Annotated in this window: 91 protein-coding genes, 1 tRNA gene, 6 pseudogenes and 1 riboswitch (2 of these 99 running past the window's edge); of the genes and pseudogenes, 59 read left to right on the top strand and 39 right to left on the bottom strand. The window is 68.8% G+C overall.

From position 1 onward, the window contains the following. On the top strand, positions 1 to 1,627 hold the 3' portion of the coding sequence (locus tag ACGFML_RS07275; protein ID WP_393540961.1) for a flavin monoamine oxidase family protein. It extends 74 nt beyond the left edge of the window; 1,627 of the gene's 1,701 nt are visible here — the last part of the coding sequence; its start codon lies beyond the left edge, outside the window; it ends in the stop codon at positions 1,625 to 1,627. 17 nt (positions 1,628 to 1,644) lie between these two features. Here the strand turns inward: ACGFML_RS07275 and ACGFML_RS07270 are convergent, their stop codons facing one another. Continuing rightward, complete coding sequence (locus ACGFML_RS07270) at positions 1,645 to 2,577, bottom strand: TIGR03619 family F420-dependent LLM class oxidoreductase (protein WP_393540959.1); 933 nt, start codon at positions 2,575 to 2,577, stop codon at positions 1,645 to 1,647. Positions 2,578 to 2,728: 151 nt separating this feature from the next. Here ACGFML_RS07270 and ACGFML_RS07265 point away from each other — a divergent pair, with 151 nt between their 5' ends. Beyond that, positions 2,729 to 3,754 carry an alcohol dehydrogenase gene (locus tag ACGFML_RS07265; RefSeq protein ID WP_393540957.1) on the top strand — a complete coding sequence of 342 codons (1,026 nt, stop codon included), beginning with the start codon at positions 2,729 to 2,731 and terminating at the stop codon, positions 3,752 to 3,754. 80 nt (positions 3,755 to 3,834) lie between these two features. Here the strand turns inward: ACGFML_RS07265 and ACGFML_RS07260 are convergent, their stop codons facing one another. Both ACGFML_RS07260 and ACGFML_RS07255 read right to left on the bottom strand, forming a co-directional pair. After that, positions 3,835 to 4,542 carry a DUF5995 family protein gene (locus ACGFML_RS07260; RefSeq protein ID WP_393540955.1) on the bottom strand — a complete coding sequence of 236 codons (708 nt, stop codon included), beginning with the start codon at positions 4,540 to 4,542 and terminating at the stop codon, positions 3,835 to 3,837. Between the two features lie 247 nt (positions 4,543 to 4,789). After that, entirely contained in the window at positions 4,790 to 6,259 is a 1,470-nt protein-coding gene (locus tag ACGFML_RS07255) for a uracil-xanthine permease family protein (protein WP_393540953.1), read from the bottom strand. 148 nt (positions 6,260 to 6,407) lie between these two features. Here ACGFML_RS07255 and ACGFML_RS07250 point away from each other — a divergent pair, with 148 nt between their 5' ends. Continuing rightward, on the top strand, positions 6,408 to 6,884 hold the full coding sequence (locus ACGFML_RS07250; RefSeq protein ID WP_393540951.1) for an acyl-CoA thioesterase: 477 nt from the start codon (positions 6,408 to 6,410) through the stop codon (positions 6,882 to 6,884). 52 nt (positions 6,885 to 6,936) lie between these two features. Here the strand turns inward: ACGFML_RS07250 and ACGFML_RS07245 are convergent, their stop codons facing one another. Then, positions 6,937 to 8,166: an MFS transporter gene (locus ACGFML_RS07245; protein WP_393540949.1), complete on the bottom strand. Its 1,230-nt coding sequence runs from the start codon at positions 8,164 to 8,166 to the stop codon at positions 6,937 to 6,939. Positions 8,167 to 8,237: 71 nt separating this feature from the next. Between ACGFML_RS07245 and ACGFML_RS07240 the strand changes: the two genes are divergently transcribed. Further along, positions 8,238 to 9,452, top strand: a complete 1,215-nt coding sequence (locus tag ACGFML_RS07240; protein ID WP_393540947.1) for an ROK family transcriptional regulator — start codon at positions 8,238 to 8,240, stop codon at positions 9,450 to 9,452. 44 nt (positions 9,453 to 9,496) lie between these two features. Here the strand turns inward: ACGFML_RS07240 and ACGFML_RS07235 are convergent, their stop codons facing one another. After that, complete coding sequence (locus tag ACGFML_RS07235; RefSeq protein WP_393540945.1) at positions 9,497 to 10,288, bottom strand: SDR family oxidoreductase; 792 nt, start codon at positions 10,286 to 10,288, stop codon at positions 9,497 to 9,499. A 206-nt stretch (positions 10,289 to 10,494) separates the two neighbouring features. Next, a riboswitch (FMN riboswitch) is annotated at positions 10,495 to 10,625 on the top strand. Between the two features lie 152 nt (positions 10,626 to 10,777). On the opposite strand from ACGFML_RS07235, the gene ribD reads away from it, so the two are divergent. The 10 genes from ribD to ACGFML_RS07185 all read left to right on the top strand — a co-directional run bounded on the left by ribD (position 10,778) and on the right by ACGFML_RS07185 (position 19,438). Further along, positions 10,778 to 11,905 (top strand): bifunctional diaminohydroxyphosphoribosylaminopyrimidine deaminase/5-amino-6-(5-phosphoribosylamino)uracil reductase RibD, encoded by a 1,128-nt coding sequence (ribD, locus tag ACGFML_RS07230; RefSeq protein ID WP_393540943.1) that lies wholly within the window; start codon positions 10,778 to 10,780, stop codon positions 11,903 to 11,905. A gap of 1 nt (position 11,906) precedes the next feature. Then, entirely contained in the window at positions 11,907 to 12,551 is a 645-nt protein-coding gene (locus tag ACGFML_RS07225; protein ID WP_393540942.1) for a riboflavin synthase, read from the top strand. Continuing rightward, entirely contained in the window at positions 12,548 to 13,201 is a 654-nt protein-coding gene (locus ACGFML_RS07220; RefSeq protein ID WP_393540940.1) for a nicotinamide riboside transporter PnuC, read from the top strand. Before ACGFML_RS07225 ends, ACGFML_RS07220 begins: the two co-directional genes overlap by 4 nt. Beyond that, positions 13,198 to 14,484, top strand: coding sequence for a bifunctional 3,4-dihydroxy-2-butanone-4-phosphate synthase/GTP cyclohydrolase II (locus ACGFML_RS07215; RefSeq protein ID WP_393540938.1), 1,287 nt, complete (start codon positions 13,198 to 13,200; stop codon positions 14,482 to 14,484). The genes ACGFML_RS07220 and ACGFML_RS07215 overlap by 4 nt, the downstream gene beginning before the upstream one ends. 45 nt (positions 14,485 to 14,529) lie before the next feature. After that, positions 14,530 to 15,015, top strand: a complete 486-nt coding sequence (gene ribH / locus ACGFML_RS07210; protein WP_393540936.1) for a 6,7-dimethyl-8-ribityllumazine synthase — start codon at positions 14,530 to 14,532, stop codon at positions 15,013 to 15,015. An 85-nt stretch (positions 15,016 to 15,100) separates the two neighbouring features. After that, entirely contained in the window at positions 15,101 to 15,373 is a 273-nt protein-coding gene (locus ACGFML_RS07205; protein ID WP_393540934.1) for a phosphoribosyl-ATP diphosphatase, read from the top strand. A 54-nt stretch (positions 15,374 to 15,427) separates the two neighbouring features. Beyond that, complete coding sequence (gene hisG / locus ACGFML_RS07200) at positions 15,428 to 16,276, top strand: ATP phosphoribosyltransferase (RefSeq protein WP_393540932.1); 849 nt, start codon at positions 15,428 to 15,430, stop codon at positions 16,274 to 16,276. A 97-nt stretch (positions 16,277 to 16,373) separates the two neighbouring features. Beyond that, complete coding sequence (locus ACGFML_RS07195; protein ID WP_393540930.1) at positions 16,374 to 16,814, top strand: PH domain-containing protein; 441 nt, start codon at positions 16,374 to 16,376, stop codon at positions 16,812 to 16,814. A gap of 174 nt (positions 16,815 to 16,988) precedes the next feature. Next, positions 16,989 to 18,338, top strand: coding sequence for a hemolysin family protein (locus ACGFML_RS07190; protein ID WP_393540928.1), 1,350 nt, complete (start codon positions 16,989 to 16,991; stop codon positions 18,336 to 18,338). Beyond that, positions 18,335 to 19,438 carry a hemolysin family protein gene (locus tag ACGFML_RS07185; protein WP_393540926.1) on the top strand — a complete coding sequence of 368 codons (1,104 nt, stop codon included), beginning with the start codon at positions 18,335 to 18,337 and terminating at the stop codon, positions 19,436 to 19,438. The genes ACGFML_RS07190 and ACGFML_RS07185 overlap by 4 nt, the downstream gene beginning before the upstream one ends. 94 nt (positions 19,439 to 19,532) lie before the next feature. Here the strand turns inward: ACGFML_RS07185 and ACGFML_RS07180 are convergent. Next, positions 19,533 to 19,845, bottom strand: a pseudogene (locus tag ACGFML_RS07180) (transposase); the annotation flags it as partial. Between the two features lie 399 nt (positions 19,846 to 20,244). Between ACGFML_RS07180 and ACGFML_RS07175 the strand changes: the two are divergent. Then, complete coding sequence (locus tag ACGFML_RS07175) at positions 20,245 to 20,751, top strand: hypothetical protein (RefSeq protein ID WP_393540924.1); 507 nt, start codon at positions 20,245 to 20,247, stop codon at positions 20,749 to 20,751. Positions 20,752 to 21,080: 329 nt separating this feature from the next. Here ACGFML_RS07175 and ACGFML_RS07170 read toward each other — a convergent pair whose 3' ends face one another. Further along, on the bottom strand, positions 21,081 to 22,994 hold the full coding sequence (locus ACGFML_RS07170) for an AAA family ATPase (protein ID WP_393540922.1): 1,914 nt from the start codon (positions 22,992 to 22,994) through the stop codon (positions 21,081 to 21,083). A 481-nt stretch (positions 22,995 to 23,475) separates the two neighbouring features. Next, a complete protein-coding gene (locus tag ACGFML_RS07165) occupies positions 23,476 to 24,060 on the bottom strand; it encodes a uridine kinase (RefSeq protein ID WP_393540920.1) in 585 nt (194 codons plus the stop codon). A gap of 179 nt (positions 24,061 to 24,239) precedes the next feature. Here ACGFML_RS07165 and ACGFML_RS07160 point away from each other — a divergent pair, with 179 nt between their 5' ends. Continuing rightward, positions 24,240 to 25,637 (top strand): peptidase C39 family protein, encoded by a 1,398-nt coding sequence (locus tag ACGFML_RS07160; RefSeq protein ID WP_393540919.1) that lies wholly within the window; start codon positions 24,240 to 24,242, stop codon positions 25,635 to 25,637. Here ACGFML_RS07160 and ACGFML_RS07155 read toward each other — a convergent pair. Both ACGFML_RS07155 and ACGFML_RS07150 read right to left on the bottom strand, forming a co-directional pair. Further along, the gene (locus ACGFML_RS07155; RefSeq protein WP_393540917.1) at positions 25,585 to 25,893 is read right to left on the bottom strand and encodes a tyrosine-type recombinase/integrase; all 309 of its coding nucleotides are present in this window, start codon (positions 25,891 to 25,893) and stop codon (positions 25,585 to 25,587) included. The genes ACGFML_RS07160 and ACGFML_RS07155 overlap by 53 nt on opposite strands. A 67-nt stretch (positions 25,894 to 25,960) precedes the next feature. Then, a complete protein-coding gene (locus ACGFML_RS07150; protein WP_393540915.1) occupies positions 25,961 to 26,689 on the bottom strand; it encodes a site-specific integrase in 729 nt (242 codons plus the stop codon). Positions 26,690 to 27,328: 639 nt separating this feature from the next. Here ACGFML_RS07150 and ACGFML_RS07145 point away from each other — a divergent pair. After that, positions 27,329 to 27,628, top strand: coding sequence for a trypco2 family protein (locus ACGFML_RS07145; RefSeq protein ID WP_393540913.1), 300 nt, complete (start codon positions 27,329 to 27,331; stop codon positions 27,626 to 27,628). A 40-nt stretch (positions 27,629 to 27,668) separates the two neighbouring features. Continuing rightward, positions 27,669 to 30,326, top strand: a complete 2,658-nt coding sequence (locus tag ACGFML_RS07140) for a trypsin-like peptidase domain-containing protein (protein WP_393540911.1) — start codon at positions 27,669 to 27,671, stop codon at positions 30,324 to 30,326. A gap of 609 nt (positions 30,327 to 30,935) precedes the next feature. Here the strand turns inward: ACGFML_RS07140 and ACGFML_RS07135 are convergent. Beyond that, positions 30,936 to 31,744 (bottom strand): annotated as a pseudogene (locus ACGFML_RS07135) (IS5 family transposase). A gap of 387 nt (positions 31,745 to 32,131) precedes the next feature. Continuing rightward, positions 32,132 to 32,725, bottom strand: coding sequence for a helix-turn-helix domain-containing protein (locus ACGFML_RS07130; protein WP_393540909.1), 594 nt, complete (start codon positions 32,723 to 32,725; stop codon positions 32,132 to 32,134). A 1,167-nt stretch (positions 32,726 to 33,892) separates the two neighbouring features. Here ACGFML_RS07130 and ACGFML_RS07125 point away from each other — a divergent pair. From ACGFML_RS07125 to ACGFML_RS07090, 8 genes are all read left to right on the top strand, one after another. Then, positions 33,893 to 35,023, top strand: a complete 1,131-nt coding sequence (locus tag ACGFML_RS07125; protein WP_393540907.1) for an HAD family hydrolase — start codon at positions 33,893 to 33,895, stop codon at positions 35,021 to 35,023. A gap of 409 nt (positions 35,024 to 35,432) precedes the next feature. Then, positions 35,433 to 36,590, top strand: coding sequence for a hypothetical protein (locus ACGFML_RS07120; RefSeq protein WP_393540905.1), 1,158 nt, complete (start codon positions 35,433 to 35,435; stop codon positions 36,588 to 36,590). After that, positions 36,587 to 39,931: a hypothetical protein gene (locus tag ACGFML_RS07115; protein WP_393540904.1), complete on the top strand. Its 3,345-nt coding sequence runs from the start codon at positions 36,587 to 36,589 to the stop codon at positions 39,929 to 39,931. The genes ACGFML_RS07120 and ACGFML_RS07115 overlap by 4 nt, the downstream gene beginning before the upstream one ends. Beyond that, positions 39,925 to 42,609 (top strand): RNaseH domain-containing protein, encoded by a 2,685-nt coding sequence (locus ACGFML_RS07110; RefSeq protein ID WP_393540902.1) that lies wholly within the window; start codon positions 39,925 to 39,927, stop codon positions 42,607 to 42,609. Before ACGFML_RS07115 ends, ACGFML_RS07110 begins: the two co-directional genes overlap by 7 nt. A gap of 287 nt (positions 42,610 to 42,896) precedes the next feature. Next, positions 42,897 to 43,352, top strand: coding sequence for a hypothetical protein (locus tag ACGFML_RS07105; RefSeq protein ID WP_393540901.1), 456 nt, complete (start codon positions 42,897 to 42,899; stop codon positions 43,350 to 43,352). Between the two features lie 2 nt (positions 43,353 to 43,354). Then, positions 43,355 to 45,550, top strand: coding sequence for a hypothetical protein (locus ACGFML_RS07100; protein ID WP_393540899.1), 2,196 nt, complete (start codon positions 43,355 to 43,357; stop codon positions 45,548 to 45,550). 2 nt (positions 45,551 to 45,552) lie between these two features. Then, the gene (locus ACGFML_RS07095) at positions 45,553 to 46,665 is read left to right on the top strand and encodes a hypothetical protein (protein WP_393540897.1); all 1,113 of its coding nucleotides are present in this window, start codon (positions 45,553 to 45,555) and stop codon (positions 46,663 to 46,665) included. 293 nt (positions 46,666 to 46,958) lie between these two features. Continuing rightward, on the top strand, positions 46,959 to 47,267 hold the full coding sequence (locus tag ACGFML_RS07090) for a hypothetical protein (RefSeq protein WP_393540895.1): 309 nt from the start codon (positions 46,959 to 46,961) through the stop codon (positions 47,265 to 47,267). A gap of 85 nt (positions 47,268 to 47,352) precedes the next feature. Here ACGFML_RS07090 and ACGFML_RS07085 read toward each other — a convergent pair whose 3' ends face one another. Then, a complete protein-coding gene (locus ACGFML_RS07085; protein WP_393540893.1) occupies positions 47,353 to 47,559 on the bottom strand; it encodes a hypothetical protein in 207 nt (68 codons plus the stop codon). Between the two features lie 1,394 nt (positions 47,560 to 48,953). On the opposite strand from ACGFML_RS07085, the gene mycP reads away from it, so the two are divergent. The 13 genes and pseudogenes from mycP to ACGFML_RS07020 all read left to right on the top strand — a co-directional run bounded on the left by mycP (position 48,954) and on the right by ACGFML_RS07020 (position 69,165). Next, positions 48,954 to 50,198, top strand: coding sequence for a type VII secretion-associated serine protease mycosin (mycP, locus tag ACGFML_RS07080; RefSeq protein WP_393540892.1), 1,245 nt, complete (start codon positions 48,954 to 48,956; stop codon positions 50,196 to 50,198). 11 nt (positions 50,199 to 50,209) lie between these two features. Continuing rightward, positions 50,210 to 54,196 carry a type VII secretion protein EccCa gene (gene eccCa / locus ACGFML_RS07075; RefSeq protein WP_393540890.1) on the top strand — a complete coding sequence of 1,329 codons (3,987 nt, stop codon included), beginning with the start codon at positions 50,210 to 50,212 and terminating at the stop codon, positions 54,194 to 54,196. A 278-nt stretch (positions 54,197 to 54,474) separates the two neighbouring features. Next, positions 54,475 to 54,894 (top strand): hypothetical protein, encoded by a 420-nt coding sequence (locus tag ACGFML_RS07070; RefSeq protein WP_393540888.1) that lies wholly within the window; start codon positions 54,475 to 54,477, stop codon positions 54,892 to 54,894. A 206-nt stretch (positions 54,895 to 55,100) separates the two neighbouring features. Next, the gene (locus tag ACGFML_RS07065; RefSeq protein WP_393540886.1) at positions 55,101 to 55,487 is read left to right on the top strand and encodes a DUF6193 family natural product biosynthesis protein; all 387 of its coding nucleotides are present in this window, start codon (positions 55,101 to 55,103) and stop codon (positions 55,485 to 55,487) included. A gap of 131 nt (positions 55,488 to 55,618) precedes the next feature. Continuing rightward, positions 55,619 to 56,126, top strand: a pseudogene (locus ACGFML_RS07060) (IS5 family transposase); the annotation flags it as partial. Between the two features lie 202 nt (positions 56,127 to 56,328). Continuing rightward, on the top strand, positions 56,329 to 59,610 hold the full coding sequence (locus ACGFML_RS07055) for an ATP-binding protein (RefSeq protein ID WP_393540884.1): 3,282 nt from the start codon (positions 56,329 to 56,331) through the stop codon (positions 59,608 to 59,610). A 77-nt stretch (positions 59,611 to 59,687) separates the two neighbouring features. Continuing rightward, the gene (locus ACGFML_RS07050) at positions 59,688 to 60,086 is read left to right on the top strand and encodes a hypothetical protein (protein WP_393540882.1); all 399 of its coding nucleotides are present in this window, start codon (positions 59,688 to 59,690) and stop codon (positions 60,084 to 60,086) included. Positions 60,087 to 60,098: 12 nt separating this feature from the next. Next, positions 60,099 to 62,993 carry a DUF1156 domain-containing protein gene (locus ACGFML_RS07045; RefSeq protein ID WP_393540880.1) on the top strand — a complete coding sequence of 965 codons (2,895 nt, stop codon included), beginning with the start codon at positions 60,099 to 60,101 and terminating at the stop codon, positions 62,991 to 62,993. Between the two features lie 11 nt (positions 62,994 to 63,004). Further along, complete coding sequence (locus ACGFML_RS07040; RefSeq protein ID WP_393540878.1) at positions 63,005 to 66,310, top strand: DEAD/DEAH box helicase; 3,306 nt, start codon at positions 63,005 to 63,007, stop codon at positions 66,308 to 66,310. A 1,233-nt stretch (positions 66,311 to 67,543) separates the two neighbouring features. Then, positions 67,544 to 67,690: pseudogene (locus ACGFML_RS07035) on the top strand (peptidase C39 family protein); the annotation flags it as partial. Positions 67,691 to 67,979: 289 nt separating this feature from the next. Continuing rightward, on the top strand, positions 67,980 to 68,177 hold the full coding sequence (locus tag ACGFML_RS07030; protein WP_393540876.1) for a hypothetical protein: 198 nt from the start codon (positions 67,980 to 67,982) through the stop codon (positions 68,175 to 68,177). A gap of 362 nt (positions 68,178 to 68,539) precedes the next feature. Continuing rightward, on the top strand, positions 68,540 to 68,779 hold the full coding sequence (locus tag ACGFML_RS07025; protein ID WP_393540874.1) for a hypothetical protein: 240 nt from the start codon (positions 68,540 to 68,542) through the stop codon (positions 68,777 to 68,779). Then, positions 68,776 to 69,165, top strand: coding sequence for a hypothetical protein (locus ACGFML_RS07020; RefSeq protein WP_393540873.1), 390 nt, complete (start codon positions 68,776 to 68,778; stop codon positions 69,163 to 69,165). Before ACGFML_RS07025 ends, ACGFML_RS07020 begins: the two co-directional genes overlap by 4 nt. Before the next feature lie 589 nt (positions 69,166 to 69,754). On the opposite strand, the gene ACGFML_RS07015 is transcribed toward ACGFML_RS07020, so the two are convergent. From ACGFML_RS07015 to ACGFML_RS07005, 3 genes are all read right to left on the bottom strand, one after another. Continuing rightward, on the bottom strand, positions 69,755 to 70,828 hold the full coding sequence (locus ACGFML_RS07015; RefSeq protein ID WP_393540871.1) for a hypothetical protein: 1,074 nt from the start codon (positions 70,826 to 70,828) through the stop codon (positions 69,755 to 69,757). Beyond that, positions 70,822 to 71,322 (bottom strand): hypothetical protein, encoded by a 501-nt coding sequence (locus ACGFML_RS07010; RefSeq protein WP_393540869.1) that lies wholly within the window; start codon positions 71,320 to 71,322, stop codon positions 70,822 to 70,824. The genes ACGFML_RS07015 and ACGFML_RS07010 overlap by 7 nt, the downstream gene beginning before the upstream one ends. 890 nt (positions 71,323 to 72,212) lie before the next feature. Further along, a complete protein-coding gene (locus tag ACGFML_RS07005) occupies positions 72,213 to 72,524 on the bottom strand; it encodes a hypothetical protein (protein WP_393540867.1) in 312 nt (103 codons plus the stop codon). A 1,164-nt stretch (positions 72,525 to 73,688) separates the two neighbouring features. Between ACGFML_RS07005 and ACGFML_RS07000 the strand changes: the two genes are divergently transcribed. Beyond that, complete coding sequence (locus tag ACGFML_RS07000) at positions 73,689 to 73,892, top strand: hypothetical protein (RefSeq protein ID WP_393540865.1); 204 nt, start codon at positions 73,689 to 73,691, stop codon at positions 73,890 to 73,892. A 361-nt stretch (positions 73,893 to 74,253) separates the two neighbouring features. Next, entirely contained in the window at positions 74,254 to 74,631 is a 378-nt protein-coding gene (locus ACGFML_RS06995; protein WP_393540863.1) for a DUF6193 family natural product biosynthesis protein, read from the top strand. 238 nt (positions 74,632 to 74,869) lie between these two features. On the opposite strand, the gene ACGFML_RS06990 is transcribed toward ACGFML_RS06995, so the two are convergent. Then, positions 74,870 to 77,179 carry a hypothetical protein gene (locus ACGFML_RS06990; RefSeq protein ID WP_393540861.1) on the bottom strand — a complete coding sequence of 770 codons (2,310 nt, stop codon included), beginning with the start codon at positions 77,177 to 77,179 and terminating at the stop codon, positions 74,870 to 74,872. A gap of 2 nt (positions 77,180 to 77,181) precedes the next feature. Further along, a tRNA-Ser gene (locus ACGFML_RS06985) sits at positions 77,182 to 77,253 on the bottom strand. A 335-nt stretch (positions 77,254 to 77,588) separates the two neighbouring features. On the opposite strand from ACGFML_RS06985, the gene ACGFML_RS06980 reads away from it, so the two are divergent. From ACGFML_RS06980 to ACGFML_RS06965, 4 genes and pseudogenes are all read left to right on the top strand, one after another. After that, on the top strand, positions 77,589 to 78,809 hold the full coding sequence (locus tag ACGFML_RS06980; protein ID WP_393540860.1) for a serpin family protein: 1,221 nt from the start codon (positions 77,589 to 77,591) through the stop codon (positions 78,807 to 78,809). A 69-nt stretch (positions 78,810 to 78,878) separates the two neighbouring features. Then, positions 78,879 to 79,163 (top strand): annotated as a pseudogene (locus ACGFML_RS06975) (MFS transporter); the annotation flags it as partial. A gap of 297 nt (positions 79,164 to 79,460) precedes the next feature. Then, positions 79,461 to 80,009 (top strand): MarR family winged helix-turn-helix transcriptional regulator, encoded by a 549-nt coding sequence (locus ACGFML_RS06970; RefSeq protein ID WP_393540858.1) that lies wholly within the window; start codon positions 79,461 to 79,463, stop codon positions 80,007 to 80,009. Then, the gene (locus tag ACGFML_RS06965; RefSeq protein WP_393540856.1) at positions 80,006 to 82,579 is read left to right on the top strand and encodes an MFS transporter; all 2,574 of its coding nucleotides are present in this window, start codon (positions 80,006 to 80,008) and stop codon (positions 82,577 to 82,579) included. Before ACGFML_RS06970 ends, ACGFML_RS06965 begins: the two co-directional genes overlap by 4 nt. 97 nt (positions 82,580 to 82,676) lie before the next feature. Here the strand turns inward: ACGFML_RS06965 and ACGFML_RS06960 are convergent, their stop codons facing one another. Then, complete coding sequence (locus ACGFML_RS06960) at positions 82,677 to 84,056, bottom strand: MFS transporter (RefSeq protein WP_393540854.1); 1,380 nt, start codon at positions 84,054 to 84,056, stop codon at positions 82,677 to 82,679. A gap of 169 nt (positions 84,057 to 84,225) precedes the next feature. Here ACGFML_RS06960 and ACGFML_RS06955 point away from each other — a divergent pair, with 169 nt between their 5' ends. Beyond that, complete coding sequence (locus ACGFML_RS06955; RefSeq protein WP_393540852.1) at positions 84,226 to 84,984, top strand: FadR/GntR family transcriptional regulator; 759 nt, start codon at positions 84,226 to 84,228, stop codon at positions 84,982 to 84,984. A gap of 129 nt (positions 84,985 to 85,113) precedes the next feature. Beyond that, positions 85,114 to 86,523 (top strand): pyridoxal phosphate-dependent decarboxylase family protein, encoded by a 1,410-nt coding sequence (locus tag ACGFML_RS06950; RefSeq protein ID WP_393540850.1) that lies wholly within the window; start codon positions 85,114 to 85,116, stop codon positions 86,521 to 86,523. Between the two features lie 32 nt (positions 86,524 to 86,555). Here ACGFML_RS06950 and ACGFML_RS06945 read toward each other — a convergent pair whose 3' ends face one another. Beyond that, the gene (locus ACGFML_RS06945; RefSeq protein ID WP_393540849.1) at positions 86,556 to 87,176 is read right to left on the bottom strand and encodes a TetR/AcrR family transcriptional regulator; all 621 of its coding nucleotides are present in this window, start codon (positions 87,174 to 87,176) and stop codon (positions 86,556 to 86,558) included. A gap of 172 nt (positions 87,177 to 87,348) precedes the next feature. On the opposite strand from ACGFML_RS06945, the gene ACGFML_RS06940 reads away from it, so the two are divergent. Beyond that, a complete protein-coding gene (locus ACGFML_RS06940) occupies positions 87,349 to 87,687 on the top strand; it encodes an amino acid permease (RefSeq protein ID WP_393540847.1) in 339 nt (112 codons plus the stop codon). A gap of 95 nt (positions 87,688 to 87,782) precedes the next feature. On the opposite strand, the pseudogene ACGFML_RS06935 reads toward ACGFML_RS06940, so the two are convergent. Beyond that, a pseudogene (locus tag ACGFML_RS06935) lies at positions 87,783 to 88,056 on the bottom strand (transposase). A gap of 22 nt (positions 88,057 to 88,078) precedes the next feature. On the opposite strand from ACGFML_RS06935, the gene ACGFML_RS06930 reads away from it, so the two are divergent. Then, positions 88,079 to 89,359 carry an RNA-guided endonuclease InsQ/TnpB family protein gene (locus ACGFML_RS06930; protein WP_393540846.1) on the top strand — a complete coding sequence of 427 codons (1,281 nt, stop codon included), beginning with the start codon at positions 88,079 to 88,081 and terminating at the stop codon, positions 89,357 to 89,359. Continuing rightward, positions 89,242 to 90,651 (top strand): APC family permease, encoded by a 1,410-nt coding sequence (locus tag ACGFML_RS06925; RefSeq protein ID WP_393541667.1) that lies wholly within the window; start codon positions 89,242 to 89,244, stop codon positions 90,649 to 90,651. The genes ACGFML_RS06930 and ACGFML_RS06925 overlap by 118 nt, the downstream gene beginning before the upstream one ends. On the opposite strand, the gene ACGFML_RS06920 is transcribed toward ACGFML_RS06925, so the two are convergent. From ACGFML_RS06920 to ACGFML_RS06865, 12 genes are all read right to left on the bottom strand, one after another. Continuing rightward, positions 90,597 to 91,997 (bottom strand): DUF2252 domain-containing protein, encoded by a 1,401-nt coding sequence (locus tag ACGFML_RS06920; RefSeq protein ID WP_393540844.1) that lies wholly within the window; start codon positions 91,995 to 91,997, stop codon positions 90,597 to 90,599. The two genes, ACGFML_RS06925 and ACGFML_RS06920, sit on opposite strands and share 55 nt — an antisense overlap. A 26-nt stretch (positions 91,998 to 92,023) precedes the next feature. After that, positions 92,024 to 92,410 carry a hypothetical protein gene (locus ACGFML_RS06915; RefSeq protein ID WP_393540842.1) on the bottom strand — a complete coding sequence of 129 codons (387 nt, stop codon included), beginning with the start codon at positions 92,408 to 92,410 and terminating at the stop codon, positions 92,024 to 92,026. 136 nt (positions 92,411 to 92,546) lie between these two features. Further along, complete coding sequence (locus ACGFML_RS06910; RefSeq protein WP_393540840.1) at positions 92,547 to 93,401, bottom strand: hypothetical protein; 855 nt, start codon at positions 93,399 to 93,401, stop codon at positions 92,547 to 92,549. Between the two features lie 81 nt (positions 93,402 to 93,482). Next, positions 93,483 to 94,670, bottom strand: coding sequence for a Glu/Leu/Phe/Val dehydrogenase dimerization domain-containing protein (locus tag ACGFML_RS06905; RefSeq protein ID WP_393540838.1), 1,188 nt, complete (start codon positions 94,668 to 94,670; stop codon positions 93,483 to 93,485). Next, on the bottom strand, positions 94,667 to 96,343 hold the full coding sequence (locus tag ACGFML_RS06900) for a 5-guanidino-2-oxopentanoate decarboxylase (RefSeq protein ID WP_393540836.1): 1,677 nt from the start codon (positions 96,341 to 96,343) through the stop codon (positions 94,667 to 94,669). The genes ACGFML_RS06905 and ACGFML_RS06900 overlap by 4 nt, the downstream gene beginning before the upstream one ends. Next, entirely contained in the window at positions 96,343 to 97,500 is a 1,158-nt protein-coding gene (locus tag ACGFML_RS06895; protein ID WP_393540834.1) for an acyl-CoA dehydrogenase family protein, read from the bottom strand. Before ACGFML_RS06895 ends, ACGFML_RS06900 begins: the two co-directional genes overlap by 1 nt. Before the next feature lie 107 nt (positions 97,501 to 97,607). Further along, on the bottom strand, positions 97,608 to 98,381 hold the full coding sequence (locus tag ACGFML_RS06890) for an SDR family NAD(P)-dependent oxidoreductase (protein WP_393540833.1): 774 nt from the start codon (positions 98,379 to 98,381) through the stop codon (positions 97,608 to 97,610). Between the two features lie 192 nt (positions 98,382 to 98,573). Then, a complete protein-coding gene (locus ACGFML_RS06885; RefSeq protein ID WP_393540832.1) occupies positions 98,574 to 99,308 on the bottom strand; it encodes an HAD family hydrolase in 735 nt (244 codons plus the stop codon). A 4-nt stretch (positions 99,309 to 99,312) separates the two neighbouring features. Continuing rightward, a complete protein-coding gene (locus ACGFML_RS06880; protein ID WP_393540830.1) occupies positions 99,313 to 100,005 on the bottom strand; it encodes a phosphatase PAP2 family protein in 693 nt (230 codons plus the stop codon). A 306-nt stretch (positions 100,006 to 100,311) separates the two neighbouring features. Beyond that, positions 100,312 to 101,247 carry a M56 family metallopeptidase gene (locus ACGFML_RS06875; protein WP_393540828.1) on the bottom strand — a complete coding sequence of 312 codons (936 nt, stop codon included), beginning with the start codon at positions 101,245 to 101,247 and terminating at the stop codon, positions 100,312 to 100,314. Between the two features lie 126 nt (positions 101,248 to 101,373). After that, a complete protein-coding gene (locus tag ACGFML_RS06870) occupies positions 101,374 to 101,967 on the bottom strand; it encodes a DUF5134 domain-containing protein (protein ID WP_393540826.1) in 594 nt (197 codons plus the stop codon). A gap of 232 nt (positions 101,968 to 102,199) precedes the next feature. Next, on the bottom strand, positions 102,200 to 102,586 hold the full coding sequence (locus tag ACGFML_RS06865; protein WP_393540825.1) for a VOC family protein: 387 nt from the start codon (positions 102,584 to 102,586) through the stop codon (positions 102,200 to 102,202). Between the two features lie 171 nt (positions 102,587 to 102,757). Here ACGFML_RS06865 and ACGFML_RS06860 point away from each other — a divergent pair, with 171 nt between their 5' ends. Beyond that, positions 102,758 to 103,294 carry a GNAT family N-acetyltransferase gene (locus tag ACGFML_RS06860; protein ID WP_393540823.1) on the top strand — a complete coding sequence of 179 codons (537 nt, stop codon included), beginning with the start codon at positions 102,758 to 102,760 and terminating at the stop codon, positions 103,292 to 103,294. A gap of 53 nt (positions 103,295 to 103,347) precedes the next feature. Here ACGFML_RS06860 and ACGFML_RS06855 read toward each other — a convergent pair whose 3' ends face one another. The 4 genes from ACGFML_RS06855 to ACGFML_RS06840 all read right to left on the bottom strand — a co-directional run bounded on the left by ACGFML_RS06855 (position 103,348) and on the right by ACGFML_RS06840 (position 106,760). Further along, on the bottom strand, positions 103,348 to 104,178 hold the full coding sequence (locus ACGFML_RS06855) for an amino acid ABC transporter ATP-binding protein (protein ID WP_393540821.1): 831 nt from the start codon (positions 104,176 to 104,178) through the stop codon (positions 103,348 to 103,350). Then, positions 104,175 to 105,068, bottom strand: coding sequence for an amino acid ABC transporter permease (locus ACGFML_RS06850; protein ID WP_393540819.1), 894 nt, complete (start codon positions 105,066 to 105,068; stop codon positions 104,175 to 104,177). Before ACGFML_RS06850 ends, ACGFML_RS06855 begins: the two co-directional genes overlap by 4 nt. Beyond that, complete coding sequence (locus ACGFML_RS06845) at positions 105,065 to 105,946, bottom strand: ABC transporter substrate-binding protein (RefSeq protein WP_393540818.1); 882 nt, start codon at positions 105,944 to 105,946, stop codon at positions 105,065 to 105,067. The genes ACGFML_RS06850 and ACGFML_RS06845 overlap by 4 nt, the downstream gene beginning before the upstream one ends. Before the next feature lie 130 nt (positions 105,947 to 106,076). After that, the gene (locus ACGFML_RS06840) at positions 106,077 to 106,760 is read right to left on the bottom strand and encodes a glycerophosphodiester phosphodiesterase (protein ID WP_393540816.1); all 684 of its coding nucleotides are present in this window, start codon (positions 106,758 to 106,760) and stop codon (positions 106,077 to 106,079) included. 554 nt (positions 106,761 to 107,314) lie between these two features. Here ACGFML_RS06840 and ACGFML_RS06835 point away from each other — a divergent pair. From ACGFML_RS06835 to ACGFML_RS06810, 6 genes are all read left to right on the top strand, one after another. Further along, complete coding sequence (locus ACGFML_RS06835; RefSeq protein ID WP_393540814.1) at positions 107,315 to 108,451, top strand: LLM class flavin-dependent oxidoreductase; 1,137 nt, start codon at positions 107,315 to 107,317, stop codon at positions 108,449 to 108,451. Positions 108,452 to 108,725: 274 nt separating this feature from the next. Beyond that, entirely contained in the window at positions 108,726 to 110,123 is a 1,398-nt protein-coding gene (locus tag ACGFML_RS06830) for a DUF6421 family protein (protein ID WP_393540812.1), read from the top strand. Between the two features lie 62 nt (positions 110,124 to 110,185). Continuing rightward, entirely contained in the window at positions 110,186 to 110,947 is a 762-nt protein-coding gene (locus tag ACGFML_RS06825) for an SDR family NAD(P)-dependent oxidoreductase (RefSeq protein ID WP_393540811.1), read from the top strand. Next, positions 110,926 to 112,014 carry a threonine aldolase family protein gene (locus ACGFML_RS06820; RefSeq protein ID WP_393540810.1) on the top strand — a complete coding sequence of 363 codons (1,089 nt, stop codon included), beginning with the start codon at positions 110,926 to 110,928 and terminating at the stop codon, positions 112,012 to 112,014. Before ACGFML_RS06825 ends, ACGFML_RS06820 begins: the two co-directional genes overlap by 22 nt. 81 nt (positions 112,015 to 112,095) lie before the next feature. Continuing rightward, complete coding sequence (locus ACGFML_RS06815) at positions 112,096 to 112,692, top strand: transglutaminase family protein (RefSeq protein ID WP_393540809.1); 597 nt, start codon at positions 112,096 to 112,098, stop codon at positions 112,690 to 112,692. A 12-nt stretch (positions 112,693 to 112,704) separates the two neighbouring features. Then, positions 112,705 to 113,403: a B3/4 domain-containing protein gene (locus ACGFML_RS06810; RefSeq protein WP_393540808.1), complete on the top strand. Its 699-nt coding sequence runs from the start codon at positions 112,705 to 112,707 to the stop codon at positions 113,401 to 113,403. Between the two features lie 93 nt (positions 113,404 to 113,496). Here the strand turns inward: ACGFML_RS06810 and ACGFML_RS06805 are convergent, their stop codons facing one another. Beyond that, entirely contained in the window at positions 113,497 to 114,207 is a 711-nt protein-coding gene (locus ACGFML_RS06805) for a lysophospholipid acyltransferase family protein (protein ID WP_393540806.1), read from the bottom strand. Positions 114,208 to 114,379: 172 nt separating this feature from the next. Beyond that, positions 114,380 to 114,796, bottom strand: coding sequence for a DUF4395 domain-containing protein (locus ACGFML_RS06800; RefSeq protein ID WP_393540804.1), 417 nt, complete (start codon positions 114,794 to 114,796; stop codon positions 114,380 to 114,382). Between the two features lie 75 nt (positions 114,797 to 114,871). On the opposite strand from ACGFML_RS06800, the gene ACGFML_RS06795 reads away from it, so the two are divergent. Together ACGFML_RS06795 and ACGFML_RS06790 are read left to right on the top strand one after the other, a co-directional pair. Continuing rightward, positions 114,872 to 115,291, top strand: coding sequence for a TlpA family protein disulfide reductase (locus tag ACGFML_RS06795; protein ID WP_393540802.1), 420 nt, complete (start codon positions 114,872 to 114,874; stop codon positions 115,289 to 115,291). Beyond that, positions 115,254 to 115,343 carry the 5' portion of a putative leader peptide gene (locus tag ACGFML_RS06790; protein ID WP_393540801.1) on the top strand. It continues 87 nt past the right edge of the window, so 90 of the gene's 177 nt are visible here — the first part of the coding sequence; it begins with the start codon at positions 115,254 to 115,256; the stop codon falls past the right edge of the window. The genes ACGFML_RS06795 and ACGFML_RS06790 overlap by 38 nt, the downstream gene beginning before the upstream one ends.

Genomic DNA, 115,343 nt, shown 5'->3' with positions numbered 1-115,343 from the left:
CCCGTACGCCTACGACGACTTCCTCGCGCACCCGGCGGGTCTGGGCCAGGTCCCCGCCACCGAGCACGGCAAGGAGGTCGCGGTCATCGGCGGCGGCCTCTCCGGCATCATCACCGCGTACGAGCTGATGAAGATGGGCCTCAAGCCCGTCGTCTACGAGGCGGACCGGATAGGTGGCCGGCTGCGGACCGTCGGCTTCGAGGGGACCGGGTCCGAGGCGGCGGGCCTGACGGCCGAGATGGGTGCGATGCGCTTCCCGCCGTCGTCCACCGCCCTTCAGCACTACATCGACCTGGTGGGCCTGCACACCAAGCCGTTCCCCAACCCGCTGGCGCCGGAGACCCCGTCCACGGTCGTCGACCTCAAGGGCGAGTCCCACTACGCCACCTCCGTCGACGACCTGCCGCAGGTCTACCGCGACGTGATGCATGCCTGGAACGCCTGCCTGGAGGAGGGCGCGGACTTCTCCGACATGAACCAGGCGCTGCGCGAGCGCGACGTGCCGCGGATCCGGGAGATCTGGTCCCGGCTCGTCGAGAAGCTCGACAACCAGACCTTCTACGGCTTCCTCTGCGATTCGACCGCCTTCAAGTCCTTCCGCCACCGCGAGATCTTCGGCCAGGTCGGCTTCGGCACCGGCGGTTGGGACACCGACTTCCCCAACTCCATCCTGGAGATCCTGCGGGTCGTCTACACCGAGGCCGACGACCACCACCAGGGGATCGTCGGCGGCAGCCAGCAGCTGCCGCTGCGCCTGTGGGAGCGCGAGCCGGCCAAGATCGTGCACTGGGCGCCGGGCACCTCGCTCGCGACGCTGCACGACGGCGACCCGCGCCCGGCCGTCACCCGCCTCCACCGCACCGCGGGCAACCGCGTCACGGTGACCGACGCGGCCGGCGACATCCGTACCTACGAGGCCGCCGTCTTCACCGCGCAGTCCTGGATGCTGCTGAGCAAGATCGCCTGTGACGATGCGCTGTTCCCCATCGACCACTGGACGGCGATGGAGCGCACCCACTACATGGAGTCGTCCAAGCTCTTCGTCCCCGTCGACCGGCCGTTCTGGCTGGACAAGGACGAGGAGACCGGCCGGGACGTGATGAGCATGACGCTCACCGACCGGATGACCCGCGGCACCTATCTCCTCGACAACGGCCCGGACGAGCCCGCCGTCATCTGCCTCTCGTACACCTGGTGCGACGACAGCCTCAAGTGGCTGCCGCTGGAGGCCAACGAGCGGATGGAGGTCATGCTGAAGTCGCTGTCGGAGATCTATCCGAAGGTCGACATCCGCAAGCACATCATCGGCAACCCCGTCACCGTCTCCTGGGAGAACGAGCCCTACTTCATGGGCGCGTTCAAGGCCAACCTGCCCGGCCACTACCGCTACCAGCGCCGGCTGTTCACCCACTTCATGCAGGACCGGCTGCCCGAGGACAAGCGGGGCCTCTTCCTGGCGGGCGACGACATCTCCTGGACCGCGGGCTGGGCCGAGGGCGCCGTGCAGACCGCGCTGAACGCGGTGTGGGGCGTGATGCACCACTTCGGTGGTGCCACCGACGCCACCAACCCGGGCCCCGGGGACGTCTACGACGAGATCGCGCCGGTCGAGCTGCCCGAGGACTGAAGTCCCGGACGCACCGGTCACAGGCCGGCCGCGCGGATCCGGGCGTGCAGCTCGGCGGCGCGGTCGGCCAGCTCCTTGCCGTCCCGGCAGAACACCTGGAAGTCCAGCAGCACCTCGCGGGCACCCGCCTCGGCCGCCGCGGCCAGATCCTCGACGACCTGGTCGTGGCTGCCCGTGTACGGGCGGCGGTCCGCTTCCGGGAGCGGCGCCCCGGTCAGCTCGACGCCCACCCGCATCGAGACGTCGATGTCCGCTGCGGTACGCCCGTGCCGCTCCGCCGCCTCGGCCAACGTCCCAAGGAGCGGAGCGAGTTGGGATCCGGTCAGGTGGGTGGGCAGCCAGCCGTCGGCGCGCCGCGCCACCCGCTCCAGCGCCCGGCCGCCGGTCGCGGCCAGATAGACCGGGATCGGTCGCGCGGGCTTGGGCCCGATCGAGGCCGGGGCGATCTCGGTGTACGTCCCCTGATGGGCGACCGGGTCCGGGCCCCAGACCGCGGCGCAGACATCCAGCAGTTCGTCCAGCTGGGCGCCGCGGTCGGCGAAGTCGGTGACCCCGGCCGCGCGGTACTCGTCCCGGGACCAGCCGGTGCCGAGCCCCGCCAGCACCCGGCCTCCGGACGCCGCGTCCAGCGTCGCCAGCGTCCGTGCGAGGGGGAAGGGGGCGTGCAGCCCCGAGACGAGCACGCTGCTGCCCAGCCGTACCCGGTCGGTGACGGCGGCGGCCAGCGTCAGCGTCACCAGCGGGTCGGCGCACCTGCGGTAGTGGTCGGGCCAGGGGAGCCCCGGCACCTGGTAGAGGCCGTCCAGCGGCTCCCGGGGGAACACCGTCCGCTCGAAGACCCACACGCTGTCGTAACCGGTCTGCTCCGCCGAGCGGGCCACTTCCCGGACATCGCGCCCCAGGGCGTACTGCGTCATCTGCGGTAGCCCGAGTCCCAGCCGTAGCGTCATGGGCGGCACCATACGGCGCCGGGCGCCGAACCGGCACGAGGCGTGGTCCGGCGACGGCCAGCCCGCCGCCCACTCCTTCGGCGCGCGGGATCGGGCCGGAGCTGGTGTGCTGGTGGGGAGGCCGATGTTCCCGCGTTCCGGAGAGATCCAGATGAGTGCCTATCGAGTCGCGCAGGTGGCCGCCGCCGGCGGGCCGTTCGAGATCGTCGAGCGGGAGGCGCCGCGGCCGGGCCCCCGTCATGTGCGGATCGCCGTGGAGGCCTGCGGGCTCTGCCACAGCGACGCCTTCTTCGTGACCGCCGGGGTGCCGGGCGTCCGGTTTCCGCTGGTCCCCGGCCACGAGATCGCCGGGCGCATCGACGAACTCGGCGAGGGGGCGCAGGACTACGGCTGGCAGGTGGGGGACCGGGTGGCGGTGGGCTGGTTCGGGGGCAGCTGCGGCCACTGCACGCCCTGCCGACAAGGCGACTTCATCGTGTGCGAGAACCTGAAGGTCCCCGGATGGGCGTACGACGGGGGCTACGCCGAGGCGATGATCGCGCCCGTCGACGCCTTGGCGCGGATCCCCGACGCGCTGGCGGCGGTCGACGCGGGGCCCATGGCCTGCGCGGGAGTGACGACCTACGACGGGCTGCGACGCAGCTCGGCACGGCCTGGAGATCTGGTTGCCGTCCTGGGCATCGGCGGTCTCGGCCACCTGGCGGTGCAGTACGCGGTGGCGATGGGCTTCGAGACCGTGGCCATCGCCCGGGGAGCCGACAAGGCCGACCGCGCCCGGCAGTTCGGCGCCCACCACTACATCGACAGCACGGCGGACACCACCGTCGCGGACGCACTGCAGGCCCTCGGCGGCGCCAAGGTCGTCCTGGCCACCGCAGCCCACTCCGGCGCCATCACGGCGACCGTGGACGGGCTCACGCACCGCGGCGAACTGGTGGTCATCGGGGTGGATCCCGCCCCGCTGGGTGTCACCCCGACCCAGCTGATCATGAGCGGCAGGGTCGTCCGCGGCCACCCTTCCGGCACCGCGCAGGACGTCCGGGACACCATGGCGTTCAGCGTCCTGCACGGAATCCGCCCGATGGTCGAGACCGTGCCGCTGGACCGGACCGGCGAGGCGTACCAGAAGATGCTCTCCGGGACCGCCCGCTTCCGGATGGTGGTGACCACCGGCTGACGTCCGCGCGCAGGCTGACGTCCGCGCGCCGGCCGGCGGCCGGACGGGCCGGCGGGGGAGACACCCGAGGGGAGCGGGTCCTACGACAGCGGTGTCAGCAGACACCGACCCACCAGCCCGACGCTCGCGTCCAGCCGCTCGGCGAACTCCTCGGCCAGCTCGGGCAGCCGGCGCGCGCCCCACATCATCCGGGCCGCGGCCCAGGCGGCGTCCCGCGCCCTCTCCATGCTCCAGGAACCGGCGAGATGGGTGAGCGGATCGGCGATGTCCAGGAGGTCGGGCCCGGGCATCAGGCCCTCCCGGATGCCCTCCTCCAGACCGGTCAGGACGGTACCGACACGGTCGAAGTCCCCTTCCAGGACGGACGGTTCGCAGTCCAGCACCCGGCAGGTGTCGAGCACCGCCAGCGCGAGGTCGTGCCCGATGTGCGCGTTGATCCCGGCCAGCGCGAACTGCAGCGGACGGACCCCGGGGTGGCGGCGGAGTTGGAAGAGCGGGCGCCAGCAGGCGGGCGGGCGCAGGCCCGCGCCGGCGGCGTCCACCGCGGCGAAGTAGCGCCGTGCGAAGCGGATGTCGAGCTCACCGGCGGCCACCGGGTCCGCGAACGCACCGTCGTCGATGCGCCGCGCCACCGCCTCGGTGACGGTCAGATAGACCCGGTTGAAGACGGCCACTCCGTCCTCGGCGGGCAGCGCCGCGTCCAGCGCCCGCATCCGCGCCAGCACCTCGCCCACCCCTGCCGCCGTCGCGGATCCCGGTGCACGGCCGCGCTGCTGAGTTGTCGTCATCCGTTCAGCGTGCCAGCAGGCCCCGGAAATGCGGCCTTTGCCGTGTGCCGATGACCTGATCGGGGTAACAACTCACGCATCTTCCTGTGCTTTTCAGCTGAGCCTCAAAGAGCGTCGACGGTCTTTGACATCCGCATGTCCCGGCGCTTCCCCGAGGCCGTGAAGAAACTCGGCTGACCGTGCCGGGATGGGCCGTGCCGGGATGGGGCGCGCCGGGTCGGTGCGTGCCGGGCCGGGGCGCGGGTGCTCAGCGCGACCCCGGCCCGTTCTCCCCCTTCTCCCTCTTCTCCCTCTTCTCCCCGTCCTCCCCGGTCGGCCCCTCGCCGTGCGCCGCGTCGCCGTCCGCCCCCTGGTCGTACGACGAGGTGCCCTCGTCCAGCAGCGGCGGCTGCACCTTGAGATGGGCCGGAGCCAGCGCGCGCAGACCGTGGTAGCCGGCGAGCACCACGATCGTGCCCAGCGCGATGCCGCTCAGCTCGAAGTTGTCGCTGATCTTGAGGCTGACGCCGCCGACGCCGATGATGATGCCCGCAGCGGTCGGGACGAGATTGAGCGGATTGCGCAGGTCCACCTTGTTGTGCACCCAGATCTGGGCACCGAGCAGGCCGATCATGCCGTAGAGGATGACGGTGATGCCGCCCAGCACCCCGCCCGGGATGGCGGCCACCACCGCGCCGAACTTCGGGCACAGGCCGAAGAGCAGGGCGAAACCGGCCGCCGCCCAGTAGGCCGCGGTGGAGTAGACCCGGGTCGCGGCCATCACGCCGATGTTCTCGGAGTAGGTGGTGTTGGGCGGGCCGCCGAGCGCGGTGGAGAGTACCGAGGCCACGCCGTCCGCGGAGATCGCGGTGCCCAACTCGTCGTCCAGCGGGTCGCCGGTCATCTCGCCGACCGCCTTGACGTGCCCGGCGTTCTCGGCGACCAGTGCGATCACCACGGGCAGAGCCACCAGGATCGCCGACCACTGGAACGCCGGTCCGTGGAAGGACGGCAGGCCGACCCAGTCGGCCGGGCCGACTGCCGAGAAGTCCAGGCGCCAGTGGTCGACGACCTTGCCCGCGCCGTTGACCGAGTGGATCTGCCCGAAGACCCGGTCCAGGACGAAGGAGAGGGCGTACCCGAAGACCAGCCCGAGGAAGATCGCGATCCGCGACCAGAAGCCGCGCAGACACACCACGGCGAGCGCGGTGACCAGCATGGTGAGCAGCGCCGCCCACTGGTCCTGCGGCCAGTACGTGCTCGCCGTCACCGGCGCCAGGTTGAAACCGATCAGCATCACCACCGCACCGGTGACCACCGGCGGCATCACCGCGTGGATGATCCGCGCCCCGAACCGCTGGACCGCCAGGCCCACCAGGAAGAGCGCGACGCCGACGACGAGGACCGCCCCGGTGACGGTCGCGCTGGTGCCGCCCTGGGCGCGGATGACCGCGGCGACCCCGACGAACGACAGCGAACAGCCCAGGTAGGAGGGGACCCGGCCGCGGGTGGCGAGCAGGAAGATGACCGTCGCGACACCGGACATCATGATCGCGAGGTTCGGGTCGAGGCCCATCAGTACGGGCGCCACGAAACTCGCACCGAACATCGCCACGACATGCTGCGCACCCAGGCCCGCGGTCCGCGGCCACGACAGCCGCTCATCCGGCCTGACCACGGCTCCCGGGGCCGGATTGCGCCCGTCGCCGTGCACGGTCCAGCGCACCCCGAGGCCCATGACTGCTCCACTTCTCCGAATGGTGATGACAGAGCAGTTTCCCATCCCGGCGGGAAAAGCGTGCTAAGCGGCCGCTTACTATGGGGCGAAAGGCGTACCCCGAGAAACCCCAGCAAGAACCCCAGCAAGAACCCCAGGAGCACTACCCGTGAGCGTCGAATCCCTGCAGGCCGCCGACCCCGTCGCGTACGGGCGACTGGTCCCCGTCACCGTCCACTTCGACGACCTCGACGCACTCGGCATGCTCCACAACTCCCGCTACCCGCTGCTGGTCGAGCGCGCCTGGGGCGAGTACTGGCACGCCCACGGCTTCGGCTTCGACGGCGACTGGGCTGCCGCGGGTGACATGTGCAACGTCATCAAGGAGATGCGCCTGTCCTACGAGCGCCCGGTCACCCGCGCCGGCCGCTACGCCGCGCACCTGTGGGTCGAGCGCCTTGGCCGCACCGGCCTCACCTACGGCTTCCGGATCTGCTCGGCGGACGGTACCGAGACCTACGCCCGGGGCCACCGGGTGCTCGTCCGGGTGGACTTCGCGACGATGCGGCCCACGCCGTGGTCGGACCGGGCGCGGGCCGTCGCGGACGAGCTGCGACGACCGGAGGCGGCCGCGGAGGCGGCCTGAGCCACCGCGGCGGCGCCGGGCTCGTCCGTGGCCTTCCCGCCGTCCCGTCCGGTCACGAACGTTCCAGATCGGTCGCGGGCGCGGCCGCCGTCGGGTGGGTCTCACGCCCCGGCACCCGCAGCACCCGCGCCCCCGCAGCAAGCCCCAGTGTCAATGCCGTCACCAGCGCGAACGACACCGTCAGCGAGGTGGCCTGGGCGATGCCGCCGATGGTGGAGGGAGCGATGAGGCCGGAGGTGTAGGTGATCGTGGCGACGCCCGCGATGGCCTGGCTGGGGGCGGGGCCGCTGCGGCCGGCCGCAGCGAAGGCGAGCGGCACCACGACCGCGATGCCCAGGCCCATCAGGGCGAACCCGGCCATCGCCGGCGCCGGATGCCGGGCCGTCATGATGAGCAGGCCGCCCGCCGTCGCCAGGACGCCCCCGCCGCGGACCGTGCGCACCGCCCCGAAGCGGGCCACGACCTTGTCGCCCACCAGCCGGGCGACAGCCATGGTGCAGGCGAACGCGGTGGTCGACGCGGCCGCCAGGCCCGCATCGGTGCCCAGCACGTCCCGCAGATAGACCGCCGACCAGTCCAGGCTGGCGCCCTCCGCGAACACCGCGCAAAAGCCTATGGCCCCGATGACCAGCGCCGACTTCGGCGGCAGCGCGAAGCGCGGCGGCGGACCGTCCTCCGGGTCGCTGCGCAGATCCAGAACGCCCTGACAGGCCACGGTGCCCAGGAGGGTCAACAGCAGTGCGGCGACGCCGAGATGGATCCGGGCGTCCGTGCCGGCGTGCGCGGCGACGGTGCCGGCCGCCGACCCCACCAGCGCGCCGGCGCTCCACATGCCGTGCAGCCCCGACATGATCGGTTTGCCGAGCCGGTTCTCGGTCTCCACGCCCAGCGCGTTCATGGCGACGTCCGACATGCCCGCGGCCCCGCCGTAGAGCAGCAGCGCAGGGCACAGCACATAACCGGACGGCGAGAGAGCGGGCAGGGCCAGCGCCAGCGTCCAGAGGGCGAGCAGCACCCGCAGGGCGGCGCGGGCGCCGAGGTGGTGGCTGACCCGGCCGGCCAGCGGCATGGCCAGGGAGGCGCCGATCGCGGGGAAGGCGAGGGCCAGGCCGAGCTGGCCCGGGGTGATGCCGGTGTGGTCCTGGATCCAGGGGATGCGGGTGGCGAAGTTCCCGGTGACCGTGCCGTGGACGAGGAAGACCAGGGCGATCGCCCAGCGTGCGCGGCGCAGCCCGTCGACGGGGGGTGGGGTGGAGGCGTCCGTGACGCCGGTGCCTGCCATGGCCGGTAAAATATCAGGAAGCCTGCCTGATAATAAGAGGAGACGCCGCCGGGGGGTGAAAGGATCCGGCCATGCATGCATCGCGCGCGGCGGCGGCCGGCCGCACCGCCTCCCCGGCCACCGCACGGCGGATCAACGACCGACTCGCCCTCCAACTCCTGCAGTCCGAAGGGCCGCTGACGGCAGGTCAGCTCAAGTCACTGACCGGCCTGTCCCGGCCGACGGTGTCGGACCTGGTCGAACGCCTGCAGACGGACGGGCTGATCGCCGTGGTCGGCGAGAGCGGCGCGCAGCGGCGCGGACCCAACGCCCGGCTCTACGGGATCGTCGCCGACCGGGCCCATCTCGTCGGCCTCGATCTGCGCACCCGCAGTGCCACCGTCGCGGTCGCCGACCTCCTGGGGCGGGTGCGCGCCGAACGCGCCGTCCCCCTCGGCCCGGACGGCCCGCCAGGCAACCCCGTGGCGGCCGTCCTCGCCGCCCTCGACGAGGCCCTCGACGCGGCCGGCGCCGGCCGTCCGCACACCGTCGCGATCGGCGCCCCCGGCCTGATCGACCCGGCCACCGGCCGCACCGGCGGCGACTGGAACCCGCCGTGGCACGCCGCGCTGGTCGGCGAACTCCACGACCGGACGCCCGGATCGGTCCTGCTGGAGAACGAGGTCAACCTCGCCGCCGTCGCCGAACAGCGCGCCGGCGCGGCCCACGACCGGGACACCTTCGTGCTCCTCTGGCTCGGCCACGGCACCGGCGCCGCGGTCGTCCTGGACGGCGCGCTCCGCCGCGGTGCCTCCGGCGGCACCGGCGAGATCGGCTTCCTCCCCGTTCCCGGCACCGCCGGGCTGCCCTCCGCGCGTGGCTGCGACGGCGGCTTCCACTCGCTGGCCGGCTCCGCCGCGATCTGCGCGCTGGCGGCCGACCACGGGCTGACGGCGCGGGAGCCGGCCGAGGCGTCCGACGGCGACGCCCCGCCGGCCGAGGCCCTCGTGCGGGATGCGGTGGCCACCGGTGCGACGCCGTTCCTCGACGCGCTCGCCGCGCGGATCGCCCTCGGGGTGGCGGCGGTCTGCGCCGTGCTCGACCCCGGGTGCGTCGTCCTCGGCGGTGAGATCGGCCGGGCCGGCGGCGACGCGCTCGCCGAACGGGTCGCCGGCCACCTCGCCCGGCTGTCCCCGCTGCGCACCGAGGTGCGCGCGGGGACGGTCGGCGGGCGGGCGGTGCTGCGCGGTGCGGTGCTCGCGGCGCGCGACGCCGCACAGAACGACCTGTTCTCCCCCGGGAGCTGAGCGCGCGACCCGGTGTCGGGCGCCGCTTCACCCCGGGCGCCGCCTCAGCGCGCGTTCCCCGCCACGTTCCCCGCCGCGGCCCGCTCCGCCAGGAACTCCGCGTACGTTTGCCGCCCGTCCGCGTGCTCCGGCGTGAGGTTCCCGCCCCGCCGCAGCGCCCCGAACGTCCGGCCCGGCAGCCACAGCGGTGCCAGCAGCCGGCGCCGCCCGCCCGCCTCCAGAGTGGCCCGGACGAGATCCCCGGCCGCGAGCACCTCGGGGCCGCCGAGATCGGTGACCCGCCCGGCCGGTGCGCCGGCCGCCAGCCCGGCCAGCCGGGCGGCCACCTCCGTCACCGCCACCGGCTGTACCCGCACCCCCACCGGCACCGGCAGCACCGGTGACCGCGCGCCGCCCTTGACCAGTGCCAGCACCAGATCGTGGAACTGCGTGGTGCGCAGCACGCTCCAGCCCAGACCGGAGTCCTCGATCAGCTGCTCCACGGCACGCTTGCTCCGGTAGTAGCGCAGCGGGACCCGGTCCACGCCGACGATGGAGATGTAGACCATATGGGGGACCGCCGCCGCCCTCGCCGCGTCGATCAGCCGGCCTGCCGCCTCCGTGTCGCCGCCGGAGGGCGCCGAGGCGCAGTGCACGATCGCGTCCGCACCCGCCACCGCCTCCGCCAGCCCGGTGCCGTCGCGCAGATCGACCGCGTGCACCCGCAGCCCGGGCCGCTCCCGGCCGGTGTGCGGCCGCCGGCTCAGCGAGCGGACCTCATGGCCGTCCTCGAGCAGCCGGTCGACCAGGGACCGTCCGAGTGTGCCCGTGCCGCCGGTCACCAGAATTGTCGCCATCGGAGATCAGTCCTTGGGGGTGGGAGGGGTGGGTGGCCTCGTGGGCACGTACCGTCGCGGGCGCGTGTCCCTCCACTGTGACGACACCCCCGTGCGGCCTGTGACACCCGACGCGCACCGTCGCCTGTGAGCCACCCCACAGGCCCTCGCCCGCATGGGCGACGATCAGCCGTGGCAGACTGAAGCTGTACTGACATAAGAGCAAGCAGCGCACTCCGGGGTCGGTGTAATTCCGAACCGGCGGTAATAGTCCGCGACCCGTCCGCAGCCAGCGGCCGGTTGAGCAGGTGAAATTCCTGCACCGACGGTGAAAGTCCGGATGGGAGGCAGTGCGCGGCGGGCGAGCTTCGGTACACCGCCGTCGGCGGCGCGTCCGGTCGTATCTCCGGACGGGCCTTCTGTTCCGGCCCCGGTGTCCCGGTGGCCTCGTTTCCGTTTTCTGTCGTTCGACAGCCCCGGAGTCCGTGCCCGAAGAGGCAGGAGGACCCGGTGGCCACCGCAGCCCCCGATGAGACCGCGGCGATGCGCCGTGCCATTGAGCTCGCCGCGCGCGGTCTCGGGCACACCAGCCCCAACCCGGTGGTCGGCTGTGTCGTCCTGGACTCCGACGGCCGCATCGCGGGCGAGGGCTGGCACCAGCGGGCCGGCGGTCCGCACGCCGAGATCCACGCACTGCGCGCGGCCGGCGAACGCGCCCGCGGCGGCACCGCGCTGGTCACCCTCGAACCCTGCAACCACACCGGCCGCACCGGCCCCTGCGCCCGGGCACTCGCCGACGCCGGGATCGCCCGCGTCGTCTACGCAGTCCCCGACCCCAACCCGACCGCCACCGACGGCGCCGTCACCCTGGCCGAGGCAGGAATCGACGTCGAGGGCGGACTGCTGGCCGACGAGGCGGCGGCGGGCAACGAGGCATGGCTGACCTCGGTCCTGCGCCGTCGGCCCTTCGTGCTGTGGAAGTACGCGGCCACCCTCGACGGCCGGATCGCCGCCGCCGACGGCACCAGCCGCTGGATCTCCTCGCCCGAATCGCGCGCCGATGTGCACCGCCTCCGGGCCGCCGCGGACGCCGTGGTCGTCGGCTCCGGCACCGCCCGCGCCGACGACCCGCAGCTCGGCGTCCGGATCAGCGGCCTCCCGGACCCCGAGGTCAGCCAGCCGCTGCGGGTCGTCGTCGACTCCGACGCCACCGCCGTCAAGGCAGGCGCCCGCGTCCTGGACGGCACCGCCCCGACCCTCGTCGCCGTCGCCGAGGACGCCGACGCCGCCCACCTCGACGGCCTCGCCCCCCTCCTCCGGCTGCCACGCGCCACCCAGGGCCGCGGCCTGCACATCCCCGCACTCCTGACGGCCCTGTACGAGCGCGATGTGCGCTCCGTACTCCTCGAAGGCGGGCCCACGCTCGCCGGGGCCTTCCTCGCCGCCCGGACCGTCGACAAGGTTGTCGGCTATCTCGCGCCGGCCCTGCTCGGCGCCGGACCGGCCGCGGTCGGCGACGCCGGAATCACCACGATCGGCCAGGCGTTGCGGCTCGATGTGACCGACACCGAACGGCTCGGCCCCGATCTGCGCATCACCGCCACCCCCATCCGCCACGCCCTCCACGAGGAGAACTGAAGTGTTCACCGGAATCGTCGAAGAACTGGGTGAGGTCGTCGCCATCGAGGACCTCGGTGACGCCTCCCGGTTCCGACTGCGCGGCCCCGTCGTCACCGAGGACGCCAAGCACGGCGACTCGATCGCCGTCAACGGTGTCTGTCTGACCGTCGTGGACACCGCCGAGGGCGAATTCACCGCCGATGTGATGGCCGAGACGCTCAACCGCTCCAGCCTCGGCGCGCTGGCCACCGGCTCACGGGTCAATCTGGAGCGCCCGATGGCGCTCGGCGGACGGCTCGGCGGGCACCTCGTCCAGGGCCATGTCGACGGCACCGGCACCATCGTCGAGCGCACCCCCGCCGAGCACTGGGAGATCGTCAAGATCGCGCTGCCGGCCGGGCTGGCCCGCTATGTCGTGGAGAAGGGCTCCGTCACCGTCGACGGCGTCAGCCTCACCGTCGTCGACGCCGCCGCCGACCACTTCACCATCAGCCTCATCCCCACCACCCTCGCCCTGACCACCCTGGGCATCAAGAAGGTCGGCGACCCCGTCAACCTCGAGGTCGACATCCTCGCCAAGTACGTCGAGCGGCTGCTCGGCGGGGGCGACGCCGCCGGCACGGACCTCAGGGACCTCGACAACCTCAAGGAGATGGACCGTTGAGCGCCCTCGGCTGGCTGAACGGCGAAGCCTTCACGGCCTTCGGACAGCACGTCATCTGGTCGGACATGGTCGGCAACACCATCGGCCTGCTGGCCCTCGCCCTCGGCTGGCGGCGGTCCATATGGACCTGGCCGGCCCAGTTCCTCTCCGGCGTCATCCTCGTCGCCGCCTACGCCTCCGCCCACCTCAGCGGCGGCGTCGGCAAGCAGCTGCTGGTCATCGGCGTGGCGCTCTGGGGCTGGCGGCAGTGGCAGCGCGGCCGGCAGCAGGCGCAGGACGGCTCCATCGCCGTACGCTTCGCCGGCCGGCGCGAGCGCGCCGTGCTGATCGGCGGTACGGCCCTGGGCACCGCGGCCGTCGGCGCACTGTTCACCCTGCTCCCGCAGCTGTCCTGGAACCCCTGGCCGGACGCCTACATCTTCGTCGGCACGCTCGCCGCGATGGTCGCCCAGGCGCGCGGCCTGGTCGAGTTCTGGTTCGCCTGGCTGCTGGTCGATGTGGTCGGCGTCCCGCTCGCCTTCAGCAGCGGCCTCGCCTTCTCCGGTTTCGTCTACGTCGTCTATCTCGCCCTCGTCGTGTGGGGCATGCGTGACTGGTGGCTGCGCTCGCGCGCCGCCACGCGCCCCGTCCTGGAAGGAGCAGCGGCATGACCGCAGCGCAGAGCTGGTACGCCGAGGACACCGAGGGCCTGGTGCTGGACCCCGTCGAACGGGCCGTCGCCGACATCGCCGCGGGCCGCCCGGTCGTCGTCGTGGACGACGAGAACCGCGAGAACGAGGGCGACCTCGTCATCGCGGCCGAGAAGGCCACCCCCGAGATCGTCGCCTTCATGATGAGCGAGTGCCGCGGACTGATCTGCGCCCCCATGGAGGGCGCCGAACTCGACCGCCTGGAACTCCCGCAGATGGTCGACCACAACACCGAGTCGATGCAGACCGCCTTCACGGTCTCCGTCGACGCCACCGCCGCCCACGGCGTCAGCACCGGAATCTCCGCCGCCGACCGTGCCACCACCCTGCGCCTGCTCGCCGCCGGCGACTCGGTCCCGGGCGACTTCGTACGGCCCGGCCACATCTTCCCGCTGCGCGCCAAGCCCGGCGGCGTCCTGGTCCGCAACGGCCACACCGAGGCCGGCGTCGACCTCGCCCGACTGGCCGGACTCCGCCCCGCCGCCGCCATCGTGGAGATCGCCGGCGAGGACGGCACCATGCTGCGGCTGCCCGAGCTCGTCCCGTTCGCCCGCAAGCACGGCCTGTCCATCATCTCCATCGAGGACCTGGTCGCCTACCGCCGGACCTCCGCCCCCACCGTCCGCCGGGAGGCCGAGACCCGGCTGCCCACCGCCCACGGCGAATACACGGCGTACGGCTACCGCTCCACCGTCGACGGCGTCGAGCACATCGCCCTGGTCGCCGGCGAGATCGGCGACGGCGAGGACGTCCTGGTACGGGTCCACTCCGAGTGCCTGACCGGCGACATCTTCCACTCGCTGCGCTGCGACTGCGGCCCCCAGCTGGAGGCCTCGCTGCGCCGGATCACCGAGACCGGCCGCGGTGTGGTCATCTACCTCCGCGGCCACGAAGGACGCGGCATCGGCCTGCTGTCCAAGCTGCGGGCCTACGAGCTCCAGGAGCGCGGACGCGACACGCTCGACGCCAACCTCGAACTGGGGCTGCCCGCCGACTCCCGCGACTACGCCGCCGGCGCACAGATGCTCCAGGACCTGGGCGTGCATTCGCTGCGCCTGATGACCAACAACCCCGACAAGACCGCCGCCCTGGTGCGGTGCGGCCTCGACGTCACCGGCCGCGAGCCGATGCCCGTCCAGGCCGGTGAACACAACCTGCGGTACCTGCGCACCAAGCGGGACCGGATGGGCCACGACCTGCCCTGGCTGGACTCCGATCGCGCGTCCACCTGCGGCAACCAGTAACCACCCGTCAGCACGAGACACCACATCACCCGTACGAGGAGAACCGTGAGCGGCAAGGGCGCACCCGAACTGACCGTGAAGAACTGTGGCGACCTGCGGGTGGCCGTGATCGCCGCCCAGTGGCACGAGCAGGTGATGGACGGCCTGGTGGACGGCGCGCTGCGCGCACTGACCGAGCTCGGCATCGACGAGCCGACCCTGCTGCGGGTGCCCGGAGCGTTCGAGCTGCCGGTCGTCGCCAAGGTCCTGGCCGGCCGCGGCTACGACGCGGTGGTCGCGCTCGGCGTCGTCATCAAGGGCGGTACCCCGCACTTCGAATACGTCTGCCAGGGCGTCACCCAGGGCCTGACCCAGGTCTCGGTGGACACCGGCGTCCCCGTCGGCTTCGGCGTACTGACCTGTGACACCGAGCAGCAGGCCCTGGACCGTGCCGGCCTGGAGGGATCGCCCGAGGACAAGGGCCACGAAGCGGTCACGGCCGCGGTCGCCACCGCCGCCACGCTCCGCTCGGTCAGCGAACCCTGGCGCTGAGGGCGGCCCGCGCGTCTCCCACCACCACCCTTCGGTGGAGGCGCTGCGCGCCGCTGTGACTGCACCGCGTAGGGTAGGCGTCACCATGTCCAAGAAGACTTTCGAGGAGCTCTTCACCGAGCTCCAGCAGAAGGCCGCCAACGGCGACCCGGCCACCTCCCGTACCGCCGAGCTGGTGCAGGCCGGTGTCCATACCATCGGCAAGAAGGTCGTCGAAGAGGCCGCCGAGGTGTGGATGGCCGCGGAGTACGAATCCGACGACGCCGCCGCCGAGGAGATCTCCCAGCTCCTCTACCACCTTCAGGTGATGATGGTCGCCAAGGGAATCTCCCTCGACGACGTCTACGCCCACCTCTGATCCTTCACCCGTTCTCACCTCAACTCCCTTCAGCTGCAAAGGAAACCTGCACCCATGCTGCGCATCGCTGTCCCCAACAAGGGTTCACTGTCCGAGCCTGCGTCGGCGATGCTGCATGAGGCCGGCTACCGCCAGCGCAAGGACCGCAGGGAACTGGTCCTGGTCGACGCCGAGAACGAGGTCGAGTTCTTCTTCCTCCGCCCGCGCGACATCGCCGTCTACGTCGGCTCCGGCAAGCTGGACATCGGCATCACCGGTCGGGACCTGCTGCTGGACTCCGGCTCGCAGGCCGAGGAGATCATGCAGCTCGGCTTCGCCGGCTCGACCTTCCGCTACGCCACCCGTCCGGGCACCGCCAAGGACGTCGGCGAGTTCGGCGGCATGACCATCGCCACCTCGTTCTCCGGCCTGGTCACCCAGCACCTCGCCGACAACGGCGTGGACGCCTCCGTCGTGCACCTCGACGGCGCCGTCGAGACCGCCATCCAGCTCGGCGTCGCCGAGATCATCGCCGACGTCGTGGAGACCGGCACCACCCTGCGCAACGCCGGCCTGGAGATCATCGGTGAGCCGATCCTCAAGTCGGAGGCGGTCGTCATCCGCCGCGCCGGCGCCCCCGAGGACGACCCGAAGGTCCGCCAGTTCCTGCGCCGTATGCAGGGCGTCCTGGTGGCCCGCCGCTACGTGATGATGGACTACGACATCCGCGTCGAGCACGTCGAGAAGGCCGTCGCCCTCACCCCCGGCCTGGAGTCGCCCACCGTCTCCCCGCTGCACCACGAGGGCTGGGTCGCGGTCCGCTCGATGGTCCCGTCCAAGGAGGCCCAGCGCATCATGGACGAGCTCTACGACCTCGGCGCCCGCGCCATCCTCACCACCGGCATCCACGCCTGCCGGCTCTGACGCCCGCAGTCCCACCAGACGACGGAAGACCGACGACGTGCCCGCCGAGCCCGCCCCCGAGCCCTCGACTCCGCTCGAGCAGGGGGGACCCCCGTCCTTGCCCAGCCTCCCGGTGACCTTCCGGCCGGCCCGTACCCGGGCGGTCCTGTACTTCGCCGGCACCGCCCAGCTCGCCGTCCTGACGGTGATCGCGCTGCTGCTGCCGAAGCTGACCGGCGGCGAACGGCTCAGCTTCGTCGGCACGGGCCTGCTGATCCTGGCCGTCCTTCTGCTGCTCGCCCGCCCCAAGGTGGTCGCGCGGCAGGAGGGCATCACTGTCGTCAACCTCACCACCAAGCGCGAGCTGGCCTGGGCCCAGGTGCTGCGGGTCAACCTCCGGGCCGGCGACCCCTGGGTCCACCTCGACCTCGCCGACGGCACCAGCCTGCCTGCGATGGGCATCCAGCCGGGCATCGGCCGGGACGCGGCCATCCGCGACGCCCGCGCACTGCGCCGGCTCGCCGAGAACCACGGCGGCGTCGGCCACACGGCCGGGTGAGCCTGCCCTAATCCGGGCCCGTCTGATTACTCTGTTCCCCGGGGTGCGTCCCGCGCCCTGCCCCCGAGGGGGCCCACCGCGAACCGAGGAGTGACTCCCTCCGGCAATGGACGGATCGTCCTGTAGTACCTGCGCCGCCCCTCCCCAACCCCCGCACACCACGGAGGCGGCGGCATGACCGACCCCCTGCTGCTGCTCGCGGCGGCCCTCGTCCTGATCCTGGCCAACGGTTTCTTCGTGGCCGCCGAGTTCGGACTCGTCACCGTCGAGAAGGCGGACGCCGAACGCGCCGCGGCCGACGGCGACCGGCGCGCCGCCACCGTCGTCGCCGCACTCCGCGAACTCTCCTTCCAGCTGTCCGGCACCCAGCTGGGCATCACCATCACCTCACTGGTCGTCGGCATGCTCGCCGAGCCGGCGCTGGCCCAGCTGCTGAGCGGCCCGCTGCGCGCCGTCGGCCTGCCCGCGGCCGCGGCACCCGGCGTCGCCGTCGTCCTCGGCATGCTGCTGGCCTCCGCCGTCCAGATGGTCATCGGCGAGCTGGTGCCCAAGAACTGGGCGGTCTCCAAGCCGCTCCAGGTCGCCCGGTTCGTCGCCGGCCCGCAGAACGCCTTCTCGCGGTTCTTCCGCCCGGTGATCACCCTCCTCAACACCGTCGCCAACCGCCTCGTCCGTGCCCTGGGCGTGGAACCGACGGACGAGCTGGCCTCCGCCCGCACCCCCGGCGAACTGGTCTCGCTCGCCCGGCACTCCGCCCAGGCCGGCGCGATCGAACAGGACACCGCCGACCTGTTCGTCCGCACCCTCTCGCTGGGCGACCTGACCGCGGAGAACGTCATGACACCGCGGGTGCGGGTCAGCGCGCTGCAGGCCTCCGCGACCGCCGAGGACGTGGTGAACCTCACCCGCGCCACCGGTCTGTCCCGCTTCCCCGTCTACCGCACCCGGATCGACGAGGTCATCGGCATGGTGCACCTGAAGGACGCGCTGGCCATAGCCGCCCACGACCGGCTGCGCACACCGGCCGGCCGCATCGCGGTGCCGCCGCTGCTGGTGCCCGAGACGCTGCCGGTGCAGCCGCTGCTGGAGCGGCTGCGCAGCGAACAGCCGATCGCGGTCGTGGTCGACGAGTACGGCGGCACGGCCGGCGTGGTCACCCTGGAGGACATCATCGAGGAACTCGTCGGCGAGGTCCGCGACGAACACGACAGGGTGGACCTGCCCGAACTGGGCCAGGCCCCCGCCGAGGACGGCCGCCCCACCTGGGACGCCGACGGCGGCTGCCGGGTCGACACGCTGCGGCGGATCGGGCTGGAGGCCCCCGACGGCCCGTACGAGACGGTGGCGGGGCTGGTGGCCCACATACTCGGCAGGATCCCGGCGCCCGGTGACACCGCCGAACTCGACGGCTGGCGGCTGCGGGTCCGGCTGGTCTCGCACCACCGCGCCGAGCGGATAAGAATCGTCCGGACGGCCGCCACGGCCCCGCCCGCCGTACCGCTCGCCGCGGAGGTGGCCCGGTGACCCTGGCCCAGCTCCTCTTCGCGATACTCCTCGTGCTCGCCAACGGCTTCTTCGTCGGCGCCGAATTCGCCCTGGTCTCCGTACGCCGCAGCCAGATCGAACCGCTGGCGACGGAAGGTTCCAAACGGGCCCGCCAGGTCCTGCACGGCCTGGAGAACCTCCCGCAGATGATGGCCGCCGCGCAGTTCGGCATCACCGTCTGCTCCCTGACACTCGGCGCGGTCGCCGAACCGACCGTCGCCCACCTGCTGGAGCCGGCCTTCGAGGCGGTCCGGCTCCCCGAGGCGCTGATCCATCCCCTCGGCTATGTCATCGCGCTGGCACTGGTGGTCTTCCTCCACCTCGTCATCGGCGAGATGGTCCCCAAGAACATGGCGATGGCGGCGCCGGAGAAGACCGCCCTGTGGTTCAGCCCCGGGCTGGTCGCCTTCGCCCGGCTGTGCCGCCCGGTGACCGCCCTGCTCGGCGCCTGCGCCCGCGGTGTACTGCGGCTCTTCCGGGTCGAGCCCAAGGACGAGGTCGAGGCGGTCTTCACCAGCGAGCAGCTGACCCACCTCGTCGAGGACTCCGGCCAGGCGGGCCTGCTGGAGCCCGAGGAGCAGGAGCGTCTCTCCGACGCCCTGGAGCTCGGCAGCCGCCCCGTCACCGACGTCCTCCTCGACCGGGCGGGCCTGGTGACTGTGGACCCGACGGTGACGCCCCGCCAGGTGGAGGAGCTGACCGTCAAGACCGGCTACTCCCGCTTCCCGGTCTGCGCGCCCGGCGGCGCCTACATGGGCTACCTGCACGTCAAGGACGTCCTGGACCTGGAGGAACGGGACCGCTCGGTGCCGCAGCGCATCTGGCACCCGATGGCCACGCTGCGCGCCGAGCTGCCGCTGGACGACGCGCTCACCGCGATGCGCCGGGCGGCCTCGCACCTGGCGGCGGTCGCCGACGGCACCGGCCGGGTGCTCGGTCTGGTCGCCTTGGAGGACGTCCTGGAGATGCTGGTCGGCGAGGTCCGCGACCCGGCCCACCGCCGGGCACCGGCGGCCCGCGCCGAGCGCGTCGCCGCGCCGCGTGCACTCCCGGAGGCGGATCGGGCGCTGGCGGGCTGACCCACCCGCGCCGTCGGGGCGCGGGGCACCTGCGGCCTAGGAGTTGTTTTCACATGTCACGCCCACATCAGGAGTGATGCGAGGGTGACGGCTGCAGACCGCCTCGGGACCGTCCGAGTCCGGGGCTTCGGGCCCCCCTTTTTCGGGCCCCGGCGGCGTGCTGGTTGGTGCGGACGACGGTGGAGTCGACCGGCACGAGCCAGTCGATGTCTCCGGCTGCGTCCGCCCGGGCCCGGGCGGACGCAGAGCATCCGCTCGAAGGTGTCGTCCAGGGCCCCTCGCCGGAAGCGGGTGTGCAGCGTGGCCCACGGGCCGTACCGCTCGGGAACGTCCTGCCAAGCGGTCCCGGTGCGGAACTTCCCCACGATTCCGTTGAGCACGGTGCGGTCGTCCCACCACTTCCGGCCCCGCAGGGATTCGGGCAGCAAGTGGCCGGACGAACTTCAATCAGGATCCGGACACGTCGACAGCGATCAGATCCTGCCCAACCGAGACTCACCGAGCCTCACTCGCGCTGAAATGCATGTGTATCGGGTTTCGATATACGGGTCGGCTGAACATGGGTAATTCAGTGAATGTTGGCAGGTCAGGTCATGGCTTCCCACCTGGCGCTTTTCTCAAGGGAGAGCGGAAACCAGGCTGCAGGTGAGCGATCGCCCCGGGACGCGAACAGCGGGACGCGGGGGAGCTTTCGCGCTAGCAGACATGTCCGAAAATCGCCTGCTGGTTGCCGGGTATCTCCAGCCGCACCCTCAAGCCAGACCAAGCGGTTAGCCTCCCCCTCGCACACCACAACAGGGGGACACGTGGACGAGGGGAAGGCGGCCCTCTATGCCGCCATCATCGGCTTCGCCGCAGCCATCATCGGCGCCGCGGTCGGAGGCTGGGCCAGCTGGAGAGCAGCCAAACACAGCGCCGGCGCAACCTTGCGCGCCACAATGGAGCAGCTATCCGGGCAAGCCATCAACGAACGAAAACACTGGGTGCGACAAGAACGTCGAGCCGCCTACGCATCAGTGATCGATGCATATATGAGCCTTACGAGGGCCGCAGCGCTCCTCGCATCCGGGCTTGGAGGAGAGACCACGGAGCCATATGAGCGACAAGCCGAGCTCAGCATGGCCTGTAAAAAGCTCGCCCTCTTCGGGCCTGACTCCGTCGAAGAAGCAGCACTCGAACTGCTGAGACGTGCCGACGACAGGGTTAGGCGCCCCTTTGAGGCCGGCGTGAGCGCGAGCGGAGGTACGGCCCTCAACGTCTTCCTCACCGCATGCAAAGAAGCCTTGTCGCGAGACGACGAAGGCGACGAATGACAGAACTGACACGACCAACCCCGGCGAGGCCCTTCCGGCGCGCAAGTTCAGACGGTCACGACCGGCCGGAATACTCGCCGGCGCTTCCGCCTTCCCAGCGACGGCGTGCTCCGGCGAGGCAGCCAGCGCGCCGGAAGGCAGGAGCGCGCCCGCGGTCGCCAGGCCGGCCGAGCGACCAGCAGCACGACTCGACGCCTCTGAGACATGCGTTGTGCGGACACGGCTCTTCCTTCTCGGGTCCGACGCGTGGTTCGTCAACCAGGTCAACCAGATGGAGTCGTACCGTGCCCGGCGTGGCCCAGAAGGTTCAAGAAGGCGCTCAACGCGCTCTAGAGGTCCAGCCCCTTGGGTGGCGGCCCCTGCGGGTCGGGCCCGCGCCCGGACAGCACCTCCCCGTATGCCTGCATGAGATCGGGCAGCCGCAGTGTGGCGAGGTCGTCGCGGGTGGGGGTGCCCCGCCAGGTGGACAGTCGCAGGTCGCGGTAGGCGCAGCTCTTCTCGTACAGGGTGCGCAGGAAGCGGCCGTTGCCGAGCTCGTCGATCCAGCCCTGGTCGACGACATGGCCGCTGATGCTGCCCAGCTCGTCGCGGGCCTCGTCGTCCCAGCGGTCGCCGTTCTCGGCGGCCAGTACCTCGCCGATGGCGGTCAGTTCCAGCGGGCGGTAGCTGGGGAAGTCGACGCGGCTGGTGAAGCGGGACGACAGGCCCGGATTGGCGGCCAGCAGGCGGTCCATGCCCTCCGGGTAGCCGGCCAGGATGACGACGAGCCGGTCGCGGTTGTCCTCGGCGCGTTTGAGCAGCACCTGAAGGGCCTCGTCGCCGTAGGCGTCGCCCTTGCTGTAGCCGGAGTTGGACAGGCTGTACGCCTCGTCGACGAACAGCACCCCGCCCAGCGCCGAGTCGATCAGCTCATTGGCCTTGACCGCCGTCTGACCCAGGAACTCGCCCACCAGATCCGCGCGTTGCGCCTCCACGAGGTGGTCGCCGCCGAGCAGCCCCAGCGCGTAGAAGACCCGCCCGAGTATCCGGGCCACCGTGGTCTTGCCGGTGCCCGAGGGCCCCGAGAAGACGAAGTGCCGCTTGGGCGGCTGTACGGGAAGTCCCTGGCTCGCGCGCAGCCGGGCCATCCGCAGCTGGGCCGACAGCGCCCGCACCTGCCGTTTGACCGGCTCCATGCCGACCATCCGCTCCAGCTCGGCCAGTGCCTTCTCCAGCAGAACGGGATCGGCGGGGCCGGTGGGCAGCCGCTCGGGGCCGCGTGGGCCCGGCGCCGCGGCCTTGAGCCGGGCGGTGGTGCCGCTCGCCGGTGGCGGGCCGGCCCGGTCGGGATCCGGTGCCTGCGGCCCGTCCGGCTCGCCGGTCGCCAGCAGTTCGCGGCCGTCCACGGTGTCGAGCGGGGCGAGCGGGTCCAGATCGCCGGCCGCCTCCTGGCCGGCGCCGGAGGCGGAGACCGTGGCAAGTCCGGGGCCGTCGTCCAGGCCGTCCGCCTCGGCGATGGCGGCCAGGCGGGCCGCGGTGTCCATGAACGCCCGGTCGATGCGGTGGACGGCGCGGTAGAGGGGGAGGGCCGCGGCGCTGCGGCCGGTGCCCTCATGGGCGCGGGCGAGCCAGTAGCGCAGTTCCTTGCGCTGCGGCTGCTCGCTGCGGCAGCGCATCAGCGCGGTGGCCAGTAGCGGCTCGGCCTGCCCGTACATCTCCAGCCGCACCCGCGCCATGCCGCCGAACAGCCCCGCCTCGATGCCCAGCACCGGGTCGGCCAGCAGCGGTTCGGCGTGTCGGACGAGCTGGTCCCAGTCCTTGACGAGGTAGGCGCGGCAGGCGTGCAGAAAACGGACCTGGGGGTCGGTGTCGACCGGCGGGCAGCCGGCCAGTGCCTGGTCCAGCTCGGCGACATGGCGGCCGTCCAGCCAGTGGGAGGCGTGTGCGAGCAGCAGGTCGCGGCCGGTCTCCAGCACCGGCTGGACCCACCAGCCCAGCCAGTACCAGGAGTTGAGGGTGCGGTGGTGGCGGGCGCGCTGTTCGCCGAAGCGCTCGCGGTGCTGGTGCATGCGCAGCAGCGCGATGGAGGTGTCGGCACGCAGTGCGTGCAGGCCGAGCCAGGCGTCGGCCATCGTGGGATCGAGCCCGACCGCGGCCCGGAACTCCTCCTCGGCCTGCGGATACGCGCCCACGGTGTAGGCGTCGACCGCGCGCAGCCAGGCGAGTTCGGCCGGGGCCGGTGGGCCCTGCGTGCCGAAATCCATCCCGTCCCCCCACAAAACGTCCCCCCGAGGTGTGCACCGCCGGGCGTGTGCCGGGCCGCGGCCGCCCGAACCGGCACATGGTGGGCGGGAGTTGTCCCTCGCCGCGCACACAGCGGTCCGGGCCCTTCGGGGCACAGACCCGCATCGTACCCGCGAGATCGGTGCAGGCCGAAGAGGGCGGCACGGGGCAGAGCTGCCGGTGCGGCGGGGATCGGCGGCGCGAAGAATGCGGTGACCGAGGGTGAGGGACGGGCGCTGTGCAGGCGGTCCTCAGAGGGGATTTCGCGCAGAACGAAGCCCCCGATCACGGGGGAACAACCGGGGGCTTCGCGTCTGCAGGCGGTCCGTTGAACCGCACATTGAGAACGTAAGTCCTGTACGCCCCTTAGGTCAAGCCGAGTTGGGGCACTCGGCGGGACCCTGTCGTCGCCTCAGGGGGTGGCGGGCGCGCGCTGTTACGGAGTGTGAAATCCGGGGGCGATCAGGTCGTTCCGGATGGTCCCACGCGCACCTCGTACCCCACCGGCCCCTGATGAATCAGTAGATCGGCGCACGGGCGCGTGGGATCCGCCGCAAAGTGCGCGTGCTCCGCACGGATCCAGCCATCCCAGAAGTCCGACAGGCCTGGCCCGTCCCGGAGTTGCCCCCTTTCCCATGAGTCCTCGCGCGCCAGTTCCATCCACAGCAGGCAGGCCAGGGAGGGGCGCAGCGCGCGGCGACCCGCTCCGACGCCCTCGACCAGCACCACGGGGGCGGGCGGCACCTCCCGCCGCTCGGCGAACGCGCGCCGGACCCAGTCGTAGACCCCGTAGTGCGCGGCCTCGCCCCGGGAGAGCGGCTCCAGCACCTGCTCCCGGAACCGCCCGCCCCAGGTGAACAGCTCGTCATGGGTGGCCAGGTCGTCGGTGTGCACGACCGGCGCCCCGCCGAGGGCGTCCGCCAGATGACCGGCGAAGGTGCTCTTGCCGGACCCGGCGTGCCCGTCCACCGCGATCAGCCGGACCGGCCCACAGGAGGGCGGCAGGGCGCGTAGCCGGTCCGCGAGCGGGGTCAGGTCCTGTTCCATCGCGCCAGAGTACGTCAGTGGTCCACACCAATATTCGTCCGGCGACGCGCGCCGAACCGCTGGCCGAAGCCCATGCCGAGCGGAGATAGTTGGCCCATTGCTGTCATGCACGTGCCTGCCCGCCGTCCCGGCCCGACCCCGCGCACCCGCTCGCCCACATCCGACTGGGGGACCTCCATATGACCAGCTCCGCGCCCCGGCGTGCCGTCCTCGCCGCCGCGCTCGCCGCCGCGGCGGGCGTCGCCGCCCCCTCGGCGAACGCCGCCGAAGAGCCCCGCAAGGCCACCGGCGCGTCCGGGGGCACCGCAGCGCAGAACGCCACCGCCCGCAGATCGAAGAGCCCCGTGGACTATCACGCCTGGAGCAGCGCCGCCGACTGGCATGCCGGCAAGCACCTCGGCACCGGCCCCGCCCGCGGCGCCCGCCCCGGCATCCGCATCGCCCGCCCCCACGGCACCGTCGACTACCGGGATCCGCACACCGGCCGCACCGCCACCTGGGAGTACGCCACCTGGACAGGCCCGGCGCACACCCTCGGCGTCCCGGCCACCGAGGCCGTCGCCTCCTGGAACGCCCACACCCCGGTCGGCACCTGGATCACCGTCGCCCTGCGCGGCACCTACAGCGACGGCAGTCGGACCCCGTCGTACGTCATGGGGCACTGGACCGCGGGCGACGGCGACGGCGACATCCGGCGGACCTCCGTCGACGGCCAGAAGGACGGCAGGAGCAGCATCTCCACCGACACCTTCGCCATCGACGACCCGGCAGGCGGACTGCGGCTGGTCTCCTACGAGCTGCAGGTGACACTCCACCGCAAGCCCGGCAGCAGGCTCACCCCGACCGTATGGCGACTGGGCGCCATGGCCTCGGACCTCCCCGACCGCTTCGAGGTGCCTGCCTCCGAGCCCGGCCGGGTCGGCCGCGAGCTGGTCGTGCCGCGTTACTCGCAGGAGATCCACAAGGGGCAGTACCCGCAGTACGACAACGGGGGAGAGGCATGGTGCAGCCCCACCTCCTCCCAGATGATCATCGAGTCCTGGGGCCGCAGGCCCGCCCCCGAGGACCTGGCCTGGGTCGACCCCGACTACGCCGACCCCCAGGTCTGCCACGCGGCCCGGCAGACCTTCGACTACCAGTACGACGGCTGCGGCAACTGGCCCTTCAACGCCGCCTACGCCGCCACGTACAAGGACCTCCAGGCGGTCGTCACCCGTCTCGGCTCCCTCACCGATGTCGAGCACCTCGTTCACGCGGGCATCCCGGTCATAACGTCCCAGTCCTTCCTGAAGACCGAACTCGACGGCGCGGGGTACGGCACCGCCGGGCACCTGATGACCGTCATCGGCTTCACCCGGGACGGCGATGTGATCGCCAACGACCCGGCGTCGCCCGACGACCCGGCTGTCCGGCGCGTCTACAAGCGGCGGCAGTTCGAGAACATCTGGCTGCGGACGAAGCGCCACGACGCAAACGGCCAGGTCAAGAGCGGTAGCGGAGGCGTCTGCTACCTCTACTTCCCGGCTAAGCCGGCACCAACTCAGCACCGGGTACTCGCGGAGCTGGGAATCCGCTGAGCATGTGCACCCCGAAGGTGGCCTCGATGACCTGACGGCAGCGCTCGCTGCCGTCGGGGGTGAGGTGGCCGTAACGGTCCACCGTGATCTTGATCGAGCTGTGGCCCATCCACCGCGACACCTCATGGATGGGCACACCGTTGCTCAGGGTCACGGTGGCCCATTTGTGCCGGAGGTCGTGCGGGTTGTAGGCGGGAAGGCCGAGGCGTTTCAGGGCGCGATCCCAGGACTTACGGAAAAGGTCCGGGTAGATCATGCCTCCGACTTGATTCCGTATGGGGAGTCGTTCAATGAGCGGCTCCAGGGTGACAGGCGCAGGTATGTCATGCCACTCGCCCTCTTTCCGATGCTTCAGGGGCGCATAGAGGGCGACGTACTTGCCCGACGAATTCTTGATGGCGCACGTCTTGCCGTCGGCAACGCATGGTGCCATCGAGGATGTCTTCCGGAAATACGCCCAGCGATTCGCCGATGCGCAATCCGCAACAGGCCATAAGCCATACGGCTGGCTCCAAGCGGGGCCCAATTTCCTTAGCCACGGCTGAAACCTCTTCGTAGCTGGGGAGCGCCCTCTCATCTACTTGCATGATGGGGTTGTCGGGCTTCTCGGCCAGCTTGACTGGGTTGTCGCGGATCCTTTTGTGCCGTACGGCATGAGAGAACATCCCCGAGAGGGCAATGCGGCGGGAATCGATCGTGTTGGCCGCCGCGCCCTGCCGGCGCCAGTAGGCGTACAGCTCCTCCACGTCCGCCGCGGTGACCTGGGAAATCGTCTTCTTGCCCAGTTGCGGGAGTACGTGAAGGCGCATGATGCGCTCGTAGGACTCCGCCGTACCGGCCGCCATGCTCTTCAGTCCGAGCCAATCGGCTGCATAGCGCCGGACCGACACCTTGCCTGCATCCGGATCGACGTAGAGGTTCTCCCTTTTGTCGTTCTCGATCTTGGTCGCGAAGCCCATCGCGTCCTTCTTGCGGTCGAACGACGTCTCACGCTGCCGAGCACTACGTCCGCCGGGCTCCCGGTAGCGTACGAGCCACCGCTTGCCGGGCATGCCGGCACCCTTGTCCAGGACTGTCGCCAAATCACACCAACCCATTCGAGCTTCCCCGGCGAGTCTTCCCGATGGTGTGTGTTGTTGTAGCTCGAAATTCCGGCCGCGCCAAATGTGAGCCTCGGTAGAGAATTTGGCTGCGTGGCTACTCGGTCAAGGGCTTCAAAGTTGTTTCATTGACGACGGGGGCGCGGTCGGCGAGAGGGGCGCTCGGCTCATGCCTGGTCATCCGAAGGCGGCAAAGAGGGCGTCGCTTGGCCTTTCGCCGCGGAGCGCGTTCACGTCCACCAAGGTCTGTCATGAGAGCAGTTGGCGACGTGCCTTCACCGGACTGGCGGCTTTCGGCAGACTGTCCGCGTGGGCTGGGGTGCGACACCGATGGTGGCTGAGGTGTTCTGACGCGACCGCCGCCGTGGCTGAACGCTTCAAAGCGGCTCGGCTCTGCCGACCGATGGGGCGACTCGACGGTCTACCTGTCCAGGAACCCTCAGCGCGGGATTCGCACCGAGAATCGCTGCCGATGTGGCGCACGCAGCAGTCGTCCGTGCGCCTGCTGCGGATCGTCACCAGCCATGAGTGGTGGATCCGCCATGCTGTTGTCAGTAGTGTGCGCACACGATCGTCAGTCTTGGGGGGCACGTGATCGAACTGTCGGAGATGGTCCGCGAGTTACGCCGTGAATTGGTGGCCGCGATAGCCGAAGGGGACGGGGAGCGCCTCCGCTTCGAACTCGGCCCGGTGGAGATCGAGGCGTCTGTGTCCGTCAGCAAGGAGGCAGGGGGAGACGCCAAGCTGCGCTTCTGGATCGTGGACAGCGGGGCTGCCGCGAAGCTCGCGCGTTCCGATACCCAACGCATCACCTTCACACTGCATCCGCGGCTGACGGACTCTGGTACCTCCCCGTTGATTTCCGGTGACGATGCTCCCCACGAGCGCTGAAACGTCTTCCGAACCCGCAGCCGGTCTGGACCCCAGACGCGTGGCAGAGATCATCGTCTCCTGCGGAGACGAGGTCGGTCGCCGTGGGTCGGGGTACCTGGTTGCCATGGGCCGTGTTCTGACATCGGCCCACGTCGTCAACGATGCTCACAGCATCCATGTGAGGTTCGACGCCGATCTACCGACGGAACAGACCCATCTCGCCGAGATCGCGTGGGCTAACACTCAAGTCGACATCGCAGTGCTGTCAGTCTTGGGAGAGCAAAAACGCGTCATTTCCGACTTCGGTCGTGTCACCGAGCGGGATGCCGTCCTGCAATGCAGCGCCATGGGATTTCCCCTCTTTAAAATGCGCATAGACCATGACGGCTCCAGGTACCGGGATGCCTGTCACGCCGTTGGAACCTGCGCGGTGCTGTCGAACCGTCGAGAAGGCACCCTCGACCTCCGAGTCGCGCCCCCACAAACAGACGCTCGTACTGGGCGCTCCCCGTGGGAAGGGATGTCCGGCGCCGCGGTGTTCAGCGGCAACAGCATCATTGGCGTAGTGGCCCGCCACCATCTATCCGACGGACCTGGCCACCTGGCCGTGCTCCGCGCGGACCGCTGGCACGAGCAGCTCCCTGCCGCAGAGGCGCGGCGTCTGGAAGACACAATCGGCGCCCCACTGCTCCCAGCTCGTCTCACCGATGTCTGGTGTCGACCCCGTGCAGTGGCTCGGCGGGACAAGGGAGCTGCAGTGGGCCAGCCCTTGCAGGCCCTTCCGCACGAGCACGCCCTGGCCTTGGAGGTTCACCCGGCGATCGAGGCGGACGGGGCCCGCCAGGCACTCGGTGTCCTTCCCCCGTACCTACACCGATCTGGTGTGGATGACCGGCTGCACGAAGCGGTCTCCGACGCGCAGCGACACAGCAAGATGGTGATGCTCGTTGGCGGTTCGTCGACGGGGAAGACGTGGGCGGCTTGGGAAGCGGTTCGCTCCTGCTTACCGGATGGGTGGCGCCTGTGGCACCCGCTCACACCCGACCGACCGATCTCGGCACTCGAGGCACTTCGCGTCGGCCGAGTGGGCCCACGAACCGTCATTTGGTTGAACGAATCCCAGCTCTACCTGAGCGGACGGTCACACGGCGAGGAGGTGTCCGTCGTGTTGCAAGAGCTTCTGACCAACCATGAGGTGGCGCCCGTGCTGATCCTGGGATCCCTCTGGCCCTCCCACTGGCGAGAACTCACCGCGGTGCCAACAGAGTCAGAGTCAGGCGAACCCCCGCGTGAAGACCCCCACGCGGCCGCCCGTGTGCTGCTAAGCCAAGCTACGGTGATCAACCTTCCTGATGCGTTCGCAGAGGAAGACCTTCTGACGCACAAGCAGCTGCTCGACAGTGACCCGCGGCTTACGCAGGCTGCCACGTCAGCCGGGGGGCACATCACGCAGTTCCTCGCCGGTGCGCCGGAACTGATTCGCCGCTACCAGCAGGCGCCTCCTCCTGCACGAGCTGTTGCTTGGGCGGCCATGGACGCCCGACGGTTGGGCCACGGCCCGCGTCTGCCAAGGGAGTTCATCGAACGAGCGGCGTCGGCCTACCTCACCGATGACGAATGGGATGCTCTGGATGATGCGTGGTTTGATCAAGCGTTGGCGTACTTGGCCTCGCCTTGTCGTGGCACGAGGGGGCCGCTGAGCGCTATCCGCCCACGCCCTGGTTCCAGCGTGGCTGACGGGCGGCCGTACTACCGGCTCGCTGACTACCTGGAGCAACACGGCACTGCCGAGCGACGACATATGACGCCGCCAGCCGGCTTCTGGGAAGCCGCGTTCCACGCCGCAACTCCGCAAGACGCCCGGCACCTTGCCGATTCCGCTCGACTGCGTTGGCGACTGGCCCATGCAGCAGGTCTCTACGCACATGCTGCTAGGAATGAAGATGGGGAGGCGCTGCACGAACTTGCTGAGCTGCGCCGCCACACAGGCTGGGATCCGGACACCCACCAGCAGCTCGAAGAACGTGCCGAAGGGCTGGATCTCGGGACTGTCGTTGACTTGCTTCTCACCCCACCACGCCACGATCGCGCATACGAATCCGGCCACGAGCACGCTGGCCTTCCGGGCAGGTTGCTTCCTCAAGAAGTGCCAGCGGCGGACGGGGACCAGCAGTCCGATGCGATGTGGGCGATGCGCCGACTCGAAATACGTCAGCCGACGGAAGGACACGAGCAGGCGGCACCGCAGAGCAGGGGCGTGGTTAACGCGTCGCCCTATTCACTTGCTGAGTTCTACGACGCGCGGATGTGGCGCGACCTTGCGCCGCTGCGGGAAGCAGCTCCGGTCATGAACGATGCCGAGGATCTGGAGACCACAGCAGTCGCTGAAGGGAACACTCGGCTTCTGTTCAGCCTGGCCCTGATTAGAGAGTTGGCTGGTGATCTCGATGGTGCCGAAGCACACCTTCGCCGCGCCTTGAGGGCAGGTCACGTCCCTGCCTTGAGCGACCTGGTGCGATTACGGCGATTGGCCGGCGACCACGAAGCAGAAAACCGATTTGCCTTCGACGTTGCCCGGGCGACTGACGCGGGGAGCGCAGAGGTTCTGCCTGCTCTGGCTGCCCGTCGCATTCGGGCTGAGGGAGCCCACAGCAGCTGGACCCAGATCTGGCGCTTCGGCCTCACCGCCGAAGGAAGCGTTAGTCCACCTTGGTGACCCGCCTCTTGTCTCTAGGGCCACTTGCACGCTCACGATTTCCGCGGCCCGGCGCCAAGCGCCCGCCAACGCGATGGATTTCGGCTATCGCACGGTCTGTTCGTGGTTGGGCTGCAGCTCGGACCAAACCATCGCGTCATCTCCCGCAGCCGTCTGGTAGATCGCCACGCCTTGATGCCGGGAGCTAGCTCCTACTGCCCAGCCGGAGGCATGGAGTGCACTCCTCGGGCGAATGCGAACGGATGCTGACGAGGATGCCGTCGTGGCAAGGGCCGACAGTTGAGTACGCGAGATAACCAGGACGGATCTCGTCGTCGGCTCGGCATCGTGCACTGTGGGGTTTCCCTGCTCTGCACTGCTTATTCGGCACGAGCCATGGTGGCTCAAAGTCTCGGAGTCAGTGGATAGCCCAGCTCGTCGTGCGGTCGCCCCGTTTGAGAGTGTCCAGTCGGAAGGCGAGCTGGGACGCTGCCTCAGGGTCTCCCAGATCGGTACGGCGGATGAATGAGCCGAGCGTGTGGAGATCCCGCAGTTCGGTGAGCACCGAGAGCCCTGGCCAGTCAGTGAGGTCATAGCCGTATGCGTCGGAGAAGGCCCTTAGAAGCCATCTCATTTGGCGAGTCTGCGGTAGCAGATGAGGGTGCAGGCGATGCTGGTGAAGGCGAGGAAGTGCTCGGCTTTGCGCTCGTAGCGTCGGTGGAGACGGCGGCAGCCGGCGAGCCAGGACATGGTGCGTTCGACGGTCCAACGGTGGCGGCCCAGTCGCTGTGAGGACTCGACTCCCTTCCTCGCGATGCGGTGCTGGATGCCGCGCTGTCGTCACCATCGGCGCAGGTGGGAGTAGTCGTAGCCTTTGTCGGCATGGAGCTTGTCCGGCTTGCGTCGTCGACGCCCGCGGCGGGAGCGGATCGGCGGTATCCCTTGCACGAGGGGGATCAGGGCCTGGCTGTCGTGCAGGTTCGCCCCCGAGATTGCGACGGACAGGGGCAGACCGGTCCGCTCCGTGATCAAGTGGATCTTCGACCCGAACTTGCCTCGGTCGACAGGATTCGGACCTGTCAGGTCCCCTTTTTCAGGGCTCGCATGTTCACCGAGTCGATCGCACACCGGGACCAGTCCAACTCGCCGCGGGCGCCGAGTTCGTCGAGGACCAAGCGGTGGAGTTTGGCCCACACTCTGCCCTTCGACCACTCGGAGAAACGCCGATGAGCCGTTGCCCCCGACGGCCCGAACGACGCAGCGGGCAACTGCTGCCACGTGCAGCCTGACGTGGCCACGAACACGATCGCGGCCAGGACCTCGCGATCACCATGCCGGCGCCGCCCACCACCCTGAGGCCGCGACGGCGCCTCCGGCACCACCCGCTGGAACAACTCCCACAATTCGTCCGGCACCAGCCGCTCAACGACCTCCACCATGACCGACAGCCTACCGACCACACCAATTGAGATGGGCTCTTAGCTGGGTAGTGGTGCGACCGAAGCGGACACCCTGGAAAGTGTTGGCGAGGTCGGTCTCTCGAGGGCCGATCGCCGCCTCGTCCCAGTCGCCGAGCCGCGCGGAGCGGTGTCTCCTCCCTGGCCTGCCGCATCCGGTCGATCGCGGCCAGGGACAGTTCGTGATCGCCGATTCGGGCCGCCGCGCGAGCTTCGATCGCGGCGATACGGATACGAGCCTCGCCGGCCGGAGCGAGCTGGGCGGCGTGTTCCGTCAGCTTCAGCGCCATCCGATTTTGTGGCGACCACTCGATGATCAGCGCGGCCGTGCCCGCAGCCCACGCCCGCAGCCCGGTGTGATCCGCCTGTTCAAGCGCACATGCGCGCGGTACGGATCTGCGCCATCGCGGATGCCTGTTCGCCGAGGTTCTGTGAGGCGTGCGCGAGGAGCAGGCACGCGGTCCCCGCGAGCATGAAGAGCTCGCGGCTCTGCTGGGGGCGTTGGCGGCCTTGCAGTCGGTCGAAGAGCTCATCCCGCACCGTGACGAGCTCGGTGAACAGCGGGAGTAGCGGTGCGTGGACGTAGTCGGTGGCGATGCGGGCGAGAGCGAATCCGAACTGCTCAAGCTCGTCTGCGCTGACATTGCTGGACGACATGAACTCAGCGAACTCGCTGGAGGACTGCGCAGCCCCTGTGGCGAGTGAGCGCAGGTGATCTGCTTCGTCACGCTCGGGCTCCGATGCCTTGCGCACAGGTGCACTGCCGGGAGCGAGCGGGCGGAGTTCGACCGGCACATCCAGGGCGTTCAGGAACGCCTGGGTCTTGTCGACGCGCGTGAGGCGACGGGCTCCGGATTCAAGCTGAGATAGGTAGCCCTGGCTGAAGCCGGTGAGGTGAGCGAGGTCGTCTTGTCGCAATCCGGCGTATTGCCGTACGAGACGACTCACCCGCCCGAAGTCCATTACTCCGAGGGCTTCTTGGATCTCGGGATCCGACCATATGCGAGTCGGGATTGCGGGCAGCACGGGCTCTGCCGTTGTGGGGGTGCCTCGTGCGCACGCCCCACGCAGTTCCCGTTCGTCCGGGTTGTAGCGGCTGAGGCGGCACCCGCACTTCAGGCAACGACGCTCACCGCTCACTGCCCCTCCCGACCTCGACCGACCCGTATGGATGCTCATGCTGGCATTGCAGTTGCCATATTGCAGCCCAACTTCCCTTATCGCTCGGGTGATATGCGATCTCGAATGCTCGGTGGCAGCGTGTGCCGCCAGCCGTTGCCGAGGCGAATCGACCTCGGTGTGGCAGGGACCTTGGGAGGTACGTCCATGGCGGCGAATCAGCAGATCGCGTTCCGCATCCGCTGCGAGGAACCGGCGGTTGTCGGCTCCCGGCGCAGCGGCTGCTGCCGAGTCCGTGGTGGATCCCGGCGGATGGTGTGAGGGCCGGCGTGAACATCGCCCTGGCCAGGGAGGCCGTCATCGAGCACGCCGAGCTGCATTTCGGATTTCCCTTTCCGCCGACGACCTGGCTCCCCGTCGGGCCCGTGCATTCACCCGGACGAAGCTCACCGAGTGGGGCCTGGAGGCTCTGGTCGATCGCGCACTGCTCATTGTCAGTGAGCTCGTCACGAACGCGCATCGCCACGGCAGGACCAAACCCGAGGGCCAGTTGGTAGGAGATCGCCCTGACGATCTCCTACCAGAACGCAGTCGTGGGGATCGAGCTGGAGGACAACTCCCGCCAGCTCCCTGCACCGCGTAAGGGGTCGATCGGCGCGCTCGATGGCCGGGGCCTGCGCCTCGTAGCCGCTGAGGCGGACGCCTGGACCTCATGCCTGAAACCAGACGGCACCGGCAAACGAGCCCTTGCCTTCTTGCGCTGGCCGTCGACGCCGCCGGCCGTCTGACCGCGCCAGTCCTCACCACTCAAGCGCCCGATCAGATCCTGGAGCTGTTCGTCATGCCCGCACACTCACCGCCTGCCCTGCTGACCCTCCTTACATCGCGGGAAACCGCGAACCTGGCCCTTGTCGCCGATGGCTTGGGGAGCAGCGAGATCACGGCCTGCATCGGCTTGGCCGAGGACACCGTCAAAGGCCCTCTGCTACGCCGACGAAGGAGCGCGACCCGATGACGGCATCCGGGCTCAGGCGTGCGCTCATCCTCGATCTCGACGGCGTCCTGCTCGATACGCGGCCGGTCATGCGGAACGCCTGGCGTGAGGTACGCGAACGCCACGGCATCGACGTGCCGTTCGAGGCGTACGAGCAGCACCTCGGCCGTCCCTTCGACGACATCATGGAACTGCTGGGCCTCACCGAGGCAGACCGGGTCCATGAGACGTACGCAGAGGCATCTCGGCGCGGCTGCGAGCTGGCCCGACCGTTCGATGGTGTGGGGGAGGTGCTCCACGCATTCGCTGCCGCTGACTGGCTGCTCGGGGTCGTCACGTCCAAGCCGTTGGAGCGGGCTGCTCCATTGCTGGCTCGGCTCGGGTGTCGTTTTGCCGCGGTCCGGACTCCCAGCGGCCCGGGGCGGGGTAAGCCGGCACCGGATCCGCTGATGCTCGCGCTCGTTGATCTCGCCACTGATCCCGCTTCCGCGGTGTTCGTGGGCGATATGGCGGTCGACCGCGAGTGCGCCCGGCGGGGCGGGGTGCTCCGCGCCGGCAACGCCCTCGGCAAAGGCGAGGACGGCGGCGCCACCGCGATGCTCCTGTCCACCATGGTCCTCGTTACCATCGCCGCCGTGCGCTGGCACTCCGCCCGCGGCCACGCCCAGCAAGCCGCCGCTGCCCAACAGGCCGCCCAGCACCTTCGTGCTGCTTACCGGTCCGCTGCCGCTGCCCCCATGAACGCCATGCGCGAGCAAGGCCGCCACCTCCCTGCGCCTGTACGGCAGCGCTACGCCGGCACCCTCGAATCCACCCTGCCCGAGCAGGCCGACCGCCTGATACGCGAACCTGGCTGGGACGCACTCGCCGCCACGTTGGACCAGGCCGAGCGAGCTGGCCACGACCCCGAAGCTCTGCTCCAGCAGGCCATCGAACGGCGTGAACTGGACACCGCCGACGGTGTCACCGACGTACTCGTCTGGCGACTGCGACGCCTGGCCAAGCTGCCCGCGGCGGTGAGCCAACCACATGCGCGTGATGCTCGAAAGACGCCCCCGGCTGAAGACCGCTCGATCCGGCCAACGCCGAGCATGCCCCCAACTCGCGTGGTGCAGCCCGATCTGCGCGCGCGTTCGCCGAGGCGCTGAACTGCACAGCGAAGGGCTGGACGCACAACAGCGGTTGCTGCGAGTGGTGATCGCGGAGACAAGAACGGGAGCTACTGATGCTGAGTGAGGACGTCCGAGCCCACTGAACCGTGTCGCCGCCGGGCACCCTCGCTGACGATCCGTTGCGTTTCCGGGCCGAGCCGCAGCTGGCTGACGAGTACATCCTCGTACCGGGAACGAGTCGAATACGCCCGTCCGGGTGAATGTCGCGCTTATGGGCAACGGCTACCGACTCGAAAACTTCCTGGTCAGTGGCCCATTTATCGTGAGCAGCGCGGCGCGCCCGGCAGGACGCTTGCATCTGGGCACTGACACCTGCAGACATCATCACGTGTCACACAGGACTCTCTGTCAAGAACACTCAGTAAAGTGAGATGGAGGAGTGACGGTGCTTGATGCCGTCTTGAGCCGGCGCAGGGCCATTCTGGTCAGCGCGGCAATTCGTATGGGGTACGCCTGGACGGTCCGGCGCGATGAACCACGGGCCTGGCGCGAGATCATGAGTATGGCCGGCGTCGTCAATTCGCTCCTTGGCCCTGACCGGGAAGCCCTGACGCCGTCTGAGCTGGTCGATCAACTGTCGCGGTATCCGTTGCGGCGGCTTGCCCCTGAGGTATTCCAGGACGATCCCCTCGGATGGCTGACGGTGCTGGAATGGGACGAACTGAGCGACGACGTCTACTCCGACGGGTGCTCAGCGATCGTCGAGCTGCTGGAAAAGGGCGATCGGGGGCGGGGCTGGATGCCCAGCTGGACCTGGCTCCAGCAAGAGATCGTGCAGAACGATGCCTTCCTCAAGATCAAGACTGGTGCGAGCGACGAGGACTACGTGGCTCGCCGGCGGTTCGTGATCGACACACCGGCTGGTCCGCTGGAAGAGATCGCCGATCAATGCTGCGCTTTGGGGATCCAGCCCCCGGTCCGATATGTACCGCTCCCGCCCGACCGAGTTCACCAGGGACGGCATTGGTGGCCGTGCCCAGTGTGCCGGTGGCCCATGCGGGTCAGCGGAGTGGCCGTTCGCTGCAGTTACCCGGCACACAACGCTCGATACGCCATCCGGAGCCTGGAGGACGGACGTGGACCGAAACTCCGTCCAGCCGATGACACGGTCCGCCGCCAACCTGCAGCCCGGCGTGTGCAGTTTGAGGGCGACCGGCGAACAGTGTGTGTGGAACTGCCGGTGTGGCGGTACATCGTCGTGCCTGGGGTCGAGGAGCTCGCGCTGTACAAGAAGTGGCATGGCCGGGCGCCTCTTGAGGTCAGTCTGTGGCCTCATCAAGACGCCTACGACCTGAAGTTCGCCATCGAGCCGCTGGGCTGGATGCTGGCGATCGATCTCAAGGATGTCGCTAGCGCCAGTGCCCTGGCCGACGAGATCTCCAGAAAGCCGCTCGCCGCGAAGACCGTGGTCCTCCCCGACCACCGGGGGAAGGCTCAGGCTCAAGAGCTGCAGGATCTGCTGCCCGACTACACCGTCTTGCTCGTCGAGGACTTGAACAAGATCGTGAAGAAGAAGCTGGCCGAGGCGAGGCGGGAGCCGTGACCGACGAACGCGATGGACTCAGCGAGCGCGAGAGGAAGCTTCTGCCCCGCCTCGTCGCGTGTGCCTGTGCCAGTGCGCAGGCGTATTTTCCGGCGGACGGCCAGGCAGTCGCTTCGCTGACTGCCGCGCACTTCTTGCTGACGGGGAAGTACGACCGGTGGGACGGTTACGACGACCTGCCCCTGGAAGACCAACTGCGACTGAGCCGGCTGCTGCACCATCGGCCGAACCAGCTTGCCAACGACACTGCATTCCGTAGACACGCCAGCGATTTCTTCGATCAAGGCGATATCCCTGGGTTCCGACTGATCGACGGGGCAGAGCAGGTGAGCGCTCATCACGGTCTTCCCCCTCGCGACTGTATTGACCGGTTGCTGGCCGAGATGGACACGATCCGGGCCGAGCACGTCGCCTCGAGCCAGATGGCGAAGCCAGGGGAGCACACCCATACGCTGCGTGTGCCCATGGCTGGGCGGCAGAAAGCTCCGGTGCTGGCCTACTACACCTTCGAAGAGCACGACGTACCTGCGTCACCCCCTCAAGCCACTCGTCTGAGAACCGCCCCAGAGCTCAGCGAGGCAGTGCTCAAGGTCCAGGATTTCTTGCAACTGAACGCTGAGCTCGACGAGCAGACGGCTGCGGCATTCCGGGTGGAGACCCTTACCCCGTTCTTCCGGCGTATGCGGACTGCGCAGGGTCAAGCTGTCGGAGACGCCCTGCGGCTGGACGCGGGACCCACCCGGGTCCTGAGCGCTCCCACAGGGTCAGGCAAGAGCGTCCTGCTCCGTAGCTACGCCTCCTCGGCGGTGCAGGAAGGCCACACAGTGGCTCTGGTGGTCGACACCAACGCGAACGCACTCAAGCTCGCGCATGCCATCGAGCAAGACCTGGAACGGTCGGGCATCGCCAAACGCCTGGGCGTGGAAGCGTCAGAGGTGGTCGTCCCACTGATGTCGCCGAACAGCCTGATGCAGGAGCTGGAACGGACAGTCAAGGGGGCCGAGAATCCCGCATACGTCGACTGGGTCTTCGCGCGGATCGGCTATTCCTGCCAACTGCCCGCGCTCGCCTCGGTGGACGAGGCCGTGGACACGTGGGTACCGGGTGGAGAGCCCTGCACAGATCTGACCCAGGTGCGTCCAGAGCGGGGCAAGCCTTACCGAAGCATGCCCGCCCCGAAGGTCTGTCCCTTCAAACGGGGGTGCGGCAAGTTCCGTCTGGCCCGCCAAGCGGCGTCGGCCCGGATCATCGTCACCACGCACGCCAATCTCTACGGGGGCCGGATGCACATCCCCTTTGAGCTGGATGACGGGACGGTGACCGAGAACGTCAGCGTGGAAAAGTTCATCATGCGGCATTGTCAGATCGTCCTCGTCGACGAACTCGATGCCTTCCAGTCGACGGTGACGGACCGCTCAGGACGCGGCCTGACTCTGGCCTGGGGGGATCGAGGGCACGATCGCCCTCTGATCGACGTGGACACGCAAATCGTCAGCGCCTTTTGCCGCCTGCCCGCAGCCCTGGAGGAGCGGGCACGCTCGAACATCTCAGAATGCCGGCGCCTGGCAGAGACCTACACGATGCACCTGGCTCGGGAAGAGCTGTCCTTGAGTGACCAACTTCCCGACGAACCGCACCAGCGGCCGCACCGGCACGGGAGCGCCAGACGATGGATCGTGCCGCAGCGATGGGACGGTTGGTTGGTCAAGTACTTGGACGCGTTCTTCGCGAACGATCCAGCCAGGGTGTCCACCGAGCCTGGACCACCGACCCCGGCAGGGCTGATGTTGCTGGAGGCGGTCTGTGATCGAGGCGTTGCGTCATATCTCCTGCCGGAGCACGTCAGGGAGTTCGCGCACTCAGTACGTGAAATCACGGCGGCGTCAGATGCGGCCGGGATCCTGGAGCATGTGCGCGGTGAGCTGTTCGAGATGCTCGCGTCATGGATTCCGTCGACCAAGACCCGTGCGGCAGTCATCGACCGCTTGGTTCGTAGGAAGTTCCTGGTGCCGCTGAGGAAGATGCTGTACAGCTTCGTCCACGATGCTCCACAGCTGAAGCTCGCGGGAGTGCCCGCGGCTGAAGAGATCGCACGGGCACTGGGCGGCTACGAAACCTGGCGTGCAGTACCGCATGGGCCACTCGGACGGCTCATGTTCGCCTTCACGGAGGACCACAACCCCAAGTCCCCGCACGACACCAAGCTCAGCGCGGCCGCCTTCGGCGGTGACCCCCACAGTTACATTGCATCCCTCGGACAAGTCACTGCTCTCGCCCAAGCGGGGCATCGGCGCGTCGTACTCGGTATGTCGGCAACTGCCTACATGCCTGGCGCGCACCGACATCACATCCACACCCTCCCCTCTTTCATCGTCCCCGATGAGGGCTCCGAGGTGGAGATCGATGCGCGCCCCATTCCAGGGCTGGAGGGCGAACTGATTCGGATCTCGGGTCTGTCCGGCAAAAAGCGACGCGAGGCCACAAGAATGCTCGGCGCAAAGCTCTGGAGTGAGCTGTCCCGCGAGCTCGAAGACCTCGCCGCGCAGAACACACCAGGCGTCCAGGACGCGATCCTGCTCGCCACGACGTCCTACGAAAGCTGTCGCGACCTGGCTGAAGGAATGCGCGTGGCCGGCGCTCCACCGGGCCTGATTGCTGTCGCGGTACGAGCCGACCCCGAGGCCGGCACGGCCTCTGCGCAGCAGCTCGACGACCGACCCTGGATCGAGATTGCCGGAGACCAGCTCGAGGAATTCGGCGGCCTTGCCCATGCACGTATCCTCATCGCCCCTCTCAAACGCGTCGAGCGCAGTCTCAATATCCTCGCGCCCGGTCAGCGTCGATCCCGAATCGGTTCGATCTGGCTCGCCGTACGTCCCATGTCGATCGTGGACGACCCTGACGAGCTGCTCGCTCATATGGGGGCCCTAGCGTTGGACGACCGCCGTTCCCATGACCGGCCGTGGATCGAGCTGGAGCGCTCCATGAAGGTAGCCGGGTCGTACCTCGACGAACTACTCAGCAGCCGTCGCTACTTCAGCGCACTTCCCCATCGAGCGAAGAAGGCCATCGCCGCCGAGCTGATCGCCTCCATCATCCAACTGGTGGGCCGTGCCCGACGCGGCGGCACTCCTGGACGACTCCGGCTCGTCGACTACGCGTTCTTGGACCCAAAGGGCAACTCCGACCTGCCCAACCTCATCCGCGAACTTCGCGCGGACTGGGCCCGCACCGGCGAACTCGACGTCCTGCTCACCACCAACGGCGCAGCACTCCGGGCGTTCTTCGCTTTCGCCGACAACCACAACGTCACCCGCGACTCCCTGGACACCGCATGCTGACCACTCTGGCTTACCTCCTGGACTCCGAGCGCCTTGGCCACGCGGTGTTCTACCCGCTGACCAAAGACTTCGGCCAAGCATGGAGCCGACTGCCTCGCTACCGCGACAACGACAGCTCCAAGCCGCTGCGCCCCGCCTACGCCGGACTGGCCACAGCGCTCTCCGCTGTCACCAACCAGCCGGTCGTGATCATGCCGGATACGATCGACCCACCCGAGGTTGATCACGATGTCCCTGTCGTTCTGGTCACTACCGCCCCCATCAAGCCGCGTCTACTCACCCGAGCCGTGCGGAGCTGGGAACGGCATATCCGAGACGGCGCTGACGACGACACCCTCGCGCCTCTCCTGGCTCAGGCCGTGAGGACCAAGCGCCCGCTTGGCTCCTTCGTACGCAATGCAGCTTCGGGCCGGCCGCGCGCACCGCAGTGGTTCTATCGGGTCGCCGCTTGGAACTTCGCTGCAGAACTAGCCCGTGTCCCGCTCCAGCTCCCCGGCTCCACCGGCACCCCCGGGCAGCGTCTGAACTGGCTCATGGACACCAACGGGAGCCTGCTCGCCTGGGACCACGTCCTGAAAGGAGAGACCGAGAGGCCGGCCAGGACCGGCTATGCCATGCACAAGCTCGACTTCCGTGTCATCACCTTGCCCGGCGAGCCCAGGATCGGCATCCATGTCCTCCCGACCTTCAGCCGACTCGCCACCCACTGGGCCAGTACCCGCACCGCCTTCGTCGCCCGCGGCAAGGAAACGGCGCTCCGTCTGCCCGTCGGGCACCGCCGCACGGAGGAGGGATGGGAGCCATACGTCCGTAACTTTGCCGCCCAGGTCGTCGCAGCCTGCAACGTGGAGGCCATCGAACTCGGCACCAACGAGACGCTGGCGGCGATGAGCGGGCCGACGCGCGCTCTGGTCCCCGGTCCCACCGAGCACCCGCTCGGCAAGGGGACCGGAACCCGATTCAACCTCGCCCTCGCGAACCACATCAAACAGGCCACAGCCAAACTCGGACCGACCCAGGTCACCTACGAACGCACCGACGTGGAGGTCACACGCACGACGAAGGGGCCCGTAGTGCGCGAAGACCTCGACCACGCACTCAGCGGCACAGGACACGACCGGGTGCGCATCCTCGCCTTGTACGACCACGAGTACACCCGCGAACGCATGGTCACCGCCCTGACCCCTTACCTCGAAGAGCCGGACCAGGCAGCAGGCTGGCACGACCACCGAGACCACCGGCTCACCGATCGACTCAGCGTTCAGCTACGACGCCTGCCCGCTCTGGTCTCCCCGACGTGGGTCAACTGGGCCCACGAACTCGCCTTCCTCAACGATCTCAACAAGACCGCCCTCACCGGCGTGTGGGCCGAGACCATCTGGAACCCCAAAAAGCACACCTCCCGCAGGAACCAGCAACCCGATCGCTACGACCCCAAACGCGATCTCCGTCGGCACTTTCACCAGCACGGCATGGTCTCCCAGTTCATCGCCCAGCGGCCCCGGCCCAAGCCCCGCAAGCCCGAAGACGCAGAGGAGACAACTCCGGACTTGGAAAATCTCCAGACCTTGGAGGCGGAAGCCGGAGCCCAGCCACCACGAGCAGTCAACGACGGAGAGCCAGCGCCTGAGGAAGGCGAGGACACCAAGAAGCCGAAGCAGCACCGCCCGCGCCTCGACTACCCAGCCATCAACGGGCTACGAGATTTGGTCCTCCGCCTTGGCGCCGTCGACCGACGCCTAGCGCAAGGATTGCTCCTGGATCGCCCCACAATCCTCGTCGGCCTGCACCTGCGCCAGCAGCGGGTCAGCACGCGGACATTCGGCTCTGCCGACAAAACGCAGATGGTGGAAGTCTTCACCGCCCTGCACACCCACCCCGACCCAGAGCGCCCTTGGCGCATGGAGATGTACAGCCACCGCGACCACGCATGGCTATCCCTACCCGAGGGCGAGGCTGCCTTCGGCGCCGGCCCCATCGGCATGGACGGGCATGCCCGCCACAAGGAAGGCGCTGAGCTGGTACGCGCCCACGTCAAGGCAGCGCTGCGCATCCTGCCCAAGGAGAGTCCCCTCATCATCTTCATCGACACGGAAGCCGGCAGGACCATCTGGCCTGGCCTCCAGCACGCTCAACTGGGCGAAGGCATGGTCCCTGGGGACGATATCGACGACGGCCGCTCGATCGCGGTCGTCAGTATCAACACCTCGTACGGCGAAGTGCCAACGCCTGTCGATCGCTCCGACGCCCGGCGCCGCGATCAGGCGCGTCCCGCGGCCCCGGATGACTGGCTCCACCAGCGAACGACGGCCACGGGCGTGACGAGCTGGTATTTCGCCCAAAAATCCCGCAGCTACGACGGCTTCGGTCAGACCAGCATCAACGGGAGCACCTACACCCGCTTCACCATCCCAAAGGATCTCCAGAAGGCGTTGCTACGCAAGGACTGGCACAGCTTTACCGCCACTCAAATCACCGTCCCTCGGCCAGGAGAGCACAAGCAGGAGACCCTTGCCGCACTCGCGGCCGCTCTCTGCCACCAGTCCCTCGCCTGGGACGCCCGCACCCGGCACCCCGTCCCCCTCCACGTCGCCGGTGCGATCGACCGGAACCATCCCGAGTACCGCGGTGCCAGCTTCGAAGCCGAAGCCAGCGAGGCCAACGAGGGCAACGCTTGACTGTTCCCGGGGGAGTCAGTGGCGGACAGCAAGGTGTCAGCCCCCTACGACGCACTACGAAAGATTGATCCCCCCAGGGACATCGTGCTGCTACCGATCTGGTCGAGATCCGTACCTTTGGTTCGTTCCTGCCCTAGCTCTACCTATGCCCTGAGTTGATGGATGGGCAGGTCAGCCCTTGGCCGAAACAAGCCGCTCAGCTAATTGTTCCATCCCACTTGACGCCTTAGGCTCCTTCTGCTGTGCGCTCACAGCGACTTCGGCCTGCACTGTCACGGGGGAACCGCATGACCTACGACCAGGATTGGGACCGCCGTCTCAATCCCTTCCGCTACAACGCGGACGGATCGCTCACAGACTCCGCCAAGCGGCAGAACGTGACGATGGAGCTCAACTCCGCTGGGGGTGGCGGAGGCGCAGGTGGCACAGGCGGGCAGGTATCGGTCCATAAAGCCGTACTGAACAAGGCATCTACCGCGTTGGACGATCTGCGCACTGACACGGACAAAGTGGATCAGAAGGCCATAGATGAAACCTCTGACGCCTCGGCGAGTGCGCTGGATGACTGGCAGTACGGCCTCGGGCTGGACAGCATGCTCAAGCGATGGGGAGACGGGGCCAGCAACCTCAGCGTGATGTTGTCAGATGCCGCCAGCAAGCTGCACAACACCGCCGCGTTTTACATGGACACCGATCACGCCGAGAAGTCCAGGATGGACTCGCTCAATGGCCGGAGGAGCTGATCATGGTCACATTCTCTGCTCTCCTCCACACTGATTTCGGGAAGCTGCAGGCTGCAGCGGACGAGTGGAAGCTGCTCCCGAAGAAGTATCAGGGTCTGCAGGAGCTTTTCGAGGCCCGCGTCGCCAAGCCCGTGAAGTCCGGGTGGTCGGGCAACGCAGCTGAGGAAGCGCAAAAGTCCCTCGCCAAGATCAAGCAGCAGTACCAAGGGGCGGCGGTAGAGGCACAAGCCACCGCGACGCTGCTTCGCGATGTACACGCGGAACTCAGTAGTGCGCAGAAGAAGCTTCGCCGGATCATCGATGAGGAAGCGCCGTCGGAACACCTCGAGGTGCTGGGAGACGGGACAGTCATCGATGTGAAAGAGCTGCCGGATGACTATTTGGGCCCTTCCTACATGAGGCCTGACCAAAAAGAGCGCGACGCAGCGGTCGATAAGATGAAGCACCGCATCGCGAAGGTCCTACGGGAAGCCACGGAAGCAGACGAAGCTGCGAACTGGGCGATGCGCCAGGACCCCAACGGCAAGAACGACGACTCGTTCAACAAGAAGATCTACACGTCTTTGGACGCCGCGCGGGGAGCTCAGAAGGACTACGCCGAGGCACTCAGGCTCACCAAGAAGGGCGGAGAAAATCTGTCCAACGATGAGTTGGCTCGCCTGGGAAGCCTCCTTTCCAAGCGCAAGAGCGACATGGTCTTCGCCGAGAAGCTTGCTCTCTCCATGGGCCCGAAGGGAGCATTGGAGTTCTGGCGTGAGGCGTCCGGGCCGGCTTCCGGTGAGAGGGGTCTGGAGCGTAACGCCGCCCTCAAGAAGTTGCAGTCGGGGCTTGGTGCCACGTTCGGCATGGCCACCCAGAGCGACAGCGTCGCGATGGACGGTTGGAAAGAGAAGATGCTGGCGCTCGGACCCCAAACGATCCACCCGGACAGCGGTCTAAGCGCCAAGGGCTACCAGCTGATGAGCAGTCTCATGCGAAGCGGTAACTATGACACCGACTTCCTCCACCACTACGGCCGAGATCTCATCAACTACGAGAAGAATGCAAGCAACCATTCGACGACGCCGAAGCTTTTGTGGGCTCCGGACGCCACGATGCCAATGATCGACTACATCGGAGGCCGTCCGGGCGCCGACCCCATGACGGGCTACATGGATGCCCTGAGCAAGAACCCTGACGCCGCCACCGGCTTCCTCGATCCGGGGGACGATCTACACAAGAACGGCAATCTCAAGTACCTCGTGGATGACCGGGAATGGGTGGAAGACGGTTTCGACAAGAAGACCGGTCAGGGTTCGTTGGCGCTGGCCATCGAAGCCGGCTCCACCGGGCATCAGCCGGGGCAAGAAGACGCGGTCCGTGAGCACACTGAGTCGCAAGCCAGGATCATGCGCGACAGCATCAAAATGCTCGACGGAGGCCCGACGAACGAGACCCTGCCGGAAGGGATGCATCGTCCGATCGCCAATGCCCTGGGCGACTACGTTTCCGACACGCAGGACATGCTTTCGAGCTTCAATGACGAATCAGCGGGTCACTCTGGTGAGAATGCATCGGGGGTGTGGACGGATAAGAAGACCGGACAGGTGCGCATGGCTGTTGATCCAGGGGCGTTGATCCGGGTGATGCGTGGGGCGTCGGATGATCCTCAGGCGTATCACGTGATCCAGGAGGCGCAAACCGCTCACACGGCTCAGCAGTTGGCTGATATCCCTCCGGGGATGAACGCAGAGACGGCCAAGAAATTGATGGCTGATTCCGTCGCGGCAACAGGAGCCATCGACGCTATCCAAGGCGATGTCATCCTCGATCGCGAGAAGGAAGGGCTCTCCGACCATAAGTGGTGGATAGGAAAGGCCGGATACCATGGCGTCGCTGGAATTGTCACCAAAGTCCCTGTCGTTGGCGACATCGCGGTGCGCCTAACTGATGCGGGGGCTACCGCATGGCAAGAGCATATGGATTCCGTAACCCATAAACACACGGCAGAGGAGATCGCGGAGAACACACTTACCGGAAACGCAGCCAAGGGTGGAAAAGCCAGTGTCAACGCGATGGTTGCCGAACTGTACGAGGCGCGAGGAATAGGCGCTGATGAGCCGGATGCGAACTGGGCTCAGAATGAATTGCGAAGCACTTATGAGAATGGTCGTACCGATGTGCAAGATGCGCTTGGCACAGGAAAGAACAATAAGTGATCATGGCTGACGCCACGGAGAAGCGCCGTATCGGTGACCCTGATCCTCGCATCACCCGCCGCGAACGCAAGCGGTGGTTGTTCGCCGCGGTGATCGTCCTCGTAGTAGCAGTGCCCAGCATCTTCTATTTCACTGGGGCGTATGATCGTTGGCAAGATGGCCGGAGTCTGGCCAATACTTGCAGGGGCAGTGTTGATACCGCGGAGGTCAAGAAACTGCTCGGGGTGGACCGTCTGCGCGGGCATGATGTTCAAGTAGATCAGGGAGCTATCCCGCGTGCAGGACGGCTGCACAAGTGCAACGTCAGTGATTCCGATGGCAACGCATGGCTGTCAGTCGCGATGGACTGGAGATCCGATGCTGCGGGGGCTCTTCACGACTTTGGCGGGTTTGAGCCGTATGGTGATGTGGGAATGGCAATTCCTCTTGGTCATGGATGGGAAGGCGTAATGGACGAGGGACGCTTGGGTAAGGACCTCGTCGCCACAGTCGCCATGCCCTGTGTAAATCGTCGTAGCGACCCTCAGCATTCCTCTTTGATTATCACGGTGCAAGGGGCGGCCACGCGATCAGTGGAGGGAACCACCCAGCGCGCTCGTTTTGCCCGAACGACAGTGAAGACGGCGGAGAACGCGGCTAAAGCTTGGGGATGCACCGCCCGGTCTGGGGGCGCCATCAGTCGGGTACCGGACAACACTGCGCATGCGAAAATACCGCCGGGTGGGGCCCGTGGAACTTGTGCGGGCATCGCGACCGCTGTCCGTGAGAGTGCCACGGACTCAAAGGCGCCAATCGAGAACTGCTACCTTCTCTCGGACTCAGACACTTCCCAATATCGTGTCAGCGCCTTCTACGGCCCGTTCGCCAAGGCATTGCCAGATCAGCTGGGATATGCGGACGAGATCGACCGGGGGAAGCCTGCCGGCCATAAGGGAAGCGGTCTGTGGGCTTCGGCCGAGTGCCCTTCTGCCGGTCGGGCTTTGTACATCGCGACGGGGCTGGCCAAGACGAATGATCGCTTCGATCCGGACGGTACTTTGGAAAAGTCCGCGCTGAAGACGTTCGCAACTCGGTCCGCCAAGCGTCATGGTTGCGCTGATCTCAAATTGCCGTGACGGCGCCGCCCAGCAAGGTGACCGTCTCCCTGCCTCACCATGCAAGGGACAGTCGTTGGTCGTTCGTTCACCCATGTGCGGGTTCCCTGCTGGCGTCATGCAGCTTGGGCTCGTGATCCCGCATTTCGTGGTCAGCCACATCAACGTCGCTTTCAGGACAGATATGAGGAGTCCAGGCATCGGCCAAGAAGCTGGTTGACCTGATGTTCTGATGGCAGGTTAGATGAGTCCGCTCTGTGTGTGGTTGTCAGCGCCAGACACAGCTCTCAGTGCAACACACCGGGGGGTTACAGATGGCCGAGGAATACCGAGTAGATCTGAGCGCGCTGCAACAAGTCATCACGCGGCTCAACTCGCTTGTGGACGCCATGGATGGGGTTGGGGCCACTGCGGAATACAAAACCGAGTTGCCGGAGGGGTACCTCGGCCGGGGCTTCAGTCAGGAGGCCGGGATCCGGATCGCTCACGGCAATATGAAGCAGTCCATCGCCGGCATGGTTGCGGAGTTGAAGGCGATGATACGCGAAGTCAGCGAGAACACGAGGGTAGTTGAAGTTGGCTACCACACTCGTGAGGATGAAGTCCGCAAATCCATGGGCTGAGGCAAATCACCCGGAGCATGCGTACGTGAGTCGGCACAACGGGGAGGAATGAAAGATGGGCCGCGGGGGCGGGGAGACCAACTTTTCAAGCCATACGCTTGAATCGCTGAAAGCCATGGTGCGTGACGCTCAGCCAGACAAGGTCGATGAAATCGCCGACCACTGGATGTACGTACATGACCAGCTGGCCGGTGACGCGCCGGATGGCTGTGTTCGTGATCTGCTGGATAAGGCCGTGGCGGATGTCCTGGAGTACTGGGACGGGGCCGCCGCTGATGCTTTCGCCAAGCATGCGAAAACCTTGAGTGCGAGCCTCAAGGCCGGCTCTCTGTATGCGAAGAATACTTCGCACGTCCTGAAGGGCGCGGCCATCGACGTACGAGAGGCCAGACACGCTGTTACCCAGCTACAGGACACCGAGAGCGAGAGAAAAGGCGGAAACTGGCTCACGACAACAATCTCGGCTGTCGGGGATGGTGTGGATAAGGCTAAGGATCTGATGAGCGGCGGAGGCCGCGATGACTCCGGGCTAAATCGTGACATTTCCAAGGGAGTGAGTGCTGATAAGGCGCGGGCGAGGCATGCTGATGAGCTTTCGCGTGGGCGGGAGATCGCCTTGCAGGCAGCCGCTCACATGGAGAAGCTAGGTGCCTCGTACAACACCAAGGCGCGTCAGTTGGCGGACAAGCCCACTTGGGAGAAGAGTAAGCCCGTTTCCTCACCAGCCACGATTGTGCCGCTGCCGACCCTTCCAGCTGGGAGTTCTGGGAATGCGGCGGGACCGCGGCGAGTCAGCCCGAGTTCATCCACGTCCGTAGGAGGCCGCAATGCGGCAGGTGGAGCCGCTGCGAATGGGGGCCTGAGCTCACCGCATGTGACGAAGGCGGACGGCACTGCCCAAGGTACCCCCCACGGTGGGACACATCAGCCGATGCCGAAAGCGCCCCGTGCTGGTACCGCCTTGGATGGTGTTCGTGGTGGTGTGCCTAATCCGGCGACCCCTCCCGCCGCAGGTCCAGCTGGACCGGTGGTCGGCGGGACCCCCGGCAGTCCCGGTTCGGGGCCTGGCGGGCCGGGGATACCTCCTGGCGTTGGGCCGGTGGTCGGCGGGCGTGGGCCGAGCGGAGGCAGCAGAATTCCTCGCTCCACCACGCCTGGTGTTAAGGGCACGACTCCCGGCGGTCGCGTGGGTTCGAAGGGACCTGGTGCACCGGGTGCCCCCGGACAGCAGGGCCAGGCAGGGCGTCCGCCGATCGGTGGTGGCGTCGGCCCGGGTGGCTCCGGGAAAGCTGGCACCCGTGGGCGTCCGGGAGGGCTGGCGCGACGCCCTGGTGGTGTTGTTGGAGAACCGACCAAGCCTGGTCTGCCAGGGCGTGGCGCTCAGGGGGGCGCTGGCCTGCATCGCAGTCGTGGTGGTGCCCTGCAGAGCGGTCCGGAGGGTGCATCTCGTGCTCGGGGCCCGATGGGGGTGCCGCCCGGGGGGCGGTCCGAGCGGGGCGACAGGGAGCGGCGGCGGTCTTCGCGTCCCGATTACTTGATCGAGGATGAGGAGACTTGGGCGCCGCAGCGTGAGGTTGTGCCGGGAGTTGTCGGCGTGTCGGCCTCTGAGGAGGCCGGTGAGGCTGATGTAGCGGATGAGCGTAACCGTGAGGCAGGGTCGGATGGTTCGGAAGGAAGCGGCCGGGCGTGAGGTTCGAGCGGTGGGTGAGAGTGGCAGGCGGGGCGGCGATGCTGTGCGCAGTCAGCATCGTGCCGGCGGGGGCTCCGGCTGCGGCGGATTCCATTCGCGATCATCAGTGGGCCTTGTCGTCGCTCGATGCGGAGGCGATGACAAAGGTTTCCACGGGCCGGGGGGTGACTGTCGCCGTCGTTGACACCGGCGTCGACGGAACCCACCCGGATCTCAAAGGCAGTGTCCTGTCCGGCAAGAACTTCATCATGGACCACGGCCGTGCCGACCGCGAGACGGAAAGTTCTCACGGAACCGGAATGGCCTCACTGATCGCCGGTCATGGTCATGGGCCGGGAGATACGGCAGGTATCAAGGGGCTGGCTCCTGCGGTAAAGATCCTGCCCTTGCGTGCCACGACGGACGACAACATGGCAGTCGGCAAAGTCGGTCGGGGCGGCCCAGTGGCGCAGGCGATTCGCTATGCGGCCGACCACGGTGCGTCAGTGATCAACCTGTCCATGGGCTCCCCTGATGACCCGGCGCTGGAGGAAGCTGTCCGCTACGCACGGCAGAAAGATGTCGTAATGGTCGCCGCAGCGGGGAATGACGGCGCGGGAACGCCTAACTTCCCCGCGAATTATCCCGGAGTGATTTCGGTGGGCGCCGTCGATTCGTCAGACAAGATCTGGCACATGTCCAACTATGGGTCACACACCTTGCTTTCGGCGCCTGGAGTGGGCACGTACAACGCGGGCCTGGACCACGAGTACCAGGTCGGTGATGGTACATCCGGCGCCACCGCCTTCGTATCAGCCACCGCTGCACTCCTCCGTGCGAAGTTCCCAGACCTCACCGCGGGACAGATCGCCAACCGTCTGGTGAAGACGGCGAAGCTGCCGACGTCGGTGAAGGGGGCCAAGCTTCCCGACAAGCATTACGGCTACGGCGTGATCCGCCCGTACCGTGCCCTGACCCAGGACATACCGCCCGGCTCAAAGAACGGACCGCTTTCCGCATCGTCGGCTTCCCCGTCCGCAGCACCTGAGTCTTCTGATTCTGCCGATCCGGACGCGCCTTCTCACAAGGGACGGCTGGCATTCGTTGTCTGGGGTGTTGTCGGCGTAATGGTGCTCGGGCTGCTGGCCGTGGTGACAGTGGTCGTCGTCAAGCGTCGGCGTCGGGTCGTTCCACCTCCTCCGCTCCCGCCGATCCCTCCACAGTTCCGTCAGCAGCCTCCTGGCCCTGATGTTCGGCAGTAGACGGATAACTGTTGGCAACTGTCACCATCAAGCGACCGCCGCGCGCGACGCCCCCTGAGTACCCCAAGGGGGAGCTGCAGCTGAAGGCGCCGCCCACGCTGACCGAGCGCAAGGCTGAGCCTGTTCTCCTCATGTTGCTGCCCATGATGGGAATGGGCAGCAGCGCGGCCTATTTCTTCTGGCCCGGTTCTCCCCCGTTCATGAAGGTCATGGGAGCCGTCACAGCCGTCTCCGCTGTGGCGATGGGCCTGGCGCAGGTCGTGCGTTCTCGGCGTGGTCCGGCAGCAGGCATGCATCACGCGCGTAAGGACTACCTGAAGTACCTGGCGCGTACCCGTGAGGAGGTGCGGGATACGGCAAGTTCGCAACGCTTGGCCGAATGCCGCACATTCCCCGAACCGGGACAGCTATGGGCGGTGGTCGCGGAACGCAAGCGTCTGTGGGAGCGTCGTCCCGGCGACGACGATTTCGCCCAAGTACGTGTCGGGCTGGGGCCGCAGAACTTGGCGACTCGCCTCGTGGTGCCGCAGGCGGAGCCTGCGGAGGAGTGGGAGCCGCTCTCCGCGCATGCTCTGCGGCACTTCGTCGATGCGTACGAGTACCTCGAAGGGCTTCCCCTGGCGCTGTCTCTGCGTGCGTTCGCGCGGTTGACGATCCGGGGTGAGGCCGACACCGTCCAGGGGACTGCTCGGGCGGTGGTCTGCCAGCTGGCGGCGCTGCACTCGCCCGACGACCTGTGGATCGCGGTCGTCACGGCTCCAGGGGCGGCCCCGGAGTGGGACTGGATCAAGTGGCTGCCGCACGCGCGCCCAGCCGCGCACGGGGGCGCCGGCGGCCGGGGAGGTTCCCGACTGCTGATCTATTCCTCGCTCGCCGCCCTCGAAGAGGGGCTCCCCGAGGATCTCTCCAGGCGCCCCGCCTGGGAACCGGATGCCCAGCCTCTGCTCGATCGACCGCACGTAGTGATCCTTCTTGATCCCGATCCCGAGACGACGCTTGTCTGGCCATTCGACCGGGACGGATTTCTGGGCGTGACCGTCATCGAGCTCGAGTCGAGCATCGGCTCCGAGCAGCAGCGTCGTATGCGCGGAGGCGGGACTTATGGACGGGATCGCCGACCGGGTCTGGCTGTCGAACCGAATGCCCTCAGCCTGGTCTCCAACTCCGGCTCCGTCTACACCGGCATCCCGGATGCCCTGACCGCAGTCGAGGCCACGGCAGTCGCGCGCGCCCTCTCCCCCCTGCGGACCAGCGACGACGAGGACGAAGACCCGCTGTTGGGCAGTCTCGGGTTCACCGACCTGATGGGTATCGACGACCCGACAACCTTCGATCCCCCCACGGCGCAGCCGGCTTCGCACGACCGCTTGCGCGTACCGATCGGAGTCGATGCAGAGGGCAAGCCCGTTGTCCTCGACCTCAAGGAAGCGGCCCAAGGCGGAATGGGCCCGCACGGTCTCTGCGTCGGAGCCACGGGATCCGGCAAGTCCGAGCTGCTGCGCACGCTGGTCCTCGGGCTCGCTACCACCCACAGCTCCGAGACGCTGAATTTCATCCTGGCCGACTTCAAGGGCGGAGCGGCATTCGCCGGCCTGGCCGATCTGCCGCACGTGGCCGCGTTCATCAGCAACCTCGCCGAGGACCTTACCCTCGTTGACCGCATGCAGGACGCCCTCGCCGGCGAACTTCTCCGCCGTCAGGAACTGCTCCGCTCCAGCGGCAACTTCGCCAATATCGGCGCCTATGAGAGGGCCCGGACGGCAGGCGCACCGCTTCAGCCGCTGCCCACCCTGCTGATCATCCTGGATGAGTTCAGCGAACTGCTCACGGCCAGGCCCGAATTCATCGACATGTTCCTGCAGATCGGACGCATCGGCCGCTCGCTCGGTGTGCATCTTCTGCTTGCCTCGCAGCGGGTGGACGAAGGCCGCCTGCGGGGCCTGGACACCTACCTTTCCTATCGGCTGGTGATGCGGACCTTTTCTGCAGAGGAGTCCCGGATCGCACTCGGTGTCGCGGACGCGTACCACTTGCCCAACGTCCCTGGGGCCGGCCTGCTGAGCCACGGGACGGAATCCCCGACGCAATTCAAGGCCGCATACGTCTCCGGCCCGTACCGAGCCCCGCGGGCCACGGTCGCGGGGCATCGGGAGGACGTTTCACCGATGCTCTTCACCGTCGAGTCCGCCCTCGCCGATGTCGACTCAGCTGTCCCTGGCCAAGAGGCACCCCCGGAAGAGGGTGACGGGACCGGCCCTTCCGTACTGGACGTTCTGGTGGAGCGACTCCAGGACCAGGGGCCACCGGCACAGCAGGTCTGGCTGCCCCCGCTGGAAGATTCCCCTTCTCTCGGCGACCTGCTTCCCCCGCTCACGTCCACGGCCGAACGGGGCCTGCAACCTGCCGAATGGCGGGAGATGTCATTGGTCGTTCCGATCGGCATCGCCGACATTCCGTTCGAGCAGCGCCGGGAAATCCTCAGCCTCGACTTGTCCGGTGCGCAGGGCCATGCCGTAGTCGTCGGCGGTCCGCGTTCGGGGAAATCCACCCTGCTCCGCACCCTCGTCACAACCGTTGTCCTGACCCACACCCCCCGCGAAGTGCAGTTCTACTGCCTCGATTTCGAGGGCGGCGGCCTCTCGTCCCTCGCCGATCTGCCGCATGTCGGGGGAGTCGCCACCCGGCTGGACGCGGCCAAGGTACGCCGGACCATCGCCGAGATACGAGAGATCCTCGACGAGCGGGAGGAATTCTTCCGGGCCCACCACATCGACTCCATCCGGACCTACCGCGGGCGCCGGGCCGTGGGACATTACCCCGACCACCTCTGGGGGGACGTCTTCCTGGTGATCGATGGCTGGGGCACCTTCAAACGGGAGCACGAGCAGCTGATCCCCGACATCGAGGCCATGGCCACTCGGGGCCTTGCCTTCGGTGTCCATCTCATCCTTGCCGCCGGCCGGTACAACGAGATCCGTCCCGCCTTGAAGGACCAACTCGGCACCCGGCTGGAACTCCGGATGGCCGACCCCCTGGATTCCGACCACGACCGCAAACGCGCCCGCAACGTCCCCGCATCCCGTCCCGGCCACGGCCTCGCCCGTGGCGGACTGCATTACGTTGCCGCACTTCCCCACGCCGATGGCCTGGACGCCGTGCAAGACCCTCCGGATGGTGCTGCAAGCTCCGCCGGACTGGTTGCGGCCATCGCGTCCAGCTGGTCCGGTCCGGTGTGCCCGCCAGTGCGTATGCTCCCGGACCGCCTGCACGCCGATGCCCTCCCCAAGGCAAGCGAAACACCCGATCTGGGCTTCGCCGTGGGTTTCGACGAATCCGCCCTCGCCCCGGTCTACGTCAGCTTCGACACCGATCCGCTCCTTGTCATCTACGGCGACAGCGAGTCCGGGAAGACCGCGCTGATTCGTCTGCTCGCCCGGCAGCTCGCCGAACGGCACCAGCCCCATGAAGCCCTGGCGATCGTCGGCGACTACCGACGCGCACTACACGGCCAACTCCCCCCGGACCACGTACTGCACTACGCCCCCGCCTCGGCATCCCTCGAAGAGGGCCTCAAGCGCCTCGTCCCGCTCCTTCAAGCGCGGATGCCATCTGCGGAAGTAACCGCCGAGCAGATGCGCGCCCGCAGCTGGTGGCACGGCCCTGAGATATTCGTCATCATCGACGACTACGACCTCGTCGCACTGCCATCCGGCAACCCCCTCGAAGCCCTTGCCGAACACCTCCCCTACGCCCGCGACATCGGCCTCCGCGTGATCGTCGCCCGCAGCACCGCCGGCGCAGCCCGCACCTCTTTCGACCCGGTCACCCGACGGCTCAAAGAACTCGGGGCGACGGGCATCATCCTGTCGGGAGACCCTGACGAAGGGCCGCTGATAGGCGCCACCAAGGCTCAGCCCATGCCACCCGGGCGGGCCCAACTCATCGCTCCCCGGCAACGGCCCCGCATCATCCAAATCGGCTGGTACGCCCCCAACTGAGCAGCACGGGCAGCCAGCCACCGAAGTTCTGGTGGCTGGCACAGCGCAGGGTCTTCCCGTCCGCACCCGTGCGACAGCGACCTCCACCGACTCGTCCCGTACACCCACCGACTCGCGGACTTCCCCAGCGGTAACCCTGGTCCTCGAAAGCGTCGGCGTCCGAGACCAGATTCCGGACCAACTCCAGCGCACCCCGCTTCCGCGGGACAAGGCGCTGACCAGCGCAAAAAGGGCTGGACACCGGCAGCCACGCCTGTTACGGCTGGTTGAAGAGAGACATGGAGACGATGCGGATGCTCAGCGAATACCTTCAGGCCCCGAGAATCGCTCTGCCGGAGACGACATCCGGCGATGACCTGCTGCTGCGGCTCCAGCAGGAGACGCAGCCCGTGGGCGGGAACATCGGTCAGCGCGCCACCACACACCCCGAGGAAATCCGTTTCACCGGGATCACCGTCATGTGCCCCCAGTGCGGCGCCCGACGCGACTGGATGGTCATCTGCGACCGCAACGAGATCAGCATCCGCTGCCGCTGCGCACACCAATGGGTCGAGCGCGAACTGACCCGCGCGGACTACCTGGCGATGATCGGCGAAGGCATGGGCCAGGACTACCCGACCCTGGAGGCCGCAGCCCAAGCCGCGGGGTACGACGGCACACTGGCTGGCACCTATCTGTCTGAGCCCCGTTCAGAGTGAGGCTCTCGACCGCGCCCGCGTATGCCCCGGCCGCGGGGACCAGCGGCTCTACACCCGCCTGACCGTCTCGTAGTCGGCCGCCTGTCCCGCCCACACGGGACGACACGAACCGTTCGCCCTCTCAAGGCGAGGCGTGCTCGGGACGGGGCCAAGAGTTATCACCGCGAGCTGGCCGAAATCTTTCGACGTCGAGCAGAATGCTGGTCATGACGGAGGGCGCGCCAGAGGAAGACATCATCGAAGCCGCATGGCAGAAGCTGCTTACCACCCAACGCGTGGACGGCCAGTTGCTACGCGCCGCCTACGCAGAGCCCCGACTACGGCAGCTGTTCCCTTGGGTCGGCATGGCCGAGTTGCACTTCAGCCGGTGCACAGAGCCGCGTTGGACCTGGGACATCCCGTTCATCGCCCCGATGATGGGCGGCGGCGGCGGCGGCTTCTTCGTCGGCGGGCCCTCACGGTCCCAGAGCGTCGGCCCCGCCCCGACCGCGGAGGCTGCCATCGCGATGGTGGCCGAACGACTCCCGTCAGACTGCGGTCGCGCCTTCGTCGGCACGTCCGAGGAACTGGCCGAAAAAGAACAGTCGGAGTAGTCAGGGGCTGACGCCATCGTCCTCCAAGGCCGCCGCGACACAGGTCAGTGGGCGCTCCCTGGGGGCCCAGGACATTAGGGCCTGTCCAGCGGATCACGTGACTGCTCCAGGATCGACTCGTTGGCATGTCCATGGGGCGAGGAGATCTCACGAACGATGAATGGACCCGGCTGAGGATCTGCCGAAGTCCGGCAAGCGGGGCGGTCGTTGGGTGAGCCATCGCAGGATCATCAACGGGATCCTCTACCGGAACCGCACCGGTGTGCCGTGGAGGGATCTGCCTGCACGTTTCGGTAAATGGAAGACCGTGTACGAGAGGCACAGACGCTGGTCAGCGGACGGTACCTGGGACAGACTCTTCGCGGCCGTCCTGACCGACGCCGACGCCGAGGGCCGCATCGACTGGTCGATGGTGAGCGTGGACTCCACCTCCTGCCGGGCCCACCAGCACGCCGCCGGCGCCCGCAAGAGACGCCCGCGGGTGCCGGGAAAAGTACAACGCCCCGGCAGCACCGACCCGACGAGGGACTCGGACGCTCCCGGGGCGGCCTCACCTGCAAAATCCACCTCGCCGGGGACGGCGGGCGCCGCCCCCTGACCTTGCTGATCACACCGGGCCTGCAGGCTCGCCGTCCGCGCCGACGGTGACTTCGACACTTGCCGGGCCTGGTACGAACAGCAGGAATCCATCCGCAACTCCCAGTTGTCCTACCGTCACTGACTCTTACTCACCTCTTGATCGACATCCCACTCATTGAAGCTGCGCTCATCGCCGGTGCCTTACAATCGCATGATTCACAAGAGGGGTGCCGCGTGCACGGCGTCTGGGGGCAGGAGAGGCATGGCAGCGTCGAGCTTAGAGGCCCTGCGGAAGGTGTGTGTTCCGAGGGAGGATGTACTTGAAGGCGGGTTAGCGGACAACCACTTCGCAGCGCAGCTGGACAAGGTGGTCCGCGACGCGGAGCACTATCCGGTGTACGGCGACGCGCAAGCGTTCTTCGCACATACTTACCCCACGAGCGGCCTCAAGACGCTGCTTACCAAGACCTTCGGCCGCCTGAGCGGAGCGAAGGGTGTCGCAGGGGAGAACGGCGTGCTTCGCCCCACGACCTCGTTCGGGGGCGGTAAGACTCACGGCCTGACCGCCGTCTACCATCTCGCCAGGGGTGCCCGGCCGTCCAACATCGCTGAATTCCTGGACCCGATCCTGCTTCCCGACGGCCCGGTCCAAATCGCTGCCCTGGTCGGCGATGCTCTCGACCCCACCGCGGGCATCGAGACCAACGGCCATCGCACCTACACGATGTGGGGTGAGATGGCCGCCCAAATCGGCGACGATGCGTTCGCAGCGATGGAGGCTAACGACACCCAACGCACGGCTCCAGGCACCGCCACGATCAAGGCCGCCTTCTGTGGCAAGCCGACGGTAGTGATCGTCGACGAGATCGCCAAGCACCTGCGTGCAGTGACCTCCTCTGGCAGCGAGGACGTACGCCGCATGGCTGGCGCAATACCCGTCTTCCTCGGCAACCTCTTCGAGGTTGCTTCCGACCCGACCAACAAGGTCTCGGTCATCATCACCCTGGCCGCGACCACGAACGCGTTCGGAGCAGAGACCACCGAGATCAGTGAGCTGACCGGTGAGGAGAAGGAGAAGGCGGACGCCGCCAATGCAGCCTCGGTCAAGGCCGCCCAGGAGACTGGTGACGTACTGGCCCGTGCGGTGCGGCCGAGTGCGGTGATCACGCCGGCCGATGACAACGAGATCGGAGAAATCCTCAAGAAGCGCATCTTCGCCTCCGTCGACGAGGATGCCGCCAGGGCAGCTGGGGATGCCTACCGGGGCTTATACGAACAGCTCGCCAAGACCGAGCAACTCGCCGGCGGCGCCGAGCACCCGGCTTCCTACGGCCACTTAGTCACAAAGACCTACCCGTTCCACCCTGAGCTGGTCCGCGTCCTCGATAAGCGTCTGGGCAACATAACCGAGTTTCAGCGCGCCCGCGGTGCCCTGAAACTCCTGGCCGAGGTCGTGGCCAACATCTACGCCGCCAACGACGACACAGTGATCATCAACATCGGCGATATCGACTACGCCAACGAGCCGGTCCTCAACCACCTCACTGACGGCCTCGGCCGCGCCGAGTACGCGAGCGTGGCCAGGGGCGACTTCGCTTCCAATGCCTCCCACGCGGCTGTCGTCGACGCTGACGTCTTCCCTGGCAAGCCTGCCTATGCCACCCGCGTGGCTCGCACAGTGTTCACCCACTCCCTGGAGATGGTCTCCACCGCAGGGGCGGGCCGCAACGACTGGCTGGTCGGCACTTTGTGCCCCGGCGAGGACGCCACCATCTTCGAGAAGGCGCTGACCGAGTCGGAGAAGGTCTTCTGGCATCTCTCTTACGACGGTGCTCGCTGGCGCTTCAACATTGAGCCCAACGTCAACGCCATTATCGAGACCGAGAAGCGCAACGTCGCCAACACTGCGGTCGCCGCAGAAGTCGACAGCCTGGTGCATAAGGCGTTTGCCAACGACGGTGGCGTCACCGCGATCCATTTCCCGTCAGGCCCTGTCGAGATCCCAGACAAGGACGCGCTGCGGGTGGTCGTTCTCGACCACGATGTTGTCACCGTCGATCCGCGTCACGCCGACCAGCCGCCGGCACAGATCGTGGAGATGCTCGACAAGGCCGGTTCGGTCGGCACGCCGCGCAAGTACCGAAACTCTCTGGTCTTCGCCCTTGCCGACGCAGTCCAGGTCCCTGCACTCAAGGATCGCGCACGTGCTCTGATCGCCTCCAACAACCTCGCCGCGGATACCCACCGGCTGGGCCAGTTCAGCGAGGAGGTCCGCAAGAAGGTCGAGGCATACGACAAGGAGGCCCGCCTCCAGGCACGGATCGCGGTTACCCGGTGCTTTAAGCACATCTACTACCCGGCCGATGAGAAAGCCACCGGTTACCTGCGTCACGGTGAGCTCGCCGCCCGGGCCCAGGGAGACCCGAAGAATGCCACCTCCGCTGTCGTCACCCTGCTGACCGACGAGGACAAGATCCGCACCAGCCCGTTCACGGCCTCCTTCCTCCGCAACCGCACTTGGGCCAACAAGGAGGCCACGAGCACGGCAGCGATAGCCGACTACTTCTGGTCCGACCATAAGGTCTCCATCGTCCGCAACACCTCCCTGCTGCGTGACGCGATCGTCAACGGCGTCAACCACGACAACTGGGTGTACTACGACTCCGCCAGAGGCAAGGCTTACACGGCCAACAACCAGGCTGGCATGTCGATCACCTTCAGCGTCGACACCGAAGTCATGACGATGACCGAGGCGCAGAAGCGCGGCCTGCTGGTCCGTAAACCCAACCAGACCGACCTCCGCTCCGTGCTCACAAGCGACCAGCTCACCGGCGCCGACCTCCGCGCCCGCCTCGAGGCCGCCTGCGGCGGCGAACCCTCCAAGACCGACGTCCTCGACCTACTGGCCACCGCCGTTCAGTCCAGCGAGTACGGCTGGTTCGTCGTCACCGACACCGAGCCTGCCGCCGGTGTCCGAGCGCTCTCACCCTCGGCGATCAAGGATAAGGGTCTCGACACCCTCCACGTCCTCCCCCGCGACACCGCCGACGAGATCCGCGTCGAGGTTCCCACCCGTACTGTTACCTCCAAGACCTTCTCTGCGAGCGGACCTGGCGGCGCGGCCATGCAGAGCCTGCTCGATGCCGTTTCCGACTACACGATCCGCAACATCTCGACCCTCACGTTGAAGGTGAGCGCGGATGCCGCGTCTGGCACCAGCGACCTCGACCTCGCCGTCGCCTCGCTCGGCATGTTGCAGAGGCAGACCATCACGGTTCGTTCCACCATCCGCGCCGAGTACAAGGGGCTCACCGGAGGCGGCATCCAATTCCAGGGCGCTGCCGAGCGCGCTGAGTTCCAGGTGGCCTACGGCCACGCCAAGAAGGCGCTCACCGCCGCCACGAAGGTGGTCGGCGACGTCACCCTCACCTTCCGGTTCCACCCTGCACTCGACGTCGACGACCCGCAGTTCGCGCAGATCCACGATGTGATCAAGAAGCTCGGCATCAAGAGCACAACGATGACGGCGGAGGTGACCAAGTGACCATGTCTCAGCGGGCGACGACTGTCCCAAGTCGACGGCTCGCTGCCGTCGCCGGCGTCCGCGGGTTCCGTCTCATCGTGAAGCCCGGCCGCGGTGAGACCTACGGCCTCACCGTCGAGGAGACATATGGCGAGTTCGGCTCCGTCCTTGCAACGGCCCTCGTCACCCTCACCCCGCGGCAGACGGGTCGCGTCGTCGACGCCCTCTTCGCTGCCGTGAAGCGATCGGGGCATCAGCACAGCGTGCTGGCCTTCAACCGCAAGGCACCCATCCGGCTCACCGAACCCGACGGCCTGCGCCTGGCCCTGATCCTTCTGGCTACCCAGCCCATCGCCAAGCATGAGCGCGTCCGCGCACTCGTCGCCGGCATCAACGCGATGAGCACTGAGGAGACTTACTACTGGTACTCCAAGTGCATCGGCGTCGACGCCAACCGCGCCCGCAAGTCTCTCCGCACCCTCCTCTCCGACGACTGAAAGCAAGCACCCGTGACAACGCGGCCCAAGGTACTGGCTGAAAATTGGCTGCCGGTGGCAGCTCTGAGCATCGAGTCACGACGCGAAGCTGCCCCGATCCCAGGACAGTTCCCAAAGCTCAAGACCCTCCATCAGTGGTGGGCTCGTCGCCCTATCGTCGCCTCGGCGGCCACAGTTCTGGCGGGTATCTTGCCGGCCTGGAGCAAGGAGCTTGCGGAGCGGCACCCTACGATCAGCGGGCTGCAAACCGAACGGGCATATCGCGACTGGTTCAACCGCCTCGTCGGCATTTGGGGAGACCCAGTGCTGGCGAAACGAACTAGTGATGCCGCCAAGGCCGTGGGTGTCAAACTCAAGGACAACCCATACACCTACCGCCCAGCGTTCAAGAACAGCGTTGGCGAGCAGGAGATCCGAGAGTTACACGACGTTCTCGTCGACACATGGGGCTGCCTCCCTGCCATTGCTGATGTGACCGCGGGGGGAGGCTCCATCCCTTGGACCGCGCTGCGTTTGGGTCTGCCGACCTACGCGAACGACCTCAACAGCGTGGCCGTGTCGATCTTGAACGCAAGCCTCACGATCCCAGCCAAACACGGCACGGCGCTAACTCCAGTCCTGCGCAAGTGGGGTCAGCGGATCGTAGACGATGCCACGGCCAGGCTCCTTGAGTACTTCCCGAGGTCTGGCAGGGAGACGGTTACGAACTACCTCTACGCCCATGCGGTGGCTTGCCCCCGTACTGGCCGGATCGTGCCGCTGATGCCGGATTGGTGGCTTCGGAAGGGGCCAAAGTCAGCCGCAGTGCAGATGCTGACTAAACTCGGCGGAGTCGAGTTGCAGACGCCGAGATTTGAAGTCGTGCATGGGCCGGATATCGACTTTGATGCTGACAAGGGCCTCTTTGCGGGTGGCCGCGCAGTCAGTCCGTACGACAATCTTGTCGTCGACGGCGACTACATCAAGGCTGAGGCCAAGGCCGGCCGCATGACTCAGGTCCTCTATGCAGTTGTCGTCAAGACCTCCTCTGGACGAACCTTCCGGTCGCCGACCGATGCCGATCTTGAGGCAATCGATAAGGCTGAGCGACTGGTAGCGGAGAACATTGCGCTCTGGGAAGCCACTCACGTCATTCCCTCGACCCCCATTCCCGAGGTGTCGAACTATGACCGCGGTCATCGGATGTACGGCATCAATAAATGGGCCGACTTCTTTTCCCCTCGCCAGCTCCTCACCCATGCTGCCTTCGTCCAAGCGTTCCGCAAGGTTGCAGCAGAAGCGCGGGCTGAGCTCGATGAGAGCCTCTCGAATGACATCTTCACCGAGCTTGCACTGATGCAGGGAAAGGCACTGAACTACAACGCGCGGCAAACGTCTTGGCACGTGAACCGTCAGTCGACTCGCGCTGTCTTCGAGAAACACAACTTTGCGTTCAAGTGGACCTTTGTTGAGTTTCCGGGACCAGGAGAACTGCTGCCGTGGTGTTTGAACCAGTTGATTGACGCTTACCACGAGATCGCACGTCTACTCGAAGAGACTGGCAGCAGTGCTCCCGGTGCACGCCTGGATCGCATGGTGCAAGTCACCGCCGGGCCCGCGGCCGATATCCCTTCCATACCTGATGGTTCCATCCGGCATATCTGCATGGATCCGCCGTACTATGCCAACGTCATGTACTCCGAGCTCTCCAACTTCTTCTACGCTTGGGAGCGGGAAACCCTCGGGGTTGTGGCGCCGAAGCTCTTCGAAGAAGAAAACACCGACCTCGAAAACGAGGCTGTGACCAACGGTGCACGGTTTGCAGCACTCGGGCCCCGTAGGAAGGCGATCGCTGACCTCGATTACGAGGCAAAGATGGCCGCGATCTTCACTGAGGGCCGCAGGATCTTATCCGACGACGGCGTACTCACGGTGATGTTCACCAACAAGAACGCTCGGGCATGGGATGCACTGGGCTCGGCGTTGATCGCAGCGGGTTTCACGGTTGAGACGTCATGGCCCGTCGCTACTGAGCCAGAGACCAGCAGCCACCAAGCCAACAAGAACGCCGCAGAGTCCACGATCATGTTGGTTTGCCGTAAGCGGGACCAGATCGATGATGGAGGGAAGCGGTACCTCGAAGACGTAGCCCACGAGGTTCGCACAGAAGCACGTAACGCGTCACTCCGCTTCGCAGAAGACGGTATCGAAGGTGTCGACCTCATGCTCGCCACCTACGGCCCCGCACTGTCTGTCATCTCACGAAACTGGCCCGTCTACTCGTCGATACCCGACGAGGATGGAGCCGACCGGCTACTGAGGCCCGAGGAGGCTCTGAATATCGCGCGCGAGGAGATCGTCGAACTCCGACGTCGCCGCCTCGTAGGCGAAGTGGTCCAAGTCGATAGCCTCACCGACTTCGTACTTATGGCCTGGGACATCTTCAAGGCGCGGGAAGCCGACTTCGATGCTGCTCGACTGCTTGCCCTAGCCGTTGGCGGACTCGACATAGACCACCTGACAAGAGCCAAGGTGCTCAAGAAAAAGGCTGGAACTGTGGAGTTGCTGACACCTGAGGAGCGGATCCGCCGGGGCAACGAAGGCGATGCTCCCGGAGTCCGCCCAGGGGCAGCCAAGTTTGGGCACCTGATCGATGCCATCGACACGATGCTTTACATCGCCAAGGTTGACGGCATGCAAGCCGCGAAGCGTTTCCTCGATCGGCATGGATACACCAGTGACGGCGCGTTCATCTCCACCATTCAGGGCCTGATTAACGCTATCCCTCGCAAGAAGACAAAGGGCGCGTGGACCTACCCGGAGGCGGGGCTTCTTGACACGCTGTGCACGCTTTACTTCGATAGTGTCCAGCTTCCAGTCGACGTACTCCCTGTAACCCAGATCAACGAAACAGTCGCTCTCTTCTAGATGGAGTGAGGTTGACCGAGCACGGCGACACGTTGTTTCCCGGCGCCGCCAAGTCGGCGGCGCCGGCGCAGGATGGCCTCTTCAACCACGACCCGGCCACGGCTGAGGACTCGTTCCGCAGCGTGCCGCTGAAGGCGATGTACTCGCCCGACGATGCACCGTTCGAGACGTTCTACGAACCTCTGCTTTCCGGGGCTGTAGCCTACGACCGTGCGGTCGGCTTCTGGTCCGGGGCAGAGTTGCAGTTTGCCGCGCAGGGCACTGCGTACTTCATCGCCAGTGGCGGCGTGATGAGACTCATCGTTGGTGCCCAACTCGGCAAAAGGGACGTCGATGCGGTGCTCTCCGGCACTCCGCTCGACGATGTGGTCGCCGAGCGTTTACTGGCTGACCCTGGCCTGGAGGGCACGAAAATCGTGCGGAGCGAGCACCTCAGCGTGTTGGCCTGGATGGTCGCCAACGCTCGTCTCCACATTCGGGTCGGCATCCCGGTCGATAAGCACGGCCACTTGCTCACCCATCAGGAGTCGGGCCGCTACTTCCACACCAAGTACGGTATCTTCACAGACCGTTACGGCCACAAGGTCGCATTCAGTGGCTCCAACAACGCCTCGGTCACCGCATGGGTCAAGAACCACGAGACCTTCGACGCCTACCGCTCCTGGCGCACCGAGTCCTGGGAGGACTACGGCAAGCCCAAGGAGCGAGCCTTCGAGCGGCACTGGCGCGCCGACCCTGACCAGGGTTGGGCGATCATTGATCTGCCCACCGCAGTCCGCGAGCACTTGATAGAGCATGCCCCCGACGCTCCGCCGTTCGCCTTCGACGCGCTCGTGCCGCAGCCGAGGCACGGAGAGGCCGATCACGCGGCACTGCCTGTCGACATGGTCCCCGATACCCAGGCGGCCTGGGAGGAGCTGGTCGCTCTTCGCGATGCGCCGAAGGGGTCCGCGTGGACTGGGGTAGGTACGGCGTGGGCTCAGCCTCTGCCGCACCAGGCCGAGGTGATCGACCGGGTGGTGTCAACGTACCCGCGCGGCTATCTCTTCGCCGACGAGGTGGGTCTCGGCAAGACCGTCGAGGCAGGAATGGTGCTACGCGAGCTCTTCACCTCGGGCCGAGCTAAGAAGGCGCTGCTGCTGGTGCCTGCCTCGGTGATGAAGCAGTGGCAGGAGGAGCTCCACGAGAAGATGAACCTCGACGTCGCCCGCTATCACAAGGGCGGCTTCGTCGACCGGTTCGACCAGCCCATCGCGACCGGTCCGGAGTCGAATCCGTGGTCGGCTTTCCCGATAGTGCTCGCTTCCTCTCACCTCGCTCGCCGCCGCACTCGCCGTACCGAGATTCTTGAAGCCGGACCATGGGATGTCGTCCTCGTCGATGAAGCCCATCACGCTCGCCGTCGCGGCTCCAAGGCGACCGATACTCCCAACTCCCTGCTCGCACTGCTGCAGGAGATGAAGAGGCGCGACCTGTGGCGTGCGATCTACCTCGCTTCGGCGACCCCCATGCAGATGTACCCCCACGAGGCATGGGACCTCATCGAGCTCCTCGGGCTACCAGGCAAGTGGGGTGAGCAGGCGTTCTTCTTCACGCAATACTTCACCAACCTCGGAGACCCACCTGAGAGGCGCAGCTGGAAACTCATCTGCGACATGCTGGAGGACTACTTCTCCGACCCACTCGCCGAACACGACTACGAGCTAGAGCAGCAGGTCAACGACGTACTTGGATGGGCCGACGCGTTCACGGTGACCAGGATGGCCGACAATCCACCCTCGCCTGACCTCATGGCGCAGTTCCCCAATGCCACCTCCGAGTGGATGGATAAGTGGGCTCGCAGGCACACCCCAATGCGCGATCGGGTCTTCCGCAACACCCGCAAGACCATGAGGGCTTACCAGGAAGCGGGCATCATCCCGGCCTCGGTCATTATCCCGTATCGGCACGTCACGGACGAGTTCATCCGCCTGACGCCGAACGAGCGGAAGCTGTATGACCGCATCGAGGAGTACATCCGCCGCCACTACAACGCTTACAAGTCCAACAAAGCTACCAAGGCCCTCGGCTTCATCATGACCGTCTACCGGCGCCGGCTGACCTCCTCCTTCGAAGCGATTAAGCGGTCCCTGCAACGCCGCCTCAATGTACTGGAGCAGGGCAAGAGCCTCGCCGATCTCCTCACCGACGACGACAGCGCCGACCTTGAGAACTCTCTCTTCGACCCTGAAACCTTCGACGTCAGTGCCGACCGCCTCAGGGAAGAGATCGTCGAGCTCCGCTCCTTCCTCAACGACCTCGGCGACATTTCCGGCGAGGACACCAAGGCCAAACAGCTCGTCGAGGATCTGGCTGAGTCGTTCAAGACGTATGACTCCTCAGTGGTCTTCACTCAGTACGCCGACACCATGGACTATGTTCGCGAGCGCCTCTTAGCTGCTGGCTACCACAAGCTCGGGTGCTACTCCGGCCGCGGCGGCGAGATATACGATCCCGTAGAAAAGGATTGGATCCCGGTCACCAAGGCCGAGATTAAGACCCGATTCCGTAACCGCGATGTCGAGGTCTTGATCGGCACCGACTCGATGAGCGAGGGCCTCAACCTGCAGACGTCAGGTCGTCTAATCAATTACGACATGCCCTGGAACCTGATGCGCGTCGAGCAGCGCATCGGCCGTATCGACCGCATCGGCGCCGCCTACGAACGCCTCCAGATCAGCAACTATTTCTACGAAGACACCGTCGAGGAGCAGGTCTACACGGGCATCAAGGAGAACTATGACGACTTCACCAACATCCTCGGCGGCGCTGCCCCCGTCCTCGGCACCGTCGAGAAAGTCATCGAAGACCTCGTCCTCGCCGCGAACCTCAGCGACGAAGTCATCGCCAGTGAGATCGCCGGCATTCGAACCCAGATCGACGACATCAACAACCAGCCCGTTACCACCGATGACCTCGGCACCCCCAACCAAGACATCACCATCAAGCCACCGCCGGGCCTGGTCGGAGACATCACTCCGTCAGACCTGGCCACCAAGCTCGCGAACAACCTCCTCGCAAGCCGGTGCCTAACGCCAGACGACGAGCGCCCCGGTATCTACACCCTCACCCTTGCGCGTGACGGCGCTCGTGTGTCCTTCGGACGTTCCGACGGCGCCATGTCCGTGGAGAGTTACTTGAGCCAGCCGTCCACGGCCTCAGTCCCCGTGACGTTCGACCGCGACACCTGGGACACCAGCAGCGACAGTGACCTCGTTTTCTTGACCTATGGGTCACCCGAGTTGGGATCCCTCCTACCCGCCGAACCCGGTGAGTGACCGGTATTGAGGTGGCCCCTTGGTACCCAGACCTGGATGACGGGCGCGGCCTGCTGTCCGTACAGCACGGCCGCTCGCGGAGCGGGGCGGCCCCTCCTGACAAGAAGCCCCCGACTCCAACCGCGAGCGCACTTGTGGTTACAAGAGCTCCGTACCGTCATAGACCTGCGCACAGCGGGCCCGTGGGTCTGCCTCCAGCCATGCGGCGGTGAACGCTGATGCTGGATCAGTACACCGCTTCCGCACCCGAACGCAGTGCTCTGTTCGTCAGCAGTGCGCGTTGCCCAGTCGTGGCCTCCGCGTTCCGGGGTCAGGAGACTGCTTCGAGAGGCAGGTCCGACGCGAACGAGGGTGGACGCATCGGTCCTGTGATGCCGGCGGGGCGTCCAGGCCGTCCAGGAGCACGATGACCCGGTCGATGTTGGTGAGGCGCTGCTGTCCGGACTCCAGCCTCCACAGGAAGGGTCGGCTCAGCCTCGTCAGGAGGGCCATGTCCTCGGTCAACGCGGCCTGGGCGGATCCTGTCGAGGGGGACTTTGCGGGGACTTTCCGCCACAGGGAAGGCCCTGAAAGCGGCGAAAGACACGAACGCGCTGGTCAGGGCCTATTTTCTCAGCACATCGATGATGTTGACGGCGAGCCCGCCCCGCGCCGTCTCCTTGTACTTGAAGTTCATGCAGCCTCTCGCTCACGGCAGTTGCTTTCCAGCCAGTGCTCTATCTCGCTGGGCCAGAACCGAAGTTGTTGTCCAACGCGGAAGCTGGGTATGGCCTGCTTCTCATGGTTGCCGTAAACCCATGAGACGGGCTTCTGGAGAAAGACGGCCAGGGTCGACACGGTCCACATGGGTTGGGTCATGGCTGTCCACTTTCGTAGGGCGGGCGCGACACGATATGGACGGATCGCGGCCGCACCAAACGGCCTCATGCCACGCCGCGTGACTCTTGTGGCCCCGTCGTGGTCGGCCTCCCTGAGGGAGATGGCGTTGGGTACGAGGTGACGCACAGTGAAGAGCGAGTGCGTCTCGGCCCGGGTCTGTCTGTGCTTCCACGCGCCGGCGCCAGAAACCAGCACCGATCCAGCACGACGCCCCCGAACGGACCGGATGGGACGGCAGTGGAACTCAGCACGAAGTCAGCACGGCCTGGCTTGAGCTCGTTAGGAGTTACCGAGCTCAAGCCGTTGACCTGCATGTTTGCCGCCTCGCACCGCGTCTGCTAATGCCCCCCATCCCAGTTCGAGAACATCTGGCTCAGGACAAAGCGGAAGAACGCCGACGGCAAGGTCGTGGGCGGCAGCGGCGGGGTCTGCTATCTGTACTTCCCGGTCCGTATTTCCGCAGTTCAGCGGCGCGCACTCGCTTCGGTGGGAGTGCGCTGAGCATGTGCACCCCGAAGGTGATGGCCTCCATGACCTGACGGCAGCGTCGCTGCCGCCGAGGAGGAGGTGGCCGTAGCGGTCCACCGTGATCTTGATCGAGCTGTGCCCATCCATGACACCTCGTGGATGGGCACACCGTTGCTCAAGCGATGGGGAGACGGGGCCGGCAACCTCAGCGTGATGCTGTCAGACTCCGCCGGCAAGCTGCACACACCAGCAACCTCTACTGGGATACCGATCACGCCGAGAAGTCCGAGATGGACTCGCTCAATGGCCGGAGGAGCTGATCATGGTCACGTTCTCTGCCCTCCTCCATGCCAACTTCGGGAAGCTCCAGGCCGCAGCGGACGAGTGGAAGCTCCTCCCGAAGAAGTACCAGGGTCTGCAGGAGCTCTTCGAGGCCCGTGTCACCAAGCCTCTGAAGTCCGGGTGGTCGGGCAACGCTGCTGAGGAAGCGCAAAAGTCTCTGGCCAAGATCAAGCAGTAGTACCAGGGGGCGGCGGTAGGGGCGCAAGCCACCGCAACGCTGCTTCGCGATGTGCACGCGGAGCTCAGCAGTGCGCAGAAGAAGCTTCGCCGGATCATCGATGAGGAAGCGCCGTCGGAGCACCTTGAGGTGTTGGGAGATGGGACGGTCGTCGACGTCATGACCCGGCCCGATGATGTTTCACCCTGGAACGACCTCACTGGGTACGGCGATAGGCGTCAAGCCGCCATCGACGCGATGAAGCACCGCATTGCGAAGGTCCTGCGGGAAGCCACCGAAGCAGACGAGGCTGCGAACTGGGCGCTGCGCCAGGACACCACGGAAAGAACGACGACTCGTTCAACAAGAAGATCTACACGTCTTTGGACGCGGCACGGGGAGCTCGGAAGGACTACGCCGAGGCACTCAGGCTTGCCAAGAAGGGCGGAGAGAATCTGTCCAACGATGAGCTGGCTCGCCTGGGAAGCCGCCTGGCCCGCGAGAACGACCACCGCCCCGACATCTCCGCCTCACGCGTCTACTGGACCTCCATCGCGAACATGACTCGCCGCCTCACCACACCCGCCCCCACCTGGCGCGACCCCCTCGGGCTGGCCGCGTGAACGTCATCGAGCTCCTGGCAGACCTCTGGGCCCAGCACGACGAGACCACGGCCCGGGCCGGCGAACTACGTGACCAGATCGAGCACTTGACCGCCGCCCTCGCCGAGACCGAAGCGCGACTCGCGGACCTGGCCACCACCCGGAAGGTCATCGCTCAACGCGTCCCACCCGGGACCGAGCCCGATCCACCCACCGCCTACCAGGCCATCGTGAACGCCTTCAACCAGCTCCCCGACCAGGCATTCAGAGCCCGTGAACTGCACGAACTCCTCGGCATGCCCACCGACGAGGCGACCGTCAACATCACCCGCAGCCGCCTCGGACGCCTCGTCCGCCAAGGCTTCCTCACCCAACCCGGACGAGGCCGCTACCAGAAACGGACTTAACGCGCTCTCACACCGCAATCAGCGGCCACACGGGAAAAGCTGCTTCACCACTCAGCCCGAGGTCAAGGGATGTCCTCGCTGGGGCAGTGCTTGGTAGGGCTTGTCCACAGGTGTCCGTTCACGCGCCCCGCCCAGGTGACACAGCTCTGTTTGGCGTACTGGAATACAGGGCCGGCGTAGTTCGCGTCCTGAACGGACTTGCGGACAGGTGGGTACCCGGTCGACTGCAAGGAAACCGCAAAGGATGCCTTTGGCGACTCCTCATTGCGAATGACTACGGCGCAGTATGAAATTGTCGAAGGCTCGAAGCCAAGGTACAGAGTCGCCGACACATCGTCTCGGCTGATGGGATGTTGATCGATGATCTTGTAGTCAGGGCCGCACATCTGCTGGGCGGAATACTGAACGGGGGGTTCTTCGGTCCCGCCGGAGCCTCTGAGCCAGATGAAGAGGCCTGCTAAGGCGATCGCGCCAACTATGGTGGCGGCGTACATCCAGCTTCGACGCAAAGCGGAATCCCCTTAACGTGAACAGCCGCTGAGCCCGGTCGCAGTGCCGGGCCCAGCAGTCTTAGCCTGCTCGTGTCACACTACCGGCCCAGTAGCTCGTTTGTCCTCTTCGTGACTCGCTGGGTATAGGCTTTCGCCTTCGTGGCAACTTCCGGGTTGTCCTTGAGTAGCTTGTTCTGCCAGGCAACCTCGACCTCATGCATAGTTTTGGCCACTCGGAACTGCTGACGGCACGTAACATCGCCCTTCGCCGTCGATATCTGCTCGGAGGAGGTGCTGTTGCCGGACCAGCGTTCGTCGTCGTTCGCGGCCCAAGGGTCCTTGTATGCGAATCCCTTCTTCTTCATACAGGCCGACCACTTGGACCAAACCGCCTGAACCCTTGGGTCCGTTTGCGTCTTATCCCAACCCTCGCGCTCAAGCTTGTTGAACGCGTCCTCGTTGGTGTCGGTTCCTGCAGTGATTCCGCTCACTTGCTCTTGGGCCCGGCCGTTGCATCCATGGCTGGGCACCGGCATGCCGTTGACGCGTGGTGCCGACTTGTGGGCTGCCTTCTGGCCGGTATAGCGGCCCTCCCAGCCGTACAGGACAAGCTTTGTGGTGGCATCGAGGTCGCGATCTTCGCTGGAATTCCTCGTGACGCGGCTGGTCTTTTCAGCTACTTGAGGCCAGCCGTAGCCGTACTTGGAGACTTTCTCCAGGTCATGATCGCCGTAACGCACGTCCATTCCGTTGCGGGGGCCTCCGGTGTCATCCGCCGAAGCCTCTCCCCAGGTCTTCGGCACATGCAACGGGTAAGTTACACCGAAGCTTTGAGCGCACTTCTGCTCAGCAACCGAAGTCGCCGCCAGCCGCAAGATGTTGTTCGTTTCGTTCTGGGTCACCTGATACTTCTGCAGCGGAAGCGTCCAGGTTGCGGGGTCGTCTGCCGTTTCCTTGACCCGCGGGATGTTCCAGACTCCCCGCCCATCCGACGCGTGCTGCTGATGCTCGCTTGCTGTCTGGGCGACGGCGCTATGACGGTTGGCGCTGGCTACGGCGAGTGCGCCCCCGCCCACGGCTGCAAGCGCAAGGAGTGAAATCGCCTGCGCTCTTTTAGGGAAACGCTGGGATATACGGCTGGCTTGGTCTTTGAGGTCCTGATCCGTCAGCACTCGGGCCCCCTCCACTTGAACGAGGCGTTCTCGTTGTACGTGTTCGCGAGTTTCCGACGCCCCGAGTTTACGTCGTCGTACACACCCTTGAACTGGCTGTGAAAGTAGACGCGCCCCGTGCAACCGCCATTCTTGTCGTTAGTCGCCGCGGCCGCGTGGTTCTTGACGTTCTTGCCGGCACCGGCTCCGGTCCCCTTGCAGAAGTTGAAGATCAGGTGACCGGCCGTACCGTCATTTGCCCCGAAGTTCTCCTCCGTGTACCCAAATCGAATCCAGGCACCCTCGTAATTGGAGCGGTAGTGGAACTTCATTCGCCAGCCCAAGTAGTCGTCGTCGCAGAGCTTGGGCGATACATTGGCGTCGTTCGCCTGCGCGGAGGTCGGCAGGGCAAGAGGAGTGAGAAGAGCCGACGCTACGGCTAGGCCAGCTGCTGATCTACGTAAACCAAATTTCAACTGTTCCCCCTGTTTGTTTGAAGGGTGGCGCACCACCACCCGTTGACAGTGAAGATAACAGTTGTTTACGGAAAACCCGTACGCCTAAGGTGTCTCCAAGGTGCTTGGCTGGATGTGATCGCCCGGGGGAATTCGTGGTTCCGCGGTGTGTGGAATTCCGCTTCGGCATGTGACCTCAACATCAACATCATTGCTGCATCTGTGCCGCCGCGAGGCCGGACTACGCGCTCGCGCTGGCCGGAATGCCTACCACCAGCGCGTGTCATGCTGAACTGAGCCGTACTCAAAAACCGTTGTCCTATCGATCAAGAGGCTTTCCTGGCCGAACAGGGTTCGTGCACGGGTGATCGCGTAGAAGACGCGTGACGACGAGCACGCTGTCATTGGATCGCCGTCTCTCGCGTACGGGCGAGCAGCAGCCCGGCCATCACCGAGGCCATGGCGTCCCCTCGGCGGCGATGATCCTGATCAACAGGAATTCTGTCGCCGGGTACTTGCGCGAGCCCAGGTGAACTGGCGGCAACGACGAGGCCGGGCGCACCCCGCATGGTGTGCGGGGTGCGCCCGGCCCGGTACCGGTGGGCTGCTACTGGGTGTTGTCCTTCGGGGTGACTTGGAGGTGGTCGATGCCCATCTGCCCGGAGCGCTCCTGGCGCGAGCCGCCCCTCCGCATTGTGCGCGGGTTGTGCCGGTGCGGTCGGCGGCTCGGAGCTCTCCTGCGCGGGGGCGTTGCTGCTGGACTCGCCGAAGGCGCCATTCGAGCCTCATGAGTGCTCAACCGGCTTGCGTCGGCGCAGAGCCATGCCCATGCCCATGCCCATGCCCATGCCAGAGCCTGGCCAACAGCCCTTCTGATCCCTCAACTCTGTTGTGTCACAGCGCTGTAGTAGACATCCGGTCCAACGCCGTCCAGCCCTCAGGCGGCAGCCCTAGCCATTGGGCCGGCGCAGGCTGCGGTACAGCTCGATCGCGGAGTCCGGCGGAAAGTTGGGGACGTAGGTGACGGCTCCGTCGCCTTTGGCGATCACCATGTGACTCCCACCCAACGGCGGCAGAGAGCCGGGCGGCGGTGGGGGCATGACGGCGTGGACGAGGAAGCCGATGTCGAACTCCGCTACGTACAACGGCGCCGGGTTTCCTTCCAGGTCCAGTACTTCGAATCGGGCGCGAGCGGCAGCCAATGCCTCTTCGGAAGTGGTGGGGACGGGCTGTACCGGTTTCGGCGCGTCGGGATGCGACACGGACTCTCTCCTGTCAGTGAAGGGGCGGCTGTGGTCAGGCGCGGTCATGGGGCTGAACTCAGACTGGGTACTGGAGAGTTGGTCGTCGCTACGTTGCTACGTCGAAAGGTTGAGTCGCAGCCGAGCCGATGCCGAAATCGATACGGCGCAAACACTCGACCCTGGCTGCCGTGACCGTGCTGCCGTGGCGGCCCTGCAACCCCGCTGTACGGTCGTCACACGCCCCGTGGTGCGGGCCGTGTCACTTGCTCGTGGACTTCAACCGCACCCTGTCGCCGAACTGGTTCTCCGGCTTCTACTCCTTGATCAGAGCGTTGTTGAAGTCCTCGTTCTCCTTGCTCTTGAACCCGTCGCCCATGACTGCGTCCCCGTTCACCAACCGGCGTCATCGAACTGCCGGTTCACGTCCGTTTTGTGTCTGTGCCAGCGTACCCAGAGGCACTGACAAGCCCTCAACGCCTGGGTGTCACAGTGCTGTCTCCGGGAGCGTCCGGCCGACATGCCTTCCGCGACAAAGCGATCGCCGTGTTCGGGGTAGCCGACGTCGAATTCGTGCACCCGCAACGGCGTCTGGGTTCCGGCAGGCCCGGTGGGGCCGAAGATGGGCGAACCATTTCGAGGGCCTCCCCATCGTTCGCCGGTAGGCGGTGCGCCGGCGAGACGGGGCCCGACCCTCCGTGGGCACGGGCACGGGCACGGGCACGGGCCCTGGCCCTTGGTCCGTATCAGGCCCCGGGCTCAACCGTGGTCTCCGACTCGGTGGCGTGGCGGATCTCGGTCATGCGGTCGCCCAGCGCGTCCATGGGGAGCTCGTTCTTGATGGCGTCGGTCGTTCCCATACGTCCCAGCAGGATGCCCTGGGTCATCGCCCGGAGCGGTCCGCTCGCATGGTGCTTGGGGGCGCGAAGGTCGAGCTGGTACCACGAGCCAGGGGGCGGTGGACGCCCGAAATCCGAGCGCCCGCCGGCAAGGCCTCTTCGGCGGCGGGCGACGCACTTCCCAACAGGACGCCGGCCCCGGGTCGCCATCCCACCTGCCAGGTGGGTGACCCGGGGCCGGCGTCTGTGCTCACACGATCGGCCGAGACGGCGTTTGGGGGCTCGTCGCCGAGGTGATCCCTGACAGGGCCGCAATCACCACCCCAACCCCCTTTGAGGAGCATCTATGCGCATCCATTCCGCGATCGTCGCCGGCGCACTGGCCGCCACCATCGTCCTCGGCACTGCCAGCACCGCCATGGCCGGCGGCGGCGAGCACCGCCGTCACAGCTACCGTCACGGCTGCAGCTTCTCGGCCGGCTTCTTCCGCGGCGAGCCGATCGTCGAAGACGGCTGCGCCGAGCGCGGATTCAGCAGCTACGACCGGTAGGAGCTCACTCGATGTCAGCACCCCACGTTCGCGCGGCGGGGTGCTGTACGACCAGGACGGCGATGTCGCCCTCCCAGTCGCCGGGGAACTGGCGGAACAGCTTGACCCTGAGGACGCAGCAGCCACCCGGAGAGCATGGCCGAGCAGACGGGTTGGCGTACCGGGAAGGGCTGAGGCACGCCCTCGCACCCGCCGGTGCGAGGGCGTTTTGGTGTGTCGGTCGAGCTGGTCACCGAGCCGCCGTGGCAGATGCGGCGCATGCGCCCGAGCCCCTTCAAACGGGTCAGGCGCTCCGGGGCGGGGCCAAGAGTTATCAGCGCGAGCTGGCCGAAAACTTTCGGTGTCGAGCAGAATACGGGGCATGACGGATGGCACGCCCGAGGAAGACATCATCGAAGCCGCATGGCAGAAGCTGCTCGCCGCTCATCGTGTGGACGGCCGGTTGCTGCGCGCCGCCCACGCCGAGCCCCGACTACGGCAGCTGTTCCCCTGGGTCGGCATGGGTGAGCTGCACTTCAGCCGGTGCACGGAGCTGCGTTGGACCTGGGACGTCCCGTTCATCGCTCCGATGATGGGTGGCGGCTTCTTCGTCGGTGGGCCCTCACGGTCCCAGAGCGTCGGTCCCGCCCCGACCGCGGAGGCCGCCATCGCGATGGTGGTCGAACGACTCCCGCCAGGCTGCGGTCGTGCCTTCGTCGGCACGCCAGAGGAACTGGCCGAAAAGGAACAGTCGGAGTAGTCGGAGTGGCCGGAGCGGTCGGAGCGGTCGGAGTGGTGGGAGCGGTCGGAGTGGTGGGAGCGGATGCTCCTTTGGGGGGCGGGCCGCAGGAGCGAGGCCGGTTTGCGTGATGGGCTCGGTGGGTGGGCTCGGTCGATGGGCTTGGTGGATGGGTTCGGTGGATGTGTTCGAGAATGTCCTCCGGGACAGCCCCGAGCGGGTTCTCCGGGGTTCTCCAGGGTTCTCCACCTGCCAGGGCCTATCCGCGGGCCGTCCGAACCGTGGGCTCCGCCCGCATCCAGTGGCCGTCGGTGCTCCAGCCGAGGAAACGGCGGGCTCGGCCGTCCTGCGCGGTGCCCGCGTCGTCGAACGCGCCACCGTCGGCGACCAGGCGCAGCCCGGCGACCGCAGGTGCCAGCCGGGCGGCGACGTGGCCGGGCTGCCGGGCGGTCTCGTCCTCGAGCCAGGACACGACGGCAGCCGCCTCCGTGGGCCTGCACAGCGACAGATAGAAGACCATGTGCCGCCACCCGTAGGCCGCGTCCTTGATGGCGTTGAGCGGCCGTGGGTTGTGGTGCACACGGGCCGTCAGGCCGCAGACCGCGGTGAAGCAGCGGCAGGCGAGGTCGGCCCAGCCGGGGGCTGGAGCAACTCCCGTTTTGTGAACCAGCGTGGCCAGGTTGTGGCTCGTCAGGATCTGGGCCTGCTCGATGACCATCCCGTTGACCGCCGGTGACCAGCTTCGACGGGCAGCCGCGCGCTTGTGGCAGAGGTCTGCGAACGCCTGGGACGGGCGCTCGCCGTATTGCTCGGTCTTGGTGGTGGCATCGATCGCGGCAATGGTTCGGTAGTCGATGCCGTAGTAGCGCTCGTAGAGCGTGCCGCGGAGCAGATCGCCCGCGATCTTCGCTGCCGCGAGGAACTTGCGGGAGAACGTGCCCATGAAAATGTCCACGGCCAGCTCCTCGACGAGCGGCACGTCGACGCCGGCCTCCCGAGCGAGTGCGCCCATCTCGCGGAGGAGCGGGTTGGGCAGGATGGTCGCCGGGAAGCCCTGAAGGGCCAGTTCGCCCAACTGCACCAGTGCGGCGCCCGCACTGTGTCGGGCCTCGTCGCCGCCGCGGCGATGTCCGGCCACCGCTTGGACCCACGGCAGCTCCTCGAGCCTCACCTGGTGCTCCAGATTGAGCAGCAGCAGCGAGCGGCGCCTGCGGAAGGCCCGGTAATGGGCGGCCATCAGCGAACGCAGCGCCTCGTCGCCGTAGGCCAGTGCGGTGGTGGAGGCGACAAGCTGCGGCACGAGTTCGGCCAGGACCTCGGCGGAGGGCACCACGCCCCGCTCGATGAGGGTGCCGATCGGGGCGCTCAGCGCTCCCTCGACAGGGCCCCGGATCGCCTCCGGAATCCGGGCGCCCACGGGCAGGCCGGACAGCTCGTGCTCCGCCTCGGTGACCGGTCGAAGGAGCGATTCCACCTCGGGCGTCCCCGACTGCTGGGGGAGGGCGGACAGTCGGCGGACCACCAGCTGCGCCAGGGTGTGGAGTGGGGGGCACGCGGCAACGTCTGCCTGCCGCCCGCGGAGGGCGGCATGCTGCTGCGAGCCGGGCAGGCCACGGCGGCGGACCATCGAGTCGACGGCGTGCTGGAGCAGGCCGATGTGGCGTGCGCTCAGGGGGCGGCGGGCCGTTGCCTTCTCCAGCGCAGTGCGGAGGATGGCCAGGTTCTCCTTCGGCTTGCGGTGCTTGCCGCAGCGGGTGTGGGCGGCGGCCAGCTGCCGGTAGCGCTTCAGCAGCGCGGTGCCGCGCACATACCAGCTCCTGTCCGGGGTACGCGCCAGGACCCGGCCGGACTCGAGGGTCTCCAGCCAGTGGGAAAGCAGCTCGTCGGCGAAGGGGTTCCAGACCGTCAGCGCTTCGTTCATCGCCTCGAAGGCCGGGTTGGGGCGGCGGTCGGCGATCGCCTCGCGTGCCTCGCCGACCGTACGGCGGTACGCCATCTGTGCCGTCGGCACGGGGAGGCCCGTGGGCCTGGGGGCGAACCGGAGGCGGTCGGCGAACGGTTGGAGGACCTCGAGGAGTTCCAGCGCGCCGAGCCGATCACCCGAACGCACCAGCCATGCGACGACGAGCAGCGCGGCCTCCTCGGGGACGGCTATGTCGTAGCTGCCGCCGTCGAGCATGGCGGTCAGTTCGGAGAGGCCCGCTTCGGTCAGACCGTACGCGAAGAGCGCGCGGCGACTCTTGGGGATGCCCGCCTCACGGGCCGCCTCGACCTCGTACGGTCGGAGGGGCCCGCCGGCGCTTGCGGTGCCGGTGGCGAAACCACCGCGGACGACCTCGGGCGTCACCCAGGCGGGGAGTCCGGCGGCGGGTGTGCGTGAGCCGATGGTCAATGTGCCGTCAGCCATGCCGTCCAGCACGCAGCTCCAGCGACTGATGCGGTCCTCGGCGCGGCGGCGGGTGTCGGCGTCCTCGTGGGTCACCGCGGTGGTGAAGGCCCGGGCCAACTGGCCTGCTGCGTAGCCGGGGTGCCGGAGCACCGCTTCACTCTGCTCATCGTGGTCGTTCATAGCCAGCGTGGCGGGTCCCGCCCCCGCGCCCTCCGGGTCTCAAGCCCGGCGCTCTACTGCTGAGCTACACGCTGATGCGGTCGAGACTAGGCGGAGTCGCGGCAGGTGTACAAACAACTTTTCGACGATCGGGCCGGGCTGCCGCACGACCCGGTCCGCGTCGAGCGGCAACCGCGGCCTACCCCTCCGGCGGAAAGGCAGGTTGTCCCCGTCGCGCAGCAAGGAGAGGGCGTCGGTCCGAGAACATGGGTCCGACTCTTCCGACCGACGTCGGGCCGACGGCGGAGGGGGGATTCCGCACTCGGCCCGATGGCCTGCCAGGATGCGGAATCTCTGCAACGCCTCCCGCTGTGCCCCCTGGCGTACGGATCCGGGCGGCGACATCCGTGCCACTCGGAGGGGGAACGGCATGACCGAACAGGCGGCGCTCATCGACCACGGGGCGGCGATCCGCAACCTCTCGGAGCGATGGCTGGAGACCGTGGCCGCCGATGACTCCGTACGCTCCGGTGGTGGGGATTTCGCCTGCTCGCCGGCCGGTCTGTGGCTGGCGCTGGCGGCAGCTGCCGCCGGGGCGAAGGGCGTTACGGCTCAGGAGCTGCGAGACCTCCTCGGCGCGGCGGAGGACGAAGCCGCCACTGCCACGACCGAGGTGGCCCGCGCGCTGGCGCATACGGACGCCCTGGCCGTCGCCACGGGGGCATGGACGTGTACACCCGTCCACCGGGCCTTCCGCGAGGCACTGCCGGACATCGGTTTCGGGAACCTCGATCCGGACGATCTCTCCGCCATCGACTCCTGGGTCAAGGAAGCGACCGGCGGCCTGATCGAGAAGCTGCCCGCCGATCCGGACGAGGGGACACTGCTGCTCCTGGTCAACGCGCTCGCCCTGACGGCTCGTTGGGAGTCGCCATTCGCCGCGCGCCGTACCGGGCCGGGAGATTTCACGGATGCGGTCGGCCGCACGCACCAGGTCGCGACGATGCGCCGGCTGATCCCGGTCGGCGACGCCTGGACCGTACCGTCCGTGGACGGCCGGGCCACGACGGTGGTGGAGCTGCGGTGTGCGCCGGCCCGCGACGGCAAGCTCCCCGCGACGGTCCGCTTCGTCCTCGGCCCGCAGGACGCGCCCGCCGCACACGTCCTGCCCGCATCCTGGGCCCCGCACGAGGCGTGCACCGCGTTCGACGCCGACGATGTGAGCGTCGCTCTCCCGCGACTCGACCTCCGGACGAACCTCGCCGTGACACCACACCTGGAGGCGTTGGGCATACGGGAGGCCACCGGCGACGACGCCGACTTCTGCGTGATGTCCCCGGAGCCGCTGACGATCGACAAGGTGGTGCAGGAGTGCCTGGTCCGGGTAGCGGAGAAGGGCGTCGAAGCCGCGGCGGTCACGATGGTGCCGATGGGGAACCCGGGAGGACGGCCGCGCCCGCGCCGTATCCACCGCATCGCCTTCGACCGGCCCTTCGGCCTCGTCGTCCTGGACGGGAGCGGCGAGGTTCCCCTCTTCACCGCCTGGCAGGCGACCGCACCGCGCGACGTGCCCGCGGCCCGCGATGCCACTCGGGGCCCGGTGGGCCGCGCTCTGCGACGACCGGTCACCCGACGACGGCCGCTGCCGTGAAACTCCGGAAGCAGGCACAGGGCCACAGCCCTTGATGCCGGATGAGTTGCGGCAGGGGGCAGGTCAGGGGTCGTCGGGTTCATGGTCAGCGCCACCGCCGGCCTTCCGGACGACGAGCAGGGACTGGCCACGGGCATCGCCACCATGACCCAGCAGGTCGGCATCACCCTGGGCATCCCCGTCATGAGCGCGATCGCCACCGCGCACAGGGGAGCGGCCACCGGGCCCGACGCGGTTCTGTCCGGGGTGCGTACCGCCGTCGGGGTCAACGCCGGCCTCATCCTGGTCGGTTCGGTGCTCGCAGCCTCGTTCCTCTCCCGCCGCGTCCGGGCCCGCACGGGCGCCACCGCGTGATGCCCACCACCGGCGCGAGCACCGCATCGTCCCCGCCGGCCGGAAGGGAACAGCATGATGGCGGCCACCCGGTCCTCCCTGTCCCGGCCGTGTCGCGCCCCGGCCGCGTCGACCCGGGCGTCGGACGCACCGTTGGAGCCCGGGGCGTCTTCCCGGCCAGGGCGGCGGCCCCGGGGCCCCGTTCGACGGAGGCCGGTGCGGGGGCGCTCCCCGAGGCCGCTACACTTGCTAGGTACAAGCAATATGTTTATCGGTCCGTCGGGGCGACCGAACGGATGAAATCGGGGGAGCACGACGATGGGTAACGGCACCGTTCAGCCCTGCGACCGGACGGGGCCGCCGGTCACGCCCGCGTCGGGGCTGGACGAGGCGGCCGCCGGGCTGGGCACGGAGATCGTGCGCTTCTCGCGGCTGATAGCGGCGTGGAAGCAGCGTGCCAAGAGGGACACCGGCGCAGCCGACCGGGTGCTGCTGGCGAGGCTCGTGGTGGGCGGTGACCGTCGGGCGACCGATCTGGCCGCCGACGCTTTCCTGGATCTCTCGACGGTCAGCCGGCAGGTGCGCTCCCTGGTGGAGCGGGGGCTGGTCGCCCGGCGGCCGGATCCGGAGGACCGCCGCGGGACGCTGCTGACCGCCACCGACGCGGGGCGCGCCGCCTTCGAGCACTACCGGCGTCAGCGCGACGCCGAACTGGCCGCGCTCTTGGAGCCGTGGCCGCCGCAGGACCGGGCCGATCTGATCCGACTGCTCGGCCGGCTCAACGAGGACTTGGCAGAACAACACGCACGGCAGATCCCCGGGGGCGACCAGGGCGCCGCCGGGGAACAGGGAGACACACAGGTATGAGCACATCCACGTCGCCGCCGGCGGCGGACTCCAAGGAGATAGCCGGCTCGGGGGGACTGACTCACCGGCAGATCCTCACCATCCTCAGCGGTCTGATGCTGGGGATGTTTCTTGCCGCACTCGACCAGACCATCGTCAGCACCTCGATCCGTACCATCGCCGACGATCTGCACGGCCTGAGCCAGCAGGCGTGGGCCACCACGGCCTACCTGATCACCTCGACGATCGCCACGCCGCTGTACGGCAAGCTGTCCGATCTGCACGGCCGCAAGCCGTACTACCTCGCGGCGATCACCATCTTCGTCGCCGGGTCCGTGCTGTGCACCTTCTCCACCTCGATGACCGAACTCGCTTCGTTCCGTGCGGTGCAGGGACTGGGTGCCGGTGGTCTGATGTCGTTGGCGCTGGCGATCATCGGTGACATCGTCCCGCCGCGCGAACGCGCCCGCTATCAGGGCTACATGCTCGGTACGTTCGCCACCTCCAGCGTGGCCGGACCGCTGATCGGCGGCGCCCTGGCCGGCCAGGACCAGATCCTGGGCATCACCGGCTGGCGCTGGGTCTTCCTCGTCAACGTGCCGATCGGCATCGTCGCGCTGTTCGTCGTCGCCAAGGTGCTCAACATTCCGCACACCCGGCGCGATCACCGCATCGACTGGTGGGGCGCGCTCACCATCGCCGTCGGTGTCGTGCCGCTGCTGCTCGTCGCGGAGCAGGGGCGCGAGTGGGGCTGGGGCTCGACCGAGTCCATCGTCTGCTACTCCGTGGGTGCGGTCGGCGTCATCGCCTGGATCTTCGTCGAGCGGTGGGTCGGCGACGACGCGCTCATCCCGATGCGGCTGTTCCGCAACGGCACCTTCAGCATGACCAGCCTGCTGTCCGTGCTGATCGGTATGGGCATGTTCGGCGGGATGCTGATGATCCCGCAGTACCTCCAGATCGTGAAGGGCGCCAGCCCCACCAAGTCGGGTCTGGAAATGCTGCCGTTGATGGCGGGCATGATGATCGCCTCCATCGCGTCGGGCCAGATCACCGCCAAGACCGGCCGCTACAAGATCTTCCCGATCATCGGTACCGCGCTGATGGTCGGCGCGATGCTGCTGTTCCACTTCCGCGTGCAGTGGGACACCCCGCTGTGGGAAACCATGATCTACATGCTGGTCTTCGGCCTCGGCCTGGGCGGCTGCATGCAGACCCTGGTGCTGGCGGTGCAGAACGCGGTGCCGCCGCGGGACATGGGGGTGGCGACCGCCTCCTCCACCTTCTTCCGGCAGATGGGCGCCACCGCCGGTACCGCGATCTTCCTGTCGGTGCTCTTCAGCACGGTCGGCGACAAGATCGGCTCGGCGTTCAAGGACGCCGCGAAGACCGAACGCTTCCAGGCGGCCCTGCACGACCCCTCGGTGCTGCACGACCCGGCAAGCAAGCCGGTGCTGGGCATGCTCAAGGGCTCCGGCGGCGGCAGCTCCTCCGGGGTGCTGAGCGACTCGTCGTTCATCCAGCAGCTCGACCCGCGGCTGGCCGAACCGTTCAAGCGCGGCTTCGCCGACTCGATGCACACCGTCTTCCTGATGGGTGCGGTCGTCGTCGCGCTGGCCTTCTTGCTGGTGCTGTTCGTCAAGGAGATGCCGCTGCGGCAGATCTCCGGTCTGCAGGCGCGTGCGCAGGCGGACGCGGAGGCGAACGGTACGGCGCCGGGTGCGGACACCACGGACGTACCCGCGGTCGATGCCGCGGCCGGCGACACGGCTGCGCAGGCGCTCCTCGACGCGGCCCCGGTGGCCTCCGGTGCCGAAGCGGCGGGTGGCCCGGTGGTCCATGGATCCGTACGGGACGGCAACGGCGCTCCGGTGGCGCAGGCCGTGGTCACCCTCATCGACGTCGGCGGCCGGCAGCTCGGCCGGGCCTCGACGACCGCCGACGGCGGCTACGAACTGCCCGTACCGGGCCCCGGCACCTATGTGCTGATCGGCTCCGCGGGTTCCCGGCAGCCGCAGGCGGCGACCGTCGTCGTGGCCGACGCGCCGGTGCGGTTCGAGCTGACGCTGAGCGGGTCGGCGGGTCTGTCCGGTGAGGTGCGCGAGGCGAAGGGCGACGACCCGGTGCCCGGCGCGCTGGTCGTGGCCACCGACGTGCGGGGCGAGGTCGTGGCCTCGGGCTCGGCCGGCCAGGACGGCGGCTTCAGCTTCGGCGAACTGGCCCCGGGCAGCTACACACTGGCCGTCAGCGCGGACAGCCACCGCCCGTCCGCTCTCCAGGTGGAGGTCGTCTCCGGCAACCGCAACTGGTACGAGGTCCGGCTGACGCACGGCGCGCGGGTGCACGGTGTGGTCCGTGCGGCGAGCGGCAGCCCGGTCGAGGACGCCCGGGTGACCCTGCTCGACCCGGCCGGCAACGTCGTCGGTACGGCCACCACCGGCCGTGACGGCGCGTACGTCTTCACCGACCTCGACGGCGGCGAGTTCACGGTGATCGCCAGCGGCTACCCGCCGGCCGCCCGGCCGTTGCGGTTGGAGGGCACCGGGCGCAGCGAGTTCGACATCGAGCTGGGGCACGATCCGGTGGTCTGACGGCTCATCCAGGAGGCGGCCCGACGGCCCGTCCATGAGCGGTGCGAGCGCCCGGCCGGGGTTTCCCGGTCGGGCGCTCCGCGCGTCGGGGCCCGGCTCAGCTCGCGGCGGTCTCCGCGGCGGTCTCCGCGGGGCGGTCGGCGGCCTGCGGTGTGTCCGCCGGCCCGTCCGCCGCCCCCGGTGCGGGTGCGCAGGCGACCAGGCAGACCGCGCTGACCAGGGCGATGCCGGCGAAGGCGAACGCGACCGGGGTCCAGGAACCGCCGAACGAGGTGGCGAGCCAGCTGGTGGCGGCCGGCGCGAGGGTGCCCAGCAACCCGGCGGTCTGGAAACTCATGGACAGGCCGGTGTACCGGGTGCGGGGGGTGAACCAGCCGGAGACGAGGGTGCCGATCGCGGCGTAGGCGATGGTGCTGGCCAGCATCGGCAGGCACATGGCGAGCCAGAGCCCGGCCACCGACCGGGTTTCGGCGAGCCAGAACATCGGGAACGCGACGACGAGATGGAGGAGGATTCCGGTGAGGGTCACCTTGCGCAGGCCGAAACGGTCGGCGGCGAGGGCCGCCAGCGGGGTGCAGACGATGACGACGACGGACGCGGCGGTGCCTGCCCCGGCCGCCTGGGAGTCGCTGAAGCCGAGTGCGGACACCGCGTACGTCGACATGAAGGTGACGACGATGTAGTAGCCGCCGACGGTGACCAGGAAGGCGCCGGAGGCCAGCAGCCAGGTCCGCCAGGCGTCGCGGACCACCGCGATCACCGGGGTCTCCCGCTTCTCCGTCCCGGAGCCGGCCTCCCGGGCGGCCTCGAACTCGGGGGACTCCTCCATCGTCGAGCGGATCAGCAGGCCGACCAGGACGAGCGCGGCGGACAGCAGAAACGGTATGCGCCAGGCCCAGGCGACGAGGACGTCGTGTCCCAGCAGGGCGATGGCGGCGAACGCGCCGGTCGACAGGAAGTAGCCGACGCCATCGCCGACCTGCGGGAACGAACCGAAGAATGCCTTGCGCCGGGGCGGTGCGTGCTCCACGGCGAAGAGGACGGCCCCGCCCCACTCGCCGCCGATGGCGAGGGACTGCACCATCCGGATCAGGACGAGCAGGACCGGCGCGACGAAGCCGATGGAGCCGTAGCCGGGCAGCAGGCCGATGCAGACGGTGCCCCCGCCCATGAGGAGCAGCGACCAGATCAGTGCCTTCTTGCGCCCGTAGCGGTCGCCGATGTGTCCGAAGAGGACGGCGCCGAGGGGGCGGCCGAGGGCGCCGACGAACAGGGTGGTGAAGGACATCAGGGTGCCCAGGGCGCGGTTCAGCTCGGGGAAGAAGAGCTCGGGGAAGACCAGGGCGGCGGCCGTGGCGTAGATCCCGAAGTCGTACCACTCGACGCTGGTGCCGATCAGTGAGGCGGTGGCGATCTTCCAGGGTCCCGACCGCTTCGCGGGCCCGGAGCCGGGTGGGGCACCTGCGGTTGTGCTCATGTCGACGCTCCTCACGGCGGACCCAAGGAGCAATCCAATGGGCTTGCCTGGGATCCAAAAATGTTGAGGCGACGGTAAGAGTGACCCTTGCCGGTGTCAATAGGTTCCGTGGCAGATCCAATACGATGGATGCCGTATCCGGGGCGTTGTCGACCGAGGGGGAGCGGCTGTGGGCGGTACGGGAGCCGAGGAGCCGGTCAACGGCACGGCGCATGCGTCCTCGCGCGCCATGGTGGCCGAAGCGCTGCGCCAGCGCATCGCGCTGGGCGGTTTCGGGCCCGGCGACCGGCTGCCGCCGGAGCGGGAGCTGGCGGCCGCCTTCGGCGTGGGCCGCAACACCGTCCGTCAGGCGCTGCGCGAGCTGGCGGACGAGGGCCTGGTCGTCACCACCCTCGGGCGCTCGGGCGGCACCCGCGTCGCGCCCACCCGGCCCGGCGGGGACAGCGCGCGGGTGGCGGTCACCGCCGGCATCCGGGCCTCGCTCCGCGACTACATGGAATACCGGCTGGCCATCGAGCCCTTCGCGGCGCGGCTGGCCGCCGAGCGCGGCGCGGGCGCGGTGCGCCGGGAGCTGGTGGCGATGCTGGACACCGAGGTCGACGACCTGGGTGCCTATCACCGTGCCGACACCCGCTTCCATCTCGGGCTCGCCGCGGCGGGCGGCAACGACGTGCTCTCCGAGGCGGTGACCCGGGCGCGGGCCGAGATGTTCGTGGCCGGCAACGCGCTGTGGCTGGGCTCGGACTGGAGCCGGGTCTACCCTTCCGAGGGGGACTTCGGCCCGGCCTTCCGCGAGGAGCACGAGGCCATCGCCTTCGCGGTGCTCGCCGGGGACGGCGCTGCCGCCGAGGCCCGGATGCGCGACCATCTGCGCGATGCGCACCGGCAGTTCCTCGCGCTCCTCGACCAGTTCGGCGCGCAGGGCTGACCCGTCCCGGGCCCCGGGCATGGTGCGGCCGGTCACGCCCGCTCTCGATTGACGCCCACGACGCGGACGCTTACGCTCCGGGAAATGGATCCGGATGAGATCCAAAAATCCCGACCAGGAGACACGCCCGTGCACGCTTACGACGAGGACCTCACCCAGCAGGTCATGCAGCACCTTCTGCACCGGCTCCGGCTCGATGCCCCGCCGCTGGGCCGTCCGGGCGACGCCGGCGAGCTCTCCGTCGCCCTCAAGGAAGCGATAGGCGCCGGGCCGCGCCCGCCCGCCGAGGTCCTGCGCACCTACGCCGAGGATCTGGAGCCCACCGTCGTCTCCTGCGACCACCCGGCGTTCCTGGCGTTCGTCCCGGGGGCTCCCACCAAGGCCGCGGCCCTCTTCGACATGGTGCTCTCGGCGTCCTCGCTGCACGGCGTCTCCTGGCTGGAGGCCGCCGGGGCGGTGGCCGCGGAGAACCAGGTGCTGCGGCTGTTCGCCGACCTCGCCGGGCTGCCGGCCGGCGCGGGCGGCTGCTTCGTCAGCGGCGGTTCGGCGGGCAACCTCTCGGCCCTGGTGGTGGCCCGCGACACCGGGCGGCGCCGGCGCGGCCTCGACGAGCGCGCCCCGGTCCGGATCGCGGTCAGCGACCAGGTCCATTCCTCGGTCGGCAACACCCTGCGCATCCTGGGGGTCGAGGCGCTCGTCGTCCCGACCGAGGACCACCGGCTGACCGGCGACGCCCTGCGGGCGGCTCTGGACGCGGCCGAACGGGACGGCGGTGCACCCGTCGTCGCCGCCGTCGCCACCGCCGGCACCACCAACGCCGGCATCGTCGACGACCTGTCGGGAGTCGCCGGCCAGACCCGCGCCCGCGACCTGTGGTTGCACATCGACGCGGCCTACGGCGGCGCCGCCCTCTTCGTCCCCGCCCTGCGCGACCGGCTGCGCGGCATCGAGCATGCCGACTCGCTCGTCGTCGACCCGCACAAGTGGATGTTCGCGCCCTTCGACTGCGGCGCACTGCTCTACCGCGAACCGCACCTGGCGCGGGCCGTCCACACCCAGGACGCCTCCTATCTCGACGCCATCCACGGCGCCGACGGTGCCGGCCCCGACGAGTGGAACCCGAGCGACTACGCCTACCACCTCACCCGCCGCCCCCGCGGCCTGCCCCTGTGGTTCTCGCTGGCCGTGCACGGCACCGACGCCTACCGCGACGCCGTCGCCCACGGCGCGGACATCGCCCGCTGGACCGCCCGTCAGGTGGACGCGACCGACGGCCTGGAGATGCTGCGCGAGCCCGAGTTGACCGTCGTCCTCGTCCGGCGCACCGGCTGGCGGCCCGAGGACTACTACGCCTGGTCCAAGCGGCTGCTGGCGGCCGGCACCGCCTTCGTCACCCCGACCGTCTGGGAGGGGGAGACCGTCGCCCGGCTGGCGTTCCTGCACCCCGGGATCACCCGGGAGACCGTGCGCGGCATCCTGGACTCCCTCGTCGACGAGGGGGCGGACACCTCCCGGGAGGTGTCCGCACGTACCGCCTGAGGACTGTCCCGCCGGGGACCGCGGCGGACCCCTCACTCTCCGGCGACGGCGTTCTCCCCCGTGTCGAGGCCGAGTTCGCGGGCGAGCGCCTCGTCGATCCACCGCTGCACGGTGCGCCGCGGCAGCGCACCCTCGTAGGTGATCGTCTGTACGGCGAAGCCGTCCAGCAGGGCGGTCAGCCGCCATGCCGCGCCCTTGGGGTCGGCGCAGCCGAACTCGCCCGCCGCCGCGCCCTGCGCGATGACGTCGGCGAGCGCCGCCTTCCACTGCCGGTCCAGGTCCTGGGCCACCTCGCGCAGCACCGGCTCGCGCAACGCGGCGGCCCAGCCCTCGATCCACAGCTTCCAGCCCTTGGCCTGCCCGGTGGGGGAGTACCAGCGCAGCGCGGCGCGCAGCCGGCGCAGGGCGCTGCCCCGCCGGCCCAGCAGCGAGCGCAGATGGGTCAGATCGGCCTCCGCCGCGAACCGGAAGGCCGCCGCGACCAGCTTCTCCTTGGTCGCGAAGTGATAGAGCACCAGGGCGTTGCTCACCTCGAGTTCGGCGGCGACATCGGCCACCCGCAGGGCCGCGACCCCGCGGCGCTCGATCTGCCCGACCGTCGCGCGCAGCAGTTCCTCGCGCCGCTCCGCCACGCTCAACCGTACTCTCGCCACGCCGTCACCCTACTCAGTCGCTGCCGAAAACCGCCGCCGACCTCTTGACCGGCTGCCACGGCGACCACCACAGTCTGCTCATACTGACTGTTCGTTCAGTCAATACCGGATTCACCCCAGGGCTGTCCCGACCGGTCGCCGCGCAACGCCACGCCCGCAGGAGGTCGTCCACGTGACCCCAGCACCGCCGCCCGACGAAGCCGACTCGCCGGACCTGTCCGCCGGCTGGCGCTCCCAGCGGGGCCGGCTCCGCAAGGACCTGCGCCGCCTCGACGTCTTCTTCTTCCTGGTCTGCACGCTCGTGGGCCTGGACACCATCGGCTCGGTGGCCGCCGCCGGACCGCAGGGGCTGACCTGGATGGCCGTGCTGGCCGTCGTGTTCTTCCTGCCCTACGGTCTGCTCGTCGCCGAACTCGGTTCGACGTTCCCGGTCGAGGGCGGCCCGTACGTATGGACCCGGCTCGCCTTCGGCCGGCTGACCGCCGGCGTCAACCAGGTGCTCTACCTCTGATCTTGGCCAGTGCTCCGCCTTCAGGGCGGGGGTGAGGGCCATCCTTGGCCCGGAGGCGCGGAGCGCCGGAGTGCTCTGCGCCTCCGGGGTGACGGTCAGACGGGACGCTGCTGGTTTTCGATGTACTGCTTGACAACGGTCAGGGGTGCGCCGCCACATGAGCCGGCGAAGTAGGAGCCGGACCAGAAGTGTCAGCTCGGCTTCGAAGTCGGCGCAGACCTCCCGCATGATCTCTTCGGTGCGGGTCAGCATGACGTCGGTGAACGCCTTCCGCCGGTACTTCGTGACGAAAACCAAGTGGACGTGCAGGTTGTAGACGACGTGACGTCCGGTGCGTACATCGGGGTTAGAGTTCCAGCGCGGTGACATAAACCAATGCATCCTCTCGATCGTGAGTCAAGACACCCTGGTCAAGCGGCAGTTCGGGCACCGTGCCCGTCTTTCGCTATCGCGCGCCGAGGTGTTGAAAACTGATAGCCAGGCACACGCGGCCCGCACCATGTGGAACCTGCTGCACGCCTGGTGGCGGATGATGCCGAAGGGAAAACGGACTCTTGCGAACGCGGATGCCGCCATGCGCCAGGCCCGCGAGGACATCGACTTTCTCGCTGTTCTTCCCGCGCAGGCCGCGCAAGCGGTGTTGAAGACGTACTTCCAGGCGTGGAAGAACTGCTGGGACGGCCGCGCCGACGCCCCGAATTTCAAGGGCCGGTTCCGCACGGTGATGTCCGTGGACATCCCGCAGGGCCGCGACCTGAACAGCACCCGCGTGCACCGCCGCTGGGGCATGGCCAACATTCCCAAAGTGGGCCGGGTCCGATTCCGGTGGACCAAAGACCTTCCGGTCGGCAAGCATGCCAACGCGGAGAACCGGATCACCGGGGCCCGGCTGATCAAGGACGCGCTCGGCTGGCACATCGCCTTCCGTGTCCAGACCTTGGAGGCCGAGCCCGAGCCCCACCAAGGGCCGGAGGTCGGCATCGACGTAGGCGTCACCGTGCCCATCGCTCTCTCAGACGGTGAGGCGTACGAACACGACGAGTGGCTGACGGAGGGGGAGCAGGCGAAGCTCCTGCACCTGGAGCGGCGCGCCGCGCGGCGTAAGCAGCACCGCAAGTCCGGCGAGCGCACCAGCCGCCGACTGCACCACACCTACGACCACATCGCAGGACTCCGCGCGAAAGCCAAGCGCAGGGCCCTCGACTGGCAGCATCAGACGACCACCGCCATCGCCCGCAGATACGGCGTAGTCGTGGTCGAAGCACTGACCATTACGAACATGGTCAAGTCCGCCAGGGGAACCATCGAGGAGCCGGGAAGGAACGTCGCTCAGAAATCTGGGCTGAACCGCTCGATCAGCGGGGAGGCGTGGGGCCGGACGGTCACCATGCTGACGTACAAGACTGCCCAGCACGGCGGCACCCTGCACAAGGTCCCCGCCCCCAACACCTCCCGGCGATGCTCCACGTGCGGCTTCATCACGCCCGGGAGCCGGGAGTCCCAGGCCGTGTTCGTTTGCAAGAACCCGGACTGCGGCTGGTCAGGCAACGCCGACTGGAACGCAGCCCGGAACGTCTTGCATCTGTACCGGATGGGCCACGCGCTCATCCCGGCTGCCGGGAGGGCAGTCGTCAGGCGTGCCAAGCGCGTCAAGCCCGCTGCCGCAAGGTAAGCAGGAATCTCCCGGCTTCAGCCGGGAGAGCACTTCAATGGCTCTCCAACCCGGTCTGGCTGGGCGGCAGTCTGTGCATCATCGCCCTGACCACCTGGGAGCAGTTCTTCACCCCGCTGCCGGGGGTGTGGAAGTACGTCGCCGGGCTGGCGTTCATCTGGGTCGGGGCGCTGGCCGTCGTCCGGTCCGTCCGGGTCGGCAGGTGGGTGCCCATCGCCGGGGCCGTGGCCCGCATCGTCCTGCTCGGCTTCTTCCTCGTCTCGGTGGTCGTCCACGCCGCCCGGCACGGCGTCCACCCGCTCCCGGCCGGCGAGTTCGCCCCCACGTACACCGGCTTCGTCGCCCTCGTGCCCGTCCTCATCTTCCACTACGTCGGCTTCGAACTCCCCAGCACCGCAGCCGAGGAGATGACCAACCCCCAGCGCGACATCCCGCTGTCCATCCTCCGCTCCGGAACGGCCTCGCTGGTCCTCTACGGGGGCCCGATCCTCGGCATCCTCGTCGTCCTGCCCGGCGAGCGCATCGGCAGCCTCGGCGGGTTCGTCGACGCCTGCAAGGCGGTGTTCACCGTCTACGGCGGACAGGTCGCGGCCGACGGCACGGTCACCCTCACCGGCTTCGGCGCCGTGTTCGGCGGCATCGCCGCGGCCGGACTCGTCGTCGGCGTCCTGACCAGCGGTGTCACCTGGGCGATGGGTGCCCACCGGGCGCAGGCGGTCGCCTGCGCGGACGGCGCGGGGCCGACCTGGCTGGGGACGTTCTCCGAGCGCCACGGCACCCCGGTCCGGGTCAACGTGCTCTCCGCCGTCATCGCGTCCGCACCGCTGGTCGTCGCGCTCCGGCTGACCGGCGGCGACGGCGAGAAGTACTTCGCGGCCGGACTCGGCCTCACCATCAGCACCACCTTCATCTCCTATGTCATCACCTTCCCGAGCCTGCTGGTGCTGCGGCGCAAGTACCCCGACACCCCGCGCCCCTACCGGGTGCCCGGCGGCCGGGCCGGCGTCCTGGCCGTCACCGTGCTCGCTACCGGACTGGTCGCCTTCACCGTCGTGGTGCTCCTCTGGCCCGGCTTCGGCGTCGGCTGGTTCGGCACCGCCGGCTCGCCGGCCGCCGCACTGCCCGAGAGCTTCGCGGGCCACCGCCTGCAGTACACCCTCAGTCAGGTCGTGCCCCTGCTGTTCTTCCTCGGGGTGGGCCTGGTCTTCGTCGCACTCGGCGCGCGCAACCGGCGGCGTCAGCCGGACGCCGCGGACACCCGGCCCGCGCGCACGGCCTCCACGAGCGCCTGATGGTCCCGCTCGTTCTGGTCCGCGTAGCACTCCGCGAAGCGGGCCAGCGCCCGGTCGAAGACGTCCCCGCGGCCGAGATAGGCGGCGAGGGCGATCCGGTCACCGCTGCGCGCGTGCGCCCGCGCCAGCGTGGCCCCGCACAGCGCGGCGAACCGGCGCATGCCGCGGGGCACCATGACGGACGGGTCCAAGATGCCCTTCCAGTCCCTCAACTGCCGCACATAGAAGTCGCGTTGCCGGCCGTCGGTGCCGGTGGTCCGCTCCCAGCCGAGGAAGATGTCGCCCGCGGCCTGCATCAGCCGCTGCCCCGTCACCACCCGTTGGCCCTGATTGCGGTGGATGCTGGGCGCGGTGTGCGGGGCGAGGACGGACTCGTCGGCCTCCTTCGCCTGGAGGATGAGCGGGTCCCGGGCGTCCTTGCCGAGCAGCAGCACGATCCAGCAGCGGGTGCCGACGCTGCCGACCCCGACGACTTTGCGGGCCATGTCGACCACCCGGTACTGCGCCAGCAGGGTGCGGTGGTCCGAGCGCAGGCTGTCGGCGTACCCGCGGATGAGGCCGTGCAGTCGATCGGCGGCCCGCTCGCCCTCGTCGCCCGGGAGCAGGTCGCGCAGCGGCACGATCAGCGGCGGATCGGCGGCGAACCGCACCCGGTCCCCGTCCACCCGCACGAGCGAGCGGAACGCCTGGAGGCTGTCGCGCGAACGGGCCTTGTCCATGGTGCGCTCCAGCCGGTCCCGGCCCGTGCTGTCGAGGCGGTGGGCCTCCGCGATCCGCACGTCCTCCATGTCGGCCCGTTCGTACCAGACGTCGAGGGTGCGCATCCCCGCGTAGCGGCGCAGCTGCTCGCGGTAGGACGCGGCTGCCGCGCGGACGATCCCGGCCCGGGTGGAGCGGCCGAAGCCGTTCTCCCGCGTGGCGATGACCAGGCTCGCGGCGAGCCGTTTGATGTCCCACTCCCAGGGGCCGGGGAGCGTCTCGTCGAAGTCGTTGAGGTCGAAGAGCAGCCGGCGCTCGGGGGAGCCGAGCAGCCGGAAGTTCAGCAGATGCGCGTCTCCGCACAGCTGGGCGGTGAGGCCGGTGGCGGGGGTCGTGGCGAGATCGGCCGCCATGACGGCGGCGGCGCCACGGTAGAAGCGGAACGGTGACTCCAGCATCCGGCCGTACCGCACCGGCACCAGATCCGGCACCCGCAGGGCCGACTGCCGTTCGATCAGCTCCACCGGATCGGTGCGGCCGGCGGCCGGTGCGTACTCCGCGTGGGCGGAGCGGGGGACTTCGGCGCGCAGCGCCCTGCCCGCTTCTTCCCGCTCGCGCGGGGTGGCACCCGCCCGCACACCGGACATCGCCGGATCCCCGGACCCCGGCCCGGTCAGCCCACTCGGCGCCGGTCACCCGCGCACAGGGCCCAGACGATGGTGACGTTGAAGGCGAGCAGCACGATGCCCCAGAAGGGGGCGTGCGGAATCCACAGGAAGTTCGTGAGCGCGGCGATCCCCGCGAGGGTGACGCCGACCATCCGTGCCCACACCGCACCGCGGAACAGCGCGAGGCCCGCGAGCAGGATGACGATGCCCAGGATGAGGTGGATCCATCCCCAGCCCGTCAGGCTGTACCGGACGAAGTAGTCCGGGCTCTCGGCGAAGACGCGGTTGTGGGCGAGGGCGGAGATGCCCTCCAGGATCGTCATGATCCCGCCGAGGACCATCAGCACCGCGGCCAGAAACGTCCAGCCGCCGAGGTGCTTGCGAGAGGCCATTGCTCACTCCTCACAGGAGAGACGGAGAGACCTGGCCGTCGACACCCGAGCCCGTCGGCGGACACGTTGCCCTTTCACGTTTCCACAGGTACCGGGCGCTCGCATCTTCGTCGAAGGCCCCCTGGCCGCCCTTGGATCAGGGGTGCTCGAAGAGCTGGAGCACACCGGCGAGCGAGAAGCAGACCGCGCCCGCGAACGTCGCCCAGTTGGCGATGGCGACGCTGATCGGGCTGCCCGTCTCGGGGCGGGTGAAGGCGGCCAGTGCGGAGATCAGGAAGAGCGCCGATCCCAGTTGGTTGATCGCGACGATCCACCAGCCCAGGTTCCGCCGGCGGACGCAGGGGCGGCCGTGGCAGACCTCGACGAAGGAGAGGTGCCCGGAGATCAGGAACAGCAGGCAGCCGACCATGTCGGGGGACCAGACGAGCCGGTCGGTCTGCCGGGTGGTGAGCCCTTGGAGGAAGGAGTCCAGCAGGTCGACGCCGAAGACCAGGGTGCCGACGAACAGGGTGAAGGTGCTGAGCCAGTCGATCCGGCCGGGCTCGTAGCTCCACCGGTTCCAGTGCGGGGTGACCAGGGCGCCGGCCGTGCTCTCGCGGCGCGGTGCGTTGATCGCCTGGAGCAGGGACGCGTAGGCCCCGGCGGTGAAGAAGGCGCCACCCACGAAGTACACGGCGGCCCAGGAGGTCGGGCTGTGGGGGCCGAGCTGGGCCAGAGCCGCGCCGAGCGCGAAGAGGAGTCCGCCGAGGACGAAGGAGACGGCGGCCGTGGCGTTGAGCCGGTGCAGCCGGGCGCGCGCCACGCCGTCGGCGCCGCGCGGCCGGGCCGCCGCCTCCCCGGGGCCCCGTACGGCGAGCGTGCCGCGCTTGCGTGCCGCGCGCGACTCCCACACCGCGGTGCCGCCCTCCGGGAGGGGCCAGGTCAGCCGGGTGGTGAAGGGTCCCGCACGCTCGGCGCGTTCGGCGGTGGGTGCTTCCTCGGGTCGGCCCATCGGCCGAGCGTAATGAGCGCACAGCGGAGGGTGTGGGACCGCCGCCCGGACGGCGGGCGGCGGTGGCTGCCGCCGGGCGGTTCAGCGGTAGCAGCCGTACCTTTCGGCGATCTGCGGCAGCCGTTCGGCGACCAGGGCGTGCGCGGCGGCCCGCGGCGTGCTGCCGTCGGCGTCGGCGCGGGCCAGCATCCGCTCGATCAGCGCGCGCATGGAGGCGCGCACATGGGCGAAGGCCCGGTCGGCGTCGGCGTCGATGTCGCCGAAGAGGGTCCACCACCACCATGCGTTGGTGGCCGAGTTGACGACCACATCCGGCAGGACGGTGACGCCGCGGGCCGCGAGCAGCACCTCGGCCTCCGGCACGACCGGCATATTGGCGGCCTCCACCACCCAACGCGCCCTGATGTCCGCCTGGTTGCCGGCATGGATGCAGTACGAGACCGCCGCCGGGACCAGTACGTCGGCGTCGGCGGACAGCCAAGCCCCGGCGGGCAGCTCCACATCGCCCGGCCCCAGCGTCGCCCGGTCCATCGCCCCGAAGGCGTCCCGGCCGCGCAACAGCGCCTCGACGTCCAGGCCGTCCGGGTTGGCGAGCGTCCCCTTCACATCGGCGACGGCGACGATCACCAGGCCCGACCGCGCCAGGAACCGGGCGGTGGCGCCCCCCATCGTGCCCAACCCCTGGAGGGCGACCCGGGTGCCGGCGTACGGCCGGCCCGCCCGGTCGAGCGCCGCCAGCACCGCCTCGGCGACCCCGCAGCCGCCGGCCAGCTCGTCCAGCCCGATCCCGTCCACGTCGACGGCGAAGGCGTCGGCGAGCCGCTGCCGGGCGGCGCGTTCGTCGTCGAGCAGCGGATAGACGGCCTGTACGGAGGAGACCAGACCGGCCTCAGCGGCCGCCCGCTCGACGAGGTCCTGGGTCAGGCCCAGATCCTCCCCGGTCGTCCAGAACCGCTCGATGTACGGGCGCATCGCCCGCAGGTAGCGGGTCAGGACCCCGAAGGCCTCCGGGTCGTGCGGATCGCAGTCGATGCCGCCCTTGGCGCCGCCGAGCGGTATGTAGCGGGCGCCGGGGGTCCAGTGCAGCGCCTCCTTCGTGGTCATACCGCGGGCGAGTCCGGTGACCTCCTCGAGGGTGCAGCCCCGCCGCATCCGCAGCCCGCCGCTGGAGACCCCGCGTACCAGCCGGTCGACGACGAGGTGGCCGCGGTGGCCGGTGAGGTGGTCGGTCCAGGTCAGGGAGATCAGCGGGGCGGTGGGGGTGCTCATCGGGCGGTCTCCTCGGCGGGCGCGCCGCAGGGTGCGGCGGACGGCGGGTGCGGGAACGGCGGCGGCGGGGCGGGCGGTTCGGGGACCGTGATGACGGTGGGCCCCGCCACGGTCAGGGCGGTGCGCAGCGCGTCGGCGAGCGCGGCGGGCGTGTCCGCGCGGGCGCCGTGCCCGCCGTAGGCGCGGGCCAGTGCGCCCAGATCGAGCGGCGCGTGATCCACGGCCACCGGGGTGTCGCCGCGCGCGGTCATCTCGTCGCGGATCTCCCCGTATCCGCCGTTGTCGAACACCACGATCGGCAGCGGCAGCGCCAGCTCGACCGCCGTCGCCAGCTCCTGCACGGTGAACTGCAGCCCGCCGTCCCCGCTGAGCGCCACCACCGGGCGGTCGGGTTCGCCGGCCTTGACGCCGATGGCGGCGGGCAGCGCATAGCCCAGGGTGCCGAATCCGGTGGGGTGCAGACAGCGGCCGGGTGGGTCGACGGGCAGGTGGGGCAGCGCACCGTGGTAACAGCACTGGGCGCTGTCGGAGGTCAGCACCGCGGCGGGCGGCAGCACGGACCGGATCGCGGCGAGATACGGCAGCCGGTCCGCGTCCGGCCCGGTGACCGCGGCGTCGGCCTCGCTCCGCAGGTCGGCGACGGTGCCGTGCGCCGCGGTGCGCCCGGCCCCGGCGGTGCCCGGCCCGGCGAGCAGCCCGCGCAGGATCTCGCGCGCATCCCCGACCAGAGCGATGTCCGCCGGGAGGGCGGCGTACATCTGGGCCGGGTCGATGTCGGCGCGGATCAGGGTGCCGGTGAGCACGGGCAGCGCCGACCAGGTGTCGGACTCGGCGAGTTCGGTGCCGACGGCCAGTACGGCATCGCTGTCCGCCAGCCACTGCTGTACGGCGGGGCTGTGCAGCCGGACGCCGAGCGAGAGCGGATGGGACTCGGGGAAGGCGCCCTTGCCGTTGGCGGTGGTGACCACCGGCGCGCCCAGCCGTTCGGCGAGCGCCAGGGCCTCGGCCCGCGCTCCGTGGGCACCGCCGCCGAGCACCAGCGCCGGCCGGCGGGCCCGCTCCAGCGCTCCGGCCGCCGCCCGTACCGTGTCCGGCTGCGGACGTGCGGGGAGTTGCGCGGGCGCCGTCGGCGGCGGCCCCGCCGGTTCGGTGGCCGTCAGAAGATCGAGCGGCACCTCGATGTGCACCGGCCTGGGCCGCCCGGTACGGAACAGGGTGAACGCGCGGGCCACGGCCGCACCGATCTCCGCCACCGACGAGACGCGGTGGCTGGAGGCCGTCAGATGCCCGAACGCCTCGCTCTGGCCCGGGGTTTCGTGCAGCAGGCCGGTGGCCGGCCGGGGGTGCCGCAGCGGCATGCCGGGCGAGACCACCAGCAGGGGAACGCTGTCGGACCAGGCCTGGCCGACGGCGGCCGCGATGTTCAGCAGGGCGGGCCCGGCGGTGGTGACGGCGACGCCGGGCCGGCCGGTGACGCGGGCCAGGCCGTCGGCGGCGTAGCCCGCGCCCTGCTCGTGTCGGGGTGCGATGTGCCGGATGCCGTACGCCGCGAGATGGCGGTAGATCTCCAGGTTGTGGGTGCCCGGGATGCCGAAGGCGAGATCCGTGCCATGGGCGGCGAGGGCGCGTACGACGGCCTCGCCGCCGGTGATCGCCCGGGGCCCGGCCGCCATCACAGGCCCCGTGCGATGACGAGCCGCATGATGTCCGACGTCCCCTCTTCGATCTCCTCCAGCCGGGCGTCGCGCATCCACTGTTCGACCGGGTACTCGCGGGAGTACCCCCAGCCGCCGAGCGTCTGCACCGCGGCCCAGGTGCAGTACGCGGCGGTCTCGGAGGCGGTCAGCTTCGCCATCGCGGCCTCGGTCGTGGCGGTCAGCCCGGCGTCCAGCCGTTTGGCGGCGCGCCAGGTCATCAGACGGGCCCGCTCCAGCCGGGTCCGCATGTCGGCGAGGCGGAAGGCGACGGCCTGGTGTTCGATGACCGGCCTGCCGAACTGGCTCCGGGTACGGGCGTAGTCGACGGCGTACTCGTAGGCGGCGCGGGCCACGCCCGTCGCGGCGGCCCCCAGCACCGTGCGGGAGATGTCGAAGGTCCGCATCAGGCCCCGGAAGCCCTCGCCCTCCGCGCCGAGCCGGTCGCCGGCGGGCACGAAGGCGTCCTGGAAGAAGATCTCCCGGCAGACGATGGCCCGCTGGCCCATCTTGCGCAGCGGCGGCCCGAAGGTGACCCCTGCGGTGTCCTTGCGGAGCAGGAACGCGGTGACGCCGCGCGAGCGCAGTGTGGGGTCGGTCTTGGCGAAGACGACGTACTGCGCGGCCTCGCCGGCGTCGGAGATCCAGGACTTCTGGCCGTTGAGGAGATAGCCGCCGTCGGTCCGGGTGGCGGTGGTGGTCATGGCGGCGGCATCCGATCCGGCGCCGGGCTCGGTGGTCGCGAGCGCCGTCATCGGGGTGTCGTCCCCGGTCAGCGGGCCCAGCCACTCCCGTTGTTGCTCCTCGGTGCCGAGCTCGGTCACGGGATCGGCGAAGAAGCCGTTGGAGCAGAGCAGGTTGCCGATGCCGAGATCGCCGACGCACAGTTCCTCCTGCACCAGGACCTGGGTGAAGACATCGGTGAAGCCGCCGCCCCCGTACTCCTCGGGAAGCATGAATCCGGTGATGCCGACCCGGGCGGCGGACCGCCACAGGTCCCAGGGAGTGACGGTGTCCGCCTCGTCGACGGCCCGGGCCCGGGGTCGGATCTCGTCGCGGGCGAAGGCGCGGGTGAGGTCGACGATGTCGGACTGCTCGGGGGTGAGCGGGACCAGTTCGGTGGGGAGCACGGACACGGCGCCTCCAGGCGGCGGCAGCGGGCAAATAACTGAACCGCGAGTCAGTATCTGGAGTGCGGGAGAGGGCTGTCAACGGAGGCTGCTGAATTGCCGTTCAGTAAGCCTCAGGTGACCGAGAAGCCGCCGTCCACGAACACGGTCTGCCCGGTCACATACGCCGCGCCCGGCCCCGCCAGAAACACCGCCGCCCCCGCGAAGTCGTCGAGCTCGCCGTTGCGGCCCGCCATCGTCCGGCGGGCCATCGCCGCGGTGCGCTCGGGGTCGGCGAAGACGGCCTCGTTGAGCGGGGTACGGACGAATCCCGGGGCGATGGCGTTCACGCTCACCCCGTGCCGGGACCATGCCTCGGCCTGCGAGCGGGTCAGGGCGGTGAGCCCGGCCTTGGACACTCCGTACGCACCGCTGTTGCCGAACGCCCGGATCGCCTGCTGCGAGGCGATGTTGACGATCCGGCCCCAGCCGCGGTCCGCCATGCCGGGCGCGAACCGCTGCCCCAGCAGAAACGGCGCCGTCAGGTTCACGGCCATGGCCCGGTCCCAGTCCGGGACCGCCAACTCGCCCATCGGCGGGCGGGGGTTGACCCCAGCGGCGTTGACGAGGATGTCCGGCTCGCCGTGCCGCCGCACCACTTCCTCCGCAGCCGCCTCCAGCGCGTCCCGGTCACCCAGATCGGCGCCGACCCAGTCCGCCGCGCACCCCGCCGTCCGCAGCTCCCCGACCGCCTCGCGCAGCGCGTCCGTTCCACGGGCCACCAGCACCACCGCCGCCCCGGCCCGCGCCAGCGCCTCGCCGATGGCCCGGCCGATTCCGGAGCTGCCCCCGGTGACCAGGGCGGTGCGGCCCGCGAGGGAGAACAGTGAGTCGAGGTAGGCGGTCACGGTGCGAGATCCTCCGGCGGCGGGCAACGGTGTGCCTCACGGTAGTCCCGCCCCCTCCCACGGCTCGCGCCGGCCGTCGCTCCGGGGCGTCGCCACCGAGCGCCCGACGCCGCCGGCCGCCCGTTGGCCCGGGTGGACGACACGGATACGGGCCGCCCATGTCGAGGACCCCGAAGGACACCTCGTCGAGCATCAGGAGTGGCTGGTCCCGTGCTCGTCGGCCGCGGACCGACCCACCAGGTCCAGCACCGGCCGCAGCCCGTCCGGCCGCCGGTCGACCGGTAGATGGTCCACCGGCAGATACCCGCAGCCCAGCGCCGTGGCACCGCCGTCCGCCGTCCGGTCGTCCCCGACCATCAGGACGTCGGACGGCGCGAGATCCAGCGCCTCGCAGGCGATCGCGAAGAGCTTGGGGTCCGGCTTCTGGACGCCGTGTTCGAAGGACAGGACGTAGCGGTCGACGTAGCGGTCCAGACCGTGGGCCCGCAGTACCGGACGCAGATCCCAGCCGATGTTGCTCAGGACGCCGATCCGCGTCCCGCCCCCGTGCAGCCGCGCCAGCACCTCGGCCGCGTCGGGGTACGGCGACCATGCCTCCGCGGTCATATGGCGGTCGTAGAGCGCGTCGTACCACTCCGGCCGGGGCAGCAGCACGCGACGGGCCAGGCCGGTGTACACCTCGCGGTGACGAGCGGCGTCGCGGTCGCGGAGCGCCCACAGTTCCGCCAGCTCGCCGGGGAGCTCCGCGGGGGAGGGGCCGCCGGGCAACGCGCCCGCCCGCTCCAGCGCGGCGGCGAGCCGCGCGGTCCGGGCGTCGTCCAGGGTCGTACCGGACGCGTCCACGACGGCGCGCAGCCACGACTCGGCGGACTCCATCCGCATCAGCGTTCCGGAGAAGTCGAAGAGCACACCCTTGACCGTTGTCATACGGTCATCCTGCCCGGCGTGCGGCGCCGGGCCAACCCCCCGCGGGCGGGGGCGCATACGCCGGTGACACCGCCGTCGCCGCGGCCACCAGGGCACCGCCCAGCAGCCATCCGCCGATCACATCCGACGGCCAGTGCACGCCCAGGCAGACGCGGGTGACGCCGACCCCGACGACGGAGACGGCCACCACGGCCCGCGCCGCCCACAGTCGGCCCGCCGGTGCCCCGTGCAGCCGCAGCAGCCACAGCACAAGGGCGCCCGTGACGATCGCCGACAGGGCGTGCCCGGAGGGGAAGGCCGCGTAGTGTGCGGAGTCCACCGGATCCGGCCAGACGGGGCGCGCCCGGCCGATCACCGCCTTGAGCGTCTGCTGCAACGCCGTACCGGCCAGCGCGGTGACCGCCACCCACAGCGCCTGCCGACGCGCTCCACACCGTACGAGGTCGCACACCACCACCGCGAGCACCGCACGCATCGTCCACGGATCCCACAGCCAGTCGCTCAGCAGCCGGTTGGCCCGGGTCCAGGCGGGCCAGGCGACGGCGATCCGGTGCAGGGCGGTCGCCAGCGAGGTGTCGAGCGCGAGCAGCGGACCCCAGCGCCCGGCGACGAGGAGCGTCACGAGCACGGACAGGAGCGCGAGCAGGACGGCCGGTGCCCTGCGGCGGGTGGCGCTGATCCGCGGACTCGGTGTCATGGGTGATCTCCCCTGCACGCAAGGCTCTCCCGACCACGGGCTGTCCCGACCACGGGCTGTCCCGACCACGGGCTGTCCCGACCACGGGCTGTCCCATGAATGATCTCCGGTGCGCCTCCGCCGCTCACCCATCCGGCGAGGGCGAGTTCGTGACGGCGTGCCGCGAGTCGTCCCGTCGCGCGTCCCCGCACGACGGGACGGCTCGGCAGCCGGGCTCCGCCGACCTGCACCGGCGTGGCGTCAGACCGGACGACGACGCCGCGGACCCCGCCCTACGGGCGGACGACGGGACGTTGCGGACAGCCTCTAGGTCAGCGCGCTGAGCCCCGGGACGAAGGCCACCAGCAGCGGTACGGCCGGAACCAGGGCCGCGTACGCCGTCATGCGCAGCCGGCGGCCGGGGGTGAAGCGGGGGGCGGCCGCCAGCAGCCGGTCCACCCGCTGGGGGACCTGCGCGAGCTGGGGCGGGCAGGGGCCGAACACCCCGCGGTCCTCGTTGAGTTCGACCAGCGCCAGGGCGATCGCCAGCCGGCCGAAGCGACGCGATGCCGAGTCGTCGGCGGCCAGTTCGATCAGCCGGTGCACCTGGTCGCGGAAGGCGGCGAAGACCGGGACCTGCGGGAAGCCGACGGCCAGCGCGGAGGCGCAGTGGAGGAGGAGGTCGTGCCGGGCCCTGGCGTGGCCCTGCTCATGGGCGATCAGTGCATCGAGTTGACGGCCTTTCAGTCGCCGCAACGCCGAGGTGGTGACGACCAGTTGGGGCGCGGGCTGCTGGAGCCACCATGCTTCCGGGCGGTCGCCCTCCAGGACCACCAGACGCTCCCCGTTGGGCTCCTCGCCGGGCAACAGCGGTGCGCGGCGCAGCAGATCGGCCCGGCGGTGGCGACGGCGGGCGCGGGCGGCCCGGACCTCGCGGGTCAGCGCGACGGCGGTCCAGGCGCCGCCGCCCGCCAGGAAGAGGGCGAGCGCCCCGGCCCACGGCCCGTGCGGCTTGAGCGCGTACGCCTCGACGACCACCCGCGGCGCGAACCCGAACACCGGGTTGCGGACCGTCTCCCAGGCCGCGGCGGCGCTCAGCGACATCGCGAGCACACAGCACAGCAGAACGGCGGCCACCACGCACTGCCACAACCACAGGGCCAGCACCGGCTCGCGGTCGGGCCAGTCGGAACGGGCCATCAGGCGCGGCGCCATCGCCGCGGCCAGCACGCCGAGCGTCATCAGCGCGAGGGGGACCATCATGGCGCCAGCCTATGAGCGTGGGCTACCGGTGGGTACGGCCGCGCGGGGTATGTGATGTACGACACCTTTGAGAGAGGTGTGAAACAGGTCCGGGCGAAAAACCGGCAGCCGGAAGTACGTCGCAGGTCAGAGCGTCAGCAGCATCGCGAACATGGCGATTCCCATCGCCACCCGGCAGGCGCCCACCAGCACGGGACGGCCGCCGCCCACCACGGCCGCCGGGCCGTCCGTCACCACTGCCGCGGGTACGAGCCGCACCCCGGCTGCGATGACGAACACGGTGTAGTACGCGAGCAGCAGGCCGGTCAGCAGCGGCACCCCGCCCGGTGTCGAGTGGCTCATCCGGCCCATGTCGTTCATGGCGGCCATGCGGTGCACCGAAGCCGCGCCGCCGGCCCCTGCGGCGTCCGTGGCGGGAAGGACCATCACCAGCGCCATGTACACCATCGCCAGCGCACCCACCGCGTGATGGGTGTGACGCCGCGCCACGGCCCACACCGCCATCACCCCGAAGGCGCCGGCGAACAGCCAGGGCGACCAGGACGGCGCGGCCACCGCCGCGGGTATCGCCATCACCGCCATCCCCAGCCCCATCAGCCCCTCACCGCGCGCCTCCCTGCGCTGCGCGGTCGTCCCCGTACGCGCCCGGGACAGGCAGTAGGCGCCCGCCGCACCGCACAGCAGCACCAGCAGCCAGCCGACCAACGGCGGTCCGTGCACGGAGCACCTCCCCACGCCCGCTTCACGGGCAGCCCGCATCGGTGCGGGGCGTCCGTCCCGCACGACCGCAGGCTTCCCGGCCACGGCCGGGCGTATGGGAGCGCATCGGCGCACCGGGGGAGCGCAGATGGCCTCGGGGATCTCCAACTCCCTTATCGATCAGCCGAGTCGGGGAGTCGGCGGCCGTCCGCCGGGAGGCGTCCGAAGCCGCCGGAGCGCTCCCGCGGCGTCGTCAGGGGCGGTAGCGAAGCGGATGGTCCGCGGGGACCTCGGTGATCACGATCCGGTGGCCGTCCGGGTCCGTCAGCCACATCTCGATCAGACCCCACGGTTCGCGCACCGGTGGCCGCAGCACCTGGACCCCGCGCGCCGTCAGCTCCTCGTGCGCCGCCGTCGCGTCCGCCACCTGGAGCCACAGCTGGAGCGTGCCCGTGGCGGGCTCGGCGGAGCGTCCGGAGACCTCCAGGAAGCCGCCGCCGAGGAAGTACACCGTGCCGCGGTCGGGCCCCGTGCCGAACTCCCGGTAGATCTCCAGGCCCAGCGCCTCCCCGTAGAACGCTCTGGACCGCTCGGGGTCGGACGGCCGCACCAGCACCCTGCTGCTCAGTACCTGCACCATGGGGCGACCCTACGCCGCCGGGGCGTGCGGGCCGAGGTGGCGGGGCGGTGCCGGGCCGAAAGGCCCCGACACGGCGGCCGCCCCTCTTGTTAGCCTCCTGGGGAGCCCCCTGGAGCATCCCTCTCCAGCCCTCCGTCCCGCCACCTTCCGGCCCGAGAGGACCCCCGCACCATGCCGTCCACCAGCGAGCTGACCTTCCGTACCGCCGTCGACGCCGACATCCCCGGGCTCGTCGAGCTCATCGAGTCGGCGTACCGCGGGGACGCCAGCCGGGCCGGCTGGACCACCGAGGCGGATCTGCTCCAGGGGCAGCGCACCGACCCCGAGGGCGTCGCCGCAGTCGTACGCAACGACACCGGCCGGCTACTGATCGCCGAGCGGGACGGCGAGCTGATCGCCTGCTGCCAGCTCGAACACCGCGGTGATCACGCCTACTTCGGCATGTTCGCGGTCCGTCCGACGCTCCAGGGCGGCGGTCTGGGCAAGGTGATCATCGCCGAGGCGGAGCGGACCGCGCAGGCGGCCTGGGGCGCCCGCGAGATGCGGATGACGGTCATCCGCCAGCGCGAGGAGCTGATCGCCTGGTACGAGCGCCGCGGCTACCGGCGCACCGGCGACCTCACCCCGTTCCCGTACGGCGACGAGCGGTTCGGCGTTCCGCAGCGCGCCGACCTGGAATTCGAGCTCCTGGTCAAGCCGCTCGGCTAGCGGATGTCCGCACCGTCCCGTCGTCCGCCCGTAGGGCCCCTGGAGCTTCCCGCCTAGAGCCGCCCGGCCGCGGTGATCCGCTCCAGGAACCGGCGGGTGCGCTCCTGCCGCGGGGCGCCGAAGATCTCCTTGGGTGTGCCGCGCTCCAGCACCACCCCGCCGTCCAGGAAACACACCTGGTCGGCGACCTCGCGGGCGAAGCCCATCTCATGGGTGGCGATGACCATCGTCATGCCGTCGTCCTTGAGATCGCGGACGACGCCGAGCACCTCGCCCACCAGCTCGGGGTCGAGCGCCGCGGTGATCTCGTCCAGCAGGAGCAGCCGGGGGCGGCTCGCCAGCGCGCGCACGATCGCCACCCGCTGCTGCTGCCCACCGCTGAGCCGGTCCGGGTATTCGCCGGCCCGGCCGCCGAGCCCCAGCCGCTCCAGCAGCTCGCGGGCGCGAGCCTCCGCGTCGGCGCGCGGGACGCCGTGCACCCGGCGCGGCGCCAGCGTGATGTTGTCCAGCACCGTCATGTGCGGGAAGAGGTTGTAGGCCTGGAAGACCACGCCGATCCTGCGTCGCACCACGTCCACGTCGACCCGCGGGTCGGTGATCTCCGCGCCGTCCAGGAAGATCGCGCCGTCGTCGATCTCCTCCAGCAGATTCGCGCAGCGCAGCAGCGTGGACTTGCCCGACCCCGAGGCGCCGATCAGCGCGGTCACGGTGTGCGGCGGCACCTCCAGATCCACGTCCCGCAGGACGACCGTGCCGCGCCCGTACGTCTTGCGGACCGATTCGAGCCGCAGTACCGGCCCGCCGCCCGTGGTGTCCGTGCCCTCCGCGCGCCCGGCCTCCGTGCGCGCGACGTCCGCCGCGCTCCTGCCGTCCCCTGCGCTCATACGGTCCCTCCCTGTGCGCGCCGCCGGTCCATCCGGGCCGTGACCCAGTCCGTGAAGCGTGTCATCGGGATGGTCAGCGCGACGAACACCAGCCCGGCGACGACATACGGCGTGTAGTTGAAGTCCTTGCCGGCGATGATCTGCGCCGCGTAGACCGCGTCCACCGCGCCCGCGATGGAGACCAGACCGGTGTCCTTCTGCAGCGACACCAGGTCGTTCAGCAGCGGCGGCACCACCCGCCGTACCGCCTGCGGCAGGACGACGAACCGCAGCGCCTGCCCGGCGGACAGGCCCAGTGACCTGGCCGCGGCCCGCTGCGAGGGGTGAACGGACTCGATGCCGGCCCGGAAGACCTCGGCCACATAGGCCGAATACGTCAAAACCAGGGCGGAGCCGCCGAGCACCACCGGATCGGTGGTCACCCCCTGGAGCCGGAGCGCCGGAACCCCGAAGACCACCATCAGCAGACAGATGATCAGCGGCAGGCCGCGGAAGAAGTCGGTGTACGCCGTGGCCAGGGCGCGCAGCGGGAAGAACACCGGGCCGCGCAGCGTCCGGGCGACGGCCAGCAACAGCCCGATCACCAGCACCGCCGCCCCGCACACCACCAGCAGCCGCAGATTCAGCAGCAGCCCCTCCAGCACCTCCGGCAGCGCCTTGCGGGCGTACTCGGCGCTGAAGAACGTCGCCCGGGTGCGCGGCCAGCCGGGGGAGCGGGTGATGACGAGGAAGAGTACGACCCCGGTGACCAGGGTGCTCAGCGCGGCGACGGCGGTGGCCCGCCGCGCCCGCGTCCGCCGGAACCGCTCCCGCGCGATCCGCCGCGCGGACGGGACATAGGCGTCACCGGCCACCGGCTCCTTCTCCAGCACACCCCTGCCGTCCGTCATCGCAGCACCGGCACGGCCACCGCATCGGTCAGCCACTTCTTCTCCAGCGCGGCCAGTGTGCCGTCCTTGCGCAGCGCGTCCACCGCGGCCGTCACGCACCCGGTGATCCGGCTCTCCTTGTCCAGGACCAGCCCGAACTGTTCCTTCCCGGTGCCGCCGGTGCGGAACTGCCCCACGACCTCGGCGTCCCGGACCTCGGTCGAGGTGATGTAGAAGGCGGTCGGCAGATCCACCACGATCGCGTCCACCTGGCCGTTCTTCAGCGCGGACTTGGCCAGGTCGTTCTTCTGGAAGACGGCGGGTGTCCGGCTCGGACGGATGGTGTCGTTGACGAAGTCGAGGCTGGTGGTGCCGACCTGCGCGCCGAGCTTGGCGCTCTTGAGGTCGGCGATGCTCTTCGCCTTCGCGGCCCGAGAACCCTTGAGCGCGATCACGGCCTGCCGCACGTCGTAGTAGCCGGAGGAGAACGCGACGGCCCGCTTGCGCGCCGCGCTGATCGAGATCTGGTTGATGTCGAAGTCGAACTTCTTCGCACCGGGCGCGAAGGCGTTGTTGAACGGCACGGTCTGCCAGCGCACCGCGCCCTTGCCGTACCCCAGCCGCTTCGCCACGGCATGGGCGACGGCCGATTCGAAGCCCTTGCCGCCGGCCGGGTCGTCATCGACGAACCACGGCGCGTAGGCGGGCTTGTCGGTGCCGACGGTGAGCTTGCCGGATGCCACGGTGGCCAGTTTCCCGCGGTCACAGCCCCGCGCGCCGGGCCCGGTGGCGGAGCCGCCACCGGGGGACTCGTCCTGCGGGGCACAGCCGACGGCCGTGGTGAGCAGTATGGCGGTGGCCCAGGCGGCAAGGCGGCGCGGGCGGTTGACGAGGCGCATGGCGGGACACTGGCAGTGCGCACGTCCTTCTGTCGAGATCATCACGCCGAACGTCCGTATGGTGGACGGTCGTTGCGCGACTGTGAACTGCGAGTTTCCGCCGGTGACCGCCTCAAGGGGCGCCGCGCTGTCAGGCGGTGAAGCGCACCGCCCGCCGGATCTCGGGCTGGTCGGTCACCACGCCGTCCAGTCCCAGCCCGCGTGCGAGCCGCAGCTGGTCGTGGGTGTTGACCGTCCAGCCGAGGACCTTGAGATGCGCGGCGTGCGCGCGCTCGACCAGTTCGAGGGTGAGCCGGCGGATGTTCAGCGAGAGCATGTCCGCCCCGACGGCCTGTGCGCGGTCGACGACATCGGTGCCGTAGCGGCTTCCCACCAGGGCCGTGCGGACGCCGGGGACCAGGGTGCGGATCGCGGCCAGGGCCTCGTCGTGGAAGGAGATCACATCGACCCGACCGATCAGATCGCGCGAGCGCATCACCTCCGCCAGCGCCTGCGCGGCCGCCACATCCTTGATCTCCGCCTGCAGCGGCGCCTTCACCGCCTCCACGACCTCCTCGAAGACCGGGATCCGCTCGCCCCGCCCGGCGTCCAGCTCCCGCAGCTCGGCCAGGGTGCGCTCGGCGATCGGGCCGGTGCCGTCGGTGGTGCGGTCCACGTCCGCGTCGTGCATCACCACGAGCGCGCCGTCCTTGCTCAGATGGAGATCCAGTTCGATGACATCGAGGCCCTCGTGCTCGGCGCGCACGAAGGACCGCAGGGTGTTCTCCGGCTCGACGCCCATGACCCCGCGGTGTCCGATGGTGAGAAAGGACAAGGCTGCCTCGCTTCTGTCGGTTCGCTTCTGTCGGTGAGAAAGTGTCGGCCGAACGTGTCGGCCGTCGACAAACTGCTGCCCGAAACGGCGCACAGCCTAATCCGTTCCGGGCGTCGGCGCCGCAGGGACAAGCACTCCCCAAGGGGTGTACCCGTAGTCCCTGGCGGGCGCACGACGACAGCTACGGCACCCTGCCGCGTTGCCGGAACGCCCGCATTCGTCCGGCATGCGGACGTCCCTCCGCCTCGCGAGGCACCGCTTCCGACGCCGCGCGCCGACCCGCCAGGGATTACGGGGTGCCCCTTAGGCCGTACGGGTGCCCAGGCGGTGCGCCGGCTACGCATCGCGCGGCCCGGCCCGGCGTGGGGCGGGCCGGACGGCCGCCCCCGCCCCGCCGGCCGCCGCGTCTCCTGCCTCCCCCCTGCCCCCCTGCCTCCCGCCTGCCTCTCCCCTGCCTCCCCTCCTGCTTCCTCTCTTGCTTCCTCGCCATATGACGGCTAGTCATATGACGAATCGAAACAGGAGTGCGCCGGAACGCAACCCCGGGAGACGCCATGAAGTTCTCGGTCATCTTCGAGGCCCAGCTCGCCGATCCGACCGTCGAGCGCGAACACCAGCTCTTCCACGACTGCGTCGACCAGGCCGTGCTGGCCGAGCGGATGGGTTTCGACCGGATCTGGGCCGTCGAGCACCACTCGCTGAAGTGGTACGCGCACATGAGTGCGCCGGAGATCTTCCTGACCTGGGTCGCGGCCCGGACGAGCACCATCCGTGTCGGGCACGGTGTGGTCTGTATGCCGTTCCGCTTCAATCACCCCGCGCGCGTCGCCGAACGCGCCGCCACACTCGACCTGCTCTCCGGCGGCCGGCTCGACCTCGGCGCCGGGCGCGGCGGCACCGAGCAGGAGACGTCGCTGTGCGGCGTCGACCGCGACCGTACGGCCCAGGAGGTAGGGGAGGCGCTGCGCATCATCGGCCGTGCCTGGCGGGACGACGAGCTGGAGTACCACGGCGAGCTGATCGACATCCCGCCGCACCCCATCCTGCCCCGGCCGCGCCAGTCCCCGCATCCGCCGCTCTTCCTCGCCTGCAGCCGTACCGACACCCTGCGGCAGGCCGCCGACATGGGGCTGGGGGCCCTCGTCATGGGCTTCGCGGGGCCGGATGCCGTCGCCGGGATGCGGGACGCCTACGACGCGGCGCGGGCGGCGCGCACCGGCGACGACCTGGTCTCCACGGAGATCAACGATCACTTCGCCGTACTCTGCCCGACGATCGTGCTGGACGACCGCGACCGGGCCCGTGCCGTGGGGCTGCGCGGCCAGCGCTTCTTCGCGCAGTCGATCGGCCACTGGTACGGCGGCGCGGGGCTGCCGGACGAGGCCGTGGTGGCGGGTGCGAGCGCCGCGGACGCCGAGGCCGAGCTGCGGCGGGCCGCCGAGCAGGTCGTGGCCCGCCTGAACGAGCAGCGGGTCCCGGTCCGCCCCACCTCCACCGCCACCTTCCACGCCGACCACGCCTACGGCACCGCCGAGGACGCCGTCGCCCATGTGGCCCGACTGCGGGCGGCGGGCGCCGATGAGGTCATGTGCCTCATCCAGATGGGCACGGTCCCTCAGGAGGTCTGCCTGGAGACCATCCGCCAGTGGGGTGAAAAGGTGATTCCCCACTTCGCGGACAACCGGAAGTAGCGGAAATCGCGGGCCTGCGGCCGCCTCGGGGGGTGGTGTGGCATATGCCACACCACCTTTCGAAGTTTCACGGCGCCCTGCCGCCCGACCTCCGGCGGAATGGTCGATTCCCCTGCCTGTACGGGCAGAACGTCTCGTTCCTGCCGTCACCCGCAGGAAAAAAATGCGCCTCCGGCGGGTCTGCGCAGAATAATTTTCACCTCCTCCTCTTGAGCGGGCGATCCTTGGCTGGTTACCGTGTCCTCACAAGACGATCTACCGCCGGAGGGCAGTCATGACGGAAATTCTTTCGCCTGTGGGTGTCCCGGAGGCCACCGCGACCGCAGAGCGTGTGGTCGAGCACCCGGCGTGGCCCGTACTCAAGGACGCCGTCGAAGCCATCCGTCCGTGGCAGTCCAAGGACGGCTCGATCGACCTCGAGGCCGAGGGCGCACCGTCCGCGGACGCCGTGCGCGCCGAGGTCGAGCGCGCGATAGCTGCCGTCCGGGAGATCGCACCGCTCCTCCCGTACGACGCCGCCTACCACCAGGCGCTCGAGGCCGACCTGCGCCGCTGGGCCGACGACGGCTTCGGCGTGCCGGACTTCCTCGACTCGCTGCTCGCCTTCCAGCCCGCCCAGCAGCGCGCGGACGGCCTCCAGCACCTCGTCGTGTTCCCCATGTACACGCAGAACGGCAACCCGGACCGCAATTTCGAGGCCGTCGTGCTGCGCATGGTGTGGCCCACCTGGCTCGCCGAGCTGGAGCGCACCCGCTACGACAACGCCCTCTTCTGCGGCATCACCTTCGAGGACTTCACGGCCGGCTACGACACCAACTCCGCCGTGCTCTTCCCCGAGACCATCGCCGTGCGGGAGGCTCCCGAGCGCTTCAGCTGGGGCGGCATCTTCTGCGACCGCGAGGCCGCCCGCTTCCGCCGGGTCAGCGAGGCCGCCGTCGAGACGCTCGGCGTCGAACTGCCCCAGGACGTTCGCGAGATGCTGGCCGACCAGGCGCGCTGCCAGGAGGCGTTCGTCCTGTGGGACATGGTGCACGACCGCACCCACAGCCATGGCGACCTGCCGTTCGACCCGTTCATGATCAAGCAGCGGCAGCCGTTCTGGATGTACGGCCTGGAGGAGCTGCGGTGCGACCTCACCGCCTTCAAGGAGGCCGTGAAGCTGGAGGCCGAGGGGTACCGCCAGGCGCGTGATGTGCAGTTCGCGGTGATCTTCGACCGGATGTTCCGGTTCCCCGTCACGGGCGACCGGGTCCGCAACTACGACGGCCTCGGCGGCCAGCTGCTCTTCGCCTACCTGCACAAGCACGACGTCGTACGCTGGACGGACAACACACTCCACATCGACTGGGAGCGGGCGCCCAAGGTCACCAACCAGCTGTGCGGCGAGATCGAAAAGCTCTACCGCGACGGCATCGACCGGCCGAAGCTGGTCCACTGGTTCGCCGCGTACGACCTCGTCTCGACCTACCTCGCACCGCACCCGGGCTCGGTCTGGGCCAAGGGGCCGGACGCCCTCGACCTGGACCAGCCGCCGCGCAAACTCGTGGACGACGTGCTCCCGGACGAATTCCCGCTCAGCATGTTCTACGAAGCTCTCCGCAAGAAGCTGCGTACGGTGATCGCCTCCACCAAGGGCATCACGGCCGACAGCGACGCGCTGGCGGCGGCGTGAAGACCGAGCGGAACACCACCAGGCGGACGGCCGTCCAGGGGCAGGACGAGGAGGCGACGGAGATGGGTACTTCGACGGGCGGTCAGGGACCGCTGGAGGGCGCGGTCATCGCGGTGGCGGGAGCGGCCGGCCCGGCCGGCCGGGCCACCCTGCTGCGGCTCGCGGAGGCGGGTGCGGTGGTGGTCGGCTCCGACTCGGACCCCGAGCGCCTGGCGCAGGCCGTGGACGCGGCGCGCTACGCACACGGCGGCGCCACCGTCATAGGGGACACCGTCGATCTCCTCGACCTGGACCAGACCCGCGAATGGGCGGACCGTACGGAGAAGGAATTCGGCCGGATCGACGGCCTGGTGCACCTCGTCGGCGGCTGGCGCGGTTCGTCGACCTTCGCGGAGACCAACCTGGCGGACTGGGACGTGCTGCACAAGCTCCTGATCCGTACCGTCCAGCACACCTCGCTCGCCTTCCAGGACGCCCTGGAGCGGAGCGGAAACGGCCGCTACCTCCTCACCAGCGCGGCCGGCGCCTCCAAGCCCACCGGGGGCAACGCCGTCTACGCCGCCGCCAAGGCGGCCGCCGAGGCGTGGACCCTCGCCATGGCGGACGGGCTGCGCAAGTCGGGGGGCGAGCAGGGCCCGCGCGCCGCGGCTGCCATTCTGGTCGTGAAGGCGCTCGTCAACGACCAGATGCGCGCCGAGCGACCGAACGCCAAGTTCGCGGGCTTCACGGACGTCACGGAGCTGGCCGAGGCCATCGCCGGCGTCTGGAGCCGGCCCGCCCAGGAAGTGAATGGACAGCGTCTGTGGCTGACCCCCGAGCCGTGAGCGGAGCGACGACCGACGCCCGGCAGCACCACGACACCGAGGTACGCGGCTTCGCCAGCGACAACTACGCCGGCGCCCACCCGGAGATCCTCGCCGCGATCGCCCTCGCCAACGGCGGCCACCAGGTCGCCTACGGCGAGGACGACTACACGGCGAACCTCCAGCGTGTCATCCGCAGCCACTTCGGGCAGAGCGCCGAGGCGTTCCCGGTGTTCAACGGCACCGGCGCCAACGTCGTCGCCCTCCAGGCGGTCACCGACCGCTGGGGGGCGGTGATCGCCGCCGACACCGCGCACATCCACGTCGACGAGTGCGGCGCGCCCGAGCGGGTCGGCGGGCTCAAGCTGCTCACCGTGCCGACCGAGAACGGCAAGCTCACCCCCGATCTGATCGACCGGGAGGCGTTCGGCTGGGACGACGAGCACCGCGCCATGCCGCAGGTCGTCTCGATCACCCAGAGCACCGAACTCGGCACGGTCTACACCCCCGACGAGGTCCGGGCGATCTGTGAACACGCCCATGAGCGCGGCATGCTGGTGCACCTCGACGGCTCCCGGATAGCCAACGCCGCGGCGACGCTGAACGTCCCGATGCGGGCCTTCACCAACGCGGTGGGAGTCGACATCCTCTCCTTCGGCGGCACCAAGAACGGCGCCGTCTTCGGTGAGGCGGTCGTCGTCCTCAACCCCGACGCCGTGCGCGCCATGAAGCATCTGCGCAAGCTGTCCATGCAGCTGGCCTCGAAGATGCGCTTTGTCTCCGTGCAGTTGGAGGCTCTGCTCGCCAAGGACCTGTGGCTGCGCAACGCCCGCCACGCCAACACCATGGCGCAGCGCCTGGCGGCCGGGGTGCGCGAGATCGACGGCGTCGACATCCTCTACCCGGTGCAGTCCAACGCGGTCTTCGCCCGCCTGCCGCACGACGTCAGCGAGCGGCTCCAGAAGCGCTACCGCTTCTACTTCTGGGACGAGCAGGTCGGCGATGTGCGCTGGATGTGCGCCTTCGACACGACCGAGGAGGACGTGGACGGATTCCTTGCGGCGCTCCGGGAGGAAATCGCGCGCTGATCCACCCACGTTCTGCATGACTATGCGTTCGACCGGAAAAACATTGCCATCCGGTCGGGCGCATCGTTACGCTCCCCGGTCATGGAGCTGATCCAGAAAACCCCGGACATCGCCGCATGCTTGGCGGCCGACGACGTCATCGATCATGAGCACCCGCTGGTCCGTGAGACCACGGCCATGCTGCGCTCCCGCGTCGCGGATGCATACTCATACGTGGATGCATCCGCATACGCCAAGGCCGCCTATGAATTCGTCCGCGACACCATCCCGCACAGCTATGACTCGGGCGATGCGCGCGTCACCTGGCGCGCCTCGGACGTCCTCGCGCGGCGCACCGGCATCTGCCATGCCAAGTCGCACGCGCTGGCCGCCCTCCTGCGCGCGGAAGGCATCCCCACCGCGCTCTGCTACCAGAAGCTGGACGTGGTCCACGGGCTCGTCGCCGTCCGGCTCCCCGGTGCGGACCGCTGGGCGCGGCAGGACCCTCGGGGCAACAAGCCCGGCGTCGACGCGCAGTTCCGCACCGACCGCGAGCAGTTGGCCTGGCCGGTCCGGCCCGAGTGCAATGAACTGGACTATCCAGTCCTGTTTGCTGAACCACACCCGGCCGTGCTCCAATGCCTGAAGGAGGCGGTCGACCGGCCGCACCTCTCGCAGATTCTGCCCACCGAACTCTGAGGCGGCATCCCGATGACCCGTCCCCTGCACGTTTCCGACGAGGTACGCGCCCTCGCCCCCGACTTCCGCCACCTCGCCATCGAGGCGCACGGCCTGACCAACGGCCCCAGCGACGCGGCGAGTTCGGCGCTCCTGGACGAGGCCGCCCGGCGCCTGGCCGCCCGCCTCGACGGCCGCGCCCCGCAGGACGATCCGCACATCGCCGCCTGGCGCGCGGCCTACACCGCCTTCGGCACCAAGCCCTCGCGGACCCGCAACTCCGCCGAAGCGCTCGCCAAGCGCGCCCTCGCGGACGGCGGACTGCCCCGGATCAACCGCCTGGTCGACCTCTACAACGCCGTGAGCGTCGCCCACCTCGTCCCCGTCGGTGGTGAGGACCTGGACCGGATCCAGGGCGGGATGCGGCTCGTACGGGCCGCGGGTGACGAACCGTTCGTGACCGCGGCGGGCGGCGTCGAGGTCATCGAGCACCCCGAGCCCGGTGAGGTCGTGTGGTGCGACGACCGGGGCGTCACCTGCCGCCGCTGGAACTGGCGCCAGGGTGTCCGCACCCGCCTCACCGAGGACTCGGTCAGCGCGCTGTTCCTGCTGGAGCGGATGGCCCCGATGACGCTCGACGAGCTGACGACGGCCGGCGCCGAGCTGGCCGAGGCGCTGCAGAAGGCGTGCCCGGACGCCCGGATCGAGATCGGTGACGTCCGGTCGCAGTGACCGGCCGGGGCCGACCGGCCCCGGCCCCGTCGCTGAGGGCGGACGCCCGCGGCGCTACCGCCCGGCGCGCCGGGCGGTAGCGCCGCCGCGCCGTTACGCGCCGGGCGCCGCCGGGGCCGTACCGCCCAGATGGGCCGGCATCCACCAGGTGTCCTCGGCGTCCCTCGGGCGCACGGGATAGGCGCGCTGGGCCGCCTCCAGCAGGTCCTGGACGCGGGCCCGCAGCCGGTCGGTGATCTTTTCGGCCTGTTCGGCGGGGTCGGCGGTCACCGGCTCGCCGACCCGGATGGTGATCGGGAAGTGGTTACGGCCCAGGTCGCGCTTGTGGCCCTTCGTCCACAGGCGCTGGGTGCCCCACAGAGCCAGCGGGACCAGCGGGACACCGGCCTCCTGGGCGAGGCGCGCCGCACCCGACTTGAAGGTCTTGAGGGTGAAGGACTCCGAGATGGTCGCCTCGGGGAAGACGCCGATGACCTCCCCGGACCGCAGGGCGCTCAGCGCGTGCTTGTAGGCGTGCATGCCCTGGGCGCGGTCGACCGGTATGTGCTTCATCGCCCGCATCAGCGGCCCCGACACCTTGTGCCGGAAGACCGACTCCTTCGCCATGAAGCGCACCAGCCGCTTCGCCGGCAGCGCCGCCAGACCGGCGAAGATGAAGTCGAGATACCCGATGTGATTGCTCACCAGCACCGCACCGCCCTGGCGCGGAATGTTCTCCGCCCCGGCGATGTCGAACTTGAGGTCGAGTGCCTTGAAAACGGTGCGGGCGGCGCCGATCACCGGTGGGTAGACGAGCTCGGCCATGTCGGGGGACCCCTTCTCTGTGCCTGGGGAGGGTTCTCCCGGCGAAGACTGTGTACAGCTGCAACCTACGCAGCCGTAACTGAGCGGCTTTCGGGAGATCGTGCCCGATGACGGGCCTGGCGGCCAGCGTGCGCGCCTCCGGGGCCGCGAGATTCTTGTCACGTGATCCGGCTCAGCGGGTCGCTCTCCGCAGGAGAAGGTACATCTCGCAGCCGAGGCAGTACCCGAAGGCGGCATTCAGAAACGCGGCCGCGAGTGCGCAGCCGGTGGCCGCGGTGCCCAGCCACTGCGGCCCCAGGACGTAGCCGGCCAGCCCCACGGCGGCGAAGAACAGGCCGACGCCCTGCGCGAACCGCGGCGGCGCAGCGGCCTCGAACTCGGTCGGCGGGGCCAGGCGTGGGCGTACCGCCACCTTGAACAGCCAGGCGTAGGGGGAGCGCTGGACCCCGGCCACCGCCCCGACGGCGAAGACCAGGGTCTGGAGGACCAGCAGCGGGCCGCTCCCGGTGATCAGTACGGCTGCCAGGACCACGGAGGTGAGCGCCGCACCGAACCGCGGGCCCCGTGCGTCGATCGTGTTGGGGGACATGGCTCCACCCTCCCGCAGAAAGACCGGTGTCCGGTGCCGGGAATCTTTGCGGTCTCGTGAATGCTGCATGCTGAGATGACTGGATTCGTGGTGTGCATCGCAGTACTCGCGGCGGCGAGCGCCTTCGGTGTGTGGCACCGACGCCGCAATGGGAGGCCGACCGTGCGAGGGCGCGACGAGGGGAAGCGGCTGGGCGCCGCCGAGATCGGCGCGGAGTTGGGGGCGCGGGCCACGCTCGTGCAGTTCTCCAGCGCCTTCTGCCAGCCCTGCCGGGCCACCCGGCGGACGCTGGCGGAGGTCGCGGAGATCGTGGACGGCGTGGCACATGTGGAGATCGACGCCGAGGCCCGCCTGGAGCTGGTGCGGAGCCTCAACATCCTGCGCACCCCCACCGTGCTGGTGCTGGACGCGGACGGCGCGATCGTGCGCCGCGCGGCGGGCCAGCCCCGGAAGGCCGATGTCATCGCCGCACTGGGCGCGGCCGTCCGTGATTGATCTCCCAGATGCCGGGCGCCACTTGACGGTGCGGGCCGAGCATCGTCACTCT

It is taken from the genome of Streptomyces sp. NPDC048650 (genome assembly GCF_043199095.1).
Classification (GTDB): Bacteria; Actinomycetota; Actinomycetes; order Streptomycetales; family Streptomycetaceae; genus Streptomyces.
Note: the sequence above shows the minus strand (reverse complement) of the source record. Positions and strands in the feature narration are given on the sequence as shown.

Coding starts and splice junctions, on each gene's coding strand:
- ACGFML_RS07270 (WP_393540959.1), bottom strand. CDS start 2,577: ATGACGCTACGGCTGGGACTCGGGCTACCGCAGATGACGCAGTACGCC.
- ACGFML_RS07265 (WP_393540957.1), top strand. CDS start 2,729: ATGAGTGCCTATCGAGTCGCGCAGGTGGCCGCCGCCGGCGGGCCGTTC.
- ACGFML_RS07260 (WP_393540955.1), bottom strand. CDS start 4,542: ATGACGACAACTCAGCAGCGCGGCCGTGCACCGGGATCCGCGACGGCG.
- ACGFML_RS07255 (WP_393540953.1), bottom strand. CDS start 6,259: ATGGGCCTCGGGGTGCGCTGGACCGTGCACGGCGACGGGCGCAATCCG.
- ACGFML_RS07245 (WP_393540949.1), bottom strand. CDS start 8,166: ATGGCAGGCACCGGCGTCACGGACGCCTCCACCCCACCCCCCGTCGAC.
- ACGFML_RS07240 (WP_393540947.1), top strand. CDS start 8,238: ATGCATGCATCGCGCGCGGCGGCGGCCGGCCGCACCGCCTCCCCGGCC.
- ACGFML_RS07235 (WP_393540945.1), bottom strand. CDS start 10,288: ATGGCGACAATTCTGGTGACCGGCGGCACGGGCACACTCGGACGGTCC.
- ACGFML_RS07215 (WP_393540938.1), top strand. CDS start 13,198: ATGACCGCAGCGCAGAGCTGGTACGCCGAGGACACCGAGGGCCTGGTG.
- ACGFML_RS07205 (WP_393540934.1), top strand. CDS start 15,101: ATGTCCAAGAAGACTTTCGAGGAGCTCTTCACCGAGCTCCAGCAGAAG.
- hisG (WP_393540932.1), top strand. CDS start 15,428: ATGCTGCGCATCGCTGTCCCCAACAAGGGTTCACTGTCCGAGCCTGCG.
- ACGFML_RS07190 (WP_393540928.1), top strand. CDS start 16,989: ATGACCGACCCCCTGCTGCTGCTCGCGGCGGCCCTCGTCCTGATCCTG.
- ACGFML_RS07170 (WP_393540922.1), bottom strand. CDS start 22,994: ATGGATTTCGGCACGCAGGGCCCACCGGCCCCGGCCGAACTCGCCTGG.
- ACGFML_RS07165 (WP_393540920.1), bottom strand. CDS start 24,060: ATGGAACAGGACCTGACCCCGCTCGCGGACCGGCTACGCGCCCTGCCG.
- ACGFML_RS07160 (WP_393540919.1), top strand. CDS start 24,240: ATGACCAGCTCCGCGCCCCGGCGTGCCGTCCTCGCCGCCGCGCTCGCC.
- ACGFML_RS07155 (WP_393540917.1), bottom strand. CDS start 25,893: ATGATCTACCCGGACCTTTTCCGTAAGTCCTGGGATCGCGCCCTGAAA.
- ACGFML_RS07150 (WP_393540915.1), bottom strand. CDS start 26,689: ATGCCCGGCAAGCGGTGGCTCGTACGCTACCGGGAGCCCGGCGGACGT.
- ACGFML_RS07130 (WP_393540909.1), bottom strand. CDS start 32,725: ATGGACTTCGGGCGGGTGAGTCGTCTCGTACGGCAATACGCCGGATTG.
- ACGFML_RS07125 (WP_393540907.1), top strand. CDS start 33,893: ATGACGGCATCCGGGCTCAGGCGTGCGCTCATCCTCGATCTCGACGGC.
- ACGFML_RS07110 (WP_393540902.1), top strand. CDS start 39,925: ATGCTGACCACTCTGGCTTACCTCCTGGACTCCGAGCGCCTTGGCCAC.
- ACGFML_RS07105 (WP_393540901.1), top strand. CDS start 42,897: ATGACCTACGACCAGGATTGGGACCGCCGTCTCAATCCCTTCCGCTAC.
- ACGFML_RS07100 (WP_393540899.1), top strand. CDS start 43,355: ATGGTCACATTCTCTGCTCTCCTCCACACTGATTTCGGGAAGCTGCAG.
- ACGFML_RS07095 (WP_393540897.1), top strand. CDS start 45,553: ATGGCTGACGCCACGGAGAAGCGCCGTATCGGTGACCCTGATCCTCGC.
- ACGFML_RS07090 (WP_393540895.1), top strand. CDS start 46,959: ATGGCCGAGGAATACCGAGTAGATCTGAGCGCGCTGCAACAAGTCATC.
- ACGFML_RS07085 (WP_393540893.1), bottom strand. CDS start 47,559: ATGCTTGGCGAAAGCATCAGCGGCGGCCCCGTCCCAGTACTCCAGGAC.
- ACGFML_RS07070 (WP_393540888.1), top strand. CDS start 54,475: ATGGAGACGATGCGGATGCTCAGCGAATACCTTCAGGCCCCGAGAATC.
- ACGFML_RS07065 (WP_393540886.1), top strand. CDS start 55,101: ATGACGGAGGGCGCGCCAGAGGAAGACATCATCGAAGCCGCATGGCAG.
- ACGFML_RS07055 (WP_393540884.1), top strand. CDS start 56,329: ATGGCAGCGTCGAGCTTAGAGGCCCTGCGGAAGGTGTGTGTTCCGAGG.
- ACGFML_RS07030 (WP_393540876.1), top strand. CDS start 67,980: ATGGTCACGTTCTCTGCCCTCCTCCATGCCAACTTCGGGAAGCTCCAG.
- ACGFML_RS07000 (WP_393540865.1), top strand. CDS start 73,689: ATGCGCATCCATTCCGCGATCGTCGCCGGCGCACTGGCCGCCACCATC.
- ACGFML_RS06995 (WP_393540863.1), top strand. CDS start 74,254: ATGACGGATGGCACGCCCGAGGAAGACATCATCGAAGCCGCATGGCAG.
- ACGFML_RS06990 (WP_393540861.1), bottom strand. CDS start 77,179: ATGAACGACCACGATGAGCAGAGTGAAGCGGTGCTCCGGCACCCCGGC.
- ACGFML_RS06980 (WP_393540860.1), top strand. CDS start 77,589: ATGACCGAACAGGCGGCGCTCATCGACCACGGGGCGGCGATCCGCAAC.
- ACGFML_RS06970 (WP_393540858.1), top strand. CDS start 79,461: ATGGGTAACGGCACCGTTCAGCCCTGCGACCGGACGGGGCCGCCGGTC.
- ACGFML_RS06965 (WP_393540856.1), top strand. CDS start 80,006: ATGAGCACATCCACGTCGCCGCCGGCGGCGGACTCCAAGGAGATAGCC.
- ACGFML_RS06960 (WP_393540854.1), bottom strand. CDS start 84,056: ATGAGCACAACCGCAGGTGCCCCACCCGGCTCCGGGCCCGCGAAGCGG.
- ACGFML_RS06920 (WP_393540844.1), bottom strand. CDS start 91,997: ATGTCCGGTGTGCGGGCGGGTGCCACCCCGCGCGAGCGGGAAGAAGCG.
- ACGFML_RS06915 (WP_393540842.1), bottom strand. CDS start 92,410: ATGGCCTCTCGCAAGCACCTCGGCGGCTGGACGTTTCTGGCCGCGGTG.
- ACGFML_RS06910 (WP_393540840.1), bottom strand. CDS start 93,401: ATGGGCCGACCCGAGGAAGCACCCACCGCCGAACGCGCCGAGCGTGCG.
- ACGFML_RS06905 (WP_393540838.1), bottom strand. CDS start 94,670: ATGAGCACCCCCACCGCCCCGCTGATCTCCCTGACCTGGACCGACCAC.
- ACGFML_RS06900 (WP_393540836.1), bottom strand. CDS start 96,343: ATGGCGGCCGGGCCCCGGGCGATCACCGGCGGCGAGGCCGTCGTACGC.
- ACGFML_RS06885 (WP_393540832.1), bottom strand. CDS start 99,308: ATGACAACGGTCAAGGGTGTGCTCTTCGACTTCTCCGGAACGCTGATG.
- ACGFML_RS06880 (WP_393540830.1), bottom strand. CDS start 100,005: ATGACACCGAGTCCGCGGATCAGCGCCACCCGCCGCAGGGCACCGGCC.
- ACGFML_RS06875 (WP_393540828.1), bottom strand. CDS start 101,247: ATGATGGTCCCCCTCGCGCTGATGACGCTCGGCGTGCTGGCCGCGGCG.
- ACGFML_RS06865 (WP_393540825.1), bottom strand. CDS start 102,586: ATGGTGCAGGTACTGAGCAGCAGGGTGCTGGTGCGGCCGTCCGACCCC.
- ACGFML_RS06860 (WP_393540823.1), top strand. CDS start 102,758: ATGCCGTCCACCAGCGAGCTGACCTTCCGTACCGCCGTCGACGCCGAC.
- ACGFML_RS06855 (WP_393540821.1), bottom strand. CDS start 104,178: ATGAGCGCAGGGGACGGCAGGAGCGCGGCGGACGTCGCGCGCACGGAG.
- ACGFML_RS06850 (WP_393540819.1), bottom strand. CDS start 105,068: ATGACGGACGGCAGGGGTGTGCTGGAGAAGGAGCCGGTGGCCGGTGAC.
- ACGFML_RS06845 (WP_393540818.1), bottom strand. CDS start 105,946: ATGCGCCTCGTCAACCGCCCGCGCCGCCTTGCCGCCTGGGCCACCGCC.
- ACGFML_RS06835 (WP_393540814.1), top strand. CDS start 107,315: ATGAAGTTCTCGGTCATCTTCGAGGCCCAGCTCGCCGATCCGACCGTC.
- ACGFML_RS06830 (WP_393540812.1), top strand. CDS start 108,726: ATGACGGAAATTCTTTCGCCTGTGGGTGTCCCGGAGGCCACCGCGACC.
- ACGFML_RS06825 (WP_393540811.1), top strand. CDS start 110,186: ATGGGTACTTCGACGGGCGGTCAGGGACCGCTGGAGGGCGCGGTCATC.
- ACGFML_RS06815 (WP_393540809.1), top strand. CDS start 112,096: ATGGAGCTGATCCAGAAAACCCCGGACATCGCCGCATGCTTGGCGGCC.
- ACGFML_RS06810 (WP_393540808.1), top strand. CDS start 112,705: ATGACCCGTCCCCTGCACGTTTCCGACGAGGTACGCGCCCTCGCCCCC.
- ACGFML_RS06805 (WP_393540806.1), bottom strand. CDS start 114,207: ATGGCCGAGCTCGTCTACCCACCGGTGATCGGCGCCGCCCGCACCGTT.
- ACGFML_RS06800 (WP_393540804.1), bottom strand. CDS start 114,796: ATGTCCCCCAACACGATCGACGCACGGGGCCCGCGGTTCGGTGCGGCG.
- ACGFML_RS06795 (WP_393540802.1), top strand. CDS start 114,872: ATGACTGGATTCGTGGTGTGCATCGCAGTACTCGCGGCGGCGAGCGCC.